The following is a 115,343-nucleotide window of genomic DNA, read 5'->3' as shown; positions in this document are numbered from 1 at the left end:
GTCCTATTTTGGGCCCAGTTGTGGGTGGTGTGATCACCGACAACATTAACTGGCGCTGGATTTTTTACATCAACTTGCCATTCGGTTTGATCTGTACCTCTTTGATTTATCGCTATATCCACATCGACAACAAATCCAAACCTAACTTTGACTGGTGGATCATCGGTTACATGGCGTTAGGTGTGGGCGCGTTGCAGTTTGTGTTGGATAAAGGGAATGAAGAAGACTGGCTCGACTCACGCATGATTCAGACGGCGATATTGCTCGCAGTCATGGGATTGGTGATGTGGATCTATCGCAGTTGGAAAACCAAAAGTCCAATAGCGCCATTGTGGCTGCTGAAAGACCGAAACCTTATGGTCTCGTCATTGATGATTGCCGTGGTGTCGATGGCGATGTTTGGCCTGACGACTCAACAACCAATGCTGTTGGAAAGCTTGCTGGATTATCCGGTCTCAACCACTGGTTTATTAATGGCACCGCGTGGGTTGGCGTCAGCGGCGATGTTGATTTTGGTGATTAAGCTCAATCCGCAATTCGATCCCAGAATCAAAATAGTCTTTGGCTTGAGCTGCATCGGGATTGGTAGCTATTTGATGACGCAGTACTCACTGCAGATCGATACATTTTGGATTGTGATGCCGAGTATGATTCAGGGGATGGGGCTTGGTTTAACCTTCTCGACGCTATCCACCTTGGCGTATTTAACGATTCCGAAAGAGCAATCTGTTGCGGCGGCGAGTATTTACAATCTGTTCCGTACCATTGGTAGCTCGTTTGGTATTTCTATCGCCACCACGTTCCAATATCGTGATAGTCAGCAGCAATGGCATGCGCTGGGAGAGGGTATTAATCCTTATAATCCTAACTTGCATGACTGGGCGGCCAATCAGGGGCTTTCTATTACCGACCCGGTTGCGTTAGACCAATACCAACAGATGTTGCAGCAGCAATCGCAAATGGTCGCGTTTGTGCACACCTTCCAGCTTGTGGGAGTGATGTTCGTGATCATGATGCCGATGCTGGTTTTCATTCGGTCGCGTGAATAACATGAAGTTCCGGTGAATAGTGTAAGAGAACGCCTCTCAAGTTGTGTCAGCTTGAGAGGCGTTTTTTATTGGACAGTGCCAGTGAAAGAAGGACGTTTACTCAAATGTCACTTCGTCAAAATGCGGATTGGTTTTGAGCGCGCGCATTGCGACTAATTGTTCAGTCGGGAAGGCGGTGTGCTCACCATCCATATCTAAAAACAAGCACTCTTGTCGCTGCATGTCGTAGCCTGTGTCGAACGCGTTGCCCTGATGAGTTTCACCATTTTTTAGTGTGATCTCGATAGGGAGCTTAAACATACAGGCGATTTCAATAAAATCGTATTGGCTGCAAGTCACCATAGCTTTCTCCTTTCAAACCGACGCAGTATTCAGAAGGTTTGAGAACCGCTTCCTTAATATAGAAAACGTTTGATTGAAACTGAATCTTCATCTTACACCTCATTTTGGTCACGAAATAGACATACACGCACGTTTTAATAAACCTACTGTTGAGCGTTCGCAAGCGAGACAAAACTACGATATGTCTGAAACGATACTTAAGCGCACATACCTAACGAGTGAACAAAAGACACAAAAGCCAAGTTCACTGATTTCCCCTCAAACCTACCATGCGCAGTTGGCGCACCGTGTTCACCACTCGCCTCAATTTGAAAACGGCCGCGTTAAAAACGAGATGCCAAATATCCCTAGCCCGCAATCATTCTGGCAGGTGTGTTGGAGCTATCTTGGTGGTAGAACGCCATTGAGTCCTAACGAACATCTGCCACATTTCCCAATTCAACCTACGCAGTTTGCGCAGAGAAGTGAATCGATGCGCGTTACTTGGCTGGGCCATTCCACCATGCTGGTGGAGGTCGATGGCATTCGAATTCTGACTGATCCGGTATTTGATTACGCTTCTCCGTTCATCGCAAAAGCGTGGTTTGAACGCAATATTCCCAATACCCATGCCAGAGATTGTTTGCCGATTCCTGAAATTATCGTGATTTCGCACGATCATTACGACCATTTAGAAGCATCGACCATACGTTTCTACGCCGATAAACCCGTGACTTTTTATGTACCCTTAGGGGTTGGCAAGCATCTGATAAAGTGGGGCGTTTGCGCAGACAACATCGTGGAATTCGATTGGTGGGATAGCGTGCACTATGCCGGAATCGAACTGATTTGTACGCCTGCTAACCATAATTCGGGTCGTACTTATTTCGATAAAAACTCGACCCTGTGGGCTTCTTGGGTCATCAAAGGCAAAGAAGAGACGCTCTATTTTAGTGGCGATTCAGCTTACGATTCGCACTTTTCCGAGATCGCACTGCGATGTGGACCAATCGACATTGCCTGTTTGGAAGTGGCTGCTGATGTGAAAGGCCAAGGTTATCCGGTCGAAAACTGGGGGCACATGCAGGCTCATCATACCGTGCAAGCGTTTCGCGATTTAAATGCGAAAAAACTGTTGCCCGTGCATTGGGCTACATACGAGCTATTTACTCACCGCTGGGACGAACCGATTTTAGATTTGCTTACCCATTGTCAAAAAGAACATATAACGCTGCTGACGCCAATGCCGGGGGAGAGTTTTTACGTTCATCAAGAACATATAAATAAACAATGGTGGCGAGAAAAAGAAATAGGTGAGCCAGATATAATTTTGACTTAATAATATGTTCTTACTTCAATAATTATTTTAGAAGTTAACCTTGTTATTTTCAGAATATAACAAGGTTTTTTACTCGCTTACTCATCAATCACTTGAGGTTTTAACTCGACGACATTTCCTTCCGGATCATGTATATAGAGTGATCTACCGAACCCTTGTGCGCCATACCGCTTCGCAAACTCTTCGGTTTCAATGCCGCGCGCACGCAGATATTCCAGTAATTCATCCTCGGAAAAAGGCGCCAATTGCAGGCAAAAATGGTCAATATTACGACCATTTTGAACTGGTGGCTTACCGCCGAGTTGGCCCAATTCGCTGTCTACCGTCACTACATCAATCAATGCGTTACCTGCCCTAAGTTGAGTTAAACCAAGTTCCGTTACTTCGCGTTCGACAGGGCAGCCCAAAATGTCTCGATAGAAATGCAACATAGCATCGAGGTTACAGGTCCTTAAAACAACATGATCAAGCGCTTTGATGGCGATTGGATTTTTGGTGGGCATGCTTCACTCCTTTTTGCATTGTGTTGAGGTAAGTATAAAGTGACCTTAAAAGTGGTGAGAGAAATGATCAAATTCCAGATGTTTTTTTGCTAGAGCGAGTGCAGAAACACTGCAACTCAAAGCAAACAAAAAAGGCTAGCGTATTGCTAGCCTTTTGGGATATGGATGGGGCTATTACTCGTAATCAGAAGCGTAAGTTTCTTCGTAAGAGTGTGAGTAAAGCTCGAATAGGTTGCCGAATGGGTCTTCTAGGTAAACCATTTTCGCAGGCTTATTATCGTCTTCTGGGTGGTAACGCATGATGTCCATGCGAACTTTGCCACCTAGTGCTTCGGTGCGTTTGATAGCACCTTCAAAATCGTCTGTCTGTAAACAGAAATGGAATATACCGATGCGAGAAAAATCCACTTCATGGCGCTCTTGACGTTCTTTCATTTCGAATAACTCAAGGCCGATGCCATCACTTGTCACAAGGTGCGCAATGTTGAAGCCTTTAAAGCCTTCCCCAAAGACCGCAATACACATTCTGCCAATTGCCGTTTCGCGTTCTTCAATCACTTTCGTGTTGCCCATAACGACTTTTAGACCTAGCGCTTGCGTGTAAAACTCAACCGCTTTGTCCATATCTCCGACCATAATACCGACATGATTCATTTTCATTTGTTTGCTCCCAACATGTGTGTTTGAACGTTGTCTTGTTTCGATGTGGGAGAGTATATGGCGTGATATTGATTACATGAAATTATCATAAATTATAAAAATGATAATTTTATTTAATGATGTGCGTATTGGGATTGATTTAGTGAGCTAAGGCCTCAACAGCTTGCCTCACCGAGGTGAAATGAATCTTGATAATGCACCGTTGCGCGAGGCTGAATTCATGCGATTGGATTAATGACGTAACCTCTTCTACGGACAGCGTTCGTTCTTTTGGGTGTAAAAGAGTGGTGTTCGAACCATTGTTTTTCAATTCGAACGTGTTGCCATTTGAGTCAATAACGTAATCATCTTGCCCAAAAATGAGGGCTTCGCATTCAGAGTCTAAGTCGGACTGGGAATGCGTGTAGATCAGCTCATCGTCGCCGTCTAGTTTTAGCAAGCATGGCCAGCATACTGCGTGGTCTCTCATGGTTAACTCATTATTCATTGTTATTTAGAAACTTGACCCAGGTTGTTGCAAAAACGCTAACTCTTCGGGAGTGCTCTTTCTTCCCAGTATCGCATTGCGATGAGGATAGCGCCCAAACTGGTCGATGATGGCTTTGTGTTTTAGCTCAAAATCGTAGTTATTTTCAAGCCCTGATGCGCGAAACAATTTTTCAGCTTCGACATGAATGAGGCGAGATTCGCTATGCATAAATGGCATGTACAAAAAACTTAGCTGCTCAGGCGCTAATTCTTTGTCGTGACCTAACCGAATTGCCTCTTGAGCCAATGCTAATGCGAGTGGGTCTTGTGCAAACGCTTTTGGGGTGTTGCGATACACATTACGTGAAAACTGGTCGAGGACGATGATTTCGGCCAATCGTCCTTGTGCGCTGTTACGCCAATTAAACAGTTCACAACGAGCGGCTTGTTCTAATACCGAGGCAAATCGCGATGCAATACGCTTGTCCAGTTCTGGGTTGTTTTCAAACCAATTTTGGGGCGATAGCTCCTCGAACCAAAATTTGATGACTTCTTGGTACATGGATCTTCCTTCCTATTGCATTAGCTAAAGAATAAAAAGCCAGAAGGCGAGCTCCTGGCTTTCTGCGTGTTATCGACCGTAAGTCTCTACGATGTAACGTTCAAAATCGTCACACATTTGTTCGTCAGAGATGGCGTTGCTTGCCAGCTCTTTACTGCCGTCGACGACTTTAATCGCGGCGTTCAGTGAAGCGACTGATGCTCGCTCTCGCGTCGCAAGTGAGTCGATTTTCTTCTGCTGCACTTCCCATGCCTGTTCTGGCGACAGGTTACACACGTCTGCAAGGTATTTGGCATTGAAGCCTTCGCCAGTCAGGCTGACAATGGTTTCGTTGTGCGACAAGTGATTACCTGCGTGCCAGTAGTGTTTTGCCAGCAGTGGGCCAATTTCTGGGTTATCCGTCAGGTAACCAAACTTCTCAAGGAAGTATGCACGGGTCTGATACACCGCCATGTGCGCGAGTAGATAACCTTGATACGCACAAGCTGCTTCGTCGGATAGCAAATGTGGAATCGCCATCAGTGGGCGAGGGCTGCATTCCAAACCAAGGATCTGCTTTTCACAATCGCGAGCGAGCTTAGTGATGCGCTCTGGCGTTAACTCGTCATCGCTCAATTGATACAACGCGCGCTCAAAATATGGTACAACCAAGATGCTACGTTCTTCATAAGCTTTGAATGGCTGACGGCTGTTGATCATTGCTTGAATAATCTCATCAGGAACAGAATTCCCTTCATCATCCAGTGCGTACTGTTTTAGCCAATCGGCATCGGTTAACAGGCTATCACAGAACATCGACTGAGTTTCTGCATAAGCCATTGACGTCGGCGAAAACTCCTGCGAGAAACAAGGCGCGTTCATTTTTACGTTCGCAAAGTGTGCTGCGTGGCCGCCTTCGTGGAACAGCGTGTTAATGCCATCGTAGCCGCTTCCCACTTGGTCTGGTTTGGCATTACTGGTGAAGTTCACCTGCGCTGCGACCCATTCGCCTTGATTATAGAAAGAAGGGATAGGGCCGTGGCAGAACCCATTCGGGTACTTACCTTTGCGATCTAGTAAATCCAGCGTTAGCGTCGCGCCAGAGTAATCAATATTTAGGCGACCAAATGATTCTACCCAGCGTCTCAGAGATTTTGAGAACGGCACGTATGGGTCAAGGTCACGCATAACGTCACCCGCGAATGAGTAAACAAAGTTGTAGCCTGCTAGTGCGCTTGCGCCTTTCTCTTTCGCCAAGTTTTCTAAGCTGTTTAGGTGTGCATCTCGCGTGCGTTGTTCGAAATCTTCCAAAATCTCGAATAGCTGCTCAGTGCTCATCTTTTCCGTTTTTTGCACGGAGTAATCAAAGAAAGTCGCATAACCCAGTGAGCGAGCGAACTGGTTGCGCAGTTTGATCAGTTCAATAAAGCCGTTTTGCAGTAGCCATTGTTCAAGGTTCAGCAACGCTTGATGAGCCGATTGGCGAACTTCTTCATGATTGCTGGTGCGAATGGTTGAGCTTAATACTGGAAGTGAACCTTCTACTTGCTCGCCGTTCTCATCGGTAAATGTTTGTACGTGGTTCTGTTTTTTCTTGAAGAGCTCAGCTTCAAAGGCAATGAGCTGATTTTTCAACGCTTGTGCTTTTTCGCCCTCGATAGCGTGAGATTCAAACATCGCCAGCCAACCAGATAGACCCGTAATGGTTTGTTGTTTCTCTTGTGGGTCGGTAATTGAGTCCGCGGCTTCAAGCTGTTGTTTGATGTCAGTAATTTGCTCGGCGTTGCTTAAAAAGCTTGTCCATGCCGTTTGTGCTTGCGTCGAGCCATCATGGTCATCGCTGATCCCCATGTAAGTTTCCCAAAAGAAATCTTCTTTGGTGCGGTGAATCGCAAGGTAACGTTTATTGAGGTCGTTGAGATAATCCGTTGCGGTCATTTTGATCCTTCAAATGGTTTCGTTATGTAGACAGTTGATTATTGCACGCTTGGTCGCGAGAAAGGAACGCTAATCTCATTTGTCGATTTTGCATCGCGTAAAGGTGATTTTACTATTTGTTTACATTTGGGTGAGTTAATAGGAGTTATGAGCTTGCAGTGTTAAGACTGGTATGGAGTTTACAGTTTATTAAGTAATTAATCTGCAGTGCGCTATCGATGATCCTTATCAGGTGTAATAAGATTTCCATATCGTGGCGATACAGTTGGAAACGATATGATAAATAAGACAAAAGTTACGTTATTGGCGGTAGGTACGATTTTAGTTGGATGTTCCACAGTCGCGCCACCAAGAAATGATGCGGTTGAAAGCATTCAACAAAAGTGCTCTGTGATTTTAAGCAATGATGTTGCGGGCGATCAGCGCTGGCAGACGTACAACGGCTTGCTTGTAGAATATGCCGTGCATGGCGTTAAGAGTCAGGCACAACTGGAACGTTTTGAAGCGTTTGTGCAGAGAGTGCAAGATGATGAGTCTGGACAGTTAGTTACTGAGTTGATTGAGGTCACCGACTGGGGATGCTCAAACGGCAATTATCTTGAAGAGATGAGCTTGTTTATTCAAGAAGTTCAAAAGTAAAAAACCGAGCGTTAAGTCGCTCGGTTTTTCTGTTTGTGGAACGCTTTTGTACGCCGGTTCGTCAGGACGTTTACTCCTCTGGATACTCGCCCATACCTTGCGTTTTACCTTCCGCTTTCCAATGCTCTCCAGGAGCAAATGCTTCATCGCATAAATCTACGGTGTAGCCCATTTCTGTGATTTCCTTCAAAGTGAGGTTATCAGCAATATTTGCAACTTCCCCCGATTTATTCCGTAACTCCATGTTGATCTCTCCTCTGTAGGTAGACGAGTGGCATCAATGCACAGTGAAGAATGCATTGCTAACCTTTGTTCTAAGTATATAACCCTCTGCTAAAAATGAAGGTTTAATCCACTTTTTAAATGTGGTTAATTGGATAATGCTTTGAGCTGCTTCCGTTATTTAGAACCGCAGCATCGCGATAGTTTGCCATTTGTGATTTATTGAGTGATTAAACGGTCAATTTGGAAACTCGAAATGGTGATTCTCGACCACGCTTTAGCACAACAAATTGTTGATCGAACCATGTCCATCATTGGTCACAATGTGAATGTGATGAACTCGGCAGGCATCATCATTGGCAGTGGCGACCCTAAACGTGTTGGGCAAGTGCATGATGGCGCGGTACTGGCGCTGAATCATGGCGATTCGCTAGAGCTTAATGAGCAGCAATGTTTGACGTTGCAGGGTGTCAAACCCGGTATCAATATGTTGTTGAAATTACATGGCGACGTGGTCGGTATTGTTGGCGTCACAGGCGAGCCGGAGAAAATCCGAGATTTTGCAAAACTGGTTAAAATGACCGCTGAACTGACAATCGAGCAAGCTGCGCTGGTGGAAAAATTTCAGTGGGACAGACGTCATCGTGAAGAGTTTATTCTGGCTTGGATCAATGGCAAATTGACCGATGAAGAGCTGAAAGATTGGGCGATGCGTCTTTCTATCGATGTTACTCAATCACGGGTGGCAACGGTGATTGAAGTCTCGACGCCGTCCGCCTCGAAAAGCATGAAGAGTGTGCGCAATATTGTTGAGCTGCTTGAATACCCAGAGCGTAACAACCTAGTTGCGATTGTCTCAGTGAATGAAATTGTGGTGCTGAAACCGTGTCATTCCGCCAAGCAGTGGGATAGCCAAATCGAAAGTGAACGCATTGATAAGTTGATGTCGCGTTTAAGCGATCACGATTCGCATACGTTTCACATTGCGCTAGGGCAGCTGTTTAATGAGCCTAAAGATGTCGCGTTGTCATACCAAAGCGCGAAGCAGGTATTAGCCATTGGCAAGCAGTTCTACCCAGAGAAACGTAAGTACCTGTTCGATGAACTTCGTTTGCCTGTTTTGTTAGCGCCGTTGGCGGATATTTGGCAAGGTGAACAAATTATTGATGGCGTGAAACGGTTGAAAGAGAAAGACAAATCCGGGCAATTATTGAAAACCCTAGATGCGTTGTTTGAATGCAATGGCAATGTGACGGAATGCTCTAAAATGCTGTTTATTCACCGGAACACTCTGCGTTATCGGTTAGAAAAAATCACCGAGATAACGGGGCTACCAACCACCAATTTTGTGGGGTTAGCGGAGCTTTATATTGCGACTCGGCTCTCAAAAATGGCGTGACATTGTGCATTTGCACAATACGCGTTATTTTTTGACCACATCATTTGTCACTCCGCCTAAAGGAATTCGAAAGCAAACGATTAATAATTCATGCGTCCCTACATGTTGAGTGAGCCAACACGGACTCGCTCAGCAAAATAAGAATAAATGGAGTTATCATGAACCTTATATTAATCCTGCTTGGGGTGATCGCATTTATTGTGCTCACGACCACCAAATTCAAATTACATCCCTTTTTAGCGCTGATCATCGCGGCGTTCCTTGCGGCATTTGCTTACGGCTTACCGGCAGATAGCATTGCCAAAACCATTGCTTCTGGCTTTGGCGGCATCCTTGGTTACATTGGTTTGGTTATCGTTTTAGGTACCATCATTGGTGTTATTTTGGAAAAAAGTGGTGCGGCGATCACCATGGCCGATACGGTCATCAAAGTGTTGGGTGAGCGTTTCCCAACATTGACCATGAGCATCATCGGTTACATCGTTTCTGTTCCAGTATTTTGTGATTCAGGCTTTGTCATTCTGAACTCGCTCAAAGAATCACTCGCTAAGCGTTTAAAAACCTCAAGCGTTGCGATGAGTGTGGCGTTGGCAACTGGCCTATACGCAACGCACACGTTTGTGCCGCCAACTCCTGGCCCGATTGCCGCTGCGGGTAACTTAGGCCTGGAATCTAACCTTGGTTTAGTGATTGGTGTGGGTGTGTTTGTTGCAGCGGTTGCGGCGTTAGCGGGTATGTTGTGGGCGAACCGATTCCAACATGTTGAACCAGATGGCATTGAAGCCGTAGAAGAAATTCAGCAAGACTGGCAAGCACTCAAAGCGTCTTACGGCAAATTGCCAACGGCGAGCCAAGCATTCGCTCCTATTTTTGTTCCTATCTTATTGATCTGTTTTGGCTCTATCGCGAAATTCCCAAGCCTACCGCTGGGCGAAGGTTTTGTGTTTGATGTTCTGACTTTCTTAGGACAGCCACTAACGGCATTAGTGATTGGCCTGTTCCTTTCTGTTCGCCTACTCAAATCAGACAACAAGATTGAAGAATTTGGCGAGCGAATCAGCCAAGGTATTACGGCTGCTGCGCCTATTCTTTTGATTACCGGTGCGGGTGGCGCATTTGGCGCGGTATTAAAAGCCACGCCGCTAGGTGAATACTTGGGTACGACGCTATCGGCGCTGGGCGTGGGTATTTTCATGCCATTTATCGTTGCGGCTGCGCTAAAGTCGGCGCAAGGATCATCAACGGTTGCATTGGTGACCACATCGGCTTTGGTTGCGCCTATGCTTACGCAATTGGGGCTCGATTCAGAAATGGGCCGCGTATTAACGGTGATGGCGATCGGTGCAGGTGCGATGACGGTTTCTCATGCAAACGACAGTTTCTTCTGGGTAGTTTCGCAGTTTAGCCGCATGTCGGTGGGCTTAGCGTACCGCGCGCAAACCATGGCTACGCTCGTTCAAGGTGTCACGGCAATGGCATTGGTGTACATTTTGAGCCTCGTTCTCTTATAAGTCTCTGGAAGTACGTATGAAAGTGGTAATTGCACCTGATTCATTTAAAGAAAGCTTAACTGCCAAACAAGTGAGCGAGGCGATCAAAACGGGTCTTGCTCGCGTATGGCATGATGCTGAGTTTGTTACGGTTCCGGTCGCAGACGGTGGCGAAGGCACGGTTCAATCTTTGATAGATGCAACTCAAGGCGAACAAGTCTTCACAACAGTGACCGCGCCATTAGGGAATGATGTTGAAGCGTTTTATGGCATCCTCGGCGACGGCGAAACCGCAGTTATTGAAATGGCGGAGGCCAGTGGGCTGCACCTTGTGCCGAGTGACGCTCGCGACCCAAAACTGACCAGTAGCATTGGTACCGGACAGCTGATCAAACACGCGCTAGACAGAGGCATTCAACGCTTAATCATTGGTTTGGGCGGCAGCGCTACCAATGATGGTGGCGTGGGCATGTTGACCGCGTTGGGGGTGGCGTTTCTTGATGAATCTGGTCATGCAATTACCCCAAATGGAGGCGGGTTAGCGGCGCTTGCGTCCATCGATATTTCTGGTCTTGATCCTCGCTTAGCAACTTGCGAAGTGTTGGTAGCGTGCGATGTTGATAACCCACTCTGTGGTGACAAAGGCGCGTCGGCTATCTTTGGCCCGCAAAAGGGAGCGACCGTATCAGACGTTACTCTGCTCGATAACGCATTGCGCAAGTTTGGCGAGTTGACGGAACAAGCGACGGGTAAGCATGTACTGACTCGTGAAGGGGCGGGTGCTGCTGGTGGTATGGGCGCGGCCTTGCTCGGGTACACGCCAGCACGTTTGCAACCGGGAATTGAGATTGTGCTTGAAACGGTCAAACTTGCTCAGCATGTTGCGGATGCGGATATCGTATTTACAGGCGAGGGTCGAATCGATCATCAAACCGCACATGGCAAAACGCCGATGGGCGTTGCTCAGGTCGCCAAGCAGTGTAATTTACCAGTCATTGCATTAGCAGGCTGTGTGGGCGACAACTATCAGGCGGTTTATGAGTGCGGCATTGATGCGGTGTTTGCTTGTGTACCAAGGGCGATGAGCTTACCTGAGGCCATGAAAGAGGCCGACGTCAACGTTGCTAACTTAGCCGAAAACGTCGCGAGAATGTGGCAAATTAAGTCGCACTGAAGGCGATGACGATACGAAAAACTCCACCTTTGCGTGGAGTTTTTTGTTGTTACGTGTTTGCGTGTGTAGGCATAAGTTCATTTAGCAAGAGCGAGTTAACAGGCATGCTTTGCTATCAATTTTGCCAGTGTTTGCATCGCTTGACTCCAATCGGTTTCATGACCAAAGTTTGCCACGCTGAGGCGTACGCAATGCCGATATTGCCCTTGAGTGCCAAATACGGTGCCGGGAAGTAGGCTGATTCTGTGCTTATTGCATGCTTGATACAACGCATAGCTGTCCGTGTCTTCGGGCAGTCGCAACCAAAGTAAGAACGAGCCTTGTACGGCGTTGATCTGGTATCGATTTTTTAGAGGTTCGTATTCATCCAAGTATTGATGAAGCATCTGGATAAATCGTCGCATGTTGTTTTGATAAACCCGACCCATTCGCGCAGTATGCGTTCGATACTTGCCTGACGTTAGAAACGTTGCCACGGCGGATTGCATTAGGTTCAAACTGCCCATGTTTTCACACAGTAGATATTGCTCAATTTGATCTCGATATCGCCCCGCCAACATCCAACCAATTCTCAAACGCGAATCGAGCGTTTTGGATAACGAATTTACGTAAATTACGCGTTGCTTGTCATCGAGCAATCTCAAGCTTGGCAACGGCTTGTCATAGCTTAACCCGCCAAACACATCGTCTTCGATAATAGGAACATTGCCGGACGCCAATAGCAATTGCTGGCGCTTTTCTAACGGCATCATGGCACCAGTAGGATTGGTGAAGTTTGGCGTTACGATGATCGCTTTTATGTCCCATGTCGACATCGCTTTTGCTAAGGCTTCGGGGCACATACCGTCTCGTGGGCAACTCGGGATTTCCACCACTTTGAGGCCGAGTGATTCGAGCATCAATAAGTTACCAAAATAACAAGGAGACTCCACCGCGACGATATCGCCTTTTTGTGTCGTTGCGCGCAGCGCTAGGCTTATTGCTTGTTGAGCGCCGTGCGTTACCATGATCTCATCCAACTTGGCTGGTGTGCCCAAATCTTGCGTGATTTTCGCTAGTTGTTTGATTAAGAGGTGATCACCGGGTGGTAATTGGTAATGGCTCGGTACATGCGTTTGCTGGCGACTGTGGCGGCCGATCTCGGCGTACAAGCTTTTGATCGCGGGGGAGTCAATGTTTGGGTGGGCAGAACCGGTAGGCAAACGCTCTTGGTATTCAGGATAAGTAAGGATTTCTTTGCAGATCGAGAGCAAATCCACGCGAGTCGGATCCGGAATTGAGCGAGAGGTCGGCAAGGCGACTTTAACTCGATAACCCGATTTGGGTACCGAGTAAACCAAGTTTTGTGCTTCCAGCTCTTGATACGCACGAATCACGGTATTTTTACTGACGTTTAATTCTTGGCTCAACAAGCGAATGGAGGGCAGTCGATCATCCGCCTGATAAACGCCACCATTGATGGCTTGTTTGAGGTGTTTTTCCACCACGAGGTACTTATTCCCTTCACCGCTTCCCAATAAATCTGTACCCATAAAAACACTTCCATCTGTCACTTTTTGAAAACACTGTACCTAATTACATTAGCAGTATCTCAAAACATAAAACAAGCGTGAGTGAGGCGATCATGTTAATCCGAGCCATCCCTTTTGTATTTGTCATCCTTTGGGCTTCTGGATTCGTTGGTGCGCGTTTTGGTTTGCAATATGCCGAGCCAGCGACACTACTTTCTATCCGTATGGCATTCAATGTCTTATTGTTTCTGGTTCTTGTGGCGGTATTGCGTAGAAGGTTGCCGACAGGAAAAGATTTTTGGCACAGCTGTGTAGTTGGTGCGTTGATCCACGGTTTCTATCTGGGCGGTACTTATTTCGCTATCGCCTTGGGTATGCCTGCTGGGTTGAGTTCGTTGCTGGTGGGTATTCAACCGATTTTAACCGCGGCTTTACTGGTGGCGTTTGTTCGTGAGGAATTTAAACCCTCGCAATGGTTGGGTTTGGCTCTTGGTTTTGTCGGTATCGCTATGGTGTTGATGGGCAAAATGGAGTGGCAATCCGAGCAGCATAAAGTGTTGGCCATTGGTTTGTGTTTGTTGGCTTTGGTTGGTATCACGCTAGGGACGCTGTATCAGAAAAAACATTGCCAACAAGTGGATATGGTGGGTGGTGCGACGGTGCAATATTTGGCCGCGCTCGTCATGTTTCTGCCCGTTGCGATGCAGTTTGAAACCATGCAAGTGCAGTGGGAACTGGAGTTTATTTTGACTGTGTTGTGGTTGGTCGTCGTGCTCTCTTGTGTAGCTATTCTACTGCTGCTGTACATGGTTAAGAACGGTGCTGCATCGAGCGTAGCTTCTGTATTCTACCTAGTGCCGCCAACGACGGCGATTCAGGCTTGGCTCGCGTTTGGAGAGTCATTTGATTGGATGGGGATTTCTGGTTTCGTACTGGCAGCTACGGCGGTGTATTTGGTGGTTAAAAAGCCGGATCTGACGATAAAGAAATCGATTCAAACAGAATATACCTAAATTGGCTAGGGACATTTGCGTATCAGTGGGTACAATCTGCTTCATCTTAATCCGTGGAGCAGAATGATGAAGGTAAAGCCAGATCGAATGACCGCCATGCGTAGCATCATCGAGCAAGTAAAAGCGGAACTACCAATTTATGAACCAGAAACGTTTGTATGTGGACCAGAAGGGCAGTGCATTGGCTGTCCGAAGAAATTGTTGGAAATGGTCGATTCAGAAGTCACTTATTGGGAGTCAGCCATGGAGCGCGGCATTTTTCCGCAGTTCGATGAGATTCGTCGTTTTGGCAAAATGTGCACGAATGTTCGTCGTGGTCTGGTGCGAAATAATGTGCCTTTACTCAGTAACTAGAGAGTAAAAACCGTCTAATATCTGACACATAGCGTCGTTTTGTTACACTGCTCTTTGGCTGCTGTTCTCAAGTTTGCGTGGTGTTTGTCTCTTCTTACCCCTTAAGCCTTTAATCGTAAGAAATTGGCGATATATTGGCTCGGTCTCACATGGATGTGGGGCTATTGTCTTGGGCTAGTTGAGATAAGAAACGTGAAATCAAAGGGATTTACGCTGATGGAAATCACCATAGTGCTTACCACTTTGGCTTTCATCGCATTAGCTGCTTTACCAGTACTACTCGATATTCATCGCCAAGCATACGCTGCGATGCTGCACAGTTCTCAGTCTTCTTTGGGTACGGCTCTCAAGTTCTTTCATGCTCAATCAGTGATTGATAACGCTTACGGCCAAGAGCACGTTCACTACATTGACCGACATGTCAAAACACGCAAAGGCATGCCAGAAGCGAGTGCCGATAGTATTCGAGCTTTGTTAGAAATCGATCTACCAGCCAGAGGTTATTCGAAAATTGACGTGCCGTGCAAAGGCAGTGATTTTTGCATCATCGGTCAGCAGCACCCAAACAGTGCTCATTTTGTCGCGATTCCTGATTATCAGTTCTTAGATAAATCGGGAGTTGATCGCGTGGTGTACATTTGGCCGCAAGGTTACACACTGGCAGAAGAGGCATGCTATTTCTACTACGTGAATCAAGCCTCTAACGATTCAATTGTTCGAGGGCATGTGACGCAAGGGTGTTAACCCCGAATAAGTGTTGCGAACAACGGTTATCGTGAGTCTACAAATCTGGGCTTTTCGAACGGCTTTGCGCTTTATACAATATCATTTTTTGACTCATCAAGACTTTACCATTTGGCAAGGTCACTTCCCCAAGTTCCCCCTGATGTTCAAATCCAAACCGTTCATACAAAGCAATCGCTGGTGTGTTGGTTGTGTATACGTAGAGTGCGATTTGGTCGTAACCAAATTCCCAACCACGTGCGATCGCGACTGCCAATAGTTTCCGCCCCAATCCTTTGCCTCGGTAGTTTTTGTCGATGTGAATACCAAGAATACCGACGCGAAGGCGTTGCCCTCTTTCGTAACCGCACATCTCAGCTGGGTAGATTTCAACACTACCGATAAGTTTTTGGCGGTCAAACGCGACAAACTGAGGGATGGACTCGTTTTCCACACGTTGCAGGATTCTGCGAAGCGTTGCGTTATCGGGTGCAGGAGAAATCAAAAATTCCCCTTCGGAGTACACTCGATTCCACAACGCGGTGAAGCGCGCGATATCGCTCACCTTGATGGATCTGATTTGCATTCATCTTCCTTGATTAGTGCAGGTTAGTAACGGTTAGGGGATAAGCTCAGATAAACAACGAATTTGGTTAGGAATGGCTTCGGCTGGTGCATCAGCGCCCGTTGGGTTAAACCAAATTGTGTTTACGCCCGCTTTCATCGCAGGGTAAATATCTTTGTGAGGTAAATCGCCAACCATGGTTATTCCACTCACGTTAACCCCTAACTGTTTTGCGATGGCGAGATAAAACTCAGGTAGGTTTTTAGCGATACCGAGGTTGGCAAAACAAAAATAGCCATTTAAGTATTGGTCTAAGTCGACGCGAACAAATGCACGCTGAACCTCTTCCATGTTGGAATCAGATGCACTGGTCGCAATGTAGATGGGATGATTTTGGGAAAGTATTGCCAGTGTTTCTCTGGCTTGAGGAACAGCTTCTACGTGTTCCCAATCGCACATTTTTCCTTGTGCGTGAGGGAAATCTACCATCAAGGTGTTCCCCCAATCGAAAAGATAAATCATGTTCGAATCTCCTTATCCGCACATCATATCGTCTTTTTCTAAAATTAGGGGGTAAATTGCATCGATAAATACGATTTAGGTGGGTTTAGTCGTGAAAGCGCTTAATTGTCGTTATCGTTACAAATGTTTCAGCATAATGCGTGAGTTAGTTTTAAAACCTTGATTATCGTAAAAGCGCTGTGCTGGCTGATTGAATTCCATCACTTCCAATCGAATTTGTGTGGCATTGGCGTCGCGCGCCCATTGCTCACAGGTTTGGAGCAGTTGGCGGCCGATTCCTTGCTGCTTTTGCGCTTCATCGACAACAATTGTTCCCACGCGACAAATTGGGTCTTTGATCAGAAAACTGACGGTGTCGTTTTGGGTGATCATCGCGGTTAAGAAGCCGAGAATTTGCTGTTCGCGTTCGGCAATCAAAAAGAGTCGCTCTTTGTTCTCTAGTGCTTGTGCAAGAAATTCGCGGTCAGCTTCTGAAGGCGCAACAAAGGCTTCTGGCGCATTTGCAAAATGCAGTGAATTAATTTGAAAATTAAGCTGAAAAATTTCGTCTAAATCATCGGGAATCGCTTGTCGGATATGGACTTGCATTCTATCTGCCCCCTGCAATATCGATAAATGATCCTGTGACATAAGAGGCTTCGTCACTTAATAGCCAAGCGATCGCATTTGCCACTTCTTCTACCGTGCCACCGCGTTTAAGAGGAATTTGAGGGCTGAGTCTATCTACTCGGTTTGGTTCTCCGCCGTCGGCATGCATATCAGTGTAAATGAAACCAGGTCGAACGCCATTGACGCGAATATTGCGCTCTGCCAACTCTAGCGAGAGCCCTTTAGTTAAGGTATCCATCGCGCCTTTTGATGTGGCGTAATCGACATACTCAAATGGCGCGCCTGAGCGCGACGCTCCAGAGGAGACATTCACAATTGCACCGCCTGCACTGAATCGCCTCGCCGCTTCTCGACAGCAGAGAAAACAGCTATTCACATTGGTGTTCATTACTTTCTGAAAGCGTTCCAAGCTGATTTCTGACAAAGGCGATTGAGTAAATAGGATGCCAACGTTGTTGACCAAGTGCGTCACTGCACCGAATTCACGTTCTGTTTCATCAAACAAGGAGAGCACTTGCTTCTCATCGGCTACGTCTGCGGCGATGGCAATCGCTTTGCCACCGTTTGCTTGTATTTCTGCCACAACTTGGTCGGCGGCCTCTTGCTGAGTGCGGTAATTAACGCAAACGCGATAGCCTTGCTCGGCCAGCTTTTTCGCCGCTGCGGCTCCAATGCCTCGGCTTGCGCCGGTAATGATGACTACTTTATTCAAAATACGTCCTTATTTTTGTAGTGAGTAGATTTTATCGGCGTAGGGTTTGCCACCAATTTGGTATGCGTCTGGAATGACCTCAATGAGTTCGAAACCACATTTTATCAGGACACGTTCTGACGCAATATTGCCTTCAGTGACCGTCGCGGAAAAGTGGTTGATGTTATGTGTCGAGGTTGCCCAGTATAGAAGCGCTTGAAGAGTTTCTGTTCCAAACTGTTGGCCATGAAATTCCGGCAAAAGTAAGTAACCTACCTCTGCCTTACCGTTTTCAATAGCAAAGCCAGTGATGCCGATGGGTTGTTCAGATTGCTTATCGAGTATTACAAGGCAAAGCCAATGCTGGCAATTTGGGGTCCATGGTAATAATCGCGAAGCAAATTTTTCTCTTATTTCTGTTTCGCTGGGACGATCGAAACAGAGCGCAATAACCTCTTGTTCGGAGAGTAATCGTTGAAAGAGTTCCCAGTCACTGGCTTTGATGGGTCTTAATTGGCTTCTGTGCGTCTCGATATAAACTGACATGCGTGTCCTTACTGCATCAATGTGGAGATTCAGTCTCTCATCCTCTTATCTGTTTAATCAAATAGTTGCATTCATAAAAGTGATTTATGTGGTGAATAGTTGGCTGGGTAATGGATTATTGCCATATATTCATCTTTGAGATGCAAATAACAAAATTTCATACTTGAGGCATACAGAGCAACACGGAAATGATGTGGATCAAAAGAGGGCTACCCATAAAGTAGTAATTTGCGACCTATAATTACATTTTATTTGGAAGTGTTGCTAATTATGTCAATAAAAAAACGATATGTTGCACTGCTGGTTGCTGCCGGCATTGGTGTGGGCTGGTTAACTTTGGGGGGGAGTGCGGCAGTAATGCATTACACCTCAGATACTGAATTTTGTCTCTCGTGCCACTCTATGGAAACCCCTTACAAAGAGTACCAAGGCTCAGTGCACTTCAGTAATGCGAAAGGCATTCGCGCGGAATGTTCTGACTGTCATATTCCTCAAGAACCAATGGATTACCTGATCACCAAAATTCGTGCGTCGAAAGACATTTACCACGAATTTGTGACAGGCAAGATCGACACGCCAGAGAAATACGAAGCACATCGTAAAGATATGGCTGAAACGGTATGGGCTCAGTTCCGTGAAAACGATTCAGCGACGTGTCGTTCGTGTCATGATTTCGATGCAATGGAAGAGTTTGAGCAATCACGTGATGCGGCGAAGATGCACGCTTACGCGAAAGCAAACGATCAAACGTGTATCGATTGTCATAAAGGTGTGGCGCACTTTGCACCAGAAGCAGAGCTAGACAGCAAGGCATTTGAAACGTTGATGAGCTTCACCACAAAAACATCACCTGGTGCCAAAGTCGTTTACCCTGTGACTGAAATCGCAATGGGTGAGATGGGTAAAATTAACCCAACGACGAAGTTGGAAGTAATCAGCTCTGAAGGCGACAACCGCACTGTTAAGTTGAACGCATTCCAAATGAAAGGCGCAGAGCAAGTGCTTTACATGGGAGAAGGTCAACGTGCCATCGTAGCAACGCTAACAGAGCAAGGCCAACAAGCGCTTGAAACTGGTGAATTTGAGGCAGATGTTTACGGCAACGAATGGCGCGCGGTTTCTTTAACTGGCGCTATTGATTCTCCAGTTGTTGACACGCTTGAACCAGTATGGTCATACGCAGAAGAGTTGGACAACGTTTACTGTGCAACTTGTCACGCGAAAATTCCTTCAAATCACTTCACAGTGAATGCATGGGGACCGGTAGCGAAGAGTATGGGTGATCGAACTGATATTTCAGCCGAGAACCTAGAAATTCTAACCAAGTTCTTCCAGCACCATGCAAAAGATGTGGTTGGTCACTAACGATAAATAGAAGGATAAGATTATGACTAATATGACCCGTCGCGGATTTCTAAAAGGCACTGGTATGGCGGCTGGTGCAATGGCATTCACTTCATTTGCACCTATGTCTGTTGCGTCTTCAAACCAGCGTGGCAAGGGCATTTTGACAGCGGGCCGCATGGGCCCAATGCTGTGTGAAGTGCAAGACGGTAAGCTGGTTTCAACCACGAACGCATTGCCACAAACGGTACCAAACAGCCTACAAAGCACCGGTCCTGACCAAGTGCACACTAAAGCGCGTGTCAAGTACCCAATGGTTCGCAAAGGTTACTTGGCAAACCCATCAGCTCCCGAAGGAGTTCGTGGCAGCGATGAATTTGTACGGGTGTCTTGGGATGAAGCTTACAAGTTGATACACGAGCAGCACATGCGCATTCGTAAAGAATATGGCCCGGCTTCTGTGTTTGCTGGTTCTTACGGCTGGCGTTCAAGTGGCGTGCTGCACAAAGCACAAACCTTGCTGCAACGTTACATGAGCATGGCGGGTGGCTATTCAGGCCACTTGGGTGACTACTCAACGGGTGCTGCGCAGGTCATCATGCCGCACGTTGTGGGCTCTATCGAAGTGTACGAGCAACAAACCACGTACCCAGTGGTACTAGAGCACAGCGATGTGGTTGTGCTTTGGGGCTTAAACCCAATTAACACTCTAAAAATCGCGTGGAGCTCAACAGACTGTGCTGGTCTTGAGTTCTTCCATCAGTTGAAAAAATCAGGCAAGACGGTTATCGCTATTGACCCTATTCGTTCTGAAACCATCGAGTTCTTTGGTGAGAATGCGGAGTGGATTGCTCCTCACCCAATGACCGACGTGGCAATGATGATGGGTATCGCACACACCTTAGTGAAACAAGGTAAGCACGATAAAGCCTTCCTCGATAAATACACCGCAGGTTACGACAAGTTTGAAGCGTACCTGATGGGCGAAGAAGACGGCGTAGAAAAATCAGCAGAATGGGCATCACAAATCTGTGGCGTACCTGCGAAGCAACTTGAGCTACTGGCTGACATCTTCAGTAAAAACCGCACCATGCTGATGGCGGGTTGGGGCATGCAGCGCCAACAATACGGTGAGCAGCGTCACTGGATGCTGGTTACACTGGCAACGATGTTGGGTCAAATCGGTTTACCGGGCGGTGGTTTTGGTTTCTCTTACCACTACTCAAACGGTGGTAACCCTGCTCGTGATGCTGGCGTACTTCCTGCGATTTCGGCATCGCTGGGTGGCGGCTCTTCTGCGGGGAACGACTGGGCGGTGTCTGGCGCGGTGCAAAGCTTCCCTGTGGCGCGTATTGTCGAGGCGTTGGAAAACCCAGGTCAATCCTACCATCATAACGGTCATGAACTGACGTTCCCGGACATCAAGATGATTTGGTGGGCAGGTGGTGCGAACTTTACTCACCACCAAGACACCAACCGTCTGATCAAAGCGTGGCAAAAGCCTGAGCTGATCGTGATTTCAGAGCCTTACTGGACGGCGGCTGCGAAGCACGCGGACATTGTTCTGCCAATCACCACATCGTTCGAGCGTAACGACTTAACGATGACGGGTGACTACAGTAACCAACACTTGGTGCCAATGAAGCAAGTGGTTGAGCCGCAAGGTGAAGCGCGTAATGACTTCGATGTATTCGCGGACATGGCAGAGATGCTAGCTCCGGGTGGCCGTGACGTATACACCGAAGGCAAAACCGAAATGGAATGGCTGTACGGCTTCTACAAGGCGGCGCAACAAGGTGGCCGTGGCTCTCGCGTAGCAATGCCGAACTTCAGCAAGTTCTGGGAAGATAACCAACTGATCGAGATGAAGTGGAACGAGAAGAACGCACAGTTTGTTCGTTACGCAGATTTCCGTGAAGACCCGATCATGAATCCACTCGGTACACCAAGTGGTAAGATCGAAATCTTCTCGAAAACCATTGAAGGCTATCAGTTGGAAGACTGTCCTCCACATCCAACGTGGATGGCACCAACCGAGTACACGGGTACTGCGAAAGATGGCGAGTTGCAGCTAATGACCGCGCACGCAGCGCATCGTCTACACAGCCAATTCAACTACGCGAAGATTCGCGAAGAGTACGCAATTGCAAACCGTGAACCTATTTGGATTCACCCTGAAGATGCGAAAGCGCGTGGTATTAAAACGGGCGATCTAGTTCGTGCGTTTAACAACCGTGGCCAAGTATTGGTTGGTGCAGAAGTGACTGACCGAATCAAGCAAGGTTCAGTGTGTATTCATGAAGGCGGTTGGCCGGATTTGGATCCTAAAACCGGCATTTGTAAGAACGGCGGTTGTAACGTGTTAACGTTGGATATTCCGACCTCTCGACTTGCAAACGGCTGTGCGGCGAACTCGGCACTGGTTCGTATTGAAAAATACACTGGCCCAGAATTAGAACTAACAGCGTTTGAACCACCAAGAAATGGCTAGAAAAAAGTAGCGATTGAAAGCAAGAAGCCAGCGAATCGCTGGCTTCTTTTTATCTAGTCATCGTTCACATTAGCGCGAAGCGAGAGAAACAAACGGCATCTATTTCTTAATCTGAAATGTCGGGAGTAAAGTAAATACAATCGCGACAAACAAGACCGAGCCTATTAAATCTTCAGGGCGATGCATGCCCAGCCATAAGCGGCTATATGCGACGCTCATTCCCCACATCCACAATGACAGTGCAGAGATATAGCACTTGTTCTGTAAGAACAAACCACCAAAGAAAGCCAAACAAATCGAAACGAAAATCGTATGGCCGGATGGGAAAGAATAGTCTTTCTCGCCTTGCCAATGGCGCGTTCGCCAATCACTGACGTGTTCAGAAATCTGGTTAATTACGTTGGCTTGCTGCTTTGTATCCAACTGATAAAACGTTTCTGGTGTTTCAATCAATTGTTCTGCTGCGAGCAATTCCGTGTAGGGACGCGGGCTTTCTGTCATCAGTTTTAGCCCCGTTTTGCTGGCAAAGCCAATCACAAGTAACAGCCCTAACATTGAGAGTTTTTGCATCCACTCAGTGCGATTTGGTTTAAAGTGAAATAAAGAAAGCAGTAGCAGTGTTAAGGTAATTAAAAAGCCTTTGCTGCCAGCAGAATCAGTGAGCAAAGTAAAAGTAATACCCAGACTTTCTGGCACCTGTGAGGTGAGATCGTGATAAGAGCCAAATAGCGACATTGGGATGATGCCAAGAACAAACAAGGCGAGCATCATCAATCCATATTTTTTGGTTTTCATTGAGAGCGTTTTGTTTTTATTGAGGGTTATTCAACCACTTGAAAATAAGGGGCTTATCTTACGTTATCTGGCGTGAAAAACTTATCAACGCTCTGTCAATTCGAGCGTGAAAGTGACATTGCAGCTCTTCGTTGTGAAAGGAGAGGTTGTTGAAAGTACTGAAAGGCAAACGCGCTCATCCATAAGCGCTTTGTTCAGGCGTGAGCAAGGTTAGCTCATCAACCCTAATAAATATTCCGATGCGGCTTTTGGATCTTCTGCGTGGCAAATCGCTGAAACCAAAGCTAAGCCATGAACACCAGTGGCGCTGAGTTGCGGAATGTTACTTTCGTTAATGCCGCCAATGGCAACAATCGGCAGTGAAGTCGTCTCTAACGCCATCTTCAAGCCATCAATACCCCAGAACTTCTTGGTGTTGGTTTTGGTCGGCGTCGCGAAGATTGCGCTCAAGCCGATGTAATCAATCGGAAGAGAGTCCGCTTCTGCAAGCTGCTCTTCATTTTCGATGGATAAGCCGAGGATTTTGTTTGGTCCAATCAACTCACGAGCGATAGTTGCGGGCATGTCTGATTGCCCGAGGTGAACCCCATCGGCATCAACTGCCAGTGCAACATCAACGCGGTCATTGATGATCAAAGGCACATTGGTATCTTTAAGGATGTCTTTCACGGCTTGAGCACGTTCGATAAACGCACGCACATCGCCGTGTTTTTCGCGGACTTGTACCATGGTCACGCCACCTTCCACGGCTTTTCTCACAACACGCTTTAGTGTGGCTAAATCTTGTTGGTCATCGGTGACCAAATATAAACGATAGGCGTTCATTTTGTTTCCTTTGGGCCTCTCATCTACAGGGAATGAGAGGCCGGTATTTGTTAGAGAAAGCTTAACTCACTTGGAGTTTTAGGCGTTTTGCCAGTGTTTCTTCATCCAGTTGGTAAAGCTCATCCAACAGGTTCATTTGCAGACTGCCTGGCCCTCGTGCTTGCTCAGCCGCAATTTCACCCACAACGCCCAGTACCGCCGCGGCAGCAAGTCCGGAGTGATCACCAACAGCAGCGAAAGCACCCGTCAGTGCCGTTAGTGTGCAGCCCATTCCGGTTACGTATGGCATCATCTCGTGACCGTTGTTTAGCTGCACAGTTTGCTCTTTCGTGATGATGTAATCAGTCTCGCCAGAAATCACCACACTTGCACCATACTCTGAAACTAAGAAGTTCGCTGCGCCAAGTGCTGCGTCGCTGCTGTCTAACGCATCGACCCCTTTGCTTTGTGCTTGTTCGCCAGCGAGACCGATGATTTCTGAGGCGTTACCACGAATGATCAACTTGTCGGCAAGGCGTGCGATCTCACGTGATGTCTCGGTACGTAGTGAGCTTGCTCCGCAACCGACAGGGTCGAGTACAACGATTTTACCGTTGGCATTGGCTTGCTCTACGGCATAGCTCATACGTGGTGTCCAAACGCTGTCTAGGGTACCGATGTTGATAACCAATGCGCCAGCGAACGACATTATCTCTGTCATCTCTTGTTTGGAGTGCGCCATGATTGGAGAAGCGCCGATAGCCAATAGCGCGTTTGCCGTGTTGTTCATCACCACGTAGTTAGTGATGTTGACGACTAATGGCTTTTGCTGGCGTACTGCGGTTAATGCTTGGGTGATTTGTTCAATTAACATGAGACTCTCCGATTAATCTTGCTGAGCGTTTAGACCTTGTTGCCAGAATGCCACTTCCATACGCGTTGCAGTTTTGAATACCTGAATCAGGTTTTGACCACGCTGACTATTGATATCGATTTCCGCCAATAACTGATTAAAGTGTTCTGCACCTTTTGCGACACCAGATTGGAATTCCTCACCACCGTAGAGGTTGATCCAACTTGCGTATGGGTTACCTTCGAGCACAGTGCTTTCGTCTTCAATCAGCATCTTACCGATTACGGCATAACCGATAGAGCATGGTGCTAGTGCCGCGTATAGATCAACAAGATCGCCCGTCATGCCAGCATCTAATACGTAACGGGTGTAAGCCACAGTGCCGAAATCTTCTGGCTCGTTTTCTAAGTCGGATTCTGTCAGTCCCCATTGCTCACAGTAAGTCACGTGGTGGGCGATTTCAGAATCGAGCAATGCGTGTACGCTTGGTAGGGCACGGCGCATGTCATCCAAAGTACGTGCTTTGTAGATCGCTAATGCGTAAGCTCGTGCGTACTGCTTTAGGAAAAGAAAATCCTGCTTTAGGTAATGCAGAAAACAAGGCTGAGCCAGAGTGCCTTGCGCCAATTGCTGCACGAAAGCATGCTCAGTGTATTCTTGCCAATCTTGGCGGCAAGCGTCGATCAAATCTTGGTATTTCATTATGAGTATCTCGTTATCAAAAGACCCTAGGCTTAGGTCCTAAGGTCAGTAGAATTAGTCAAAGCTCGGTACGTAATCTTTCGCTTTTGGCAGTGTTTCGATGATGTTTTGTGAATACATGAACTGCGCATAATCATCGTAGCGTTTCAGATCTACTGCGGATGGACGAAGAGCGAAACGAGTTAGCGTGTCGTTCCAAGCGCGTTGGTTAAGCTCGTTGTTGAGCGTGTCTGGTGAATAAGCCACGAACTCTTTCCACGACTCTTTTGGATGGTTAACGATGTAAGTGGTCGCTTGCTCTAGTGCTTTGTTGAATGCCTTGATGGCTTCTTTGTCGTAGTTTTTTGCATTGGCTACGAAGACTAACTCGTCATACGCTGGCACGCCGTGTTCTTCAGGGAAGAAGGCCTTAGCTTTATAACCTTCTAGTGCCAGTTGGTTGGTTTCGAAGTTACGTAGACCGCCCCAAATCGCATCCACCTTGCCAGACGCAAGAGACGAAGACAGCGCCCAACCTACGTTGATGATTTGTACGTCAGAAAACTTCACGTTTTCTTGCGCTAGCATGGTGCCGATTGTCGCTTCTTCGTTGCCTGCGATCGCAATACCGATCTTCTTGCCTTTCAAGTCGCCAAGGTTTTCATTCTTACCGTTATCCAGCACCATCAACGTGTTGAGTGGCGTAGCAATCAAAGTCGCAGAGCGGATTAGTGGCAAACCCGCCGCGACATCGATAGTTAGGCTTGGTTGGTAAGAAATCGCCATGTCGACTTTACCCGCCGCGACCAACTTAGGTGGCGTGCTTGGATCTGCCGGCTCTTGAATGTTGACCTTCAAACCTTGTTCTTTGAAGTAACCACGCTCTTTGGCAATCACGATAGGACCATGATTTGGGTTGACGAACCAATCCAACATCAGTGTCATCTCTTTTTCTGCTGCAAGCACATTGGTTGATACCACTGAAGCGAGTAGAGCAGCAGCGCTCATAAGTTTGTTTTTATTCACGGGGTTCTTCCTTTTCTTTCCCAATTTTCTTTGGTTATTTTCTGTAATTATTTGCTTTCCCAAGGGATGGCTTTTTTCAATAATTTATCGGTGATGAAGTAGAGTGAGATAGACAGCACGGCTAGGATAAACAGCGCCGCAAACATCTCATCAATGATCATGCGAGCGTTGGCTTGGAGCATCAGATAACCCAAGCCTTCACTTGAACCTACCCACTCACCGACCACTGCTCCAATTGGCGCAATAACGACGGCAACACGAATACCTGAGGCTAAAGTTGGTAGGGCGGCTGGCAATTGAATATGACGAAGTAGCTGCCATTTAGACGCGCCCATGGTCTTGGCAAGATCGAGGTAACCTGTTGGTGTATTGCGTAAGCCGTCATAGCAACATGTCGTGATGGGGAAAAAGATGATGATCGCCGCCATGACGACTTTCGATGCAATGCCGTAACCCAGCCAAAGCATGAGTACTGGCGCGATGGCGAACACAGGGATCGCTTGGCTAGCAATCAGAATGGGCAGTAACCAACGCTTCAGCGGCTCGAACATCAGCATTTGCAATGCGAACAGCAAACCCATCGATAATCCAAGCGCCAAGCCAAATAAGATCTCTTGCGCGGTAACCCAAGTATGTTTGAGCAGGACATCGTAACGAGTGACCAATCTATCCAGCACTTCAATTGGTGAAGGTAAGATGAAGTTTGGCATGTCGAATATCACCACGACCAACTGCCACAATCCCAAGATCACCGCTGTGCTGATAACTAAGCGCAGAGCCGGATGGGTCACGCGTTCTTTTTTACTAATACGTGCCGAAACGGAGTTGTACTGAGTCATATCACTCATAGTCTTTCTCCAATTGATCCAAAATCGCCTGTTGAAGCGCGGCGCACTCTCCATCGAGAACTCGTGGCGGCTTGGAATCCGGAACAACCAAGTGCTGAGCTTGTGCAGGCGTGCCTTGCAATACATAGAGTTGATGAGCTAATCGCACCGCTTCTTGTGGGTCGTGGGTAATCAGAACAACCGTCTTATCTTTCAGTAATTCGGCAGACAAGGTTTGCAACTTATGGCGCGTAACCGCATCCAACGCAGAGAAAGGCTCATCCATCAGAACTAGAGGCTTGTCTTGCATCAGAGTGCGAGCAAGGGCAACACGTTGTCTCATGCCGCCAGAGAGCTGAGCTGGCTTAGCATCCGCGTAATCGGCGAGTCCCACTTGGCTTAGTAAAGTCAGTGCACGTTGTCTATTTTGCTCTGGTGCTTGCTCTTGAGAAAATCGAGAACTGAGGCAGACGTTATCCAGCACGTTAAACCACGGTAGCAATAAATCCTGCTGAGCCATGTAAGCGATACGGTCATGCAGTGCAGCGCCATCTGTTGTGATGAGTTCGCCATGCCAGTCAACTTGGTCATCCAGTAGGCCAGCTAAGTAACGCAATATTGTGGTTTTCCCGCAGCCACTTCGTCCGAGTAATACCGTCCATTTACCGACGGGAATGGTCATGTTCATTCCTGCTAAAGTCGGTGTTTGGCTATCTTTGTATCGCAGGCTAGCATCGGAAAGCTGAATGCCAATCGCGTTAGCGAACATAAGTATGACCCGCAAAAAAGTGGTTCACAGGGCCGTGACCTTTACCGACATCCAATTCATCAGCGTGCGCGATAGCTTGGCTGATGTACTGCTTACCAAGGTGCACCGCTTTGTGCAGATTGTTGCCTTGTCCAAGATAAGATGCGATGGCAGAAGACAGCGTGCAGCCTGTGCCATGGGTGTTTTTGGTTGGAAATCGCTTGGCGCTAATTAACTCGGCACTGTCTTGAATGATAAGCAGATCGTTGCTGTTTTCATTTTCTTCAAGGTGACCGCCTTTGAGCAGAATAGCTTTGGCGCCAAGCGCACGAAGGTCGGTAATCATATCGTTCATTTCAGATTCTGACTGAGGCATTGGCTTACCCGTCAATGCTGCGCCTTCGGGTAGGTTAGGGGTAATGATGTCTGCGAGCGGAATCAATTCTTCTTTTAAAGTGCTGATTGCCGACTGTTCCAGTAATAGATCGCCGCTAGTGGCCACCATTACAGGGTCAATCACGAGGTGTTTTGGCTGGTATTGTTTAATTTTGTCAGCAACGACTTTGATGATGTTGGAATCGGCCAGCATGCCCACTTTGACTGCAACGATGTTGAGGTCGGTAAATACTGCATCAAGTTGGCTCTCTACATGGTCGAGAGGAATGGGGAAAATCGCAGAAACGCCTTGGGTATTTTGCGAAGTAATCGCCGTGATTACCGAGCAAGCAAAACTGCCGGTTGCGGACATCGCTTTGATGTCGGCTTGAATACCTGCACCGCCACCACTGTCTGAGCCCGCGATGGTCAATACGATAGGGGTAGGCAAGGCTGGCGTGTGATGTGAATGAGGTTGTGATTGCTGCGTCATGGTCGCTCCTACTACAAGACGTATAGGAACTGACTTTGACCATTGCAGATAGATCGATTTTTCGATCGCTATCGCTTACCTAAGAGGGGCGACGAAAGGCAAAGTGTGCATAGTTCCCTACGTCAGTGCTAACTGAATCAGGTTCAACGGGTCTCGAATTTCGATCTCAGCCAACACTTGTCGTGTGGCCCCCCGACTATTTCGTTCGGATGATAGCAGGACCATTGCGGAAGGGATACGTTTTTTGAGCGTAATTATAATGAGTATTCAATTATGCGAGGTGAGTGATAAAGTAAGCACCTAAATGGTTTGCTGGGTGGAATTTACTAGTGCAACGCTCTGGTGAATGAGCAGAACCTGGAATATTTAATAAATAATCGTGGTCTCGTTAAGCAAGGATTAGCATAAAACAAGGTTAAAAAACTGTTAAAATTTAACGTGTTGCCAATTTAACTTTGTTGAACTTTTTCACAGTTAATTAGGATGGCTAAGACGATCATCGAGCAAGGAGACTTCATGCTTAATTCTGTAACAGCGAAGTCAGTGATCGATCATGCGCTCTTTTTGGGGGCTGATTTCGCTGAACTATTCGTTGAACATCACCAAACCAACACTGTCCAGCTCGCATCTGGTGAAGTGGATAAGGTTAACTCGGGTATCGATTTTGGTATCGGTATTCGTCTTTTTTTCGGTCATAAGGTGCTTTACGGTTACACCAACAGCACAGATGAAGCCGAACTAAAGCGCGTAACCTCGCTGCTTGCTGCAAAAGACAAGCGTGAGCAAATCGCGTCAGCGGGTTCTTTGAATTTGAACCGCTACCCAATCCAACATGGTTGCCGCATGCCGCTAAGTAAGGATGCTAACCTAGATTCAAAAATCGCGTTTCTATTGAAAGTTGACCAAGCCGCACGTGCTGAGAGTGAGCATATCAGCCAGTTTATTGGCAGCGTGCTTCAGCGTGAACAACAAGTGTCTATCTTCAACTCAGAAGGTCTACACGTTGACGATACTCGCCACTACATTCGTGTTGCTGGTAACACTGTCGCGCAAAAAGGTAATGAGCAGTCTTCTGGTATGGAAGGTCCTGGCGCTCTTGCTGGTTGGGAATTCAGTGAACAGCTTGATGCCAAAGAGCTAGGTCAAACTATCGCGCAGCAAGCGTTAGTAAAACTTGGCGCAGATGCTTGTCCATCGGGTGAAATGCCGGTGGTGATTGGTAACGGCTTTGGCGGCGTTATCTTCCATGAAGCATGTGGTCACTTGCTAGAAACCACTTCAGTTGCGAAGAAAGCTTCAGTATTCCACGACAAGATGGGCGAAATGGTTGCTCACACCGCAGTGAATGCGGTCGATGATGGCACCATGACCAACGAATGGGGCTCGATTCATGTTGATGACGAAGGTATGAAGACTCAGCGCACTCAATTGATCAAAGACGGTAAGCTAACCAGCTTCATGGTCGATAAAATGGGTGGCATGAAGACAGGTTACGAGCCAACGGGTTCTGGTCGTCGTCAAAACTACAAGTTCGCACCAACCTCGCGTATGCGTAACACCTTTATCGAAGAAGGCGAGCATTCACTTGATGATATGCTGGCAGGCATCGAACGTGGCATCTATGCGAAGAAGATGGGCGGCGGCTCGGTTCAACCGGGCACGGGTGAGTTTAACTTTGCTGTTCGTGAAGCTTATCTCATTGAAAATGGCAAAATCACCAAGCCTCTGAAAACAGCAACGCTGATCAGCACAGGTCCAAAAGTGTTGAAAGAAATCAGCATGGTTGGTAAGGACATGGCGCTTGCGCCGGGCATGTGTGGTTCCGTGAGTGGCTCAGTGCCAACAACAGTCGGTCAGCCAACGCTGAAAGTCGATAATATTCTGGTAGGAGGCGGTAACTAATGAGCCAAGAACAACAACTTCTTAATGCGGTTGATTACGTCCTATCAGAAGCAAAACGCCAAGGTGCAGAAGCGGACGTCATTGTAAACCGCAACAGCAGCTTTTCTCTGAAAGCGAACCAAGGAAAGCTGGATGAGTACAAAGTAAGCTCAAGCCAAGTTCTGGGTGTTCGTGTTGTGAAAGATGCGCGTGTTGCAACGAGCTATTCTGAGTCGTTAGAGCAACCAAGCTTAGATTTGATGCTGACTAACGCACTGCAAAGCGCTCGCTTTTCCAAGCAAGATGAACATCAGACAATTAGTTGCGTGAACAGCCAAATTGCGACTGATGTTGCTGAGATTTCACAAGAAGATACGACTTCTGTTGATGAAAAAATTGAGCTGTCTCTCGCACTTGAGCAAGGCGTAGTCGCTCTACCTCACGCTTCTAGCGCACCTTACAATGGTTACAGCGATGGCGAAACACAACTAATCATTGCCAATACTCAAGGCACATTGTGTCAACACTTCGAGCGCTCGTTCACTTGTTACGCTTATACCTTGTTTGAAAAAGACGGCAAACAGTCAATGGCGGGGAGAATGTCACTTGGTCGCCGTTTTGATGAGTTGAATCCAGCTTACTGTATAGAAGGCGGTTACAACCTTGCTCGAGATCTTCTTGAAGGTGCACCGGTTGCGACGGGTAACTACCCTGCTATCTTCCATATCAATGCGCTAGCAAGTCTATTCGGTGCTTTCGGCAGTGCTTTCTCTGGCGTAAGCGCGATGAAAGGCATTACGCCACTGGGTGACAAGCTTGGTCAACGTGTTGCGAGTGATTTAATTACCTTTACTGATACGGCTTACATGCCAAATGGTATGGCAATCGCAAGTTTTGATAGTGAAGGCTTTGCTACTCAAGACAACGTGATGATTGCTAATGGTGAGTTGAAAACCTTGCTACACAACAGCCAGACCGCAAGTTACTTGGGCGCGGTCTCGACAGCAAGTGCCGCTCGCGATGCAAAATCGAGCCTAGACGTATCAGCGAATCACAAAGTGATTACGACAGGTAACAGCAGTGCGTCAGAAGTAAAAGCGGGTGAGTACCTAGAGTTAGTCGAACTTCAAGGTGTCCATTCTGGTGCGGATGCAGTGAGTGGTGATTTCTCATTTGGCGCGAGTGGTTTCTTGTGCCGTGATGGTGAGCGCGTTCAACCAGTGCGTGGTATCACTGTAGCGGGTAACTTCTACAAGATGCTGCAAGAAGTTGAGGCAGTGGGTGATACTCAGCTAATTAACGATAGCCGAACTTTCTTCTCGCCAGACGTTCGTTTTGCTCGTTTGAGCATTGGTGGTAAGTAAACTTAGCATTACTATAGAAACAAAAAGAGGACTCAATGGAGTCCTCTTTCTTTTATCGAATGATTAACTCGTGAGAATTAAAATTCGCGAATGTCCAACTCATTGTGGATCAATACCACACACTGAGAAGCGAACAGCATCTTAGGACCTAAGCTGATCTTCTCTGTGCCAAGGCGCTTCAAGCTGTTAAAAGACTTCTTCGGCATCGGAATATGGTCGGTTAGCAAGAAACATGGGTTTCCACCGATTTCTGCATCACGAACAAATTCGCCTTTTTTATCCAACATATATAGTTGGTGATCTTCTGCCAGTTCTTGCACTAGGCGTTCAAAACTGACGGTACGAACGGTGATACCAGGTTCGACTTCACGAAGTTGCTCTTTGCCCATACCAACCGAAGCATCCAAAGCGCGAGCCACCGCTGCAATCAAGGTTGACTCATGGAAGCCGCCAATGTTGGTGATGTCGTTAGAGCGAATAGTAATGGTGCGTGAGAAATCTTTTGTGCTTTCTAAAACCAAGTGAACAACCACATCTTCACGGTGTGATTGAGCAACGAACATAGTGTTCATCATGGTATGAGCAAGAATCTCTGTATGCGCTTCATTACCAACACCTTCTAACAGTGCTTTGCTGGTGGTTGGCGCCGCGCGAGCTCGTAAAACAAAAGAGCGCATGAATTTAGCCTCTATATAGGAAGAGTGAATGCGCGGAAGTATATACCCAAGCAGGGAAGGGATGCGAGTTTAATAGCAAATGTGAACTTACTTACAAAGCTTCGATTGTCGTGCGGAGTGTGCTGGTTAGAATAGAGGCAACCTGTTAGGAGCGGTATATGGAAATCAAAAAAATAAACAAACAAGTCTATAGAAAGAAGGTCAACCTAGTGATTGGTGGCTTTGTTGCCTTGCTTGCTATCTCTTCTCTTGCTTTTAGTACGCTATTAATTGTTTTGTTCGGTAATACAGATGTAGTACCTGAACAGTCGACGGGGAACTTTCACTGGAACTTAATTGGTGTTGTACTTGCATTAGCCACTTCACTGTCTTTGTTAAACCAATTCAAAACACGCCCTTATATGGAAGAAGTGTTGTATGTCTGGAAACTCAAGCAGCTGCACAACAAGATCTTTCGTAAACTAAAAAGCATTAAAGCAGCCGCGAACAATGGCGATGTAAAAGCGCTGACGATCCTTAAGTTCTACTATACGACTCAAAGTCAGGTGTTTGAGCTAGACAACAACACACTGACGATGAGCAGTGTAAATAAAGAATTGGAGGCTATCGAGCAAATCGAAGCGGCGCAATCAATGAGTCTCGATATCACAGGCTTTGAAGAGTCTTGGCTAGACACATATTGATTGCCTATTTGCTACTTGAAGTTAACAACTGAGTGCTAAAAATAAGCGTTTGAGTGAGATTTAATCATTCGACGCTTTTTTTTGATTTTTTTTCTGAAAAGGGGTTGCCAAGAAAAATCATCTCCCTATAATGCGCCTCCGTTGTCAGGGCAAAGCGGAAACGCAAAAGCGGTTGGCAAAAAGGCGAAAGAAAACTTCTAAAAATTAATTTAAAAAAGTGTTTGACACTGAAAATTAATTCCTTAGAATACGCCTCCGCTTCGATAGCAAAGCTTACGAAGCAAGCTCTTTAACAATATAGACCTATCAATCTGTGTGGGCACTCGTTGATGATAATCCAATTAGATATTTCTTTCTTAACGGAAAGCGGTATCAAATTAGGTTTCAATGAAACGAAGTGACCATTGAATCGAAAGATTCAGCACAGTCAATTCAAACATTACTTATGTAATGTTCAGTATTCATTGAGCCGAACAAAATCTTAAATTGAAGAGTTTGATCATGGCTCAGATTGAACGCTGGCGGCAGGCTTAACACATGCAAGTCGAGCGGAAACGAGTTATCTGAACCTTCGGGGAACGATAAGGGCGTCGAGCGGCGGACGGGTGAGTAATGCCTAGGAAATTGCCCTGATGTGGGGGATAACCATTGGAAACGATGGCTAATACCGCATGATGCCTACGGGCCAAAGAGGGGGACCTTCGGGCCTCTCGCGTCAGGATATGCCTAGGTGGGATTAGCTAGTTGGTGAGGTAAGGGCTCACCAAGGCGACGATCCCTAGCTGGTCTGAGAGGATGATCAGCCACACTGGAACTGAGACACGGTCCAGACTCCTACGGGAGGCAGCAGTGGGGAATATTGCACAATGGGCGCAAGCCTGATGCAGCCATGCCGCGTGTGTGAAGAAGGCCTTCGGGTTGTAAAGCACTTTCAGTCGTGAGGAAGGTAGTGTAGTTAATAGCTGCATTATTTGACGTTAGCGACAGAAGAAGCACCGGCTAACTCCGTGCCAGCAGCCGCGGTAATACGGAGGGTGCGAGCGTTAATCGGAATTACTGGGCGTAAAGCGCATGCAGGTGGTTTGTTAAGTCAGATGTGAAAGCCCGGGGCTCAACCTCGGAATAGCATTTGAAACTGGCAGACTAGAGTACTGTAGAGGGGGTAGAATTTCAGGTGTAGCGGTGAAATGCGTAGAGATCTGAAGGAATACCGGTGGCGAAGGCGGCCCCCTGGACAGATACTGACACTCAGATGCGAAAGCGTGGGGAGCAAACAGGATTAGATACCCTGGTAGTCCACGCCGTAAACGATGTCTACTTGGAGGTTGTGGCCTTGAGCCGTGGCTTTCGGAGCTAACGCGTTAAGTAGACCGCCTGGGGAGTACGGTCGCAAGATTAAAACTCAAATGAATTGACGGGGGCCCGCACAAGCGGTGGAGCATGTGGTTTAATTCGATGCAACGCGAAGAACCTTACCTACTCTTGACATCCAGAGAACTTTCCAGAGATGGATTGGTGCCTTCGGGAACTCTGAGACAGGTGCTGCATGGCTGTCGTCAGCTCGTGTTGTGAAATGTTGGGTTAAGTCCCGCAACGAGCGCAACCCTTATCCTTGTTTGCCAGCACTTCGGGTGGGAACTCCAGGGAGACTGCCGGTGATAAACCGGAGGAAGGTGGGGACGACGTCAAGTCATCATGGCCCTTACGAGTAGGGCTACACACGTGCTACAATGGCGCATACAGAGGGCGGCCAACTTGCGAAAGTGAGCGAATCCCAAAAAGTGCGTCGTAGTCCGGATTGGAGTCTGCAACTCGACTCCATGAAGTCGGAATCGCTAGTAATCGTGGATCAGAATGCCACGGTGAATACGTTCCCGGGCCTTGTACACACCGCCCGTCACACCATGGGAGTGGGCTGCAAAAGAAGTAGGTAGTTTAACCTTCGGGGGGACGCTTACCACTTTGTGGTTCATGACTGGGGTGAAGTCGTAACAAGGTAGCGCTAGGGGAACCTGGCGCTGGATCACCTCCTTATACGATGATTACTCACGATGAGTGTCCACACAGATTGATACGGTTTATGAAGTTTAAGAGATAGAACATCCCCCAAGATGTTCACTTAGTGTCCCGTTCGTCTAGAGGCCTAGGACACCGCCCTTTCACGGCGGTAACAGGGGTTCGACTCCCCTACGGGATACCATTGGGTCGTTAGCTCAGTTGGTAGAGCAGTTGACTTTTAATCAATTGGTCGCAGGTTCGAATCCTGCACGACCCACCATTTCCTTCCACGGAAATCAAAACAATGTGGGCGATTAGCTCAGTTGGGAGAGCACCTGCCTTACAAGCAGGGGGTCACTGGTTCGAGCCCGGTATCGCCCACCATTCTCTAAGTATTTTTGGAATAAAACGTCCAAACCAGAACAAGCAATTGATACTGGTTGGTATTTTTGACTCTGAAAGTCTTTAGAAAATGTAACTTCCTTGTGAAGCAACATAGCTCTTTAACAATTTGGAAAGCTGACAAAACAATCTTTAAGATTGTTTGTAAAGTTCTCAATGTTTATCGAAAGATAAACACCAAAAAACACATTCAAGTGTTCTTGGCTTTTTGTTTTCATTTTTTCTAAAAATGAAGGTAAAGAGATGAGTCCGGCAAAATCGAATGTCTCTCGCTCATTCAAATAATGAGAGACAACTTTGGTGATTTGAACATCAACTCGAAACTCCTTCGGGTTGTATGGTTAAGTGACTAAGCGTACACGGTGGATGCCTTGGCAGTCAGAGGCGATGAAGGACGTATTAACTTGCGATAAGCCCAGATTAGGTAGTAAAAACCATTTGAGTCTGGGATTTCCGAATGGGGAAACCCAATACCATAAGGTATTACTGTTGAGTGAATACATAGCTCAACAGAGCGAACCGGGGGAACTGAAACATCTAAGTACCCCGAGGAAAAGAAATCAACCGAGATTCCGAAAGTAGCGGCGAGCGAAATTGGACTAGCCCTTAAGCTTTACACGCGTTAGACGAACAGCCTGGAAAGGCCGACGATACAGGGTGATAGTCCCGTAGTTGACGACGTGTGTTCAGTGAAATCGAGTAGGGCGGGACACGTGATATCCTGTCTGAATATGGGGGGACCATCCTCCAAGGCTAAATACTACTGACTGACCGATAGTGAACCAGTACCGTGAGGGAAAGGCGAAAAGAACCCCTGTGAGGGGAGTGAAATAGAACCTGAAACCGTGTACGTACAAGCAGTAGGAGCAGGCTTTGTCCTGTGACTGCGTACCTTTTGTATAATGGGTCAGCGACTTATATTCAGTGGCAAGGTTAACCATCTAGGGGAGCCGTAGGGAAACCGAGTCTTAACTGGGCGTTCAGTCTCTGGATATAGACCCGAAACCAGGTGATCTAGCCATGGGCAGGTTGAAGGTTGAGTAACATCAACTGGAGGACCGAACCGACTAATGTTGAAAAATTAGCGGATGACTTGTGGCTAGGGGTGAAAGGCCAATCAAACCTGGAGATAGCTGGTTCTCCCCGAAAGCTATTTAGGTAGCGCCTCGGACGAATACTACTGGGGGTAGAGCACTGTTAAGGCTAGGGGGTCATCCCGACTTACCAACCCTTTGCAAACTCCGAATACCAGTAAGTACTATCCGGGAGACACACGGCGGGTGCTAACGTCCGTCGTGGAGAGGGAAACAACCCAGACCGCCAGCTAAGGTCCCAAATTACTACTAAGTGGGAAACGATGTGGGAAGGCTCAGACAGCCAGGATGTTGGCTTAGAAGCAGCCATCATTTAAAGAAAGCGTAATAGCTCACTGGTCGAGTCGGCCTGCGCGGAAGATGTAACGGGGCTAAGTAGTAAACCGAAGCTGCGGCAATATACTTTTGTATATTGGGTAGGGGAGCGTTCTGTAAGCGGTTGAAGGTGTGTGGTAACGCATGCTGGACGTATCAGAAGTGCGAATGCTGACATGAGTAACGATAAAGGGGGTGAAAAACCTCCTCGCCGGAAGACCAAGGGTTCCTGTCCAACGTTAATCGGGGCAGGGTAAGTCGACCCCTAAGGCGAGGCCGAAAGGCGTAGTCGATGGGAAACGGGTTAATATTCCCGTACTTCTTACAATTGCGATGGGGGGACGGAGAAGGCTAGGTGGACCTGGCGACGGTTGTCCAGGTTCAAGTGCGTAGGCTGAAGAGTTAGGTAAATCCGGCTCTTTCTAAGGCTGAGACACGACGTCGAGCTACTACGGTAGTGAAGTCATTGATGCCATGCTTCCAGGAAAAGCCTCTAAGCTTCAGATTGTAAGGAATCGTACCCCAAACCGACACAGGTGGTCGGGTAGAGAATACCAAGGCGCTTGAGAGAACTCGGGTGAAGGAACTAGGCAAAATGGTACCGTAACTTCGGGAGAAGGTACGCTCTCGACGGTGAAGTCCCTCGCGGATGGAGCTATTGAGAGTCGCAGATACCAGGTGGCTGCAACTGTTTATTAAAAACACAGCACTGTGCAAAATCGCAAGATGACGTATACGGTGTGACGCCTGCCCGGTGCCGGAAGGTTAATTGATGGGGTTAGACTTCGGTCGAAGCTCTTGATCGAAGCCCCGGTAAACGGCGGCCGTAACTATAACGGTCCTAAGGTAGCGAAATTCCTTGTCGGGTAAGTTCCGACCTGCACGAATGGCGTAATGATGGCCACGCTGTCTCCACCCGAGACTCAGTGAAATTGAAATCGCTGTGAAGATGCAGTGTACCCGCGGCTAGACGGAAAGACCCCGTGAACCTTTACTACAGCTTGGCACTGAACATTGACCCTACATGTGTAGGATAGGTGGGAGGCTTTGAAACGCAGTCGCTAGATTGCGTGGAGCCGTCCTTGAAATACCACCCTTGTAGTGTTGATGTTCTAACGTTGACCCCTTATCGGGGTTGCGGACAGTGCCTGGTGGGTAGTTTGACTGGGGCGGTCTCCTCCCAAAGCGTAACGGAGGAGCACGAAGGTGGGCTAATCACGGTTGGACATCGTGAGGTTAGTGCAATGGCATAAGCCCGCTTGACTGCGAGAATGACAATTCGAGCAGGTGCGAAAGCAGGTCATAGTGATCCGGTGGTTCTGAATGGAAGGGCCATCGCTCAACGGATAAAAGGTACTCCGGGGATAACAGGCTGATACCGCCCAAGAGTTCATATCGACGGCGGTGTTTGGCACCTCGATGTCGGCTCATCACATCCTGGGGCTGAAGTCGGTCCCAAGGGTATGGCTGTTCGCCATTTAAAGTGGTACGCGAGCTGGGTTTAGAACGTCGTGAGACAGTTCGGTCCCTATCTGCCGTGGGCGTTGGAGAATTGAAAGGGGCTGCTCCTAGTACGAGAGGACCGGAGTGGACGAACCTCTGGTGTTCGGGTTGTGTCGCCAGACGCATTGCCCGGTAGCTAAGTTCGGGATCGATAACCGCTGAAAGCATCTAAGCGGGAAGCGAGCCTTGAGATGAGTTCTCCCTGATACTTTAAGTATCCTAAAGGGTTGTCGTAGACTACGACGTTGATAGGCAGGGTGTGTAAGCGTTGTGAGGCGTTGAGCTAACCTGTACTAATTGCCCGTGAGGCTTAACCATACAACACCCAAGGGGTTTTGATGGACTCAATGAAAGAACATTGAATGTGTAAGAACGAGAATTAAAAAAACAGCTTTCCAGATTAAAGAATTTGCTTGGCGACCATAGCGTTTTGGACCCACCTGATTTCCATGCCGAACTCAGAAGTGAAACGAAATAGCGCCGATGGTAGTGTGGGGCTTCCCCATGTGAGAGTAGGACATCGCCAGGCTTTAAACATCGCTTTCAAGTTTCCTTTTCACTTGGTATAACTGAAGGCAAAACTAAAAATTAGCATCAATAGTATAAGACTAAGTTTTAGTAACAATTTGTGGAGAGATGGCTGAGTGGTTGAAAGCACCGGTCTTGAAAACCGGCATACGTTAATAGCGTATCTAGGGTTCAAATCCCTATCTCTCCGCCATTTTTCTTACGCATTAAGCCCTTGATTTTCAAGGGCTTTTTCGTATCTACAGTACTGCAAGTCACTTTCATGACAATGAGGTGAGACAATGTACTTACAAAAAGCGCCTAATGGCGTATATCAAACCCGCATTTGCATCCCTAAACAACTACGTGAGTTTGGTTATCCTTTCGATATCAAAGTTAGTCTTTTAACTAAAGAGCGCTCAGAAGCAATAGAGCGCAATTTTAAAATGGCTTCCTGCATTAAGATTGCTATTAGCCAAATTGATTTAACCAATCCCGTATTATTCCCAAAATTTAAGGTTGTCCTTCACCAACAGATGGAGACGCTGCGTAAATCTTTCTGTTCGCCAACAGCCTATAAACTAACCCCTGAAACCGTTGCGTATTTTGAAGATGACATTGTTTCAGACATTCCAAGTAATATCGATCTAACTAACCTTGTAGAGACTGAACCGAGCGTAAAGAGCATCTCTGCCGAAGTAGTACCTTTTACTCAGTTGCTTGAGCGATTTCTAGAAAGTAAGAAGAAGCGTAATGTTCGACAGCTTACGATCCATCAACTTGAGCAACGCATAAGTCACTGCATCAATTTCCTTGAAAAGGAGGGCATAAATCGGAATACAGTCAGTAGCTCTGACCTAGATAGTTATATAGATCTGCTCTACTCTGAAGGACGTTCTACCAAAACCAACAAGGACTATTTCTCAGCAAGTAAGCAGTTCTTCAAATGGCTAAAATCAAAGAAATATATTCCTAATAACCCTGCTCAAGACTTAAATCCCCAGTTCAAAAGTAAAAAGCATGTCTCTGAACAACGTGAGCGTTGGACAACTGATGAACTGACATTACTAATTAAAAGTCCAGCGTTTACTCTGCAATCTCTGGACTTTCAGTGGATCACTAAACTACAGCTCTTTCATGGGTTACGCACTGGCGAAGCTTGTCAGCCATATATCCAAGATATTGTTGTAGATGATGAGATCCCATATTTTCGAGTCACCGACCAATCCAAAGATCAGCACTTGAAAAACGAGCATGCAGTTCGAAATGTCCCTCTTCACCCTGCGATTCGTGATGATTTCGTCATATTTTGCGAAAGCCGCCGTCATAAAGGCAATGCCCCTCTATTCGATTACTCACCGCTCGGACCAGATAAAGATTGGACTAAAACGTATCGAACGCAATTCGGGAAGCTACAAACCAAGTTGGGTATGCTTGCTGGCAAGCGTCCTACCGCTTATGGACTACGCCACACATTCATTGATGTTCTTAAAGAGCAGGATGTTCCAGAACATAGTGTAGCCGAGGTGGTTGGTCATAATAATCCGAACATGACCTTCGGACGATATGGGAAGAAACATAAATTAGAGAAATTGCTTGAAATCGTTAGCACGTTCCAAATGGATCTAGAGGGGTAATTATGCAAAAACTCAGTCAATCGCTACGAAAAGCTATTGTTCTAGCACTCGAAGAGGGAGCTTCATACCGCGATCAACTCGATCTATCTCGCTTTCTAGCAATGGGGGTTGCGATGGAGCAGATTCACCTTATTGATACAGCGATATCTCTGCTACAGATCCATCCTTATTTGAACCAACACGACTTTGAATCAAAGTACGGTGTACAAAAGGTTCAGCTTACGATTGGCAGCGTGAGTAGCTTTAAGAACCTTCTCAGTCTAGAGGAATATACTTATCGCGACTGGTTAAAAATCAATAAGCTGACTGAAAATGAACCTCTTTGCTTACCATATTTGGTGTATCAATATTTCTCAGACGAAATTCGTCGCGATTTTATGAACGGTGCTTATCTTGTGGATAATCTACAAATCCAACTCGGCTCCAAGCAGTTAAATAGCTTCAAGTTTAAGTGTGGAACTACTGTTGGTATCCCGACAGATGTATTTGACATCATGATCTTTATTTTGATTTCGCGTTTTGGTAGGTACACAGGCTTTAAAATGAACTTAACTGACTCGGTACTGCATCTTTTCTCGCATACAGATAGCGTTGATATAGAAGTCCGTACCTATGCAACCGAGTTTTCGCATCGTACACAACATTCTGTATGCCTTATAGATGATCTCAACGAATCCAGTCCAATGCGCAAAGTGCGAAAGATTATCAAACTGGAGGAGTTTTCCATTTTTCACAAATGTAACTCAAATCGTGAGTTACTAGACTTGTTAGACTTTAGCTGAGGGGAAAAATGATGACTAACCAAGACGGTTCGCCAAAACTTACTTTAGATATAATGCAGCAAACTCTTCAACAAAAGTGTGTCGCCTCGGTGCTGATGGGTGAAAATGGTCCGTTACTTATGCAGTATGGCGACCACGTTAAAGTCTATGAAAATGATACATCAGCGTTTAATGCAGCGAAGCTATTAAGGCTAGTATCTTCAGCACTGTAACCCTAATATTTATTCTTCTATGAACCCCACAAGACGTAGTGTAGTTATTTGCATTACGTCATTTTTAGTGACCTGTGTCACATTAATTAAATTTAATGGTAAACGTTGTAATCTCGCAAGGGAAGAAAATACGATAAGTTAGTTAGCACTTACACTTATAAATATCAATAAGTTACGCTATGAAAAATATTCCAGATATGTATATTTTTCTTTATTATACATAGACTTACATTAAAGTTAATTATGCGTAACTATTGTGTAATAAGAAACGTTGTGGTTTGATAATAAGCAAATAAACCAGACCATTATACATAATAAGGCTCCGCCAGAAGAGCCGCCCTTAATGGCCTATCACTCTATAGGTCTAGAAATGAACCCTACGAAGAAAAATGAAAAATCCCCTCGCCTAAAATCTCGAATTCAAAAAGCTCGGAAAGGCACTCGCAAGTCTGACATTTCATTAAACAAAGATGATTACCCGCTAAGCTCAGTCGCCCAAGCTGTTTGTCATGAGCTAAATACTAAAGCGCTTGTTGTTGCTGAATCAACACTGCACGGAATGAAGACTCACGGTCGACATATCATCCTAAACTTAGGTGATAAACCACTATCTGAACTTACAATCGAAGATATTGATGAACTCAAAATCACACTTCTCACACAAGGCAAAAAAGGCAAGGTCATTAACGGTTGTTACACTATCTTACGAGCCGTCTGCGCTAAAGCTTGTTCCTCCGAACAGCAGAAAAACGACCTAATGGAAAAAATCAAAAACCTGAAAGTTGTCAATGATGATCCATTCCCATTCACTGAAGATGAAGTACGTCAATTACTGTTGACTGATACCGACAATGAGATGGCAAAAGACATGGCTTCTTTTGCCATTCTAACGGCATTACGTATCAGCGAACTCATTTGTACTTGCTGGGAAAATATCGAGTTTTATACAGAGGACGGGATTGAAAAGTGTCGACTATACGTTGATTTAGCTAAACCATTAAACAAATACAAAGTCACTAAAACAGAAGAGTCTGAACGAACAATTGAGTTATCAGCAGAAGCCGCTCAATTACTCCGCAAACTCGAACGACTAACGGGTGATAAAGCTCCAATAACTATTGACGTTGTACAACGAGATAACATCACAGTTAAACGAGAAAAACGCAGGTTTGTTTTTTTTAATGAGCAAACTGGTCACCCGTGGTTAAACCCCAAGCAATTCGCAAAACAGTTTTTTACTGGGTTTCTCAAAGAAGCAGGTGTAGCACATCGAGGCCCAAATCAATTGCGACATACGGGAGCGTCGATACCTTTTAATCGTGGAGTCAGTGTAGCTTGGATAGCGGAATTACTCGGGCATCGAGACGTCAGCATTGTAGAAAAGCATTATGCGAAACGTAATAAGGTGAGTTTGAAGAAAGAGCAAGTCAAAGCAGATAGGACAATAGCAGAACTATTTAAAACGGGTGATTCAAACAGCATTGTCGTACCCAATGGCATTGTTGAAACTAAGCAAGCAGCGCAGCCCATCGCCATTGATGACAAAGCATTTATACAAAACTTACTCGAACTGGCACGTGCTGCAAAGAGTGACAAACACAGAGAGCAAATCTACAAAATTATCGATGATACGCTTAAAGGTGGACAGTAATTATGAATACTACTTTGTCTTCCTCTCTTCCTGCCTTACTCGGTCAGGAAGAAAGTCTTGTATTGCTCCGTGAAAGATTTTCCGCTGAACTGGAAAAACAAGGCTACTCAACAGAAAAAGGTAAAACCATTGACGACTATGCCTCAGCATTTAGCGATTTAAACACAGCACCAGCTTCACCAAAAGCACTGCAAAAACTAGTTGGCGGTGATTTTGGAAGAGTGTCCATCGCTTTCAAAATACTAAGGAAAGCGACAAAACCAACTCCGATAGTTCGTAACAAAGCGCTGTGGTTTGTAGATTCAGAGCAGAGACTGATTTCTGCGCTTCAAGCCGAAATGTCCACCGTCTGGCAGGCGTTTGATAGTGAAGTGCAGCAGCTCGTTAGCGCCCATACACAAGAATCTCTTAAGCAAATTGATGAATTAGAAAAAGAAAACAAAGAGCTTGTAGAGTTCATTGACGAATTGCAAAAACAGCATCGGGAAACTGATTCACTGAGTCAAAAGTGCAATGAGCTAGAAAACAAACTTGCTCAATCAGAGCAAGTTGTTTCGGACTACCGCGCTAGAGTTGACCAACAGCAGCAAAAGCTCGATACGTTACTTTTGGTAAGTCAGGAGCTTTTTGTTGAACGCGCTCGTGCGAAAATGTTAGACGAGCATATCGCTTCATTAACTCGCGATAAAGAACGCCTACAAGAACACAACACAAAACTCATTGAAAGTCTCACTTCCAGTCATCCCGATTGGTATTTTGGCGATTTGAGTGATGCAGATCCCAGCTTATCAGAAGAATTCCATGTCGACGACGGTGTGGAAAATTGATGTAAAAGCTAAAGAGCAAGGTTACCCCAACCCCGTATGAAAAATTTCATCGGGTTGGGAGTCTAAGCTGCTGCTTAGGAACGCTTGGGCTGCGCCCAAACCCCTTAATTAACTACCCCAAACAATAATCAGACCTAAAAAATTAGGCACCAAAATATGACTAGAAAATACAAGAAAAAGCAGATAGCAGAGTATTATCTTAACGATCCAAAGCTTACCGAATTGTTCGAAAAATCACTTGATAACTGTGTTGAGCACAACATTAAAATCAGCAAAAACCGTTTGAAGAAAGAAACTGGTTTAAAGTCCGCTGAAGTAGATGCGCTTTACCATCATTATTGTGAAGCAAAGAGTACTCGTATAGAAATGAACTGTACGCTCTTAGATAAAAAGATCTGGAAATACAAAGCTGAGCAAGCAGGAAAAACGGTGTCTCAGATTGCTTCTGAATCACTACATAAAACTCAAATCATAATACCTTTTGCAGAGCAGACTAGAAAGGAGATGTTAGGCGTAATCCATGAACGTGTACGTTTCAATTCTCTGCTTAATCAGACCGTCAAGTGGTGTAACACTCATAAATCTGGAGTGGAAGCCATTCAAATCTTGCTAGAGCTTAACCAGCTAAACAAAGCATTTGAGCAGCATGACTTACGTGTCATGAATATTCTAGCCAATCCACAGGTTGACCATAAATACCGAGTCGCAAAAGTAGACCCGTTATCGGTGGAAGCATGGCAGTAATTTCATTTTTTCGAACCAGTGGTGTTGGACAACCTGATCCACAAGCTGCAACTAACTACCTGTATGGTCCTTTATGTAGTCTCACTGAAGAACAAAAGCAAATTTACAGTGATGCTTATCAAGTGCGTAAGTCAGCGAGAGAAGCGAACGACACACAAACCGAGTGGGAATGCGACTACATTCTCCAGCAGCAAAAAGGAAAACGTAGAGAACCACCCCCAGAATCAATTAACGGGAACCGAAAAGCTGTGGAATATGCAATTGAGCATAACCCACATAAACACAAATACGTCAGTGGTGTTATTGCTCATGCGTTTGAAGATACAGAGAAGTTGCAAGCCAATCCAGAGATTGAAGCAGAGTGGCGGGAATTGTTTGAAGAGTTGTGCTTTGCTGGTTTCCCTAAAGATGAGCGACTAATCGACTGGGTGCGTCACACGCACCAAATTAATATTGAAAACCACTTCTTGATACCTAGGATTCACATTGCAACAGGATTGTCATTCAACCCTGCTCCACCTGGGCATGAACGAGACTTCAATCTACTGCGGGATTACTTAAATCTTAAACATGATTTAGTGAGTCCTCTCGATTCTCTTCATAAACGACTTACTCAAGACGGTAGCGGCTTTGACAAGTGGCACAAGCTAAAGAAAGCAATCAATGTCTGGATTAAAGACATGATTGCTAATAATCGAGTAAACAGCCGCAATGACATTATACAAGCACTAAGTAGTGATAAGTTTAAAGAAAAGATCGGGGTTACCCATATTAGTCAGTCAGATAATTTTATACGCTTGCATTTTCAGGACAAAAAGAACGTTCGCCTGAAGGGCTTTGTCTTCACTTCCCAATTCACTTCGAAAGAATCACTGACGCAATCCTGTGAAAGCATACAAAGCAAGGAAGAAAGACTACATGAACTAAAAAGTAAGCTGGATAAGGTCATTGCAAAACGAGCTGACTACAACAAAAGTCGCTACCGACTTGCACGTATTCAACCTGAAAAAAGCATAACGAAAGCGTATTACTTACCACCCAATTCAAGATGGACAGCAACGCCACCTTGTTACATATCGCAACCTCAGCCTATTTTTGCACACATGCCCGAGTTCAACCCATCCCTCAAAGGTTTTGAGATGGTTAAGCAAATTGAAGAAAGAAAAGCATTAGCTGAACGAAATGCAAAGTTAGCGCTAGAGCAGTATCACGAGCAACAAAAGAGGTTTATCCAAGAATGGATGAGTTTTCTACTCGAAGGGAAAATAGAATATGAGCCATATCGAGAAGCAATTAGCTTCACAAATTACGTCATTGACGAAGAATCAGCAGATTTCAAACGAGCATTTGCTCGCTATGATCGAGACACAGAACGAGTTTTACCTAAACACAATAAGACAAATTCAGGAACAGTATCAACACGAACGCAAAACAATCCTGAAGGACATTATTCAAAACAATCAGCTCATGATGCAGGAATACCAAGCATCTGTCGAAGCGTTACAGGGGCTATCGAAAGCTTCAAACGAAATATCCGCATCCACGAGACAGCAAATAGCGAGATTGGAACATCGATTGAACATGCTGGAAAGCTGGCAGAAAGACAGCGGGACAGCTATCTCGAACTTAGTCGAGCTTTTGAAGTTATAGCTTCTGAACCGAAATTGAGGGATGAACTGAAATCGCGCTTGATTAGAAATGAAACACGTAAAATACCACACATGAAGAAAGACGGTTTGAGGCGGGTTCTTAAAAAACTAACGAAGCCACAACCGCATGAGCAAGAGAGGTTGGATCGTTAAGTTGAATTGAAATTATGACAACAGAATCTCTTCTAGTAGCCTAGTGCAGACACCATACCCAATAATGTGCTAGTAAGGAGGAGATGTCATCAGCGCCAATTGAAGATCATAGCTTGCTGTGTTTTACCCCTGATAGGGGGTAAGCTGATTTTTACCCCCTATCAGGGGTAAAACTATCATCTATCATAGTGATTTGCTCCCCGATACCCCCTTACTTGCCCATAGGTGAACTTCTATGGTTGTTTGTAAAATAAAGACGTGTATTGCGAATCGAGAATAGGTTAATTGAGACAACCTGCATAGAAACATGGATAAAAGAATCTTATCAATTTCGTTCGTAACTTGAGATTGCCCCATACCTTACTGGCAACTAGGAAGAAATCCTTCTCAGTTGCTTTCAACTCATAAATTTTCCTTAATAGTTGCTTCACCTTGGCACCGCGACAAACTTCTGCCCCATTTCGGATTAAATTATTTACTCAGTATCAGAGAAAACTCACAGTTTTCCCTAGAATAGGTAATGTGACTAGCCATAGATGCAGGTAATACCAACTTATAGGATTTCATCGTCACCCCAATCCACTAACGAGGTTAACAATGACAAGTAAGAGTAAATAAGCCACCAGAAATTTTGATTAAGAGGTATTTAAATTGAAAAGAGATGTCGCGTTACTAGTAGCCGAAGCGCCTTGGTTTTCTTTCAAAAACAACAGAGATCAAGCGAGTGGACTCCGTTTTTTACAGGGATAAAGCAGTATGTGAACAAAAATGCTAAGAAATTACAGCGTAATATTTATTCATGTGAATATTACGATAATAACTCCTTGGGGTATGCGTTAAATCACCTAGACATGGAAGAGAACATACAAATACTTTACATCGGTGGGCAGTACTACTAGAAACTGCAATAATCAAAGAGTTCACTGAAGGGTATATTAACGAGGGTAAGTTGAACTCTAAACAAGACATTATCACTGGCTTTCATAATGCTCTTTTTCCATTTGATTTGAATATCCCTTTTGCCAATGGTGACGATGGAAGTCCTCAAACTCTTGGTGAATCAATACGTTTTTGGTCAAGACCACAAGGGAGCAGGTCATCCTGTAAACGTCACAAAAGAGTTACTTACTGGCTTGATGACTTGAGTATCGGGCAAAATCGTGAGATTTTTTTCTTAGTTTTAGGTATAAGCGAGTTTAGCTAGTTGTTAGCACATACTACTTTATTAGTTAAACAACAGGATGAAACTAACTATGCCTATTAAAAGAAGAGTTAAAAATAATCATATCAATTATGAGCATGTGGCGAAGCTGATTCTTTTGTGTTCTAAAAAACACTGTTCAGATGCTGAAGCAGGTCAAAATAGGTTCAAAGTTCGTGAAGGTCTCATCCAGAAGATAACGGGCATACCTTTATCTCATGATGACCGCTTTTCCATTATCAGAGAGTTTAATTATCTAGGCTGGCAGGTAGCCATTAACCCTGATTATTGGCTTGTATTTGCGGTGGATGAAGATCAACTATTTAAGTGGGATGAGGCTAGTTACCTGTATGGGCTGGAGCAAAGCATCAAAGCAATACAGCAGGGATATGAGCCGCAACTGGGAGAGATTTACGATTACTATCCACTTAGATCAAACCTAACTGCAAAGTTCTTAGGTTGGTCGGACGAAGATATTCAGGAAAAGCTTGTGGAAGAGGCTTTAAGGGAAGCAACAGATGAAGTTGAAGAAGAGTATGAAGAAACAGGTGATAAATCTCTTCTAGGTATCGGACAGAATGATGAAATCTGCTTAACGAACTTCACTTTTTGGGAGTATCTAGACTTCGAACTGGCTAGAAATGGACTAGTTTTCAAATCTAAATAAGACTGGCGCAGGTGTGTGGTTACTCGATAGTAGCCACTCATCCTCCAAGGAGGTTTGTGTTGTTAACCCCTCAAATACCTATCGTGATCAATACCAGTAATCTTCACAAATGCCTAGAAGATGCGAAGTTAATATCGAAAAAGGTTGGAGAGCAGAACATTCTCTTAGAGCTTCAAATTTATCTTTTAAGGATAGATTTATTAATAGCCAATAGCCGTATCCAGAGTGATTGGCAAACCAATGCATTAACCCTCGATAAAATTCTTCGTAAACTTTTAGGGCTCTCAAAGCAGATAGAGTCGTTGATAGATAACCATGTTTTTTCAACTCAATATTGCCTTGATAGTGCTTTGGAACAAGTGAAGGTATTGATTACCGTAACCTGTAAAGATATAGACGGTCGGTAATATTCTTGGTGTAATTTGGTGCTTGATATGATGGTTATGTTCTAAGACAGACTGAGTGATTATATGTCACCCCGACAATTACAAAGGACTGTTTACCGTCTCTCCAGAAATGATTTGTGCAGTTTTTGGGAGTGCCCGTATCTGCTTAATCCTGATTCGTCACAATTCAGTGTGTTTCTTCCAACTTTTTTTAGATCACGAATTGCTTTCTCTTTATTAGCAATTCGCAGGGGCCGATCTGAAGTTATGGTATTGTTGATAATGTCAATATTATCACATTTCGTGTGTGTGAACTCGATAACTCCATATGAGGTCCTAAACTCCCCCCTTGCGTCCAGTCGTCATGATCGTAATTCGGTCAATCATCACTTGGGAAATGACACTGTATGGCAATCTGGTTAATAACTTAAAAGTGAACGGCCTACCTAGCGATTTTGGTGTTATAATATTGATAATTAGGAAAAAATCTTCAATATTGACGCTGCGAATAGCTAAGAAGCTCAAAGCCTATTTTTCAAGCTTTGAGCTTACCTTACGATTTGCTCAGATGATGGCTACAAATTTAACTTTAATGAATACCAAAATTTTTTAAAAGGAACTAAAGATGGCAAGACATAGTGCCAATCGGGGAATACTGGTGCTGGAAAGTCCATGGGAATTGGATGATAGTGACTCTAACCGTTCAAGTGTTGTGCCTTTTATTGAAGGTGTTGCAAAATTAGCAGGGGATACAGAAGTTTACCATGCTGATTTTTATGACAAAAAGAGCTTTGAATATGCCTTAGAATGTCTTTGTAAAGTCAGGTTTTCTAACACTATTGTCTATATTGCAGCTCATGGGTACAAGAAGAAAATAGGTAATATGAAGTTAGAGGATATTCTTTTCGCTATTGGCATGAAATCAAAACAGTACAACATAACAGGGGTTATGTTCGGTTCATGTTTCGTCGGGGGGAATACTGAGTTAATCGAAGTCTTCACCGCTGCCAATAATTTACGTTGGTGTGCAGGTTATGCTTCGACATCTAACTGGCTAAGTGGCACTTTCATCGATAGTGCAATCATTGCGCAGATGATCAATTTAGAAGAAAGTGAGTTCTCTAATCGAGATACACTTGTCGAACATCTTGCTTATGCAATATCCCCTTTCTCAGACCAAATGTACATTGGTGACGATTATGAAGAGAATCCTGTAGCTTTGTCGGACTCATTGCAGTTTATCGTGCAACCTAAGGGACAGGGTTATCATCCAAAAACAGTTTCGTCGGAAGTCTTCATAGCTAAGAAACATTACGACGTATAAGATCTCCGCCACATGACGGATTAACTCAAACTGTAGTGGATGAGTTGATTTGGCCAATAGATAAGAGGTATTTACAATACCTCAGATTATCCGCTAAATGCTAATTTAGGGAAAGCACTGACAAACTTTTGTCCAAAACCTTCTCAAAAATGGTTCAGAAATCTTGTGAACACCAAGCGATTTTGTCATATGTTCGTATTTTATAGGGCTAAGAAAGAAAATATGCCGTAGCCCTCAGCCCTTATAAATAAAAGGCTGAGGGCTCACATTGGACTTTTCGCTGAAATGGGCGCAAAACCCCATGATCAAATCTATAAATAGCATGATGATGGATATGCTAGCTGCTATCGCGAGAAAAGATTACCAAGATCGCCGCCGCCGTCAGGCTGAAGGAATAAAGAAAGCCAAAGAGGAAGGGAAATACAGAGGGCGGCAAGCCGATTCAGAACTACACGAAAAAATCTATCAGCTACGAGTAGTCAACAAGCTGAGTATCAGTGATACCGCCAAACTTACCAATGTTTCAGGTCGTACAGTAATACGGGTTGCTAAAAAGTTGGCAAGTGAGCGTTCAGCGGGGTAAGAAGCTTAGCGTACGTTTTCGTTCCATTGGGCTTCAGACCCCTCATACTAAAATGGCAGCGATCACATAGGTACGCTGCCATTTCTAATATGAAGTCAAAGATGCCCCTTTAAGTGCTAACTGAGAAGTTTATTGGTAATTTCCGAACAACTCACTGGTTTAGAATAGAAATAGCCTTGAATGACTTGGCACCCTTCTGCCACCACAAAATCACGCTGTTCAGCTGTTTCGATACCTTCAACAACCACGCTAAGCTGCAAATTCGTTGCTAATTGAATAATCGTTCGGCAAAGCTGCTGCTGAGTTGTGTCGGTAGGCAAACGGCTAATAAAAGAACGGTCAATTTTGAGAGTTGAAATCGGCAGAGCATGCAAATAAGACAGTGATGAGTAACCTGTACCAAAATCATCAATCGCCAAACTCACCCCTAAATCACGAATCTTCTCAAGCTGCGGTATCACCTCTTGTTCACGTTCTAGGAGTGCAGATTCTGTCAGTTCTAACTGCAATGCTTTTGCTGGAAATCCCGTTTTATTTAACACTGAGGTCACTTGTTCATATAAATGCTCAAAACGTAGCTGATGTGCAGAAACATTCACTGATAGTTTCAGTGTTTCCACGCCTGTTTTTGCGAACCAAATTTGCGCATCACTGCACGCGGTTTCAAGCACATACATTCCTAGTTGGTCGATAAGGCCGGAACGCTCGGCAATAGGAATAAATTCGGCTGGCGAAACCCAGTTTCCACCATCATTCCAGCGTACCAATGCTTCTAAACCAACCATATTACCTGTTCCCGCATGAACTTGTGGTTGGTAATAGACTTCGAGTACATGCTTTTCGAGTGCTTCTCTTAGGCGATTACTCAATATCAACGTCCGTTGGCTCGCTTCAGTAAACGACTGCTCATAGAACTGATAGCTTCCACGTTTGGCATGTTTCGCCACATACATCGCGGCATCTGCACTTTGAAAAAGGTCTTCGAGGTCAACATTCTGTTGCAGTGCAATCCCCATACTCAAAGAGGAGTAAACATGAATGTCGTTGCCTAAATAATATGGACGCGTCATCAATTTCTGTACTTTCTGACACAGCGCTTCACACGCAGATAAATCAGCACTCTTAATTAATAAAGCAAACTCATCGCCTCCAGTGCGTGCCAAAACATAGCCATCCTGACCAAACTGTTCACCACTCACCTTAGAAAGCATTTGTGCGATTTTGTTAAGCAAAGCGTCACCACTGGCATGGCCGTAACTATCATTGATGTCTTTAAAATGGTCCACATCAAACATGATGAGTGCGCTGTGTATAAGATCTTCATGACTGAGTGTATCATCCAATACTCGGCGATTTGGTAGCCCCGTCAAGATATCATGACTTGCCAAATAATGAAGCTGGTCTTGTGCTGCGATGAGATCATCGATATTAGTAAGCGAGATGATCTTTAACGCACTGCGACCCTTTGTCTTTTCAACATTTGTAACTGTTAACAATCCGTGATGTCCTTGAAATTCAATCTCGGTTTTTTGCTCACTCGCTGATTCATCTAACGACATCATAAATGACGGTTCTAAATTAAGAAGCGATGTTAACGTTTTCGGTGTTGAGGTTATCGATTGAACGGATTTACCGGTGAATTGAGCAAAAGCAGAATTACAGCGAAGAACGATTCCCTGACTATCGATTACCGCTAATCCATCATTGCTGTGTTCAAACACTGTTTCAGCCTGCTTTAAGCCATACTCTTTTTCCTCTATTACCTTCATCAAATCACGATTCGAACGAAACATCAGTTTCCAATCCAAAGGTTCACCTTGAAGATATTGGGTAAATTCACGACGCTTAACCAATATGTACAATGCGAGTGGTACGCTAAAGGCTGAGGCCATCAGCACTTTACCTGAAAGCCCACCGATCGCGATATTTACGACTGGCTCACTTACACCAAAGGCTATCAATGGAAAAGCGATCCCGTCTGCGACTAACATGCAGATAAACCCTAAAAGATAAACTAACGCAGAAGCAAACATTGGTAACTTCAAGTTTTTGATTTTCTCAAACAAAAAGAAAAGCAAAGCCAGTTCCGTAATAATCAATACGCCACCTAAGATAATAAACGGCGTAGATATGTGGAAAAATTCCGCAGGAATATTGTGCGGGTTTACGACATCTTGTTTTAGCGTATATTCTGCTAATCCTGCAAACAAGATGTTAAATAGATCGACAATAATCACCAATCGGATGAGGTGACGTAGAATAAAAACATCACGCTCCACCAATACACATAATATTGATGTCATCATGAATGCGCCATAGTAAAGGTTGCCCCCAGAAATATTTATGGTTTCAGTTATAGGTAGGGAATAGATGTTGCCGAAAAAGCCGCCGATCAACAGGTAAAGAGAGAGGCAAATATAAAAAGAGGTTCGGCGTATACCAGCATCTAGGCGCGTGCAATATAGTGGAAAAAGTGAGAATAAAACAATGTGGCCAACAAACAGTCCTAGCATACTTTCTTCCTCTTGAGTGTGATCATCATTTTCTACTTCATTGGTCAAGGATTTACTGAATTGACTATAATAAGTTTATTGTTAATAAAAGATGGCTATAGTAAGTTAATTGTTAATAAAAGACTACTAGATATTTGAAAAGGGATACGGCTTTGTTGCTTAAATCGGTGGAACTAAATCAAAAATCTACGGTCTGATCGGCTATACCCATCAATCGTCGTAGCCTCATGCCTAAACCTCGTTACAAAACAACTAACTGGAAGCAATACAATAAAGCCTGATCTGCTCCAGCCAGACTGGACACTCCATTAAGCGACATTTTGTTGTTCAAAGTTAACTGGGCTTAGATACCCGAGAGCACTGTGCCTTCTCGTCCGATTATAATCAACCTCTATGTATTCGAAGATCGCTTGGCGCATCTCGTCTCGCGTCATGATCGGCTCATATTGGATCGCTTCAACTTTCATTGAATGGAAGAAGCTCTCAACACAAGCGTTGTCCCAGCAGTTTCCTTTTCTACTCATACTTTGCTTTAGATTATAAGCGGTCATGAGGTCTCGATAGTCTTTTGAGCAATACTGGCTACCTCGATCACTGTGAACGATAACTTGCTCAGGGAATCCGCGACGGAATAAGGCCATTGATAGCGCATCGCAGACCAGCGTAGCAGTCATTCTGGTATCCATAGACCAGCCGACTACTTGTCTTGAGTAAAGATCAATAATTACCGCCAAGTACAGCCAACCTTCGCTTGTGGCAACGTAGGTGATGTCACCCGCCCACTTTTGATTCGGAGCCGCTGCGTTGAAGTCCTGAGCCAGCAGGTTCGGAGCAACAGGCATTTTATGCTTGCTGTCTGTTGTACACTTAAACTTGCGTGCGGCTTTCGGAGTCAAATCCTGACGCTTCATGCTGGCTGCAATGGTTTTAACATTATGACTATTACCGTTCTCAGCCAGTTCTTTTTGAATGCGCCTCGCACCATCTCGGCCTTTGCTGCTATCAAACGCCTCCTTGACCTTGATATCAAGCTCTTGGCGACTTGCCTCGCGCTGGATAGCCTTGTGGCGGTGCTTAATCCAGTAATAAAACCCACTTCGAGATACCCCGAACACCTTAGCCATACGGACAACATTGAAGCACAGCAGGTGTTCGAGCATAAATTCGTAGCAATCTACTTTAGATTTTTCGCGATGTATGGAATCCACTCATTCTCTGCAAAACTTAAGCATAGGCAGGAACATGAAAACGAGGTGTCATCATGCTAAGAACGAACGTCATCGGTATAGATTTAGCAAAAAACGTGTTACAGGTTTGCCATATTAGCCGCCAAGGAGAACTGCTCAGTAACAAAGCAGTAAGCAGGCAGAAACTTAAGTAGTTACTCGCTAAATCCAAGCCATCTCTTGTTGCTCTAGAAGGCTGCGCTAGTTGCCACTACTGGGGCAGATACGCTGAGTCTTTCGGACACGAAGTACGGATAATCAATCCGAAAAAGGTAAAGGCATATGTTGATGGCCATAAAACTGATGCCAATGATGCTCTTGCCATCGCTAATGCGGCGCTCCAGATAGGAATAAAATACAGCAAGCCCAAATCAATGGAGCAACAAACCTTGATGTCTCTTGAAGCAAATCGTCAGTTTCTATCAAAAACCATAGTGTCATTGGGGCTGCACATCCGAGGCATTATTAACGAGTACGGTATCGTCAAAGCCAAAGGTACTAAAGGGCTGGCTGAATTGGTCACTTCAACACTCTATGAAAGTGATGTTTTGCCAGCAAGCTTGGTCACAACCTTGTCGATGCTATGGCAGCAATACCTTAACCTGAAAGATGAACTGAGCAAGCTCCAGAAATCCATGAACTCGACAACTCATCAGATAGAACCTTGCAAAAGACTCATGGCACTGGAAGGTGTCGGTGAAACAACAGCTTCCATGCTCTACGCTACTTTAGGTAACGGAACGCAATTTACCAATGGACGGCAAGCTTCAGCGTTTGTTGGGCTAACACCGAAACAATACAGTTCAGGCGGTAAAGTAACAATGCTGGGCATAGATAAATTTGGCGGTGTCAAAGATCTCCGTTCAATGCTATACCTTGGTGCCATGGCATATATTTACCGATTGCCCGAATCGCCAAAAAACCAGAAGCAGGCATGGCTTATCAAGTTGGTCGATAGGGTTGGGTTCAAAAGAGCCTGTATCGCTTTGGCAAACAAGACGGTCAGGACAGCTTGGGCAATGCTCCACTATGAAACGGCTTATCAGCCAAAGCCATTATCTATTTAGCTATATGAATTAACAGATTACAAATAATGATGTTCAATGGTTAGACCAGCCTACTGAGACCCTGACTACTTCGCAATGCTTTTAAAAGCTTCTTTCGCGACAAGGACAGTAGGTGCGTACACATCAAAGGTTAGAAGGTAGCTCCTTCAATAAGAAACCGAATATACGACCGCATCTTATCCATTGCACATTTTTATCTTGTAAAACCCGTGGATTCCATATACGAAGTAGGTGGCGGCCTTTTTTACTATATCTAGCTCTTCAGCTTGCTCAGCCAATTGCCTTTTAAGCTTGGCGACTTCAGCGGCTAGATCTTTTTCCCGCTGACTGGTACTGGTGTCTTTCTTCGCGGCCTTACGCCAACCGTAGATCTGAGATTCGTGTAACGAGAGTTGCCTCGCTGCCGCAGCGACTCCCACTTTATCTGCTAGCTTCAGTGCTTCTGCTTTAAATTCAGGAGAATGGATAATACGTTTTTTCTTGCTTGTCATGCTTCACCTCGTTAGTGATTGTACTCACTTAACTCGGTGTCCAAAACTGCTGGTGCGGATCAACTTACAAGATGGCATTGGCTCAAACACTTCTTAAAGCTTCACGGGAGGGGAAAAACGAGCTTTCTTGGGAAGAACTATCAACCACTTACTTTGACGCCTATAAAGCACGACTGGCGGCTAACCCAATGCCACAGCAAGGCAATCCTAACCGTTTAACGAAGATGGAACGCATCATTAAAGAGCATGAGCTAGGCGTTTTAACTAGTAATAAAGCTATTGATAAGGTGGCGGATACGGCTTTTGATGACGTGGTTCCGAGATTCCAAACTATCGGCTCTGACAAAAATATTGTAGCAAGCTATTTCTACGACATTGAGAAAGGTAAGAAGCTTGTTTTGAAAGACTCGCTACTGTCACTGACTGAATCGCAAATAAATATACTTCAACACGAAGTTCATGCGCGTTGGGGTTTGCTAGAGGGCGCTTTTAGCATAAATCAAACAAACTTTGAGCTTGCCAACGACATACGAGAGGTATATCTAAAAGATGGTCATGAGCGCAAAGCACTGACTCACAACATACCGTTTCTATCTGGCTATCAAGGAAACGTCTGTTTCTACTGTGGTGAGCCAATGGATGATGATATTCATGTGGATCATGTTCTGCCCAGACAAGTGATTAACCATGATGAAATATGGAATCTAGTACTCTCTCACGGTGACTGTAACTTGCTGAAGTCAGACCGCTTAGTAGGTCAGCATTTTGTGGAGAAGCTCATTGCCCGAAACGAAAACATAATGGGAAGTAACCACCCTTGGAAAGCGAAAATTCAAAGCGCACTAGGGGCAACTCCGAAAAGACGTGCAAGTAACCTAAACATGCATTACGACAACATGAAATCGGTGTTAGGTCGATATTATTGGGGCGGTTCCGACTCATATAACCCAGCGAGCGACCCATTTTACCGAAGGTTAATTACTGCCCTCAATAATAAGTGAAGCTGCTTGGGTGATCTGCTCTAGTAAGGCTAGACACGTTGTTAAGTGACTTTCCATACCTTAACTAATTCATGGATTGCTAAATTAGCAAAGTTGCTGACAACTTATGTCCATTTATGTGTATTACTCAGAAAATAGAATATTACCACATTGACTTTCTATAAGTTATCTGTAGTCTTGATCTTAAGTCAACTGACTTAGACACTTGTAATTGATTTGTATGACTAGTTGTCGAAAACTCTTTTATATACAAGGGTTTGCGAAAGATTTTTAGCAAGCGATAGGGTTCAAATCCCTATCTCTCCGCCACTTTTAAAAAAACCGCTGTTCTTACAGCGGTTTTTTTGTATCTGCTGTTTTTTAACCGCTGTTATCGAAACTTCTAATTGGTTTTTCTCTAGCTCTTTCTCCAAGTTTTTGCGTACCTACATTGGGTTTAGTTTACGCAGTAATACCTTCAATCGAAGACATTTCCATACGTCTCATTTGGGCTTCAAATAGAGCTTTGTTAAGTCTCAACGTGGGATGCTTAAACGCATTTTGATAGAGTCCCAGTCTAAATACTGCAAATGTACTTGGAGAAAAAATGAAGCTACTTTACTGGTTAGATGAATGGCAAGCTCTTACTCAACAAGAACAAGAGATGGCTTTACCTATCTCTGGCTACGATTTACTTGATGATGTGTTTGTGAAGTATGAACTCGTTGATCTTAACAAGCCATTGTTGTTTACATTTTCTCCTTCCGGTACTGATGTGCAGGTACAAGATTTAACTCCGGATTTTTCTCCTTGGGGCTACGAGCTCGGAATACAACAACAAGTAAACATTATTGCCTTTCAACATTTAGGACAAAGTAATTGGTTCCGTAGTCGGAATTTGATTTTCTTTCTGGAGCAGCTATCTGAGTTGCTTCATCCCTTCAAATGTCGTTTGGGTTATGGGCAAAGTCGAGGTGGCTTTGCAATTGGCGCGTTCGCTAACTTGCTGAAACTAGAACATCTTTTGTTGTTTTATCCTGTTAGCACTAAAAATAAAGCGTTAGTGCCTTGGGATGATCGGCCGAGTACTGAGCTTGCTCAGCAGTTTGCTTGGGAAAGCGGCTACCATGATCGAGATTTGGGCAATGCCAAAGGTTATATTATTTATGACCCATCCAATCGCATTGATCGTCTCCATGCTAAACGTTATCCAGAGCTTACCCATTTAAAAGTCGTCGGTATGGGACACGGCACTCAATCCACACAATTAGATAAATTAGAATTTTTTAATCTGGTGGCGCAGGAGTTTGTTCGCCATCAAACCTTAGATATTGACCAATTTAATAAGCAAATTCACGCTTTGTTTTAAAAGAGGACTGATATCAGAGTCCCCTGTAACCAGGGGGAGATGATCACACACTAAAACTAGATTTTTAACACAATTGCTAGGCGCAATTTAGATGGAGGATTAATGAAGTTACTGTACTGGTTGGATGAATGGCTGGCTCTTTCTCGTGAAGAACAGCAAACCAGGCCACCGATGTCCGGGGAGGACTTACTTGATGATGTATTTGTTAAGTATGAGTTTGTCGACCGCAATAAACCGTTGTTGTTCACCTTTTCCCCTGCTGGTACGAATCTACAAGTACAGGACTTACACTCAGACTTTGCGCCTTGGGGCTATCGCTTAGCCCAGAAACAAAAAGTAAATATTATTTCATTTCAGCATCTTGGGAAAAGTAACTGGTTTCGTAGCCGTAATTTAATTTTCTTTCTAGAGCAACTGTCGACTTTACTTGAGCCCTTTGAATGTCGTTTAGGCTATGGACTTAGCCGCGGTGGTTTTGCTATTGGTGCCTTTTCCAATCTATTAAAGTTGGATCAAGTATTGATGTTTCACCCGGTCAGCACAAAAAACAAAGTTTTGGTGCCATGGGATGATAGGCCAAGTACTGAATTAGCCCAACAATTTGATTGGGAAGGAAAGTATCACGACCTTGACCTTGGCGATGCAAAAGGCTACATCATTTATGATCCAACTAATGAAATCGACCGCCTTCACGCCAAACGCTACCCAGAGCTCACTCACTTAAGAGTCTTCGGGATGGGACATGGTACCCACGCGACGTATTTGAATAAATTCGGTTTTTATAAGCAAGTGGCCGTAGACTTTATACGTTATCAGAAGATAGATATAGCGCAGTTTCGTCATCAGACCAAAACGCTGCGCTTAAAAGAAGATTACTATCAGTGCCTTAACAAGGCGAATGCGAGCTCACAGCATCGTTTAAACTTACTGAGTACCGCTCATAATGTACTAATTGAAGAAAAGAAAGAACATGTGAAGGAGCATCAAGCACAAATCGATATTCAGCCACTTGTTGATATTGCACTTAAGCATGAGTATGACAACCCGCAAGATGCAGTACAACTTTTGGAAGTCGCTCAGCAGTTGGTTCCGAATGATCCCGTTGTGGAGCACAAGTTGCAGCAACTGTCGTAACGTTGAGATATAATGCGGACGATATTGGTCGAAATAGGTCAGTGGCTTTTGTCGCTGGCCTTTTTAATAGCTTATGGATTGATATTTCGATGAAATCTAATGAAGCAGTACAAAATAAAAAGCCCAAGCAAATGCTTGGGCTCCATAAATGTTAATGCGAGTTTTAAAACTCTTTTGGCGCAAAGCCTGTCATCACATCAAGGCGAAGTTCTTTACCAACTTTTGTTAATGGGTGAACGATTACTAAGCCGCGTACGCGTTTTTTCAGTTTGCCGATGTCCGCTTGTTCTGCTTTGGTGATTTCACGAGAGAAAGGCATATCAAGTAAGCTTTTACGTTCTTTGTTCAGCTCATATTTTTGCTTGTGCTTTAACTGGTTAAGCTTTTTGGTAAGCTGTTCTACTTCATCCGTGAACTTTGTAATCATTTCGTGATCACCACGAGAACGTGCCGCATCAAGTTTACGTTGGCATGTATCTAAACGGTTGTGCAGCTTTTGAATATCAGTTTTTATGCTCATGGTAATTTGGCTCAAATTTTAAATAGTCGAGGAGTATAGCATAGCTGAGATCACACGCTCTACTATACTTCTCGATTGTCTGGCTTTAGTTAATCAGTTCATTGCCCGATACGTTACCAGAGAAAAAGGCTTCGACGTTATCAAGCGTCACAGAGGCAATGTTATTAAGTGCTTCGTGAGTCAAGAATGCTTGGTGGCCAGTAAACAGCACGTTATGACAAGCCGATAAACGGCGGAAAACATCATCGACAATGACATCGTTAGATTTATCTTGGAAGAATAAGTCTTTTTCATTGTCATACACGTCTAGGCCAAGCGCACCAATCTTACCTTGTTTCAACGCTTCTATCGCCGCTAGTGAATCTAGCAACTCGCCTCGACTGGTGTTAATGATCATTACACCATCTTTCATTTGCGCGAAGGCTTTTTCGTTCAATAAGTGATAGTTTTCTTCACTCATTGGACAATGGAGAGAGATAATATCCGCATTAGCGTAGATTTCTTCAAGCGAACAGTAACGGGCTCCCATTTCTAGCGCTAATGGGTTTTCGTAGGGGTCGTAGCAAAGCAGTTCCATGCCAAGCCCTTTGAAGATACGCATCGTCGCGATACCAATCTTACCCGTACCAATAACACCAACGGTTTTTCCGAAAAAGTTAAAGCCAACAAGACCCTCTAGCGAGAAGTTGGCGTCACGTGTGCGTTGGTAGGCCTTGTGAAGACGGCGGTTTAGGCACGTCATTAAACCAACCGTGTGCTCTGCCACTGCTTCTGGTGAGTAAGCAGGAACTCGAACCACTTGTAAGCCTAGTTCTTTGGCTGCTTGTTGATCAACTTTATCATATCCCGCGCAGCGCATAGCAATAAGCTTGGTCCCGCCCAGAGAAAGCTGTTTAAGGACAGGAGCTGAAAGATCATCATTAACAAACGCACATACGACATCACTGCCGTGCGCCATCTTGGCTGTTTTTTCGGTTAGTCGGAAGTCGTGATAGTGAAATTCAAAATCGCGGTTATTTTTAATTTTATTAAAAGAGGCTTCGTCGTAGGATTTTGCACTAAAAAAGCAATGTTAATCATGGTTCCCTCTCAAAAAGTGCGGACTTTATAAATAAATATGCTTATAAAGTAATGCAACTTAGCCGCAATGAATAGAGAAATCTTCTCTTTGACTTTTGTTGTATCAAATAACGATAAGAAGTACGCCTTTCAGCGAGTCTATCTTATGGTTCCGCATTAGATACTGTTTGCTTTACGAGCATTAACTGACTAGCATTATCGCTCTTTTCTTGTTCACTTTATTAGCTTAGGCGTTACGACAATGTCAGTAAAATGGTGCTCTATGTTCTTGTGTTGTGTGTTTGCTTCTGGCACTCACGCAGCTGTTGACCTCGTTAAAGTCGACAAGTCTAAGCGTCGAATGTATTTGATGGAACAAGGAGCAGTGCTAAAAGAATACCGAATTGCTTTAGGAGCGAACCCTCAAGGACATAAACAAGAAGAGGGAGACAATCGCACACCAGAGGGCGAATACACTCTAGATTATGTTATAGAGGACTCTGCTTTTTATCGTTCTGTGCATATCAGTTACCCTGATGCGATTGATACGTTGGAAGCGAAGCGCCGAGGTGTGTCCCCTGGAGGGAACATCAAAATTCATGGCTTAAAAAACGGTGAGAGTCAGTTGCCGATTTACATCCAAAGTTTTGATTGGACTAATGGGTGTATTGCGATTACCAACGAGGAGATGGACGAATTTATCCAGCTTGTCGAGATGGGGACACCAATTCAGATTGAGTGGTAACAAAAGGTCCCCTTTAATGTTCTGGCTCTTATAGGCTATGGCATAAAGCGCTGTGGATGATCACTAAAAATACCGTCTAACTGAGGCAGGTATTTCAGTTTATTTGGATTGTTCACCGTATAGCACATCACTTTGTAACCGGCTTGTTGGAGTTTGTTTATCTGGCGAGTACGAACCCAGTTAATATTTAGGTTGCAGCTATAGGCACTAACTTCTTCCAAAAGGCGTTTATCTTTTCTCGTAAAGAATTCACTTAACACACCCAATCGGTAGCCACTGCAGTATTTGTGCATCGCTCTAATGACGTCATGACTAAAGCTCGATAGGAGTACATTCTCTTGCGGCATTGGACTTTTTGTTAACGCATTGGCGAGAGTCTGCGCCACTTCTTCCGCTGGATGGTTGTCTACTTTAACTTCGATATTCAAGTTAAGCTTATTCTCAGTAGCTAAAGTGAGCAGTTCATCTAGTGTCACGATCTTCTCGCCTGAAAAGTCTGTGCTAAACCAACTACCGAAATCTAATGCTTTTAAGTCTTCCAGGGTGAGCTCATCAACACGCCCTTGTCCATTGCTGCATCGATTGACGGTATGATCATGGCAAACCACTAAAACATTATCTTTGGTAGGCTGTATATCCACTTCCACCCACTTCAACCCCAGGTCAATGGCTGCCTGAATGCTTATTTTTGTATTCTCAGGGTATGAACCTGCCACGCCACGGTGACCAATTAATAACGTTTCCATTCGCTTTATCTTTTGCTTTGCGGTTGCCTGATTGTACTCGTTTTTTCTATGAAGATATATCTAGGTGCATATTGTTAGGAACCTTTAGTACAAGTGAACATTAAACTCTAATAGTACGTTGCTGCTTCTTGGACTGAGTCCTGTGGACTTAAAGCCTTAGAGTGTGTAGTTGTTTAATTGGTAAATGAGTAATAAAATGCGAACCATTTTTATTTGAATGGTGAGTGGTAATGTCACGAGTTTTGATAGTCGATGATGACGTTCCTTTGTGTGAGCTGTTAGAAGCGGTTTTGCAAGAGGAGGGCTACATCGTATCTTCTGTGCATTGCGGTGAAAGTGCGCTGCAATATATGGAAAAAACGCCTGTAGATCTTGTATTGCTTGATGTCATGTTACCAAACCTTAACGGCATGCAAGTTGCTCGTAGGATCTGTCAGCGCTTCGCGACACCTATTCTAATGCTTACCGCTCTCAACGATGAAAACTCGATGCTTGATGGTTACCAAGCGGGGGCCGATCAGTATATCGGAAAGCCCTTTAATGTCGCTGAGCTTCTAATGCGCATCAAAGCGATTCTTCGTCGTGTTGGCTTGGAACGTCAACGTCAGACGATGTGTAGTACCGTTCAAACGATCAGCGACCAGCTTAATAGCTTACCCCTCACAAGTACGGAAGCTGAACTATTGAGCTACTTGGTAAAAAACCAAGGAGTCGTGATTTCAAAAGCAGAGCTTCAAACTGAAGTGTTAAAGAAAGAGCTGAGTCCTTTTGATCGCAACCTTGATATGCACATCAGTAACATACGTCGCAAGTTAGTTGAAGCGGGGCTTTCCAAGCAACATATCAAAACCTTCCGTGGCAAAGGTTACAGTTATTTAGAGGCTGTAAACCGTTAATGAAGCTCCGATGTCCACCTTTTATTGCAAAACGTAAAGATAGCTTAGCGTTCAAGTTATTTAGTTGCATGACCGCAATTGTCATTAGTATTTTGGTCGTGCAATCCTTAGCGGAACAAGCTCTGGTGAAAGCCATGTTGAAAGTGCCCGATAGTGTGCGAGAAGAAATGCTAGACCTTGCACATCAAGCCAATGTATTGATTGAGCACGGAGACATGGACGAACTTGCTGACTGGGCAAATGCGCAAAACTTTTATTTATTTGTGTTGAATGAACATCAGCAACCAGTTACGCACCGTCTGATGCATCCGCACTTCGAGTTCAAACTTCAATTTAAGAGAAGCATTGATGATCAACTTGAGGGGAAAGTGAATCGCCCCATCATCAATATTCCTTTAGTTCATGGCAATACTTTAGTGATTCAATTGCCACATCGACTGCACCCTGCAAATGACTTCATTCTGTATTTCTCTATTCTCAAAGTCGTGATTGCAGTGGTTATTTTGGCGCTCTTTTCGCTGCTAATGGCACGTAACTTACAGCAACCATTGGATCGATTGAGAGAAGCAAGCAAAAAGCTATCTAATGGCGATTTTAATGTCAGTGTCGTGAAAGAGCTGAAGTCGAGCACGCGTGAGTTTAACGAGTTAGCGCAAGATTTCGATCACATGACGCAACAGATTCATTCTCTCGCTGAAAAGCAGCGACTGCTTATAAGAGATGTCTCTCACGAATTGAGAACGCCGTTAGCGAGGCAGAACTTGGTTCTGCATCTTTTGCGAAAGCGTGTTGGAGAAAGTGAGCAAAGCCTAGTGGCAAGGCTAGAAGATGAAGCAAAAGAGCTAAACCATTTGATCAGCGATATATTGGAGTTCAGTCGCTTGGAAAATGCGCGCTTCGACAAAGCCACGAAACGCTGTGATTTAGAAGTTTTGCTCTCCCCGCAAGTAGAACGTTGCAAAATAGATTTGAAGTCAGAACAGACGTTGTCTTTCCGCTCAGAAGCTGTATGTGCTAAAGCCATTTGTGAAGAAACGCTGGTCATTCGTTGTTTGAACAATCTTATTGGTAATGCCATTAAATATTCAGGACCAGCATCTCAGATAGAAGTTTCTCTGGAAAATTATGTCAAAGAAGGGCAGCAGTTCACCACCATGTCAGTATCTGATGATGGGCCTGGTATTCCAGAGAACAAGCTGGTCGATATTTTTGATCCGTTTACACGCTTAGATGCTTCTAGAGATAAAAAGCTTGGTGGCTACGGTTTAGGTCTTGCGATTGTCAAAGAATCCATGCGTATTATGGGTGGAGCAGTCACGGCGAAAAACCGTGAGCAAGGCGGTTTGAGGGTTACTTTAGTGTTCAAGCAATAAGTATGATTAAGTCGTAATTTTTGTGATTAATGTCACATTATCATGGCGCATCATCAGAGAGTACTTTACAAAAGTTTGCAAATGCAAAGAATGTAAATTTAATGCAAATGGTAATACTTATCACTTATATTCACCCGCGAAATAATTAAGAGGGAATCGCATTCAACAAGTATGTGACCCGAAAAATAATAATCGGAGTGAAAGGATATGTTTACTAAGAGCCATTTGGCGTTAGTGATCGGTGCAGTGTTAGCAACACCTGCAGTGGCGGAAGTTCAAACAGACGAACATGTAGTTGTAGAAGGTCGAGAGTTCGGCTACAAGGCAGATACAAACAGTACAGCAATGCGCATGGAAATGACGCAGCTGGAAACGCCGGGACAAGTAGCGGTTATCGATGAAACGGTAATTGATGAGCAGCGTGCAAGTACACTTGGTGAAGTGCTACGTAACGATGCAAGTGTTAGCGCGGGTGGTACAAGCCGTAACCGCGAACGTTTCTCTCTACGTGGTTTTGAACTTAGCAGTTCAGACGGTTTTCTTCGTGATGGTCGTCAACACTGGTCACACTACCGTCAGCCAATTGAGCTTTTAGAGCGTGTTGAAGTGCTTAAAGGTCCATCAGGTCTGCTATACGGTAAATCTGAGCCGGGTGGTTTGGTAAACATGGTTTCGAAAAAACCAACAACTCAAACACAAGCAAGTTTGAGTCAAGATCTAGGTTCGAATGATCACTCACGCACTGTGCTTGATGTGAGTGGCGCGCTAAATGATGCAGAGACACTGCGAGCGCGCGCAATTTTTGCCAAAGAAAGCTACGGCTCTTGGCGCAGGTACGGTGATGGCACTGAGCCTAAAACAGATCGTACGGTAGCTGGCCTAGTGGTTGAGTACGATATCACAGACAACTTTATGGTATCGGCTCATTACGATCGCACGAAAGACGACGGTAGCGTGGACTCTGGCGCATACATTGTTGATGGCAAAGCGGTTCGCGGTGATAAGTACATTTGGGATGCGCAGTGGTCTGAAATTGATAACGAAGTAGAAAACTACGGTGTCGATATTAATGCGCAAGTCACGGATAACGTGAACGTAAAAGCAGGTTACAACCGCCAAGACTTTAAGCGTTTTGATGTAGAGTCTTACCCTAAGTTTGATCAGTATGAAGAGTTAAATACGATTAAGCATCGAGGCAACGATCGCTCCGATAATTGGGTATTTGATACTGCATATATAGATGTGACGACGGACTTTACTTTGTTCGGTACGGAAAACACGTTGTTAGTGGGCGCTAACTACTTAGATTACAGTTATGATCGCTTTATGGCATTTCATAATGAGGCGAGTATTGCGCCAGGAGAAACGGTGCCTAAGCCTAGCTATAGTAGTTCGAGGAAATCACCAACAGCTGAGTACGATACTTGGGGTATCTACGCGCAAAATATGATGACGATTAATGATTACTGGCAAGTGCTTGCAGGTGTTCGTTATGACGAAAAGCGTGATGATGAACTGACCGAAAACCAAGTTTCTCCAAAGTTAGGTGTGATATTCCACCCATCGACGAATGGCTCGGTTTACGTTCAGTATTCTGAAAGCTTCATGCCTCAAGGTGAAGTCAGCAACGGTAGTCGTACCTACATCAATGAAGGTGAGAAACTCGACGCTGAGCGTGGTATCTCTTATGAAATCGGTACGAAGTGGGAACTGTTTGATCAGCGTTTATTTGTATCTGGTGCTGTGTTTGATATCACGTTAGAGAACATCTCGCTGGATGTTGAAAGCGGCAAAGACGCGGGCGGCAATCTCCTACACAAGAAAACGCAAGGTGGTGAGCAAGTTCACAAAGGCGCTGAATTAATGGCTCAAGGTTTTGTGACCCCAGAGTTGTCGCTAACCGCTTCTGCAATGTATTTGGATGCAGAGCTTAAGAAGGCAGAAAGATATGAAGGTAACCGCCCTGTAGACGTGCCAGAGTTCTCGGCAAGTCTATGGTCTAGCTACAAGGTTCAAGACAACACTAACTTAAACCTTGGTTTGATTTATGAAGGTGATCGCTACGGTGATGCAAAGAACACCTTCAAGAAAGATGGCTACGCTCGCGTTGATATGGGCGTGTCATACAAACATAAGTACGATGAGAACTTGGATATTATTGCTCGATTCAATGTCGAAAACTTATTCGATACTGACTACTTCGCAGGTGGTGGTAGCACGAATGGCGAGCAAAAAGGTGCGAGTGGGGTTGTGGTTGGAGAAAGCCGCAACTACATGGCAACAATCCAGTTCAAGTACTGATAACAATTTGATTATTAAAGGGGAAGGGTAGTCTTCCCCTTTGGTCGTTTTTGGAACACAGAAATATAACTCGTATGAATCTAATGAAATCAAGTATCGCTCTGTTGATATCATCGGTTTTGATTCCCGCTCACGCGGCGAACTTAAACGATGCACAAGCTGTGCAGAGTAAAACAAACCAGTCGTCGGCGGTAAGCCAAAAACGTATTGATGCAAGCGCAGAAAAATCACTTACTCTAGAAGCTGAAATTGAGCAGCTGCAAGAGGAAGTCGGTAACTTGAAGATTTATCGCGATCATCTTGCAAGCCTTGTTGAAAGTCAAAATCAAGAAGTTGATAGCTTGAACGAGCAAATTGAGCAGATTGCTCAAACTCGTCAAGGTGTCGTGCCTTTGATGTATCACATGCTTGAGGGCTTAAAAGTGCTCGTCGCTAACGACAAGCCTATACGCAAAGCGCAACGTGAGGAGCGAATTGCAAAGCTGGATTCCATGATGACGCGTGCAGACGTTGCGGATGCAGAGAAGTTTCGTCGTATTTTAGAAGCGTACCAAATTGAAATGGATTACGGCACCAAGCTTGGCGTTTACCAAGGCAAGATTAACCTGGGTGACAATGAAGTTGTGGAGGCGGACATTCTCTATTTAGGCCGTTTGTCTTTGGTAGCGCGTAGCTTATCTGGTGACACATTTTGGAGCTGGTCGCAGCAACAACACGCATGGCAACAAGTGGGTTCTGAGCAAAAATCAGAGCTAGACAAAGCGTTCGCTATGGCGAATAAACAGATCGCGCCGAGCATGTTAACTCTGCCAGTGTCGTTAACCGCTGCGGAGGGCAAATAAATGATGAAAAAATGGTTATCGGTTGCATTAATCTCGACAGCCGCATTAATGCCTCATACAACTTTTGCTAGTGATGCGTTGTTACAAAAGGCGCAGCAAGAAAATCGTCAACAGCAATCGCACAATGTCGCGCGTGAATCAGGTTTTAAGCAAACAGAGCAAGAGCTACAGACTATAAAGAATAAATTGGTGGCAGAGCGGGCTGCTCTTCAAGCAGAAGCGGACTCATTAAGTGTTACCTTCGGTGAAAATGAAGCAGAACTGGCACAGCTAGAAGAAAAGTTGCGTCTAGAAACCGGGAGCCTAGGTGAGTTATTTGGCGTCGTTCGCCAGAACGCAAAAGAGCTAGAGTCTGAGCTAAAAAGCTCAGTAACCGGTGTTGATGCAAACTCATATCAGAAAGATATCGATGCTATTGTTGCGGCTAAATCACTGCCAACGTTGACCCAACTTCAGGCGATGTGGCGCAGCATGGAAGAACAAATCAAAGCAAGCGGTGAAATGGCAAACGTCTCTTTCACACTGCTAAATGGCGAAGGTCGTGAACAAACGGTTAATGGTGTTCGTCTTGGTTCTATGGCGCTGCTGGATAAGACTGGCTACGTTAAGTGGAATGGTCAACGCGGAGACGCGGTAAACTATCTTCGTCAGCCTGAGAACGGTCCAACAGCGAATACTATTTCCTCTGGTGACATTGATGCACTTGTCATTGATCCGTCACGTGGCATTCTTCTTGAACAGCTTGCAAACTCACCGACTTTGGCTGATCGCCTAAATGCGGGTGGCGTTGTCGGTAAAATCATCCTTGGTTTATTGGCTATCGGCCTATTGATTGCGCTCGTACGTGGTGCATCACTGATGATTTCGCGCCAGAAAATCATGAAGCAACTGAAAACCCCAGCGCAGCCAGGAGACAACCCTTTGGGTCGCGTGCTAGCGGTATACCAGAAAGACAAGCATCGCAGCGTAGAAGCGTTAGAACTACGTCTTTTGGAAGCTGTTGTTGATGAGCAAACCCACCTAGAAAAAGGGTTGTCGATGCTTAAGCTTCTTGCAGCTCTAGCTCCTATGCTTGGCCTACTAGGCACGGTAACGGGTATGATCGAAACCTTCCAGGTCATCACTCAATTTGGTAATGGTGATCCGAAAGTAATGGCGGGTGGTATTTCAATGGCACTTGTGACTACCGTACTTGGCCTTGTTTCAGCCATGCCTTTGCTATTAGCGCACAACGTATTGAGCTCTCAAGCAGAAAATATTCGCAGTATCTTAGAAAAACAAGGCATCGGTTTAGTTGCAGAACAAGCTGAGCGTGATATGCCGAGTAACAAAAGCCATTCTAACACCTTAGCGGAGAACGCAGCGTAATGGAGCAGATCCTACTCAGCACATTGGGTTTGATCAGTGAGGATTGGGCCACAACCTTGATGAGCTTTATGCAGCAAGGTGGTCAAATCCTATGGTGGTTGGCCGCCGTCGTGGCGGTGTGCTGGCTGTTGGTTATGGAGCGAGTTATTTATCTCACAACGGTTTTCCCTGGGGTAAAAAAACAGCTTTGTGAGCAGTGGCAAGCAAGATCAGAGCACCACTCTTGGTACGCGCATCAAATTCGTGAAGGATGGATTGCAAAAGCGCAAATCGAACTGCGCCAAAACCTATCGACTATTAAGCTACTTGTGGCGGTTTGCCCAATGCTAGGGTTGTTAGGGACGGTGACAGGCATGATTACGGTGTTTGACGTAATGGCATCGCAAGGCAGCAGCAATCCGAAATTGATGGCTTCTGGTATCTCACTTGCTACGCTGCCAACCATGGCGGGTATGGTAGCAGCGCTTGCGGGCATGTTTATTCATGCTCGCCTTAGCAAAGTGTGTGAACGAAAAGCTATCCAGTTAGAACAATCTTTAAGGAGTCAAAAGTGAGACTCGGACGCAGACCTAACCAACAAGATGAAGCTCAAGTCGATTTAACCTCGATGCTTGATATCGTCTTCATCATGTTGATCTTCTTCATTGTGACCAGTTCGTTTGTACGTGAATCCGGTGTAGAAGTGAATCGCCCTCAGGCTTCTAATGTAGTAAGCCAAAAAGACGCGGGCATTTTTATCGCAGTAACGGCAGCGAATGATGTGTACATCGACAAACGAGTGGTTGATATTGAGCGTGTTGAGGCCTCTATTGAGCACCTGTTACTTGATCAGCCTGATGCTTCGTTAGTTATCCAAGCTGACGAGCATGCTTACAATGGCACTGTCGTGAAAGTGATGGACGCTGCAAAGGCGGCGGGTGTGAAGAACATTGCATTGGCGGCGGAGAAACCTTAATGGGCAGGCTGTTACTTGCACTACCAGCATCACTGTTAATTTCTGTGAGCTTGTTTAGCTTTATGGCGTGGATGGTTGATAAAGGCAACCAGCGTGCGCCAGAAGCTTCAGAAGCCGTTCGTTTTGATATGGTGATGGTAGAGAATGAAGCAGACGTGCAGCGTCGTCAACGTTCAGTGCCGGAGCAACCAGAACCACCTCAAGCGCCGGAGCCAATGGATCTGTCTCAAGCTGACACTCAAATGGAACCAATGAGTCAGATGACGCCAGTCAGTGCTTTAGGTTTAAACACTGCCCTTGAAGGCATCGCGATTAGTGCACCAAACTTGAAGGGAACAATGGGCAACCAGCAAGCACTGCCGTTGTATCGTGTTGATCCTCGCTATCCAAGTAAGGCGCTGAAACGTAGAGTGGAAGGTTATGTCATTATGCGTTTCACGATCGATGCAACTGGACGACCAAAAGATATTGAAGTGATCGAGGCTGAGCCCGAGCGCATGTTTGAAAGGGAAGCAATCCGTGCGCTTAAAAAATGGAAGTATCAGCCAAAAGTTGAGGATGGTGTGTCAATTGAGCAGTTCGGACAAACCGCTAAAGTGGAGTTCAAGTTAGCCAAATGATGAAAAAATTCTTAATCGGTACGGTATTAAGCCTGAGTGCACTCTCAACCATTGCCAGTGAGTTAAGCCAATACACCGCAGTGAGAGTTCAACGAGCACATAATTTGGCTCAAGAAGAGAAACTGAAAGAAGCGATTTCATCTCTTGAAGCTATGGAGCTTTCTCGTGGATATGACCAAGCTTATGTCGCTCGAATGTTGGGTATTTTTTACTGGCAGAACGAGCAAACTCAAGCGGCGATTAAGCAACTTGAGTTGGCAGTCAATAGTGGTTTGCTACAAGATGAGCAAGCATGGCAAACCCGAAAAATGTTGGCTGATATACTGCTGAACGAGCAACGTTTTTCTAAGGCTTTACCTCATTACTATGCCTTGAGCAAAAACATTCCTAAAGGTCAAAAAGCGCATGAGCTATGGCTGCGTATTTCCCAATCTCATTATCAACTGAGTCAGTGGCAAAAAGTGCTTTCAGCAATGGCTCGTTATGAGAAATTTGGTCAGCCAGACAAGCTTGGCGCATTGTCGATAAAGCTTTCTGCTGAGCTAGAACTGAAAAAGTGGAAGCCGGCAATCTCGACCATCAAACGCTTAATCGTGATTGAACCTGAGCGAATTGAATGGTGGCGTCAGCTTGTTGCTCTATACCTACGGGTTGATGACAACAAACGTGCCCTAGACTCTTTGGCGTTGGCAAAACTGAAAGGGTTACAACTTAGCCAAGATGACTTAAAGCTGCTGGCACAATTGTACGCGAAACGAGGTATTCCTGAGAGAGCTGCGTTGGTGATGAACGAGCTAGAGGATGTAAACTCGAATAGTAAGCTAAAAGCTCAGCAAGCAACGTATTGGCAAATGGCAAAAGAGTGGGAAGAGTCTATTGATAGCTGGCGTATTGCAGCTCAGCTAGATAGGCAGTATTACTGGAACTATTCTCAACTGTTGGTGCAAGAAGGCCATTATAAAGATGCCATTGCCGCGCTCGATAAGGTCAGAGGTCGTAAAGCGGATGTTGCACTTATCAAAACTCGCGCTTACTACAAACTTAAGCGGTTTGACGATGCGCTCGCTAATGCCAAAAGAGCGAATGAGATTAAGCCATCGAATCAGGCAAAGAGTTGGGTTAAGTATCTATCACAGCTACGCAAAGTAGAATCGACGCAGAACTCATAGCGAACATTTTTATTAAATACCCGAGCTCAGTCTCGGGTATTTTTTTGTCTAAAGTCATAAAGGCTATTTATTGTATGAGCTTTTCATAAAAAGCTAATGCATCAAATGGTCGGGAGAAAAAAGGGCTTTTCTCTATGTATTCTTGATGTACCTTGCTCAGTGTTTCAAACTTTTCTCTCGATGTAGGTTCGATATGAAAAGTTAGGCTTTCAGTCGATTCTACAAGCTTTAATGTTGAGGTTCTTGAAGCGTTATTTTTTGCTATTAATAGATAATATGCTAGCTCTTGCTTCTCTTTTAATACACAAGCCTCAAAAGCTTTCTCGCTTAAAAACGGCAGAACAGGAGTTAATGCTTCTATATGCTTCTTTGAATACTCTAGGGTTTGTTTGTCAGGTGTATTCTGGTCTGCCATAGATTCGCACAGCTTTATCTTAGCACCATAATTATCGATAGATTGGCTTACGTTGTTAAACAAACTGGCTTCAAACTTTTCACTTGCGAAAGTGACACTTGAGAAAAGTGATAAGAGAATTATTCCAACATTCTTGTTCATATTTTTCCTTCTGAACTACACCATAACGTTTGGCTAGCATCAGAAAATCTTCTCTATCTAACCCTACACTAACTTCTTAGCTTACCTTTTTTATCTAGTTTATGGATAGTTTTTAAGCTTTTCATTAAATATACATAAAGGCGCATTTTGGTGGAGTCTATCCCACTTTTTAGTATTGGAAATATCATTAAATTTTGAGTCATTAAAATTGATAGGGTTATTATCTAGAGGGTAGGCAATCGGTAACTCGCATTGGCCCAAATAGCTAAAACATGTGCAAGCCAAGCTGAATTGAAAAAGTAAACAATGTAAATTAAATGCCAATACGAATGATTATCACCTAAATTATGCCCCACATTTATTGGTGATGATTGTTTCTATGTTGCTTAAAAGCAAAGGTGTTCAAACTTGGGCTCGCCGCCTACATATCTATATTTCGATGGCTCTTCTCTTAGTTACGCTGTTTTTTGCAGTAACTGGTATTACCCTCAATCGCCCCGAATTGTTTGAACGCAGTGAACCTATCATTCAACAACATACTCTGACGGTTCCGCACTCAGTTCTATTCTCACATTCAGATACCTTTCAACCTAATCGTGAAGAACTGGTAGCTTTCTTGACTAAAGAAACCGAGCTTCGCGGCACTCCTTCCGCACTAGATGTGTATACCGAAGTTGAGCAAGGTGAGTTGTTACTCGGAGAGCTTTCTATGGATTTTAAAGGCCCGGGTTATAACGCTACGGTCTTTATTGATATGACTACTGGTGCGGCTGATGTTGAAACGACGCACTACGGTATTGTTGCGCTGCTGAACGATCTACATAAAGGACGCAACAGTGGCGGGATTTGGAAGTGGTTTATCGACGTCACTGCGCTTTTGATGGTGTTTTTTGTTCTTACAGGCGTGTGCTTGTTACTGCCTAAGAAGAAGACGCTCAGAACGTCAATGCAATGGATGAGCTTTGGTACGTTACTGTCGCTCGTAATTTATTTTGTTGCTGTTCCATAACAGCTTTTTTAGAGAACACTTATGTTGAACACAGGAAGGTTTTTCCGCCGTAATCACTTTTGTAAAGCCGCTTTGATCGCGGCTTTTACTCCTTTCTCTCTTTCCGCGGCGCCTCTACCAGATAACGCGAAGGTCGACTTCGAACTCGAACTTCCAAAGATAGATACCTCAATGTATGCACGCCCTTATGTGGCGGTTTGGGTTGAAAACGATCAGCGTAAACCGGTTAAAACCATTCAGTTATGGGTAGGGAAAGACGAATGGTTAAAAGATCTACGCAGCTGGTGGAGAAAAGCGGGTCGTTATGATCGTGAACTTGTTGATGCGGTGACTTCTGCAACACGTCCTGCTGGTCAATACCGCTTTGTCTGGGATGGAACCAATGACGCAGGGGAGCGTTTGGAACAAGGAAATTACACGTTGTACGTCGAGGTCGTTCGTGAACACGGTGGGCGAAACTACTTACGTCAAAAAATAACGCTAGCGGACAGTGACGTGCGCTATGAGCTTAAACCAACACAAGAGACGGGTGTCATCACCGTCAATTATCAAGTTAAGTGATTAAAGGACACAACAATGAAAACCAAAATGAAAGCAGTGGCATTGGCGAGTGTAATGGCAATGGGATTGGCTGTAACCACCACCGCACAAGCACATCCACGTTGGGTTCTGCCCTCTCACTTTACGGTTTCTAAAGAAGGCGGTGACTGGCTGACATTTGATGTTACTGCCTCTCACGGAACGTTTGTTTTTGATAAGCCTGCGGGTAGTGATCAGGCATTTGTGGTGATGCCGGATGGCCGCTCTGAGCGTCCTAACTTTGTTGTTCGTGGCAAGCGTCGCTCTATGTTTGATTTCTTTTTTACAGAAGAAGGCACGCACAAAGTCGCGATTAATAATCAGCCGAGCTACTACACACAATACAAAGCGGGCCGTCGTGATACGGTGAAATGGGCGCGAGCAAACAAAGCTGAGCGTGGTGACGTGCTTCCTGAGCAAGCGCGTGATGTGGTTACTCAACTAAGTTACACCCGAGCAGAAAGCTACATTACGGTTGGTATGCCAACGGACAAAGCGTTGGAGATTGAAGGCAAAATGCTGGAGATGAAACCGATCACGCATCCATCGGACATCATTGAAGGTGAGCCTGTGACTTTCCAGTTTTTCTTTAACGGAGAGCCACAAGAGGGCGTTACTGCTGAGATTACACGTGAAGGTACCATGTACCGAAACCATCAAGAACAAATCGATGTGGTGAGCGATAAAGATGGCAAAGTGATCTTCACGCCAGAAGTCGCTGGGCGCTACTTAATGAAAGCGAACTACAAAGGTGAATTAAAAGATAATCCATTGGCGGATAAAGCGAGTGCCAATGTTCATCTTACGTTTGAAACTCAACTTAACTAATCGAATTAGGCTCAGCAATTGCTGGGCCATTTTGGAATTATCATGAATAACACTTCTCTTCTAAAAGCGGTTTTGCTTTTTTCTGGATTTGCGTCCTTTCACGCTGCTGCACATTTTCCTCTGATGAGCTGTCACTTGGCGCAAGATAAAGTGATTTGTGAAGCGGGCTACTCGGATGGATCGACAGCGGTCGACTACGATGTCGAAATGTACGATTACGACGACAATCTGATCGCCAAAGAAAAAACAGATAAGCGTTCCATCGCAGAATTTACTCACCCTGAAACAGATTTCTATTTGGTATTTGATGCCGGACATGAAAGCCCGGTGGAAGTGGATATCGTTGAGCTGAAAGAGAAATGAGCGTTCAGAAAGTTCGCCCTGATAATGGTAACCGAGAAGGAAAGTGGGTCGCACTGACAATCGCAGCGATTCTCAGTTCAGCAGCCATACTTATGCCCTACCATCAGGTCGCGACTGAAAAGCCAGACATGCAGTCTCATCAAGTGTTAATCACGGATTTACATCAAAACGAGTTGGGGTTGATCGCTGAACTTAAGCTCGCTCATGAAGAGATTCGTGATTTGCAGTTAGATACCGGAACTTGGCCTGAGATCTCTGATATGGAGGCGCTTTGGATTGCTCCATTCGTGAAAGACCAAAACTGGAAGCGTAAAGGTTCTCATCAGTGGCAACGAATTGATGACGGTGTCTACATTGGCGTGAAGACCAGTGCCCAAGGCTCTGCTTCCATGCTGTTGGATAGCCGCAGTTCTCAAGCTGATATTTGGTTTAATGATTCTAGCCGTTCGTTAAATGTGGAGGGACTAAGCGATCTAGCTAAACGCCACGATTTCGGCTGGAAACAAATCATTCTGTCAGACTCTTCTTCCCACTCTCACGCCCATTAAGACAACATAATTGATAAGTACTATGATCAAACGCTCTCTTTTACGTCGTATTCTTACAGCCACCGCGTTATTGACGGTGTCTTCTACTGGCTTTGCTGCCGATAAACTCAGTATTGGTATTACGCTTCAACCTTATTACAGCTATGTTAAAGCCGTTGTTGGTGAGAAGGCGGACATCGTTCCTTTGGTTGATGCTGGTTTTAATCCTCACAACTATTTGCCACAACCTAATGATCTTAAGCGCTTAAATGAAATGGACGTAATAGTGATCAATGGTATTGGTCATGACGATTTTGCACTGAAAGTGATCAAGGCTTCTCAGCGTGATGATCTCGTGGTTATCGAAGCGAACAAAGAAGTGCCTTTATTGCCTGCTATGGGGCAGTCTGTTGGTCAAGGAGCAGTGAACCCTCACACCTTTGTCGGTTTATCAACAACCATTCAAAAGGTTTACACCATCGCGAGTGAGCTAAGCCAATTGGACCCAGACAATGCTACGTTCTATCGCCAAAATGCCCGTAAATACGCAAAAACATTTCGCCTGATGAAGCGTGATGCAATGTTGTCTCTTGGTGAGTTGGACACGGCTGGTATGAAGGTGGCGACAACCCACAATGCTTACGGATATATCCTTCAGGAGTTTGGTGTTGACGTTGCCGCTGTCATTGAGCCTGCTCATGGTGTAGAACCAAGTGCAAGTCAGCTACAGGAAACGATAGAGAAAATTCGTGAATCGGGCATTGATGTGCTGTTTTATGAGCTCAATATGCCGAATCGCTTTGTTGATACCATCGAAGAGGCGACTGGGGTGCAGCTTTATCGCTTTTCTCACATGACTCACGGTGAGTATGAGGCTGATAAAGTCGAGGTTGAGATGCGAGATAATGTGGAAACACTAATCGAAGCCATGAAATTTGTGGCGAGTAAGCGAGCAGGGGAAAAGGCGTAATGACTGGACCTTCCGTTTCCTTAAGTAACGTGGGCCTAAAATACGCCGACAATATCATTTTGCAGAACATCAGCGCCGAATTCGAGAGCGCGAAATGTCACGTGATTATGGGACCGAATGGTGGTGGGAAAACTTCTTTGCTTCGTTCGGTACTTGGACTTACGCCGTTTTCGGGAAACATTGCACTCAATTGGCCAGAGCCATCAGCTGCATCGGGGAAGATAGGGTATGTGCCACAAAAAGCGATGTTTGAAGCAAGCCTCCCGTTAACCGTGATGGATTTTGTACTGCTTAACCAAACCCGTATCCCTCTATTTTGGCGACGTAAAACGAAACAAACTCAACATGCCCTGGCCCAGCTGGATCGCGTGGGTATGGCAACGCGTAGCGACCGTCGTATGGGGCAACTCTCTGGCGGTGAGCAACAGCGTGTTTTGTTTGCGCAAGCTTTACTGGATGAGCCCAATTTATTGGTTTTAGACGAACCTACAACTGGCATGGATGAGCAAGGTGTTCGATATCTTGAAGGTTTGATTCATGAAGTCGTTGGAGAAGGCAAAACGGTACTGGCAGTACACCATGACGTGACCGCAGTGCGCCGTTTAGATGCGCAGGTCCATGTTGTAAATCGTCAAATTGTGGCGTCAGGGCACCATTCAGATGTACTAAGTCCTGATCGTATAGAAACATTATTCAAGCACTACACAGCAAAAGTGGAGGCTGCATAATGGATTGGTTGCGAGAGTTAGCGGTTAGCGGCGTTGAAGCTGGATGGTTAAGCGATAGCTTTTCTTATGCTTTCATGGTGAACGCAATTGTTGCAGCGCTGATATTAGGACCATTACTTGGTGGTCTTGGTACATTAGTCATCGCCAAGCGACTGGCTTTTTTCTCTGAAGCGGTTGGGCATGCTGCGCTTACCGGAATCGCGATTGGTGTGTTGCTCGGTGAGCCGCCAGAGAATCCGATCATCGGATTGTTTAGCTTTTGTATGATTTTTGCGCTGTTGCTTCACTTTGTTCGTAATCGTACGAATGTACCTTACGACACACTGGTTGGGGTTTTTCTTGCACTAGCGTTAGCGGTTGGTGCTGCGCTGTTAATGTACGTTGCTCGCAAGATCAACATTCACATGTTGGAGAACGTGTTGTTTGGCTCGATCTTGACTGTGACGGACAACGATATCCTTATTTTAGCGATCAGTTGTTTGATCATATTACTGCTTCTTATTCCAACGTTTAACCGCATTTTGCTGACTTGTATTAGCCCGGATATTGCACGTGTACGCGGCTTTAATACCAGCTTTTATGATTACTTATTTGTCATGATGATCACCTTGGTCACCATCGCCGCGGTAAAGATTATTGGCGCGGTATTGGTTGGTGCATTGCTACTGATTCCTGGTGCAACGGCTCGGTTATTGACTAAACGCATGGGCAGTTTTGTTCTCCTTTCTTCTTTATTGGCAACCATTGCGTGTTTAGTAGGAACCATACTGCCGATGGAGCTTGAGCTACCAGTGCCATCAGGCGCATCCATCATCATTGTTTCTGCGGCATTTTTCCTAACAGCAACGGTTTACCGAATTATCCAAAAAGCGTAACCCTTTTTATAAAGTAATGAACATGAAGATAAAAAAATTAGCGATAACTTTTGGTTTGGTTATAGCGACAACACTTCCATCGTTGGCAAGCGCCAAAGACATTTTAACCAGCACTCCCGTCACGTACATGTTGTCTGAGCAACTCATGAAAGGTACAGGGATAGAGACTCAGTATCTGCCTCCAAAGCGTTACGGCGTTGAGCGTCTTGAGAACTGGTTCGCAAATAAAGGTACAGAGCAAGTTAAGCAAGCGGGTCAAGCCGCGACGGTTGCTATTACTCTTGGTGCGATTTGGAAACAAGACCCGACTTATGTTTACGCTCGACAGGGCAACATTCACTTGATTGAAATCGATGCATCGCAGGCCATTTCTCCTAGAGCTCAAGGAGTTGCAGTACTGACATTGGAAAACGGGTCAACATCGAAGTACGCATGGCTGAACCCTACAAACTTAATCCGAATGGCGGGTATTGTTGGAGAGGATCTACAACGTGTATATCCTGAACACCAAAAGACGATTCAAACGAATCAACAGGCTCTTATGCTCAATGTGCGTGAACTGATCAACCAACAACAGGCAGAGATCTTCGATAAAGGCATCGATTCAGTGGTACTGATGAGTGAGTCATTAGAGGACTTTGCCTCTGGCAACCAATTGTTTGTGGTTGGGCGCGAATTTAAGCCGGAACTTGAGTGGACAGAAGAAGACAAATTATCTTTAAAAGCTCAGTTTGAACAAGATAAAACGCTATGGTTAGTGACGGATAAACGACCGTCGAAAACCTTGACATCGCTTATTAAACCGAGCCGCATACTGCAAATTGATGTTATTGACCGCTGGGGCAGTAACGGTATCAAAACTGAGAAGCCACTCGCACGTTGGGAGATGTGACACGTAAAAAGCCACAGATTTTATGATGGGGAGTGAAAAGTTCCCTATTTTTTTGTGATTAAGCTCAAAATGTGAGCATTGATACCACTGGTTGCATAAGAAAGTGTTTGTTTCATTTCTATTTCATTACTACTTTGTTATGTGTTCGTTGCGATTGATTCGGATTTAATCTGTTTCTAAGCGAACCGGTACAAACAACTATACGGATGTTAACAATGAAAATGAAAACTCTAGCCGTTGCAGTGGCGGCACTAGCATGTGGTTCACAGGCCTTCGCAGCAGAAGTTTACAACAGCGATGGTACATCTTTATCGATCGGCGGTCACGTTTCAGTTGGCGTGGGTGAGTATTTCGAAGAAGAAGTAAAAGTTCACCAAGTGTCTCCACGTATCAATGTTGCGGGCAAGAAAGACATTGGCAACGGTATCACTATCGACGCTAAAGGCGAATGGGCACTTAACTACCTAAATGGTGGTAGCCAGTCGTTTTCAACTCGTTTGGGCTACATCGGCGCGACCCACCAGCAGTTTGGCCGTTTAGTGGGAGGTACACAGTGGTCTCCGTACTACGATGTCGCTGGCGTTGCGGATCTACCAATCGCGTTCGCGAACGACTTTTTGTACGACAATCACAACAATCTAGGTACTGGTCGTGCTGAAAAAATGATCAGCTACCGTAAAAGCTTTGAGTTTGGCGAAGGTTTTGCTTTCAACCTAGGTCTTGGTTGGCAAGGTGAAAATGATGATAGAGGCCTATCATTACAACAAAACCCTAACACAGGTCTTCCAGAATACGTTTCTAAAGGCAGCAAGTATGACCAACGTGGTCAAATCGCACTGAGCGGCTCTGTTGCGGGCTTTGGTCTAGGCTACGTATACAGCGGCGGTGATGTTGAGAATTCTGGTCTAGGTACTAAAACTGCTGAATCACACCTTGTTTCTGTAAATTACGGTGAGTATGGCTCTGGTCTGTACGCAGCTGTTGTATACGGCATGAACGAATACTTCTACGAGATGCGTGAAGAAACTACTCAGATTGAGGGCCTACTAGCGTACGGAGTCAACAATTGGACGTTCAGCGTTAACTACGAAGGTGTAGAAGACGACAAAGACAACAAGACAGTTTCAAGCGAAACTGCGCTACAAGCAGAGTACGCAGTAACTCCTGCATTCGTTACTTTCGCTGGTTACCAGTTTGACCTAGGTAACGACTACAACAATGAAGAGAACGACTACTGGACTCTAGGTGCTCGTTACTACTTCTAATAAATAGGCCAGTTTCTACTGCCTAAACACATTTATTGTGTTAACGCCTACTCGTTGTGAGTAGGCGTTTTTCTTTCTGCTATCCTTTGGCTATAAGAGACGCTAGTCATTCTGTGCTTAGGTAACCCCACTCTTTGTTTAGAGAGTGCGTCTATAAAAAATGCCCGCAACTTGCGGGCATTTTTGTTGTTAGAAGAGATGCAGTTCTATTAATACGCTTATTTTTTATCGAGTAAATCGAGGAAGAAGGCATACTCTAGCGCATCTTCTTTTAAGCGCTTAAATCGACCAGATGCGCCGCCGTGTCCGGCTTCCATATCGGTTTTGAACAACAAGACGTTATCGTCTGTCTTCATTTCACGAAGTTTGGCGACCCACTTCATTGGTTCAAAGTACTGTACTTGAGAGTCGTGCAAGCCAGTCGTTACCAACATGTTCGGGTAGTTTTGCGCCTTGATGTTGTCGTAAGGCGAGTAACTCAACATATAGTCATAGTATGTTTTGTTATTTGGGTTACCCCATTCATCATACTCATTGGTGGTCAATGGAATCGATTCATCGAGCATGGTGGTTACCACGTCCACAAACGGAACATGTGCACCGATACCGCGGTACAGTTCTGGTGCTTGGTTGATGATAGCCCCCATTAAGAGACCTCCTGCAGAGCCACCAACAGCGAAGACTTTATCTTTCGCGCCGTAGCCTTGTTCAACCAAACCTTTAGTCACATCAATAAAGTCGTTGAATGTGTTTTGCTTGGTTAGTTTTTTACCGTCTTCATACCAAGGGCGGCCAAGCATTTCAGATCCACGAATATGAGCAATGGCGTAAACAAAGCCGCGATCCAATAGACTCAAACGTGTTGAGCGGAAAGTTGGCTCAATGGTTGCGCCATAAGATCCATAACCATATTGGTAGAGTGGATTTGTACCATCTTTCTTAAATAAGTCTTTACGATACACCAAAGAAACGGGTACTTCTTTACCGTCACGGGCTGTGACCATGATGCGTTCTGATTGGTAATTGTTAGGATTAAAATCACCAAGTACAGGTGTTTGCTTCATGACTTCTGACCCGCCCGTTTTTAGATCGAAATCGTAGTAGGTTCCTGGAGTGGTTAAACTGCTGTAATAAATACGAACTTTCTCGTTATCCAGCTCTAGGTTACCTGTCAAATAGGCAGCAAACGCATCGTCATTAAATGTGAGGGGGAATTCTTTTCCTGTTGAAAGCTGACGTACAGTGACGCTTGCTAGGCCGTTAGAGCGCTGCTCATAGACGATGTGATCATCGAATAACTCGAAGTCGACAAGTTGAGTGTTGTTGTCTGCCGCAATCACATCTTGCCATTTAGAGCGGTCATGCATGTCATTTTGATGAACTTTCATCAAACGGAAGTTGACGGCTTGATAGTTAGTATAAATGTAGTACCAATCGCCTAGCTTAGAAATACTGTATTCAATGCCATCTTCACGAGGATAGAACGGTTTCGCCTTTGCTTTAGGGTTGTTCGCATCAATAATAGAGACCCCACTGGTTTCTGTACTCGAATGCCAGATATAAATATCTTCGCCATCTTTGCTTTTGCTTAGTGAGGTGTAATAGGCGCTGTCGGTTTCCTCAAAAATCAGCTCATCGCTGCTTTGTGGTGTGCCCAATACATGACGATAAACTTGGTAGCCCAATAAGGTCTGTGGATCTTTTTTGATGTAGTAAAAGGCGTTGTTATCGTTCTGCCATGCGACAGCGCTTGAGGCCCCTTCGATTTCATCTTGTAGGTAATTGCCTGTTGTCAGGTCTTTGATCTTAAGGGTGTACACGCGGCGGCTTAATGTATCTTCGCCATACGCCAATAAGTTTTCATTCGGACTAACGTATAGGCCGCCGATACTGAAAAATTCATGTTCTTTTGCTAGTTCATTGACATCTAAAATGATTTGTTTGTCTTTGCCTGCAAAGTCTTTAGCTCGCAAATGGACTTCGTACTCGTTATCTCCGGTCACTTCACTGGAGTAGAAGTAGTTGCCTTTACGAACCGGTACTGAGTTGTCGTCTTTTGCGATGCGCCCTTTAATTTCTTCAAATAGCGTATCTTGAAGTGTTTCAGTGTGCTTTAGAACGGTTTCTGCGTACTGATTTTCTTTCTCTAGGTGCTGTAAAATTTCAGGGTCTTTACGTTCGTCGTCACGCATCCAGTAGTAGTTATCAACGCGGGTATCGCCATGAATAGTCATCGAGTGAGGGACTTTTTTCGCAACCGGAGCTTGAGTTTGTTGAGCAACGATCTGTGTTTGGGAGTATTGAGTCATGCTGGGGATTCCTTGATTGCTGCATCCGGCGACAAGCGCGACCGAGACGGCCAACGTAGTTAAAGTGAAACGCATCTGATTTTATCCTTATTGTACACCCAAGTGGCCTCATCCTGAGGGCTGGGCTTTCATTTTGTTAGTGGTTTTCAGTTGTCCATTCTTTGTTATGGGGTATACCGAAAAAGTGAGAATCCTCAATATTTCGAGTTGGATACTCAATTTGAAGGGAGCTGAAAACACATTGTGTAAGCAGCTGTTATTTTTAACAAATATCAATTCGAAAGTTAAATCATTCTCATCGGGAAATCGATATAGTGTGATATGAAAAAAGGGACACACTTGTTGAGTGTGTCCCTTTTGGATTTTGAAAGTAAGCTGATAATGATCAGATAACTTGCGGTACTTCGTTTGAGTGATTGTGTGCTCGATTCACCCACATTAACCCAAGCATTGCAATTACCGACATTGCCATCATCAAAATGCCCAAAGGCATCTGGTTATGCGCTGGAAATAGTGACGCGAGCAAAGTTGCGACACCTGCCCCCAAGTTTTGCATGCCACCCAATGTCGCGCCTGCTGTTCCTGCATGGTATGGGAATGGCGCAATCGCTCCAGTTGTTGCTGCTGGGAAGAGAATACCCGCACCCAAAAAATACACGGTTGCGCCTCCAACCAGCGTTAATGCCGTGGTTAAACCAAACAAGCCTGGGATGAGCACAATAGCAGAGCCTACAAAAATAGAGACCAAGCCTACATTTAGAGCACGACGCTCAGAGCGATGTCTTGCGATGTAGCTAGATAAGCCTGCACCCACCAAGTAACCTGGGATCGGCAATATAAACAGCAAACTTACCGTTGTTGCAGGTAATTCTAATACCCCACCTAACAACACCCCAGCCGCCGCTTCGAATACACCCACACCAGCGAATGTTGCAACCAGGCAAATCAAAAAGCCTTGAAAGCGACGGTCAGACAAAACGTGTTTGTAGCTTTTGGCTACTGGTTCGAATTTGCGTTTCTCTTTTGGTAGCGTCTCCATCATGCTTGTCATCATGGTGATCACAACCGCGATAGCAAATAGCGCTAAGAACAAGTAGCTCGACCGCCATCCGAAAGCTTCTGTTAGGTAACCGCCTAATACTGGTGCCATTAATGGTGAGAAAATCACACACATGCTAATTAAGCTGTTTGCTCTGTGTAGATCAGAGCCTTCAAAGCAATCGCGAGTCAGAGTGCGTGACATCGCACCGCCGCAGCCAATACCTAAGCCTTGGATAAAGCTACCAATCAAGAACCATTCAAATTGATGTGCAAATAATGCTACCAGTGTACCCGCGATGTAGATAAGCAGCCCGACGATGATGATCGGTTTGCGTCCCAAGCGGTCCGATAGTGTGCCATACGCAAATTGCGACAAGCCATATGGGATTAGGTAACAAGCCATCACAGCTTGAAGTGATGACGCAGATACCAAAAACTCGCCCGCCATATGACCGATTGAAGGCACGTACATTGTCTGGGTCATTTGACCCACGGCAGTCAATATAGCGATTAAAAAGGTAAGTTTCGCTAATGGAAACGAAGCAGACATTTGCGTATCTCTCCAAAAAATTTAAGACGTAAAAACCCTTAGCGCTCTTTTACAGAGTGCCAACTGACTTCTTGTGTTGCGGGGGTATTTGCGCGAGATAATAGTGCTTGCTTGTATAATTAGCAATCGAAAACTGTGAAGTCGAGCAAGATAAAAATCTATGATTTCAATTAGAAAAACTAATCCGATTTTGTTTTCAAAAAGAGGTGCATTTCTTTGTCTATTTACGTTAAATCTTTTGCTTTTCGTGAATAGTATGAGCCTTATAGGTAACTGGTTTTAATGGTTAAAGTGCAAAAATAAAGCGTCTGCTCGGTTGATCTGAGTTCAAGATGAAACGAGTGAATAAAAGGTAGAGGAAGGCATCAGAAAGAAAAGGGAGCCGAAGCTCCCTTAGAAATGATTATGTCTATTCGCGCTCAGATGCGTATGCGTAAAGCATTTCTAGTGCGATGGTTGCTCCCGCTAGTGCGGTAACATCACTGTGGTCGTATGGAGGCGATACTTCGACAACATCCATACCCACGATATTCATGCCGGCTAAACCACGAATAATTTTCAGCGCTTTGTCTGAGTTCAAGCCACCACAAACTGGTGTACCAGTTCCCGGTGCGAAGGCCGGGTCTAAGCAGTCGATGTCAAAAGTAACATACACTGGCTTGTCTGCGACGGTGCGACGAATTTCTTCTAGGATCTCGTTCACCGACATGTCATTCGCTTGCATCGCATTAATCACATTGAAGCCGTGATCTTGCTGTTTGTACTCCGTACGAATGCCGATTTGTATTGAGTTCTTCGCTGAGATCAAACCTTCTTTCGGCGCATGGTAGAACATCGTACCGTGGTCGTATGAACTGCCATTTGCATAGGTGTCCGTATGAGCATCAAAGTGAATCAACGCCATTTGGCCATGATGCTTCGCATAGGCACGCAGGATAGGTAGCGTAATGAAGTGGTCACCGCCCAATCCCAACATGGTTTTACCACTTTTTAGAATTTCACTGGTTGCCGCTTCAAGGCGGTAAGTAAAATCTTCCGCATCACCGCAATCGAACACGAGATCACCTGCGTCGATCACTTTCAGTTTATCCAATACGTTGAAGCTCCAAGGGTACTTCTTACCTTCCCATGCCAAGTTGACTGAGGCACGGCGAATTGCATCTGGACCCATACGCGCACCTGGACGACCAGATGTTGCCATGTCCAGAGGGACTCCCAACACCACAACGTCTGCGTCTGCCGATACCGGGTTACGAATGTACGGCAGACGTAAAAACGACATAGAGTTGGAGTAAAGCGAATAATCAGTTTTAGTAAACAAATCATTCATATCAGAAGTCCTCTAAATAGGTGTATCCTGCTAGACCTTGTTCTAGTTCTGCTAGGATTTGTGCTTGTTCATTGGCTTCAACTCGCTGTGAAACCAATTGTTTATAATTGTCACGAATCGCATCCACGTCGATATGAACGTAGCGCATCATGTCTTCTACACTATCACCTTCGTTGATGTAACTGATCTCAAATTGACCGTGTTCATCAACATTGACTACAGCACTGTGGGTATCACCAAATAGGTTGTGCATGTCACCAAGGATTTCTTGGTATGCGCCTACTAGGAAAAAGCCCATTAGGTACGGTTTGTCTTTGCTCCAAGCTGGTACAGGTAGCGTGCTCTCGATGCCTTGACCATCAACGTAGTGATCGATCGCGCCATCAGAGTCACATGTGATGTCCAACATCACTGCACGACGCTCTTCCGCCTCGCCAAGACCAGAAAGTGGCAGAACAGGGAACACCTGATCAATACCCCAAGCATCTGGTAGAGATTGGAAGAGCGAGAAGTTCACGAAGAACTTATCCGCAAGACGTTCGCTCAACTCGTCCAGAATCGGACGGTGGAAGCGATTCTTAGTGCTCATCTTGCGGCTTAATTCGAAGTAAATGCGCAGTGACAATTGTTCTGCCCACGCACGTTGTTCCAAGTTAAGCACGCCTGTAGCAAATTGAGAGTGCACTTCTGCCAAATCACTTTGGGTATCATTGTAAATCTCAATTAACGCACGAGCGTCTGTACCATCTTGTAAGTTTTCCCAGTTTCGCCACATGTTTTGTAGTAAAAGCGGAGCGTCATCATCAAGCTCATGTACTTCTTCCGGTAGGTACGATTCGGTACCAATTACGTTAGAAATCAATACAGCGTGGTGCGCTGTTAGCGAGCGACCCGATTCCGAAATGATCACTGGCATTGGTTGTTCGTATTGCAGACACACATCGCCCACTGTGTTGACGATATTACGTGCGTATTCTGCAAGGCCGTAGTTCATCGAATTCGATGATTGGCTGCGTGTGCCGTCATAATCCACTGCCAAGCCGCCGCCCACATCGAAGTACTCGATGTTTGCACCGAGTGCGCGTAGTTCGCAGTAGAAACGTGCAGACTCGTTCACACCATTGCGTACATCACGGATGTTTGCCATCTGTGAACCAAGGTGGAAGTGAACCAGTTGCATCGCGTCTAGGTTGCCTTCGCGTTTAAGACGTTCAATAACGCTAAGCACTTGCGATGCTGATAAACCAAACTTCGATTTTTCACCGCCACTTGCTTGCCATTTCCCTGCGCCTTGAGAGGCGAGGCGAATGCGTAAACCAAGGCGCGGTTTTACGCCCAAACTTTTCGCTTCTTCTAGTACCAGATCCAGCTCAGAAAGCTTCTCTAGTACGATGAATACCTTGTGACCCAGCTTTTCACCGATCAGTGCAAGACGCACATACTCACGGTCTTTGTAGCCATTACACACGATCACGGAGCTACCTTGTTGAGCCAATGCAAGTACCGCCAACAATTCTGGCTTGCTACCCGCTTCAAGACCAAGCTGCTTGGTTTCTAGTTGAGCTTGGCTCGCTAGAATTTCATCCACCACTTCACGTTGTTGGTTTACTTTAATTGGGTACACCAACAAGTATTTGTTTGGATATTGGTATTCTTCAATTGCTTGGTTGAATGCGTGGCAAATACCATGCACACGTTGGTGCACGATTTGCGGGAAGCGTACTAATACAGGCAGATTTAACTGCTTCGCTTCTAGCTCATTTACAATAGCGCTGAAAGGGATTTGATGTGCACGATCACTACGTGGTGATACATATACTTCGCCTTGGTCATCAATGCCGTAGAAACCTTGGCTCCAGTAGTGAACGTTGTAGTCCGCGCGGATGCGGTCTAATTTAGTTGCTTTTTCCAACTCGATTCTCACAAAAATGTACTTAACTCCTTAATTAATTAGAAGGAAAAGTACAAAAAAGCAAATCATGAGGTATTTACCTCATACCCTGACACGAACTCCGTGTGCGCGCATTAACGGATAAAAGGGCCCTTGAGTCTAATGATTAAAATCTATCATCTCGATTATGATTTGTTGTCGTCGCTACGTGTGAATATTTGTTTACCGAAGCGTCCATTCTGCTGTTATAGTTGGTCTGACCAGTAAGGATTCGGTCATGAAGCATCTCACTAAAATAAGGACATATTTTGCAGCTGCACAGAATTCAGGGGTACATTCAGACCATGTATCTCGCCGAATATTCCGATAAATTATTGTTGCTTGATGGTGCCAGTCGAGCAGACATCCCTCATCTTAAAGACTTTATTGAACATCAACTCCATCGTCCTTTTTCTGACCTAAAGTTGGTTGTTGTGACCCACATGCATCCAGACCATGCTGGTGGTGCGCACAAACTACGTGATTTAACAGGATGTAAGCTATTGGCCGCAAAGCGAGAGAGCCAGTGGTATAGCGGTGTAGACGGTTGGCTAATGCATTTGACCGATTTAATGTTAGCACGCTGGATGGCGAATCGGATGCGTAAACCAAAGCAAAACCTGTGGTATTCCCGCAAGTTAAAGCCAGATATTGAACTTATTGATGGAGAGTTTATTCCTGGATTTGATGATTGGCAGGTGCTAGAAACGCTAGGGCATACTGATCGAGATCTGTCGGTTTATCATTCTGAACAAGATGTGCTGTATGTGGCGGATTTAATGGTGCAGGTGAAAAAGCATCTGATTGCGCCGTTTCCCATATTTCATCCGAATCAATATCGGCAATCATTAAAGCGTGTGTTTGAGATGAATCCGCAATGTTTGCTTCTGGCACATGGGGGAGAGGTGACTTTGGATGAAAAAGCGTATCAGCACATTTTGAATACAGCGCCGACTAAGCCAATGACGCACTGGCGAGTGACAAAAGTTAAAGCGAAGGGATTGTTGTTTGCGTTATTTCGTAGGAAGTAGGCGAAGATAAAGCCAGACGAGTGATGCTCAACAAAAACGTTCGATCACTCATCTGAAGCTACGGGGTTAAGATGCCAATAAGTGAGATTGGCTAGGATCAACGAGCACTTTGTCTGCCATGCCTTGACGACCTAACAACATCATGTAAGTCATTTTTTCACGGTTAGTCAACGTAATGTCGATTGGCCATTGTTGGTCGCCCATACGCAGCATCGTCGTGATCACGCAGCGGTGCTCAAAAGTACCGTTAGAAGATTTAACCTTACGGTTTGCTTTTAGTTTCGCTGTGCAGCGAACCACTTGTTCTAAATGGTATACATCTGGGTGCAGATCGAATGCAACATAAGACTGACCATCTTTTTCAAAGCAATCAATATTGTCTACATGTAATGAAGAGGTTTGAGCGCCTGTATCAATACGCGCTTCAAGGTGAGTAATCCCTAACTCTGGCAAGCAAATAGCTTCGGCATTCCCAATGATCATTTTCTGATTCACAGTGTCATCCTAGCGACGAGTAACAAGAGAGCCGTTTTTTGGCTCTCTTGTGCGTTAAACAAAAATCAACCTTTACCGCGAGTACGGTTTGAATTTGGCTTAGCGTTTTTCTCGATAAAATCGAAGATCATACCTGCAATGTTTTTACCCGTTGCTAGTTCGATGCCTTCTAGACCAGGGGAAGAGTTCACTTCCATTACCACTGGGCCATTTTTAGATTGAAGGATATCCACACCACAAAGGTTCAAGCCCATCACTTTCGCAGCATTTACAGCGGTCGCACGCTCTTCTTTGCTCAAACGCACGAGTTGTGCAGAGCCGCCACGGTGAAGGTTAGAACGGAACTCACCTTCTTTTGCTTGGCGCTTCATTGCGGCTATTACTTTATTTCCGACAACAAAACAACGGATGTCCGCGCCTTTTGCTTCTTCGATAAATTCTTGCACCATGATGTTAGCTTTCAAACCCATGAAAGCTTCAATCACGCTTTCTGCCGCTTTATTTGTTTCAGCAAGTACAACACCAATGCCTTGAGTGCCTTCTAGCAATTTAATTACTAGAGGTGCGCCACCAACGTTTTTGATCACGTCCTGAATGTTGTCAGGATGGTGAGCAAAGCCAGTGCGTGGCAAACCGATGCCTTTACGTGATAGCAGTTGCAATGAGCGCAACTTGTCACGAGAGCGGCTGATCGCGACAGATTCGTTGACACAAAATGTACCCATCATTTCAAACTGACGTACAACAGCAGTGCCGTAAAACGTAATAGATGCCCCAATACGTGGAATAACAGCATCGTATTGCGGTAATTCTTCACCCTTGTAGCGGATCTTAGGGTTGTTGCTCGTAATGTCCATATAACAGTGAAGCGTGTCGATCACATCGATTTGATGCCCACGTTCTTCACCCGCCTGTTTTAGGCGCATGGTTGAATATAAATTCTCATTACGAGAGAGAATAGCAATACGCATGGCAATTCCTTAGTAAGTCAGTACCAAATTAAAATATAAGTATAGAGCATAGAATGCAGTAGGCAGGTGATCATGTTATGACATAACCTACTTACTTCAACGATTTAGAATTGTGGTTGAACAACCACGTCGTCAGAGGTGCGCACCTTAGGGCGTTTTTTTGTGAGATGAAAACGAAAAAGCATCGTCGACACGACAAAAATATTTTATCGAACGCTCACGCCTTGCGGTATGAGACTGTCAAGGGTGAGATAAATAAAATTGAGCAAAAATTTCATCGCTTTGTCACGAATTATCGCTTAAAAAAGCGGCCAATTTGACCGCTGTTTTTAGCTGTTTTGATAGTGACTTAAAAAAAGTTCCGCCGTTTGGGTAGCTAACAGCCTAGATTCTTCATTCGACAAAGAGGGGCGAATTCCCATTAACTGCGGCCAGAATGCACTGCCTTTAAGTAAGTTGTGCAATTGAGTGCTCGCTATATGTACATCATCAATTTGCAAAGCGCCACTGTTCGATTTCTCAGTAAGCCAGCGGTACAGGGCGGTTTCCTGTTTCGACATTTGTTCTGCTTGTTCTTTGAGATCTTCCGGCTTAAATAAGAAGTGCCCAAATGCCACTTTTGCCAGCTCAATATAGTTTGGTTCCGTCACCACAATGATCTCGCTGTAGAGTAATTCAATCAATTGATCTTTTAGCGGGAGTGTTGGTAAACGTTCAATGTCGCTATCCATCATTGAAGAACGCCATAGTTCGGTTAGTAACTCTGTCACGATCGCTTCTTTAGAAGGGAAATGGTTGTAGACCGTGCGCTTAGAGACTTGCGCGATAGCAGAGAGCTTATCCATGCTGGTGTTTTGCACCCCAAACTCTTGGAACGCTTGCTTTGCTGCGCACAGGATGGCTTCTCTTTTGGTTTCGCTACGACTTTTTCTTTTTACATTCATAAGCTTGCTAAGTTAAGAAGATCATTTCTTGATCTATTTTACACTAAGTAGTTTACTTTTGATAATTAGAATGTAAACTGCACCGTGTAGTTTACTTTTGTTCGGGTTAACTTTTTATGAAAAAAACTTTGCTAGCCACAGTAGGAGCGTTCGCGATGGGTACATCAATGATTTCTTGTTCTAATGTTGATACTGAAAAAGCGCCAACATACCCGGACAAATTTTCAAACATAGAGTTGGAATACAAAAGCGGTTTGGGCGACATGTTCGAAATCATGAAAGCGTATTTTACGACTGAGCGCCTTAACCCAACACCAACGATTGAAATTCCAGTGCATGCGATCACAGCGCGGCAACTGTTAGAAGAGCAAGATGACGTCATCTATCGTCTGGGTCATTCAAGCGTATTAATGAAGCTCGATGGAAAACTGGTAATGACCGACCCTGTATTCAGTGATCGCGCGTCTCCTGTACAATGGGCAGGGCCAAAACGCTTTCACCAAACCCCCATCACGATAGAAGATTTGCCAACTATCGATGTGGTGGTGATCAGTCATGACCATTACGATCACCTAGATAAAGCTTCTATTAAAGTGCTAGGCGACAAGGTGGGCACTTTCTTGGTGCCGTTAAAAGTAGGCCAATTACTGGTGAATTGGGGTGTACCCAAAGAGAAAGTGATCGAACTAGACTGGTGGGAGTCACACTCTGTTGACGGCATTGAATATACACTAACTCCGACTCAGCATTTCTCTGGTCGAGGTTTGACAGACCGCGATACGACGCTGTGGGGCAGTTGGGTTATCAATGCACAACAACACAAAGTGTTCTTCAGTGGTGACTCTGGTTACTTCAATGGCTTTAAAGAGATTGGCGAAAAGTACGGTCCGTTTGACTTCACCATGATTGAAACAGGTGCGTACAATGAACTCTGGTCAGACATTCACATGTTCCCAGAGCAAAGCGTTCAAGCACACATCGATGTGCAGGGCAAAGTGATGATGCCGATCCATAACAGCACGTTTGATTTATCAATGCACGATTGGAATGAGCCAATGCAACGTGCGTTAGACATCAGTGAAGAGCGCGGTGTTACGTTGGTGAGCCCTGAGATTGGTCAACGCTTGGCGATTGCGGAGCCTCAGCCTGCTAAGGCATGGTGGCAATAATTGCTGAGCTAAACAGCCAAACACCAGAATAGTTAAGTCACTTATCAGTAGTTACTATTAGTAGTTACGTGGTCAGGGATAAGGATAAAGGTGCGATGAAAGCAAAGTGGACGTTGTTACTTACATTAAGCATTCTGCCTACCTTTGCACTAGCAGGGGTAGAGCAAGATATCTCGACGTTGATAAAACGAGTTGAGCAATCCTCTTGCACCTTTATCCGCAACGGCAAGGCGTACACTAATCAAGAAGCGGCAGAACACATGCGTAATAAATGGGATTACGCCAAAGATGACGTTGATTCCGTGGATGTGTTTATAAAAGAGGTCGCGTCAAAGAGCTGGTTATCTGGCAAACCATATTGGGTGGATTGCCAAGAGGAACGCATTACCAGCGAAGAGTGGCTAACATCATTGATGCGCGCCACCGATCACATCCAATAACACTTCTTTGATGGTCTGATAGCGCAGAGGTAGAGCACGACTGCGCTTACGAACCAGAAATAGCTCTTCACATACAGTGTTTTTCAGTTGAGCAATGTATAACGTGTCTTTTAGTGGAAAATTGTCGACCGCACTTTGAGGCAGCACGGTGAAGCCAAGTCCTTTGCTGACAGGCAGCAAAATTTGGCTCAACTGATTTACGTAGCCGGATAATGGTAAATCGCTCATCTTAATTTCTTGGAGCTGTGGTTCTTCACATTGGTCAAAAAACAGCGTCATGTAATGCTCGGCATCAGGGTGGCTAATGACACCACAGTCATGCAAGAGTTGTGGCGTTATCTGCTTATTTTGATGTTGCTTTGGCAGAACCAAGCACAACCTCTCTTTACCAATTCGCTCACTGTGAAACAGACCTTTGTTGGGAACATCAGTCACGATACCAATATCAATGTGCCCTTGCGTTATGGCGTTGAGAATAGATTGATTTGGCGCGGCTTCTAAATGTAACGATAAGCTCGGGTGCTGTTTTTGCTTCTCCAAAATGGGCCCATACAACATTAACGCCATTGCACCAGAACAAGCCAGTTTACAGTGGCCTGAAAATGCATCATCAAAACTGAGCTCTTCGAGCAGCTTCTTCTCTCTATCTTCTAACTCGAGCGCATATGCGTAGACAATCCTGCCTTGTTCGGTTAATTCGAAGCTTTTGTTTTCGCGCTTGATCAAGGCATGCTGACAACTTTGCTCTAATTTTTTGATATGTTGGCTGACGCCAGGCTGAGTCATAAAAAGTTTTTCTGCCGTTTGCGTAAAATGACCGACTTCAATCAATGTCTTAAATGTATGTAACCAAACAGGATTAAGCATAGTGTGTGATTTTCTGAGAGCTTTGTTGGGAGACGTAAAGAAAATGATAGCACGGTGTTTTATGAAAACAGAGAAGACTTAAACGATAAAGATGAATCGCTATCAATACATTACAGACAAAATAAAACCCCGCCTGGTTTCCCAGACGGGGCTTATTCTTTTTCGCAGCAATCCAGCTACTAATAGGTGCTCCCTGCATCTATCCTTGATTGTGGCTAAGTCCTTTAACCGAGTTCCTTGTTCATCGCCTTCCTAGCGGTGTCCATTCTTGCCTATCATCCTGACGGGCGAACTCTATCCTAGAGCTTAACTACATCCTTGCTGATAACTCATCCTAAGCTATCAAATCTTCATCCTGAAGATACCCAATCCTTTAGGCTTTTTTCCTGTTCCCGCCAACATCCTGTCGACAAATTGAGTATTGATGTTTTGCTGATTTGACTCAATTAACTTTTCTAAATTATTTTTACTTATTATTTTAAGTGAATTTAAATATTACTTTTAAATCATATGCTTAATGTTTTTTTGGCATTGCTCTTAGCGGTGGTTAATCTATTTGCTTACAACTCTTGTAAGAGATCTCGCACAAGTTTGGTGGTGAATGTATTAATGTGCGCTTTTTGTTCCGAGTTCTGTGGATTGAACTGGATCACAATGCGTTAAAAGGGAGACGATAAAGATGAAAGTGAATTGATCTTGAGTAGAGATTTGTTTGAAAAGAAATAAAAATTCTTGCGGTTTTTATAAACAGTATGGTAAATCTGAAATGCCCACCTTGTTAATCCTTATTAAGATTCAATGACAGTATAAGTAGGGAACTTGATTGCCATTTTTCTGTCATATCTGGTGAGTAAGTTAACTGTGTCAGATAGATAATATGCCGTTTGCCAGTAAAAACAGGCTGCAAGAAATCGGTAATTATCATTATGTTGTGAAATTGGTCACGGTTAAATGATTGATTCCCTTATAGATTGAAGGGGATACGACCTTAGACAATAAGCTCCATGAGGAGCGTTACTTATATAAGATGAGGGACTTTACTATGAAAAAGACTAGAAGAGCTCAGCTACATCGTGTGCGTATTCAATACTGGAAAGACACGAAAGACGCCCCAGCTAAAAAATCATAGTTAATTATACCTAAAGGCACGAGCTGGCTGTGGAACGCAGTTTCCCGTTGATTGCCAGCTCAAAAACGCCACAATCACTCCGCGCAACTTCCCAAGCACCCTATTTTTAATATCGCATTCTTCCAAAAATAAAAAAGCCAGTCTTAAGACCAGCTTTCTCTACCATTTAGTGAGCTCTGCGTATTACAGGTTGCCCTTTAGTTACAGGTAGTTGGCGTCAACTAGTTCGCCCGCTTGCGCGCTTTTCACTTCTGGGCGTGCTTCTAACCATTTGATAACTTGCGCTTTCTGTTCTTCAGTCGCACTGCCGTAACGGTCAGTAGAACATAGGAAGCCTTCAAACAGTTCTAGACCACCGCCACCGAAGCAAAGACCAAGCTCGTCAATGTAGTCGATAAAGTCATCAACGAATGCATCGTAACGGTCGAAGTCGTTAATGTCTGTTTCACAGCTGATCTCGAAACCTAGGATTGCGAACTCACCTAAGAACAGCTTTTTACGGATACGACGGCTCTTGTTATCGATCTTGTCTAATTTCATGATTATCTCTCGTAGATGATTTGATTTCGTACACCTTATACCTTCTATCACACTTTAGCCCAAGTAAAATCAGAATGAAGCGATACAGTTGGTGATTATGTGACCAGAATTTAATTGCTTCGTTAGCTGTGTTGATTGGTTTGCAGTATTGTTGAAACACAAGTTTCATATGTTTTAAGCACTTTTGTCATTTTTCTTATCCAAACTTCTTGCCGTTCAACTAATCACTTATTTATTAATTAAACTATAAGATCGGGAAAGTAAAAATGAGCAAGGAAACCTTTGACGCGACGCGTTATAACCAAAGTGAAAACAAACCATTTGAAGAAGTATTAGAAGCGAGCCTATCTCGACGCAGCATTCTGAAAGGTGGTTTAGGTATCAGTGCGATGACAGCGTTTGGTGCTTTCGGATTGGCTGGTTGTAACTCGTCTGACTCAGGGAGTACAGTAAGCAGTGGTTCGGGCGCATCTAAAGCCGTTCTTAACTTTGAATCTATCCCTGGCTCACTCACTGACGCAGTTTCAATTCCACAAGGCTACACCGCACAAGTACTAGTACCTTGGGGAACACCACTTAATGCACAAGGCAGCGCATGGCGAAATGATGGTACCAACACCAGTACCGATCAGTTAAATGCGCTAGGCATGCACCATGACGGCATGCATTTTTTCCCATTGAACGATAGCACTACAGATGGCTTGCTATGTATTAACCACGAGTACATCGACACATCAGCACTGCATCCAAATGGTCCGACGGTTGAAAATGGCGTACGTACCATTGTAGATGAAGTGCGCAAAGAGATTAACGCGCACGGTGTGTCAGTGGTTCGCATTCAACTGGAAGACAACATGTGGAAGTTGGTTGATACCGATCCACTAAACCGTCGTTATACTGGTGCGACAGTCATGGATTTGTCTGGCCCGGTGGCCCACACATCTTTAACTGTCACTCGTTTCTCGCCAGATGGCAGCCAAGCGCGTGGTACGTTAAACAACTGTGGCAACGGCTACACGCCGTGGGGCACGTACTTAACGTGTGAAGAGAACTGGCCAGGTTACTTTGTTAATGCCGGGACTCGTACAGAAGAGCAAGATCGCATTGGTGTCGATGATCAAAGTACACGCTACTTGTGGGAGACATTAGCAGGAAATTCAGAAGAGCGTCTTGATGAGTTCTCTCGCTTTAATGTGGCTCCAACAGGAGCAAGTGCGATGGATGATTACCGTAATGAAGCCAATGGTCACGGTTACATTGTCGAGATTGACCCTTACACGCAAAACTCACGTGCGAAGAAACGTACTGCGCTAGGTCGTTTCCGTCACGAGGGCTGTACTTTCGGTAAGCTTGAAGAAGGCAAACCAGTGGTATTTTATTCTGGCCACGATTCTCGCTTTGAATACCTATACAAATTTGAATCTGCGGCAGCGTGGGATCCAGCAGATGCTAACCCTGATAACCGCTTGGCGGTGGGTGACAAGTACATGGACGAAGGCACACTGTATGTGGCGCGCTTCAATGAAGACAGCACAGGTACTTGGTTACCATTAACGCTTGATAGCGTAACAACCGCTGGTGGTACGTTAGCGGATCACTTTGATTCACTGGCTGAAATTATCATCAATACTGCGGGTGCGGCGGATTTAGTTGGGGCAACACCAATGGATCGACCAGAGTGGTGTACGGTTGATCCATTCACGGGTTCAGTATATTTAACATTGACGAACAATACGCGCCGTACAGATGAAACCAATCCTGCGAATCCACGTTTGAATAATAAGTTTGGTCATGTTATTCGTTGGGATGAAGGTGCTTCAGCAACTGACTTTACTTGGGATATCTTTGTGTTTGGTTCGCCAGCAAATGGTGATGCAGATACCAACCGTTCTGGCTTGAATGAGTTAAACCAGTTTGCGAGCCCAGACGGATTAGCGTTTGATGGCCGTGGTATTTTGTGGATTCAGACTGATAACGGCGCAGATGAAGTCACGTCTTACACCAATGATCAAATGTTGGCTGTTGTTCCATCTAAGCTAACAGATGAGAATGGTGATCAAGCTGTGATTGGTGCGGATAATCAAGCTGAATTGAAACGCTTCTTTGTCGGACCAAATGGTTGTGAAGTAACAGGCTTTACCATCAGCCCTGATTACAAATCATTGTTTGTGAATATTCAGCACCCAGGTAACTGGCCATACAGTGAAGATGCAGCCGAAGAAACGCCTGCTGGTGTTTCTGTGCGCCCACGAGCGGCGACAGTGGTTATTCGCCGTGAAGACGGTGGAGAGATTGCAGTTTAATCTCTAAATGAATAAACACCTTAAAATTCAAGCCCTGCAATTGCAGGGCTTGATGGTTTAGGCGAATGCCTAGTTGCACTTTATACCTAGACAACAGGCTTAGCTTTTCAATGAACCGCCTGAAGTACGAATCACGTCTTGATACCAGAAAAAGCTTTTCTTACGTTTACGTTCTAGCGTTCCTTGCCCATCATCATGACGATCGACATAGATAAAGCCGTAACGTTTGCTCATCTCAGCAGTTGAATTCGCGACCAAATCGATTGGCCCCCAGCTGGTAAAGCCCATCAACTCAACGCCATCCAGAATCGCTTCGTGTGCTTGCACAAGGTGGTCGTTCAAGTAAGCGATGCGGTAATCATCTTGAATCTCACCGTTTTCATCGATTTCATCACGTGCACCTAAGCCGTTTTCTACGACAAACAGTGGTTTTTGGTAGCGATCGTGAAGGAAGTTCAGCAGAATGCGCAGGCCTTTTGGATCGATCAACCAGCCCCATTGGCTCTTCTCAAGATATGGGTTTGGTACGCTATCGACAATGTTACCCACTTCCTTCTGTTTCGGGTCTGCACTTGCACAGCCACTTGCGTAGTAGCTGAATGAGATGAAATCGACACTTGCCGATGCAATTTCTTCTAAGTCGCCTGCTTCCATCTGAATTTCGATGCCGTTTTCACGGAAGTAACGCTTCATGTAGCCAGGGTACTGACCACGTGTTTGCACATCACCGAAGAACAACCACTTGTTGTTTTCATGCATGGCAGCAAGCACGTCATCAGGGTTACAGGTGTATGGGTAGTTGATTGCGCCAAGCAGCATGTTACCAATCTTGCCGTTTGGTACGATTTTCTGACACAGTTTTACCGCTTTTGCGTTTGCGACTAGCTGGTGGTGAATCGCTTGGTAAATCTCTTGTTCATTGGCGTCTTCTTGCAAACCAACACCAGTAAATGGTGCGTGTAGAGACATGTTGATTTCGTTGAAGGTTAACCACAGCTTCACTTTGTCTTTGTAGCGTCCCAGCACGGTGCGAGCATAACGTTCGAAGAATTCGATGACGCGACGATCGCCCCAACCGCCATAGTTTTCAACCAGTGCGTAAGGCATTTCGTAGTGAGATAAGGTCACGAAAGGTTGGATGTTGTGCTCGGCAAGTTCGTCAAAAATTTTATCGTAGAACGCCAAACCTTCTTCATTAGGTTCTAGCTCGTCACCGTTCGGGAAGATGCGGCTCCAAGCTAAAGATAGGCGCAGACAGTTAAAGCCCATCTCTTTGAACAGCGCGATGTCTTCTGGGTAGCGATTGTAGAAGTCGATCGCCACGTCTTTGATACCCGGTGTACGCTCTGCACGGGTTTGATGCGGACTCAAAATACCGTTTGGCAGCATGTCTGATGTCGATAACCCTTTACCCCCAAGGTTGTACGCCCCTTCTACTTGGTTTGCAGCAATGGCACCACCCCAAAGAAAATGTTCAGGAAACTTAATCATGTTTCTCACTCTTTATATTTAGGAAATGTTTGTGGATTTATTGCTTGAGAATAGTGTAGGAGACACCTCGATACTTGTATCGAGATCGTATTTTTCTCAAACAGCGGGGATGCTTAGTTCTAATGATGATTTTGTAATCAATATCAACCTAGGCTGATTTGAACAATAGAGTGAAAGTCAGCCCATTTTGTTCATTCTTATGCACGGTAATTTGTCCGTTCATATCACGCATATTGTTGGCCGTAATCGCTAAACCCAGCCCCAATCCTTCACCAATTTTCTTTGAGGTTTGGAAGGGTTCGAACATGGATTCAAGCATCTCATTCGACACGCCACAGCCATTGTCACTGACGATCAGTTCGACCTGATTAACAGTTGGATTGACGATCAAGTTGAGCTGCGGGTTGGTGGTGTTGTTCATTGCGTCTAGCGCATTCGAGACAAGATTACCGAGTACCTGAAGCAGTCGTTGTTCTTCACCCATGACGTTAGGTAAGTCATGAGGAACTCGAACACGTACATCCACTTTGTCTAATTGGGTTTGATAAACGCGTAAGGTCTCTTCGAGTGCAGAGGTGAGAGAAATTGCCTGTAAGCTTTCTGGTTTGTTGTAGGCGAACGTCTTTAACTGACTGGTCATGCTTGCCATACGATCAATCAGCTTCTGTACCAAAACATTGTTGGCTTTCATCATCTCGGTTTCGCCACGTTCCGCTAGCAGCTCGTTTGTAGTGAGCAGGGTTCGCAAACCTGTTAGTGGCTGATTGAGCTCATGAGTGATCGCGCTCGACATGCGACCCAAAGCGGCCATTTTGCTCGATTCAATCAACTGGCTTTGTGCTTCTTTTAGCGCTTGAGTTCGCTCTTCTACTCGCTGTGCCAGTTCTTGGTTGACCTGTTGCAGTGACTGTTCGGCTTTTTTCCGCTTGCTGATGTCGATGATCGTTGCAAGGAAATACTGCTCGCCATGCCAAGGGAAACTGGTTAGCGAGAACAGGACAGGGAAGACGCTTCCGTCACTGCGTCTGGCAATGGTTTCGACCGTGCTGATCTCTGCGAGCTCTTTATGTTTAGGTAAGTCTTTCAGTAGCTTAAGTGTGGTGGAATTGGGATTGCCTGCATCGAATAACTCCCAAGCAAAAGCGTGTCGATTGACGCTTTCTGGTAAACAGAACAAACGCTTCGCCATTGGGTTGAGATCGAACAGTTGACCTTGTTCATCAATCAATAGCAAACCAACGTGGGTCTTATTGATCATCTGTTTCAAGCGGCGTTGGGACTCTTCCAACAGGGCTTGAATTCGTTGTTGGTTGATGTGCTTTTGGCGACGTTGTAGACCAATGATGACGAGTAATACAACCAATAAGAGCAACACAGCGACGCTCCAACCAATCACGTTGATGGTTTGTTGAATCGGCTTAGAAGGGGTGAGGTAGCTTACGTACCAATTCAAATCATCCAATTTAACGGTGTGCGCAAAATAGCGTTGCTGGTTGAGCGTCCACACACTGATATTGGTGTTGTCGTATAAGCGTTGCGTTTCTAACTGAACGGTGTTGCTCGGTTCGTTAAACCAGTCAGCGTTATAAAGCGCGCTACTCGATAGGAAAAAGCGTTGTTGACGATTCTGCAACGTGATGATGTCTTGGCTAGTAATGGTCTGTTCGGTCAACAAGCTAAGGTTGATTTGCACCACCACAATGCCAGCGATATCCAGACCATCGTAGATAGGGGCTGCAAGATAATACAATGGGCTCGAACCTTTGGTTTTGTTCACCAAGGAAACACCGCCGCCTTGGTTGTGAATTTGTTCCACAATGGCTTTTCGGTCAGACAGGCTAAAGCGCTCTTCGATTAAACTCGAGACCAATACTTCGCCAGAGTTAGACAGGATTAGCCAACCTTCCGTATTGGCGGCTTTATCTAGCTGAGTCAGTTGGGTTTGCAATGGCTCGTAATAAGTCAGATTCCCTTTCACAAACGCGATGGTTTCTGGGTTATTGGTTACGAGGTAAGGTAAGTGGTAGAAGCGTTTGAGTGCACGGCGAACTTCACCAATATAGTCGAGTAGTTTTTGTTGAGCTTCGGTTTGAGTTTGTACACTCAACCACTGACGGGCAACCTCTCTGCTGGCGCTATAGCAAGACAACATCAGCACTGCCGCAATTGCGACCACAAGCCATGTTTTGCCATTCCTTTTGCGCTGCATACCGACTCCATTCAGCTAGTGCGTTCTCACCAACAGTCATTAAAGAGTGCGCCTAACTGGTTGGATGTTAAAGACTTGTAAGCAAGAAGTGAGATCTAGCTCCTTTTCTCCTCAGTGGTTTTTGCTACCGTTAATAAAGATCGATTTCTTTCCCACCCCACAAAGCAGGCAGTAACTCATGGCTTTTGACGACATCCCTAAAATTGCACTTATCGAAGACGATGACATTGTTCGTCAGGCTACCAGCCAATGGCTGCAACTGGCGGGGTTCGATGTGACCTCATTCAGTTTAGGCGAAGAGGGCAAAGCGGCCATTCTGAGCCAAGAATTTGATGCGATTGTCAGTGACGTTCGCCTGCCAGACACCGATGGTTTGTCGATACTAGAAAGCCTGATTGCCAATCACGTCCCAACGCCAGTTATCTTGATCACCGGACATGGTGACGTCGATATGGCAGTAGGGGCGTTACAAAACGGTGCGTTCGATTTTATTGAGAAACCTTTCCAACCTGAGCGTTTATCCCAACGAGTAACCGAAGCGGTCGAGAGCTATCGCGCACAAACGTCTACTCAAGATCGCCAAGAGTACCTATCTAGCGTTAGCGGCTTAGAAGAGGTGTTGATTGGGCGAAGCCGAGTGATGCAACAGCTTAGAGAACAAGTAGCCAAGTTAGCACGCATTGATACTAACGTGATCATTTACGGCGAAACAGGTTGTGGTAAAGAGCTGGTGGCGACCAGTTTGCATAATGAAAGCCAACGCAGATCCTATCATTTTGTGCCAATCAACTGTGGCGCTATTCCTGAGAACCTGTTTGAAAGTGAGCTGTTTGGGCATGAAGCAGGGGCATTTACCGGAGCGGGTAAAAAGCGCATTGGTAAGTTGGAATACGCGGATAAAGGCACTTTATTCTTTGATGAAATCGAGAGTATGCCGCTGTCCATGCAGGTGAAAGTGTTGCGTTCATTACAGGAACATACGGTAGAGCGCGTTGGGGGCAACCAACAGATCTCAGTTGATTTGAGAGTGATCGCCGCCGCGAAAGAAGATCTCAATGATCATGACGAGTTTCGTCAGGATTTGTACTATCGTCTTAATGTGGCGCAGATCTATTTGCCACCGCTACGTGAGCGAGAAGAAGATGCGTTGATCTTGTTCGAACACTTTGCTCTGAAAAGTAATCCTGAGAGTCGTCTGCTGAGTGAAGCCGATAGAAAGGCCATTCTTGCTTACTCTTGGCCCGGTAACGTACGTGAGCTTAGGAATGTAGCGATGCGTTTTGCATTGGATGAAACCGTCTCCGTGATGGAAATTCTCTCCAGTCGACCATCCTCAACAACCGAAGAGACGCATGCGGGCGTGCCGTTGGCGATTCAGCTACATAACTTTGAACGTAAGGTGCTACATGATTCTTTAGTCAGGCATCATGGACGCATCAATGAGGTGATGCAGGAGTTGGATTTACCACGTCGAACCCTTAACCAAAAGATGCAGAAGTTTGGTTTGAATCGCTCCGACTATACTTAGTGCGATTTCTAGCTAATTCGAAATTACTGGCATAACAAACACGTTATGCGCTTTTGGCTGGAGCTGGGACAAACTTATAATTTAGGTCTTTACCTTCTCCAAACAAGGTAACGAGGTTCCTTCCAGTATGTTTAGAGCTATATAGCGCTTCGTCTGCTTCAGCAAGCGCCTCTTGAAGTGATTGCCCCTCAGATAACTGACTGATACCAAAGCTCATGGTCACTTCAGTTTTAAATGATTGCAAAGCGGTTTCAGTTTCGACCGCAAGGCGAATTTGCTCTGCGACAATTTTGGCTTGTTGTGCTTTTTCGAGCAAAACAATCATGAACTCGTCACCACCAAATCGCACAATGCAGGCTGACTCAGGAAGATGCTTTTTAAAAATAGTGGAGATCGTTGCCATGACGGAGTCGCCAACCGTGTGACCATAGTGATCATTAATCGCTTTGAACTTGTCGACATCAGTCATAATAATGCTGATTGCTTGGCTTTTTTTATGTGCTTTACTAACCAAGTTTGGAACGATTTCTTCCATGGCTCGACGATTATATAGCCCTGTGAGTGCATCTAAATGAGAGAGATCATTTATGGATTGCACCAAGCGTCCGTTAATTAACCACAGCATACTAAAGCTCAAAGCAACGATCAGGCAGATGCTAAATAAGAAAGTCAGCTGATGGATAAGGCCTGCGACCATAAAACTTGGTAACTCACCTGAAAAAGTACTCCAAAGCGCCCTAAATCCCATAAAAAAACTAAATCCAAAGAAAGAGTAAGCCATTGCTTTAACAGGGAGCTTTAAGTCCTTTTGGGTACCTTTAAGCATGGCGACACCACTAAAGAAGGTGACGATACAAATATACATGCTCAGATAAATAATGCGGCTTTTGATAGAAGGGTCATGGAAGGTGAAATAGTAAAATGAACCACTGAAAACAGGTGTTAACAAGGTAAGACAGTGAGCCAATTTTAAAGGATATTGACGAAAAATGCTTACGCTATATAGCGTAAGCAAGAAGCCGACTAATATGAGAGTGTTGGCTATGACGATGGTCAGCCAGTCTGGCGCAGAGCCTCTAAAGCCAAGTAAAAAAGGGCCTAAACCAATAAACAGTAGTGATATCGAGAAGGTTTTTAAGCCTTTGACTCTACCCTGAGTGTATTGATAACAAAGCAGACTAATAGAGTAAATGCAAGAGAACAGAATAACGATAAAGTTCAGTGTTCTGATGTCTAGATACTGATTATCCATAGGCGACCCATATCAATCTTTCATTCAGGCAACTCCTTTGCCTGATATCAATAAGCGAGCTACATAGTAACGCACTTATTGAGCGATGTCTTATGTTAAACGGCTATTCATTCACCAGCTCGAATTGTTCGGTTTGGTTGGTTTTCGTCGTAAACAGCAGACCAACAATCATCATAAATACGCTAGGCACAATCCAGCTAGCAAAGTCATTGTACAGAGGCATGTAATTACCCATCCACTCATCAGTGGAACTTGGCATGTAACCTAGGATGTGCAGCGCATCAACACAACCAAACATTAGAGCAGTGAACGCGGTTGCGACGACCATGATTTGCGACATCTTGTCGCGCACTGGTGCCATGATCATCAATGCAATCGCTACTGGGTGAAGCGCCACAACCGCTGGTAATGTGATAGCCAATAGTTGCTCTAGACCTACGTTGGCGATCAAACCTGCCAATACCATGGTCGTGATCACGCAGCCTTTGTAGTTCACTTTGCTGAAAGTGTTGTCGTAAAACTCACTGCCTGCTGTGGTTACGCCGATAGCAGTAGTCAAACACGCCAATACCATCACGGCACCTAGTAATAGTGAGCCAAATGCGCCGAAGTGGCTGAAGGTGAACGCCGTTAAAATGTCGCCACCATTGCTGAACTCAGAACCCAAGTATGAGCTTGTTGAGCCAATGTAAGCCAATGAGATGTAAACAAACGCCATGGCAACCACGTACATCAAAGCTGCGATTAGCGTGTATTTTGCGGTGGCTTTCAGACAATCCACACCCATGCTGCGAATCGCGCGGAAGATAATCCAACCAAAACCGATAGAACCTAGCGCATCCATGGTCATGTAGCCTTGGGTCAAGCCTTCAGCAAATGCGCCAGATACGTATGGTCCCGTTGCGGCAGTTAGCTCTCCTGCAGGAGAAACCAAAGCAGTCACGGACATGATGATTAAGATCGCCATTAATGCAGGCGTTAAGATCTTGCCTAGGTTGTCGACCAATTTACCCGGATATAGGGCAAATAGAATGGTGATAGCACAGAAGGCAATAGTGAAAGGCACCAAAGCGGCATCACCAAACATTGGTGCAAAGCTAAATTGGTAAGCGACGGTAATCGCACGTGGGATTACGAACGCAGGGCCAATCACAATAAATACCATTACCCAAAAACTGGTCGCCAAAGGTTTAGGTAGGGCAGCGGTTAATTTGTCTGAACCGTTTACGATAGCCACCATCACCAGTGCCATCGCAGGCAGACCTACACCCGTCAAGAGGAAGCCAGACATCCCGCTCAGAAAGTTTTCACTAACCCAAAAATGGAGGGAAGATCAGGTTACCCGCGCCTAAGTACATGGCGAAAGTCATGAAGCCCAAAGCGGCGATATTGCGTGCGCTTAACATTGTTATTCCTCTTATGTTTCGCTTGGAAGAAACTGAAAGGAATGGGAGGAGTATGTGGTGTTCCCGTCAGCTTCTTCTCAAGCTGACAGAAAGTTTAGATATAGCCTGTCAGCTCTGAATCAGTTTCAGAGAGAGCAGGAGGATCGCAGCAGCAACGCCAGATGGGCGTTTTAAAGCGAATTGTAATTGCGCAGTTGCTGACATAGGTGATCCTTAATGACGAAAAAATACCAAGGAATACGTTTGCCTTGGCGTGTTGTTACCCTAACGAACATCGGGCTATTGGCACAACCCCGAAGTAGAAAATAAGTTGATACGGTCAATGTTTGTTTCTGAACTGGTGGATCGAACTGGTTTTTAAATTCAAAATTAGAATAAATGACTTTTCATTTCTTTAACATGGCTTGTTTTGCTGTATTTTTGTGCTATTTGTAGTCGTTTAGGCTATAAACCTCCGCTGATAAAGTGAGCAGCTTAGAATGATGCGCTTTTTCTTCTTATTGTTAAGACGATCATTAGTTGCAGTTCAATCCAAAATTGCATCGGCAAAATATTGCTTATTAGTGAATCGTGCATTTATTTTGTCTTGATCACATTTTTTTAACCTTTTGCGATCTAGGCGTGCAACCTTCTTCTCTTCAATGAGCAAGATCTTGCTCATTACTTTGCTATCAAATCAGCATAATTTTGCTCATTTTTGATGTCTTTCAGCGCTTAGTTCAATAAATACAAAGGGTTAAAAGTTGGCATTTCAATTGCTCTAGGGAATGTGTTGTTAATAAAGGTTTAACATGATGTAAATCCCCAATCGTGAAACGACTACACGGAGAGTAATAATGAAAATGAATAAGCTGGTAAAAGCTTTGGCTGTCGCTGTGACTTCTTTTGGTATTGCTGCTAACGCTGCGGCAGAAGATCGTAGCTACATTCTTGCAACGGCATCGACAGGTGGTACTTACTACCCTGTGGGCGTAGCGTTGGCGACGTTAAGCAAAGTGAAATTGGCACCAAAGCACCACTTCTCCCTTTCTGCAATCAGCTCTGCGGGCTCTGGTGAAAACGTCAAACTGCTGAACGAAAACGAAGCACAGTTCGCGATTCTGCAAGGTCTTTACGGTGCATGGGCTTGGTCTGGTGAAGGTCCTTATGAGAAGAGCGGTCGCCAAGAACAGCTGCGTTCGGTCTCTATGTTGTGGCAAAACGTTGAGCACTTTATTGTTCGCTCTGACCTAGCAAAAACGGGCACAGTGACTGACCTGAACAATCTAGACGGTAAGAAGTTCTCTATCGGTAAGAAGAACTCAGGTACTGAGAACTCTGGTCGCCAAATCATGAAAGGTCTGAAGGTAGATCCTGATAAATTCAATCTTGCTTACATGGGCTACGGCGGCAGTGCGAGCGCACTTCAAAACGGCACCATTGACGGCATGAACACGCCTGCAGGTGTACCTGTTGGTGCGGTCACTCAAGCTTTTGCTGCGTTGGGTAAAGACATTTCGATCCTTTCGTTTACTGACGAGCAAATCAAAGAGGCAAACGGCAACTACAACCTATGGACGAAGTACGAGATCCCTGCGAACACGTATCCAGGTCTAGATAAGCCGATCACCACCATTGCACAGCCTAACTTCTTGGCAGTTCGTGAAGATATCTCGGAAGAGGACGTTTACCAGCTAACCAAAGCGATCTACGAGAACCTGCCTTTCCTACAAGGTATTCATAAAGCAACCAAAGCAATGGCAATTGAGAAAGCAATTGCAGGCTTGCCAGTGCCTCTTCACCCAGGTGCGGTGCGTTACTACAAAGAAATGGGCATCGAAATCCCATCAGACCTAATGGCGAAATAACGCTAACTTGGCCCCGAGTTTCGGCTCGGGGCATTTTATCCCTACCGATTTCTAAGATGGAAAAAGCCGCCAGAGCTTGGAGTATGAGATGAGCGACTCAATAGAAAAGGAATTGCAGAAGTTTGAGCTGCCCACGCGCACTGATTTTCCGTGGGTAACCACCACAATCACAGTGTTTGGCGTGGTGTTGTCTGCTTTGCACATTTGGTTTAATACCTTATCGACGTTACCAGAGTTATGGATTTCCGCGACCCACTTTGCTGGCTTTGCGGTGATTTGTGCGCTTTGGTATCCGGCTCATATCTCTCTCAAGCAGAGTAAGATTGCACTCGGTATCGATGTGTTGATTGCCATGGGCGCGGTCGCGTGTTTGCTCTACATTCCCTATGCCGAAGATGCGCTATATGAACGCGGTGTGAAGTTTGTGACCAGCGATTGGGTCTTCGCCATCATGGCAATCCTGATTGTTATTGAGCTGATTCGACGCACCATGGGTTGGTTTATTCCAGTGCTGATTGTGGTGTGTTTAAGCTACGTTGTGCTTTGGGGTAAGTGGGCGACAGGTATTTTCCACTTCCCGGGTTTGAGCATGGAAACCTTGCTCTACCGCAGCTTCTATTCTTCTGAGGGCATGTTTGGCTCTATTTCGCGCATCAGTTGGACTTTCGTATTCATGTTCATTCTGTTTGGTGCGTTTCTTGTTCGCTCTGGTGTTGGTGATTACATCATCAATGTGGCACGTGCTGCGGCTGGAAAAATCATCGGTGGTCCGGGTTTTATCGCAGTGATTGGCTCCGGTTTGATGGGCTCAGTATCGGGCTCTAGTGTGGCAAATACGGTTTCAACCGGTGTTATCAGTATTCCTTTAATGCAAAAAGCAGGTTTCCCTTCGCGCTTTGCGGCGGGTGTTGAAGCTGCAGCGTCAACAGGTGGTCAGTTGATGCCACCAGTGATGGGGGCGGGTGCTTTCATCATGGCGTCTTACACGCAAATTCCTTATGTTGATATCATTGCGGTTTCTTTCATTCCTGCTCTTATCTATTTCTTGTCTGTGGCGTTCTTTGTGCGTATCGAAGCCAAACGCAGCGGCGTGCAAAAAATCACGACCAGTGATGAGTCTCTACTGAAAGTGTTGATCAGCGGTTGGCACAACCTTATCCCGCTGGCGGTATTGGTTACTTTGTTGGTTCAAGGTTTTACACCGACTTACGCTGCGGGCTTGTCGATCATCTCAGTGGTGGTGGCGTCTTGGTTCTCGAAAGATCACAAGATGGGACCAAAAGCGATCATCGAAGCACTTTCACAAGGCGCGAAAAACATGGCGACAACTGCCGTGTTGCTGGTGGGTATTGGTCTGGTGATCAATGTGATCAGCACAACGGGTATCGGCAACACGTTCTCACTGATGATCGACGGTTGGGCGAATGGCGACTTGTTCATCATGATCGTTTTGATTGCGCTCGCTTCTCTTGTTTTAGGTATGGGTTTACCTGTGACAGCGGCGTATATTGTATTGGGTACACTGTCTGCCCCTGCGCTTTACAAGTTAATTGCCGAAAACCAATTGCTTGAATTGATGGTGTCAGGTCAATTGCCTGAACAAGCAAAAGCCATCTTCATGTTGGCGGCGCCAGAAAAGCTGGAACTGCTTAATGCACCAATGGCGTTGGAAACTGCGAAAGAAATGGTGGCGCTAGTACCTGCGGACTTTATGGAAACCCTACTAGAGCAAAGTTTGGGTATGGAAGCGGTAGGCTTGGCATTGCTGGCTGCTCACCTCATCATCTTCTGGTTATCGCAAGACAGTAACGTAACGCCTCCAGTGTGTTTGACCGCATTTGCAGCGGCAACCATCGCGAAAACACCTCCAATGCGTACCGGCCTGATGGCGTGGAAAATCGCTAAAGGTTTGTATCTTGTACCGCTACTTATTGCCTATACAGGCTTGGTCAGTTGGGATGTGACGTCGGTAATTACCGTAGGCTTCTTTGCCATCATCGGTACCTATGCATTGATTGGTGCGATTGAAGGCTACTTGGAAGGTCCTCTAAACATTCTGACGCGTCTCTTGTTGGTAGTGGTGGGTACATTGCTGGTTTGGCACGACATCCCAATGTTGGTTCGTGTGGCAAGCTGCGCGGTATTTGTCGCGGTGTTCATTTACAGTGGTCGCAAGTTCAAATTGCAACAATCTCAACTATCGGTTTTATAAGAGGTCGTATGAAATCAGTCTATGACTACATTATTGTCGGTGGCGGTATCGTCGGCGTATCGACAGCATGGCAACTGCAACAACGTCACCCAGACAAATCCATTTTATTGGTTGAGAAAGAGTCCGGTTTTGCCAAGCACCAAACCGGACACAATAGCGGTGTGATTCATGCTGGGGTGTACTATGCTCCGGGCAGCTTAAAAGCCGACTTTTGTAAGCGTGGGGTAGAGCGAACCATTTCGTTCTGTGCTGAGCACGATATTCCGGTGGAGAACTGTGGCAAGTTGTTGGTTGCGACTAATGAGCAAGAAGTCGAACGCATGAATGCCCTCTATGAGCGCTGCCATGTCAACGGCATCGACGTAAAGCTACTCGATGAAGTTCAACTCAAACTGGCTGAACCAAACATCACAGGCTTGGGCGCGATTTATGTCAAAACCACCAGTATTGTCGATTATCGTTTGGTCACTGAGCAGATGGCGGAAGAATTCAAAAAACTCGGCGGTCAAATCAGCTTGAGAACCAAAGTGGTGGCTGCCGAAGAGAAGGACGAGGAAGTCCAACTGACCTGCATTTCAGACGGTCAAACGATGCAGCTTAATACTAAGTTCTTGGTTACTTGCAGCGGCTTGATGGCGGATCGCATGACTAAGATGATGGGTATTCCAACTGACTTTCAGATCATCCCTTATCGTGGTGAATACTACCGCTTAGATAGCAAACACGACCAAGTGGTGAATCATCTTATTTATCCAATTCCCGACCCTGACTTGCCATTCTTGGGCGTCCATCTGACTCGCATGATTGATGGCAGTGTGACCGTAGGTCCAAATGCGGTGCAAGGCTGGAAGCGAGAAGGGTACGACAAGGTTAACTTCAGCTTGCAAGATACCATGCAAATGCTCAGTTTCTCCGGTTTCTGGAAGGTGACACAAAAGCATCTAAAAACCGGATTGGATGAGTTTAAGAACTCGTGGTGGAAGCCGGGCTATCTCAAGCTGGTCAATAAATACTGCCCAAGCATCAAGGTCGATGATCTCAAACCATATCCAGCGGGTATTCGTGCGCAAGCGGTGTTATCCGACGGAACCTTGGTTCATGACTTCTTGTTTGCCGAAAGCGCAAGAAGCCTGCACGTTTGTAACGCACCCTCTCCCGCAGCGACATCTGCAATGCCGATTGGGGAGTACATTTGCGATAAGGTGAATGAGAAGATAGAGGCGAAAACCGAGACGGTTTAACAGTAGAAAGCCAAACCAAAAGTACACCAGAGATGACTCTATTTGTTGAGTAATTAGTGTCGGGTGTGCCGGAAGTTTGGCTTTTACTTTGGTGATTGGATAATTTCCTTCTTATGATATTTGGATTTATTAGGAGAGGGATGGATGAAACTAGGTTTAGCCAACTACAACGTAGGTGTTGTTAAGCATGATCCTGCATGTCGACAGGATTTTGCACGCAGCCGATCTGAACTGGCGTTAGTGACGGAGATGATGTCAACTCAAATCGAGCATATTGGCAGTACTGCCATTTTGGATATGCCTGCCAAACCTATTATCGATATGGTACTAGGTATTGCGCACTTTCCTCATGTTTCTCTAAAACTTTCTTTGATGGAACAAGCTGAAATTATCATCGAAAAATATACGGATGCTAAGGCAAACTTCGTACGTAAAGTCATAGATGAGTTGAAGACAAAATGAAGAAACGGCTTGGATTCATTTTACTTTGTAGTGCATTTCATTCTTTTGCGTATCAACTGCATGAGCGCGACGAGAGCTATGTATTAATTGGTCATGAGCTCAGTGCTGGCTATATCGTTTATGTACCAGGCTCTATGGAAGCAGAAATTACCAATGTGTTTAAATTTGATTGTGAAGGCAGTCGTGTTGAAGCTGTGAAAATTGGTAGCGAGATTAATAACGCTGCGACATATGGCGAGCATCTCCAATACTATTTCTTTCTCGTGAGAGATCATCAGTTTCACGTTCCTCTAAGAATTATTGAATCTTTTAAAACGGTTGATAAAAAGTCAAAAGAGGTTCTATCAGAACATTTACCTTTCACAAAAAATGATGACCTTGGGTTAGCTTGTGATTTAGTTAGGCCTCAGGTTGAAAGCTATTACTTTTCCCAAGCTTTTGAAGCGATACCTAAACATACCAACAATAAAGGCGACTGAATCAGTCGACTTTATTGTGTCGGCTGTAGAGTCGTAGTGTCTATTGCTATTTAGGGCAGAGTTCGCCTTTCTTTGCGTGTCTTTCGATCATGTAATCGCCTCGGGCACTGTGCAATACAATTGCATTCCAGACTTGACCATCTTGCAACTCGAACTCAAACGCATAATGGGTGCCGCCGACCATTTTCGTTCTCACCTCATGAATTGCTTTCAATTTATCATCGGCATTCATTTGATAAAGCACCATGTTGAGTGAGCGTCTGGCGTCAGGAGTTGCTTCAGCAAGTTGCCAATGACCCTGCTCGTTTGTTGCGGAGCAAATAGACCGCATTTTACTTTTCATGGCGGATGACATCTGCTTGTCTACGGCCAATGCATTTGGTGAAAACAGTGGAACCGTCAAAGGAATCAAAGTTACCAGAAACCGCTTTAAGGTCATAAAAACACTCCGTTGTTTTACTCTTGCTTGAGTATAGACCTCAATGGCTTCAGATGTGGTGCAGTCGACTCTGGGCCTACAATATCGCAGTTCGTATCAACGAACTGATGATAAACAAGGCGACCACGCTTGCCAGCCAAATGCCAATGAACCACAAAATGGGCTTTAGTTTCATCAGTGATATCCTTCTCCACGTTTCATCTTGCCGCGGAACACCCAGTACGAATAAGCCGTGTAGGCTATGATCAGAGGAAGTAATACCACCGCACCGGCAAGTAAAAATGCCAAACTCTTATCTGGCGCAGCGACGTCTTGATAAGTGAGTGCGAATGGGACCAAGTAAGGGAATGTACTGACACCGAAACCCATCGCGGACACAAGAAACAGGCCGATCGCAAGAACGTAGGCTCGGACGGCTTTGTGGTCGAGTAAGGCTTTGAATAGCTGCCAAATAAGTGCCGCTGCAATAATTGGTAAAATGAAAAACAGTAGCGAGTTTGGTAATGAGAACCAACGTTCAAATACGATATTTTGGCTCAATGGCAGCCACAAACTGGCGATGAATATACAGGCTACCATCGCTAGTCCCCATCGTCGCGCGGCCACGTAATAGCGCCCCATCAGCTCTTTTGGAAGCTTGATTAATAACCAGCATGAACCGAGCAGAATATAAGCACAAACAAGCGCCAGGCCACAAAATACGCTAAATGGTGAAAGCCAATCAAACCATCCACCTGCGTATGCTCGTTCACTAACCTCTATACCTTGGAGCAGGGTTCCGAGCATAATGCCTTGCATCAATGCCGCGGTGAGTGAACCAATGAAAAAAGCGCTATCCCATAAAAACTTTCCGCGTTGTGTTCGGAAGCGATACTCAAAAGAAACCCCACGCAGAATTAACCCGAGCAGCATTAAAATCAGGGGAGCATAGAGTGCTGGCATAATGACCGCGTAGGCGAGGGGGAACACGGCAAAAAGCCCACCTCCGCCAAGAACTAGCCAAGTTTCATTCCCATCCCAAACAGGAGCGATGCTGTTCATCATCATGTCGCGCTCTTCATCGTCATTAGCGCTGAGGAATAGGATACCAATACCGAGATCAAAGCCATCTAACGCGACATAAATCAGAACGGCGAGCCCAATCAAAGCGTACCAAATTAATGCGTAATCCATGAGTAAGCTCCTAGGTTAGATGGTTAGAATGTGTGATGGCATCGGTTTTCGTGCCATCAGGAAGTCGGCTATCTAGACCTTCTTCATATCGAGTTGGAGACTTGCGCATCAAACGTAGGAGATAGAAGAAGCCAGCTCCAAAAACCACAAAGTAAACCACGATGAACGCCGTCAGGGAGACGCTCACCGCGGCGGCATCAATAGGCGATGCCGAATTGGCTGTGGTTAAAAGACCGTATACGGTGTAAGGCTGTCGACCGACTTCGGTAGTTATCCAGCCTGCTAAAACTGCAATGAACCCCGCTGGGGCAAACAGCACACAAATACGTTGAAGTGCCCTCGAATCAAAAAGTTTGCGACGTTTTCTTAGCCAAAGGCTCCACAAACCAATAACAAGCATGCCAAAACCAAGTGCGACCATGACTCGGAAAGACCAGAAAACGATAGATACAGGAGGGTGTTCCTCCTCTGGAAAAGCATCTAATCCCTTCACTTCACCGTTGAGGTCATGAGTTAAAATCAAACTACCGAGTTTGGGGATTTCCAGTGCGTATTCCATACGTTTTTCTTCATCGTTAGGGATACCGAAGAGGAGCAATGGCGCGCCTTGGTGAGACTCATAGTGCCCTTCCATCGCGGCGACTTTGGCGGGTTGATGTTCAAGGGTGTTTAATCCATGCATGTCTCCAGCAACGATTTGAATTGGTGTCACGATAGCAGCCATCCACATTGCCATCGAGAACATAATTCTGGCTAGAGGGTTATGGTTTGCTTTTAGCAAGTGATAAGCGGCAACGCCGGCTACAACAAAAGCAGTAGTAAGGTAAGCGGCGAGCAACATATGAACGAGCCGGTAAGGGAAGGAAGGGTTGAAGACAATCGCCCACCAGTCTTCTGGGATAAACTGTCCGGCTTCGTTGATACTATAGCCCGCTGGTGTTTGCATCCAACTATTAACCGAAAGTATCCAAAACGCAGACAAAAACGTCCCGAATGCAACAATACAAGTCGCGGCGAAGTGAAGCTTCTTACCCACCTTATCCATACCGAAAAGCATCACGCCTAGAAACCCCGCTTCGAGGAAAAACGCAGTAAAAACTTCATAACCCATTAGTGGGCCTAGGATTGGGCCTGTTTTGTCGGCAAACACGCTCCAGTTAGTACCGAATTGATAGCTCAACACGATGCCACTCACCACACCCATACCAAAACTGATGGCAAAGATTTTGAGCCAGTACTTATAGATTTGCATGTACTGTTTGTTGCCCGTTTTTAAGTACAAGCCCTCTAATACAGCGAGATAACTTGCCAAACCAATCGTAAAAGCTGGAAAAATAATGTGGAAAGAGACAGTAAAGGCAAATTGGAATCTAGCTAGGTCAATGGCGAGTGTGTCCATGAGCGGTCCCTTTTTCGTTGGATAAACTGTTCGCCGGATTTAAAGAGGAGACAGAAGAGTGGCGAACAAGGTGAAATACGAAGAAGGAAGACGAAGAGATTAAAAAACGATCGCTTTTTACACATGTGCGTACCATCTTTTAGATAAAGGAGGAGTGTTATGAGCCTTAAAGATTACTTTGAGAAAGCGACACCTAAGTTTGGTCCAGGTGGGAAGTATCACAAGTTCTACCCACT

Annotated in this window: 100 protein-coding genes, 4 tRNA genes, 3 rRNA genes, 6 pseudogenes and 1 riboswitch (2 of these 114 running past the window's edge); of the genes and pseudogenes, 67 read left to right on the top strand and 46 right to left on the bottom strand. The window is 45.1% G+C overall.

What is annotated here, in order from left to right:
* Window positions 1–1,049: the 3' portion of an MDR family MFS transporter gene (locus H9L11_RS16830; RefSeq protein ID WP_017634371.1), read on the top strand. 442 nt of this gene lie to the left of the window's left edge; 1,049 of the gene's 1,491 nt are visible here — the last part of the coding sequence; the start codon falls outside the window, past its left edge; its stop codon occupies window positions 1,047–1,049.
* A gap of 96 nt (window positions 1,050–1,145) precedes the next feature.
* On the opposite strand, the gene H9L11_RS16825 is transcribed toward H9L11_RS16830, so the two are convergent.
* The gene (locus tag H9L11_RS16825; protein WP_005374351.1) at window positions 1,146–1,391 is read right to left on the bottom strand and encodes a Rho-binding antiterminator; all 246 of its coding nucleotides are present in this window, start codon (window positions 1,389–1,391) and stop codon (window positions 1,146–1,148) included.
* Between the two features lie 181 nt (window positions 1,392–1,572).
* Here H9L11_RS16825 and H9L11_RS16820 point away from each other — a divergent pair, with 181 nt between their 5' ends.
* On the top strand, window positions 1,573–2,709 hold the full coding sequence (locus H9L11_RS16820) for an MBL fold metallo-hydrolase (protein ID WP_054576493.1): 1,137 nt from the start codon (window positions 1,573–1,575) through the stop codon (window positions 2,707–2,709).
* Window positions 2,710–2,786: 77 nt separating this feature from the next.
* Here H9L11_RS16820 and H9L11_RS16815 read toward each other — a convergent pair whose 3' ends face one another.
* The 5 genes from H9L11_RS16815 to H9L11_RS16795 all read right to left on the bottom strand — a co-directional run bounded on the left by H9L11_RS16815 (window position 2,787) and on the right by H9L11_RS16795 (window position 6,819).
* Window positions 2,787–3,212, bottom strand: coding sequence for a VOC family protein (locus H9L11_RS16815; RefSeq protein WP_017634369.1), 426 nt, complete (start codon window positions 3,210–3,212; stop codon window positions 2,787–2,789).
* A 174-nt stretch (window positions 3,213–3,386) separates the two neighbouring features.
* Window positions 3,387–3,872 (bottom strand): VOC family protein, encoded by a 486-nt coding sequence (locus tag H9L11_RS16810; protein ID WP_025768760.1) that lies wholly within the window; start codon window positions 3,870–3,872, stop codon window positions 3,387–3,389.
* Window positions 3,873–4,011: 139 nt separating this feature from the next.
* Window positions 4,012–4,341 carry a DUF4144 domain-containing protein gene (locus H9L11_RS16805; RefSeq protein WP_033907198.1) on the bottom strand — a complete coding sequence of 110 codons (330 nt, stop codon included), beginning with the start codon at window positions 4,339–4,341 and terminating at the stop codon, window positions 4,012–4,014.
* Between the two features lie 24 nt (window positions 4,342–4,365).
* Complete coding sequence (locus H9L11_RS16800) at window positions 4,366–4,902, bottom strand: DUF924 family protein (protein WP_191116161.1); 537 nt, start codon at window positions 4,900–4,902, stop codon at window positions 4,366–4,368.
* Window positions 4,903–4,971: 69 nt separating this feature from the next.
* A complete protein-coding gene (locus tag H9L11_RS16795; RefSeq protein WP_205391299.1) occupies window positions 4,972–6,819 on the bottom strand; it encodes a M3 family metallopeptidase in 1,848 nt (615 codons plus the stop codon).
* A gap of 276 nt (window positions 6,820–7,095) precedes the next feature.
* On the opposite strand from H9L11_RS16795, the gene H9L11_RS16790 reads away from it, so the two are divergent.
* On the top strand, window positions 7,096–7,458 hold the full coding sequence (locus tag H9L11_RS16790; protein WP_017634365.1) for a hypothetical protein: 363 nt from the start codon (window positions 7,096–7,098) through the stop codon (window positions 7,456–7,458).
* A gap of 70 nt (window positions 7,459–7,528) precedes the next feature.
* Here the strand turns inward: H9L11_RS16790 and H9L11_RS16785 are convergent, their stop codons facing one another.
* Window positions 7,529–7,702: a hypothetical protein gene (locus tag H9L11_RS16785; RefSeq protein ID WP_005374332.1), complete on the bottom strand. Its 174-nt coding sequence runs from the start codon at window positions 7,700–7,702 to the stop codon at window positions 7,529–7,531.
* A gap of 234 nt (window positions 7,703–7,936) precedes the next feature.
* On the opposite strand from H9L11_RS16785, the gene H9L11_RS16780 reads away from it, so the two are divergent.
* The 3 genes from H9L11_RS16780 to H9L11_RS16770 all read left to right on the top strand — a co-directional run bounded on the left by H9L11_RS16780 (window position 7,937) and on the right by H9L11_RS16770 (window position 11,743).
* Window positions 7,937–9,079 carry a sugar diacid recognition domain-containing protein gene (locus H9L11_RS16780; protein ID WP_081107476.1) on the top strand — a complete coding sequence of 381 codons (1,143 nt, stop codon included), beginning with the start codon at window positions 7,937–7,939 and terminating at the stop codon, window positions 9,077–9,079.
* Between the two features lie 158 nt (window positions 9,080–9,237).
* Window positions 9,238–10,590 (top strand): GntP family permease, encoded by a 1,353-nt coding sequence (locus H9L11_RS16775; RefSeq protein WP_005391886.1) that lies wholly within the window; start codon window positions 9,238–9,240, stop codon window positions 10,588–10,590.
* 16 nt (window positions 10,591–10,606) lie between these two features.
* Window positions 10,607–11,743, top strand: a complete 1,137-nt coding sequence (locus H9L11_RS16770; RefSeq protein ID WP_042522351.1) for a glycerate kinase — start codon at window positions 10,607–10,609, stop codon at window positions 11,741–11,743.
* Between the two features lie 95 nt (window positions 11,744–11,838).
* Here the strand turns inward: H9L11_RS16770 and H9L11_RS16765 are convergent, their stop codons facing one another.
* Window positions 11,839–13,275, bottom strand: a complete 1,437-nt coding sequence (locus H9L11_RS16765; protein ID WP_205391298.1) for a PLP-dependent aminotransferase family protein — start codon at window positions 13,273–13,275, stop codon at window positions 11,839–11,841.
* A 92-nt stretch (window positions 13,276–13,367) separates the two neighbouring features.
* On the opposite strand from H9L11_RS16765, the gene H9L11_RS16760 reads away from it, so the two are divergent.
* The 3 genes from H9L11_RS16760 (at window position 13,368) to H9L11_RS16750 (ending at window position 15,365) form a co-directional block, all read left to right on the top strand.
* Window positions 13,368–14,267 carry a DMT family transporter gene (locus H9L11_RS16760; RefSeq protein ID WP_017634359.1) on the top strand — a complete coding sequence of 300 codons (900 nt, stop codon included), beginning with the start codon at window positions 13,368–13,370 and terminating at the stop codon, window positions 14,265–14,267.
* A 66-nt stretch (window positions 14,268–14,333) separates the two neighbouring features.
* A complete protein-coding gene (locus tag H9L11_RS16755; RefSeq protein ID WP_205391420.1) occupies window positions 14,334–14,621 on the top strand; it encodes a hypothetical protein in 288 nt (95 codons plus the stop codon).
* A gap of 216 nt (window positions 14,622–14,837) precedes the next feature.
* A complete protein-coding gene (locus H9L11_RS16750) occupies window positions 14,838–15,365 on the top strand; it encodes a hypothetical protein (protein ID WP_031780817.1) in 528 nt (175 codons plus the stop codon).
* Between the two features lie 37 nt (window positions 15,366–15,402).
* On the opposite strand, the gene H9L11_RS16745 is transcribed toward H9L11_RS16750, so the two are convergent.
* The 5 genes from H9L11_RS16745 to H9L11_RS16725 all read right to left on the bottom strand — a co-directional run bounded on the left by H9L11_RS16745 (window position 15,403) and on the right by H9L11_RS16725 (window position 18,277).
* Window positions 15,403–15,930, bottom strand: coding sequence for a GNAT family N-acetyltransferase (locus H9L11_RS16745; protein ID WP_047102510.1), 528 nt, complete (start codon window positions 15,928–15,930; stop codon window positions 15,403–15,405).
* Window positions 15,931–15,963: 33 nt separating this feature from the next.
* A complete protein-coding gene (locus H9L11_RS16740; RefSeq protein ID WP_017821009.1) occupies window positions 15,964–16,431 on the bottom strand; it encodes an HAD family hydrolase in 468 nt (155 codons plus the stop codon).
* A 117-nt stretch (window positions 16,432–16,548) separates the two neighbouring features.
* The gene (locus H9L11_RS16735) at window positions 16,549–17,019 is read right to left on the bottom strand and encodes a GNAT family N-acetyltransferase (protein WP_205391297.1); all 471 of its coding nucleotides are present in this window, start codon (window positions 17,017–17,019) and stop codon (window positions 16,549–16,551) included.
* 1 nt (window position 17,020) lies between these two features.
* Window positions 17,021–17,752, bottom strand: a complete 732-nt coding sequence (locus H9L11_RS16730) for a glucose 1-dehydrogenase (protein ID WP_017821007.1) — start codon at window positions 17,750–17,752, stop codon at window positions 17,021–17,023.
* A gap of 9 nt (window positions 17,753–17,761) precedes the next feature.
* Window positions 17,762–18,277: a GNAT family N-acetyltransferase gene (locus H9L11_RS16725; protein ID WP_017634358.1), complete on the bottom strand. Its 516-nt coding sequence runs from the start codon at window positions 18,275–18,277 to the stop codon at window positions 17,762–17,764.
* Between the two features lie 270 nt (window positions 18,278–18,547).
* Here H9L11_RS16725 and H9L11_RS16720 point away from each other — a divergent pair, with 270 nt between their 5' ends.
* Entirely contained in the window at window positions 18,548–19,642 is a 1,095-nt protein-coding gene (locus tag H9L11_RS16720) for a NapC/NirT family cytochrome c (RefSeq protein ID WP_017634357.1), read from the top strand.
* Between the two features lie 22 nt (window positions 19,643–19,664).
* Window positions 19,665–22,112, top strand: a complete 2,448-nt coding sequence (locus H9L11_RS16715) for a trimethylamine-N-oxide reductase 2 (RefSeq protein ID WP_167415783.1) — start codon at window positions 19,665–19,667, stop codon at window positions 22,110–22,112.
* A gap of 99 nt (window positions 22,113–22,211) precedes the next feature.
* Here the strand turns inward: H9L11_RS16715 and H9L11_RS16710 are convergent, their stop codons facing one another.
* The 8 genes from H9L11_RS16710 to thiD all read right to left on the bottom strand — a co-directional run bounded on the left by H9L11_RS16710 (window position 22,212) and on the right by thiD (window position 28,714).
* On the bottom strand, window positions 22,212–22,907 hold the full coding sequence (locus H9L11_RS16710; RefSeq protein ID WP_205391296.1) for a phosphatase PAP2 family protein: 696 nt from the start codon (window positions 22,905–22,907) through the stop codon (window positions 22,212–22,214).
* A gap of 210 nt (window positions 22,908–23,117) precedes the next feature.
* Window positions 23,118–23,732 carry a thiamine phosphate synthase gene (gene thiE, locus H9L11_RS16705; protein WP_005374296.1) on the bottom strand — a complete coding sequence of 205 codons (615 nt, stop codon included), beginning with the start codon at window positions 23,730–23,732 and terminating at the stop codon, window positions 23,118–23,120.
* 61 nt (window positions 23,733–23,793) lie between these two features.
* Window positions 23,794–24,585, bottom strand: a complete 792-nt coding sequence (gene thiM / locus H9L11_RS16700) for a hydroxyethylthiazole kinase (protein WP_158159445.1) — start codon at window positions 24,583–24,585, stop codon at window positions 23,794–23,796.
* A 12-nt stretch (window positions 24,586–24,597) separates the two neighbouring features.
* The gene (tenA, locus tag H9L11_RS16695; protein WP_053304011.1) at window positions 24,598–25,266 is read right to left on the bottom strand and encodes a thiaminase II; all 669 of its coding nucleotides are present in this window, start codon (window positions 25,264–25,266) and stop codon (window positions 24,598–24,600) included.
* 54 nt (window positions 25,267–25,320) lie between these two features.
* Entirely contained in the window at window positions 25,321–26,271 is a 951-nt protein-coding gene (locus H9L11_RS16690) for an ABC transporter substrate-binding protein (protein ID WP_005374293.1), read from the bottom strand.
* A 47-nt stretch (window positions 26,272–26,318) separates the two neighbouring features.
* Window positions 26,319–27,119, bottom strand: coding sequence for an ABC transporter permease (locus H9L11_RS16685; protein WP_205391295.1), 801 nt, complete (start codon window positions 27,117–27,119; stop codon window positions 26,319–26,321).
* On the bottom strand, window positions 27,112–27,867 hold the full coding sequence (locus tag H9L11_RS16680) for an ABC transporter ATP-binding protein (RefSeq protein WP_205391294.1): 756 nt from the start codon (window positions 27,865–27,867) through the stop codon (window positions 27,112–27,114). Before H9L11_RS16680 ends, H9L11_RS16685 begins: the two co-directional genes overlap by 8 nt.
* On the bottom strand, window positions 27,857–28,714 hold the full coding sequence (gene thiD, locus H9L11_RS16675; protein WP_205391293.1) for a bifunctional hydroxymethylpyrimidine kinase/phosphomethylpyrimidine kinase: 858 nt from the start codon (window positions 28,712–28,714) through the stop codon (window positions 27,857–27,859). Before thiD ends, H9L11_RS16680 begins: the two co-directional genes overlap by 11 nt.
* 97 nt (window positions 28,715–28,811) lie before the next feature.
* Window positions 28,812–28,919, bottom strand: a riboswitch (TPP riboswitch).
* A gap of 311 nt (window positions 28,920–29,230) precedes the next feature.
* Here thiD and H9L11_RS16670 point away from each other — a divergent pair.
* Window positions 29,231–30,616 carry a TldD/PmbA family protein gene (locus tag H9L11_RS16670; protein ID WP_047102519.1) on the top strand — a complete coding sequence of 462 codons (1,386 nt, stop codon included), beginning with the start codon at window positions 29,231–29,233 and terminating at the stop codon, window positions 30,614–30,616.
* Window positions 30,616–31,959, top strand: a complete 1,344-nt coding sequence (locus H9L11_RS16665; RefSeq protein ID WP_171342374.1) for a TldD/PmbA family protein — start codon at window positions 30,616–30,618, stop codon at window positions 31,957–31,959. Before H9L11_RS16670 ends, H9L11_RS16665 begins: the two co-directional genes overlap by 1 nt.
* Before the next feature lie 77 nt (window positions 31,960–32,036).
* Here the strand turns inward: H9L11_RS16665 and trmY are convergent, their stop codons facing one another.
* On the bottom strand, window positions 32,037–32,636 hold the full coding sequence (gene trmY, locus H9L11_RS16660) for a tRNA (pseudouridine(54)-N(1))-methyltransferase TrmY (RefSeq protein ID WP_005374282.1): 600 nt from the start codon (window positions 32,634–32,636) through the stop codon (window positions 32,037–32,039).
* A 158-nt stretch (window positions 32,637–32,794) separates the two neighbouring features.
* Between trmY and H9L11_RS16655 the strand changes: the two genes are divergently transcribed.
* The 17 genes from H9L11_RS16655 (at window position 32,795) to H9L11_RS16575 (ending at window position 49,068) form a co-directional block, all read left to right on the top strand.
* Complete coding sequence (locus tag H9L11_RS16655) at window positions 32,795–33,319, top strand: DUF3087 domain-containing protein (protein WP_170889896.1); 525 nt, start codon at window positions 32,795–32,797, stop codon at window positions 33,317–33,319.
* A gap of 483 nt (window positions 33,320–33,802) precedes the next feature.
* Window positions 33,803–35,353 (top strand): 16S ribosomal RNA (locus H9L11_RS16650).
* A 90-nt stretch (window positions 35,354–35,443) separates the two neighbouring features.
* Window positions 35,444–35,519, top strand: a tRNA-Glu gene (locus H9L11_RS16645).
* Window positions 35,520–35,521: 2 nt separating this feature from the next.
* Window positions 35,522–35,597 (top strand) — tRNA-Lys (locus tag H9L11_RS16640).
* 28 nt (window positions 35,598–35,625) lie between these two features.
* A tRNA-Val gene (locus tag H9L11_RS16635) sits at window positions 35,626–35,701 on the top strand.
* 357 nt (window positions 35,702–36,058) lie between these two features.
* Window positions 36,059–38,949: ribosomal RNA gene (locus H9L11_RS16630) — 23S ribosomal RNA — on the top strand.
* A 94-nt stretch (window positions 38,950–39,043) separates the two neighbouring features.
* Window positions 39,044–39,160, top strand: a 5S ribosomal RNA gene (rrf, locus tag H9L11_RS16625).
* The 16S, 23S and 5S rRNA genes sit together here with 4 tRNA genes alongside, the layout of an rRNA operon.
* A gap of 101 nt (window positions 39,161–39,261) precedes the next feature.
* Window positions 39,262–39,352: transfer RNA gene (locus H9L11_RS16620), tRNA-Ser, on the top strand.
* A gap of 88 nt (window positions 39,353–39,440) precedes the next feature.
* On the top strand, window positions 39,441–40,775 hold the full coding sequence (locus H9L11_RS16615) for a tyrosine-type recombinase/integrase (protein ID WP_205391292.1): 1,335 nt from the start codon (window positions 39,441–39,443) through the stop codon (window positions 40,773–40,775).
* A 2-nt stretch (window positions 40,776–40,777) separates the two neighbouring features.
* The gene (locus tag H9L11_RS16610) at window positions 40,778–41,557 is read left to right on the top strand and encodes a hypothetical protein (protein WP_065788139.1); all 780 of its coding nucleotides are present in this window, start codon (window positions 40,778–40,780) and stop codon (window positions 41,555–41,557) included.
* Window positions 41,558–41,568: 11 nt separating this feature from the next.
* Window positions 41,569–41,769 carry a hypothetical protein gene (locus H9L11_RS16605; protein ID WP_025794446.1) on the top strand — a complete coding sequence of 67 codons (201 nt, stop codon included), beginning with the start codon at window positions 41,569–41,571 and terminating at the stop codon, window positions 41,767–41,769.
* Window positions 41,770–42,112: 343 nt separating this feature from the next.
* Window positions 42,113–43,420, top strand: a complete 1,308-nt coding sequence (locus tag H9L11_RS16600) for a site-specific integrase (RefSeq protein WP_205391291.1) — start codon at window positions 42,113–42,115, stop codon at window positions 43,418–43,420.
* A 2-nt stretch (window positions 43,421–43,422) separates the two neighbouring features.
* Window positions 43,423–44,247, top strand: a complete 825-nt coding sequence (locus tag H9L11_RS16595; RefSeq protein WP_205391290.1) for a hypothetical protein — start codon at window positions 43,423–43,425, stop codon at window positions 44,245–44,247.
* 156 nt (window positions 44,248–44,403) lie between these two features.
* Window positions 44,404–44,991, top strand: coding sequence for a hypothetical protein (locus tag H9L11_RS16590; protein WP_013572137.1), 588 nt, complete (start codon window positions 44,404–44,406; stop codon window positions 44,989–44,991).
* Window positions 44,982–46,793: a relaxase/mobilization nuclease domain-containing protein gene (locus H9L11_RS16585; RefSeq protein WP_205391289.1), complete on the top strand. Its 1,812-nt coding sequence runs from the start codon at window positions 44,982–44,984 to the stop codon at window positions 46,791–46,793. The genes H9L11_RS16590 and H9L11_RS16585 overlap by 10 nt, the downstream gene beginning before the upstream one ends.
* Window positions 46,794–48,046: 1,253 nt before the next feature.
* Window positions 48,047–48,661, top strand: coding sequence for a hypothetical protein (locus H9L11_RS16580; RefSeq protein ID WP_025612720.1), 615 nt, complete (start codon window positions 48,047–48,049; stop codon window positions 48,659–48,661).
* A 59-nt stretch (window positions 48,662–48,720) separates the two neighbouring features.
* Window positions 48,721–49,068 (top strand): hypothetical protein, encoded by a 348-nt coding sequence (locus H9L11_RS16575; RefSeq protein ID WP_169637214.1) that lies wholly within the window; start codon window positions 48,721–48,723, stop codon window positions 49,066–49,068.
* Window positions 49,069–49,160: 92 nt separating this feature from the next.
* On the opposite strand, the pseudogene H9L11_RS23575 reads toward H9L11_RS16575, so the two are convergent.
* A pseudogene (locus H9L11_RS23575) lies at window positions 49,161–49,455 on the bottom strand (hypothetical protein); the annotation flags it as partial.
* 217 nt (window positions 49,456–49,672) lie between these two features.
* On the opposite strand from H9L11_RS23575, the gene H9L11_RS16570 reads away from it, so the two are divergent.
* Together H9L11_RS16570 and H9L11_RS16565 are read left to right on the top strand one after the other, a co-directional pair.
* The gene (locus H9L11_RS16570; RefSeq protein ID WP_205391288.1) at window positions 49,673–50,371 is read left to right on the top strand and encodes a hypothetical protein; all 699 of its coding nucleotides are present in this window, start codon (window positions 49,673–49,675) and stop codon (window positions 50,369–50,371) included.
* A 301-nt stretch (window positions 50,372–50,672) separates the two neighbouring features.
* Window positions 50,673–50,954 (top strand): annotated as a pseudogene (locus H9L11_RS16565) (recombinase family protein); the annotation flags it as partial.
* Between the two features lie 116 nt (window positions 50,955–51,070).
* Here H9L11_RS16565 and H9L11_RS16560 read toward each other — a convergent pair.
* The gene (locus H9L11_RS16560) at window positions 51,071–53,467 is read right to left on the bottom strand and encodes an EAL domain-containing protein (RefSeq protein WP_345889546.1); all 2,397 of its coding nucleotides are present in this window, start codon (window positions 53,465–53,467) and stop codon (window positions 51,071–51,073) included.
* Between the two features lie 308 nt (window positions 53,468–53,775).
* Window positions 53,776–54,660: pseudogene (locus H9L11_RS16555) on the bottom strand (IS3-like element ISVpa2 family transposase); the annotation flags it as partial.
* Between the two features lie 68 nt (window positions 54,661–54,728).
* Between H9L11_RS16555 and H9L11_RS16550 the strand changes: the two are divergent.
* A pseudogene (locus tag H9L11_RS16550) lies at window positions 54,729–55,760 on the top strand (IS110 family transposase).
* A gap of 222 nt (window positions 55,761–55,982) precedes the next feature.
* Here H9L11_RS16550 and H9L11_RS16545 read toward each other — a convergent pair.
* A pseudogene (locus H9L11_RS16545) lies at window positions 55,983–56,251 on the bottom strand (transposase); the annotation flags it as partial.
* Window positions 56,252–56,322: 71 nt separating this feature from the next.
* Here H9L11_RS16545 and H9L11_RS16540 point away from each other — a divergent pair.
* From H9L11_RS16540 to H9L11_RS16530, 3 genes are all read left to right on the top strand, one after another.
* The gene (locus tag H9L11_RS16540; RefSeq protein WP_205391286.1) at window positions 56,323–57,252 is read left to right on the top strand and encodes an HNH endonuclease; all 930 of its coding nucleotides are present in this window, start codon (window positions 56,323–56,325) and stop codon (window positions 57,250–57,252) included.
* 586 nt (window positions 57,253–57,838) lie between these two features.
* Window positions 57,839–58,600 (top strand): hypothetical protein, encoded by a 762-nt coding sequence (locus tag H9L11_RS16535; RefSeq protein WP_064354473.1) that lies wholly within the window; start codon window positions 57,839–57,841, stop codon window positions 58,598–58,600.
* A gap of 102 nt (window positions 58,601–58,702) precedes the next feature.
* Entirely contained in the window at window positions 58,703–59,734 is a 1,032-nt protein-coding gene (locus tag H9L11_RS16530; RefSeq protein ID WP_205391285.1) for a cytosolic protein, read from the top strand.
* 163 nt (window positions 59,735–59,897) lie between these two features.
* Here the strand turns inward: H9L11_RS16530 and H9L11_RS16525 are convergent, their stop codons facing one another.
* Both H9L11_RS16525 and H9L11_RS16520 read right to left on the bottom strand, forming a co-directional pair.
* A complete protein-coding gene (locus H9L11_RS16525) occupies window positions 59,898–60,254 on the bottom strand; it encodes a YibL family ribosome-associated protein (protein ID WP_205391284.1) in 357 nt (118 codons plus the stop codon).
* A gap of 85 nt (window positions 60,255–60,339) precedes the next feature.
* Window positions 60,340–61,278, bottom strand: a complete 939-nt coding sequence (locus H9L11_RS16520) for a 2-hydroxyacid dehydrogenase (RefSeq protein ID WP_205391419.1) — start codon at window positions 61,276–61,278, stop codon at window positions 60,340–60,342.
* A gap of 297 nt (window positions 61,279–61,575) precedes the next feature.
* Between H9L11_RS16520 and H9L11_RS16515 the strand changes: the two genes are divergently transcribed.
* Window positions 61,576–62,058, top strand: coding sequence for a L,D-transpeptidase family protein (locus tag H9L11_RS16515; RefSeq protein ID WP_017819702.1), 483 nt, complete (start codon window positions 61,576–61,578; stop codon window positions 62,056–62,058).
* A 35-nt stretch (window positions 62,059–62,093) separates the two neighbouring features.
* Here the strand turns inward: H9L11_RS16515 and H9L11_RS16510 are convergent, their stop codons facing one another.
* Window positions 62,094–62,804, bottom strand: coding sequence for a glycerophosphodiester phosphodiesterase family protein (locus H9L11_RS16510; protein ID WP_017819703.1), 711 nt, complete (start codon window positions 62,802–62,804; stop codon window positions 62,094–62,096).
* Window positions 62,805–63,034: 230 nt separating this feature from the next.
* Here H9L11_RS16510 and H9L11_RS16505 point away from each other — a divergent pair, with 230 nt between their 5' ends.
* From H9L11_RS16505 to H9L11_RS16465, 9 genes are all read left to right on the top strand, one after another.
* A complete protein-coding gene (locus tag H9L11_RS16505; RefSeq protein WP_005386018.1) occupies window positions 63,035–63,700 on the top strand; it encodes a response regulator transcription factor in 666 nt (221 codons plus the stop codon).
* On the top strand, window positions 63,700–65,073 hold the full coding sequence (locus H9L11_RS16500; RefSeq protein ID WP_017819704.1) for a sensor histidine kinase: 1,374 nt from the start codon (window positions 63,700–63,702) through the stop codon (window positions 65,071–65,073). The genes H9L11_RS16505 and H9L11_RS16500 overlap by 1 nt, the downstream gene beginning before the upstream one ends.
* A 207-nt stretch (window positions 65,074–65,280) precedes the next feature.
* On the top strand, window positions 65,281–67,374 hold the full coding sequence (locus H9L11_RS16495) for a TonB-dependent siderophore receptor (protein WP_161440718.1): 2,094 nt from the start codon (window positions 65,281–65,283) through the stop codon (window positions 67,372–67,374).
* A 74-nt stretch (window positions 67,375–67,448) separates the two neighbouring features.
* Window positions 67,449–68,216 carry a DUF3450 domain-containing protein gene (locus H9L11_RS16490; protein ID WP_085569258.1) on the top strand — a complete coding sequence of 256 codons (768 nt, stop codon included), beginning with the start codon at window positions 67,449–67,451 and terminating at the stop codon, window positions 68,214–68,216.
* A complete protein-coding gene (locus H9L11_RS16485; RefSeq protein ID WP_085569257.1) occupies window positions 68,217–69,584 on the top strand; it encodes a MotA/TolQ/ExbB proton channel family protein in 1,368 nt (455 codons plus the stop codon).
* Window positions 69,584–70,138: a MotA/TolQ/ExbB proton channel family protein gene (locus H9L11_RS16480; protein WP_017635540.1), complete on the top strand. Its 555-nt coding sequence runs from the start codon at window positions 69,584–69,586 to the stop codon at window positions 70,136–70,138. The genes H9L11_RS16485 and H9L11_RS16480 overlap by 1 nt, the downstream gene beginning before the upstream one ends.
* Window positions 70,135–70,539, top strand: coding sequence for a biopolymer transporter ExbD (locus H9L11_RS16475; RefSeq protein ID WP_005374257.1), 405 nt, complete (start codon window positions 70,135–70,137; stop codon window positions 70,537–70,539). Before H9L11_RS16480 ends, H9L11_RS16475 begins: the two co-directional genes overlap by 4 nt.
* Window positions 70,539–71,159: an energy transducer TonB gene (locus H9L11_RS16470; RefSeq protein WP_005374256.1), complete on the top strand. Its 621-nt coding sequence runs from the start codon at window positions 70,539–70,541 to the stop codon at window positions 71,157–71,159. The genes H9L11_RS16475 and H9L11_RS16470 overlap by 1 nt, the downstream gene beginning before the upstream one ends.
* Window positions 71,156–72,328: a hypothetical protein gene (locus H9L11_RS16465; protein WP_205391283.1), complete on the top strand. Its 1,173-nt coding sequence runs from the start codon at window positions 71,156–71,158 to the stop codon at window positions 72,326–72,328. The genes H9L11_RS16470 and H9L11_RS16465 overlap by 4 nt, the downstream gene beginning before the upstream one ends.
* A 67-nt stretch (window positions 72,329–72,395) precedes the next feature.
* Here the strand turns inward: H9L11_RS16465 and H9L11_RS16460 are convergent, their stop codons facing one another.
* The gene (locus H9L11_RS16460; protein ID WP_042523421.1) at window positions 72,396–72,884 is read right to left on the bottom strand and encodes a hypothetical protein; all 489 of its coding nucleotides are present in this window, start codon (window positions 72,882–72,884) and stop codon (window positions 72,396–72,398) included.
* Between the two features lie 379 nt (window positions 72,885–73,263).
* On the opposite strand from H9L11_RS16460, the gene H9L11_RS16455 reads away from it, so the two are divergent.
* The 10 genes from H9L11_RS16455 to H9L11_RS16410 all read left to right on the top strand — a co-directional run bounded on the left by H9L11_RS16455 (window position 73,264) and on the right by H9L11_RS16410 (window position 80,920).
* A complete protein-coding gene (locus H9L11_RS16455; protein WP_021035904.1) occupies window positions 73,264–73,893 on the top strand; it encodes a PepSY-associated TM helix domain-containing protein in 630 nt (209 codons plus the stop codon).
* Between the two features lie 21 nt (window positions 73,894–73,914).
* Window positions 73,915–74,454, top strand: a complete 540-nt coding sequence (locus H9L11_RS16450) for a DUF2271 domain-containing protein (RefSeq protein WP_017635538.1) — start codon at window positions 73,915–73,917, stop codon at window positions 74,452–74,454.
* 15 nt (window positions 74,455–74,469) lie between these two features.
* Window positions 74,470–75,300, top strand: coding sequence for a DUF4198 domain-containing protein (locus H9L11_RS16445; protein WP_005374252.1), 831 nt, complete (start codon window positions 74,470–74,472; stop codon window positions 75,298–75,300).
* Window positions 75,301–75,342: 42 nt separating this feature from the next.
* Window positions 75,343–75,663, top strand: a complete 321-nt coding sequence (locus H9L11_RS16440; protein ID WP_005374251.1) for a hypothetical protein — start codon at window positions 75,343–75,345, stop codon at window positions 75,661–75,663.
* Window positions 75,660–76,211 (top strand): DUF6162 family protein, encoded by a 552-nt coding sequence (locus tag H9L11_RS16435; RefSeq protein WP_137282880.1) that lies wholly within the window; start codon window positions 75,660–75,662, stop codon window positions 76,209–76,211. Before H9L11_RS16440 ends, H9L11_RS16435 begins: the two co-directional genes overlap by 4 nt.
* A 22-nt stretch (window positions 76,212–76,233) precedes the next feature.
* Window positions 76,234–77,160: a zinc ABC transporter substrate-binding protein gene (locus tag H9L11_RS16430; RefSeq protein ID WP_005374249.1), complete on the top strand. Its 927-nt coding sequence runs from the start codon at window positions 76,234–76,236 to the stop codon at window positions 77,158–77,160.
* On the top strand, window positions 77,160–77,888 hold the full coding sequence (locus H9L11_RS16425; RefSeq protein ID WP_205391282.1) for a metal ABC transporter ATP-binding protein: 729 nt from the start codon (window positions 77,160–77,162) through the stop codon (window positions 77,886–77,888). Before H9L11_RS16430 ends, H9L11_RS16425 begins: the two co-directional genes overlap by 1 nt.
* Complete coding sequence (locus tag H9L11_RS16420; RefSeq protein WP_005393560.1) at window positions 77,888–78,763, top strand: metal ABC transporter permease; 876 nt, start codon at window positions 77,888–77,890, stop codon at window positions 78,761–78,763. The genes H9L11_RS16425 and H9L11_RS16420 overlap by 1 nt, the downstream gene beginning before the upstream one ends.
* 22 nt (window positions 78,764–78,785) lie before the next feature.
* Window positions 78,786–79,655 carry a zinc ABC transporter substrate-binding protein gene (locus H9L11_RS16415; protein ID WP_205391281.1) on the top strand — a complete coding sequence of 290 codons (870 nt, stop codon included), beginning with the start codon at window positions 78,786–78,788 and terminating at the stop codon, window positions 79,653–79,655.
* 215 nt (window positions 79,656–79,870) lie between these two features.
* Window positions 79,871–80,920, top strand: a complete 1,050-nt coding sequence (locus H9L11_RS16410; RefSeq protein ID WP_005374238.1) for a porin — start codon at window positions 79,871–79,873, stop codon at window positions 80,918–80,920.
* A gap of 218 nt (window positions 80,921–81,138) precedes the next feature.
* Here the strand turns inward: H9L11_RS16410 and H9L11_RS16405 are convergent, their stop codons facing one another.
* From H9L11_RS16405 to speA, 4 genes are all read right to left on the bottom strand, one after another.
* A complete protein-coding gene (locus H9L11_RS16405) occupies window positions 81,139–83,304 on the bottom strand; it encodes a S9 family peptidase (RefSeq protein ID WP_082245213.1) in 2,166 nt (721 codons plus the stop codon).
* A gap of 310 nt (window positions 83,305–83,614) precedes the next feature.
* Complete coding sequence (gene emrD / locus H9L11_RS16400; RefSeq protein WP_205391280.1) at window positions 83,615–84,820, bottom strand: multidrug efflux MFS transporter EmrD; 1,206 nt, start codon at window positions 84,818–84,820, stop codon at window positions 83,615–83,617.
* Window positions 84,821–85,229: 409 nt separating this feature from the next.
* A complete protein-coding gene (speB, locus tag H9L11_RS16395) occupies window positions 85,230–86,150 on the bottom strand; it encodes an agmatinase (protein ID WP_033906238.1) in 921 nt (306 codons plus the stop codon).
* A gap of 1 nt (window position 86,151) precedes the next feature.
* Window positions 86,152–88,074 (bottom strand): arginine decarboxylase, encoded by a 1,923-nt coding sequence (speA, locus tag H9L11_RS16390; RefSeq protein WP_102970217.1) that lies wholly within the window; start codon window positions 88,072–88,074, stop codon window positions 86,152–86,154.
* A 311-nt stretch (window positions 88,075–88,385) separates the two neighbouring features.
* On the opposite strand from speA, the gene H9L11_RS16385 reads away from it, so the two are divergent.
* Window positions 88,386–89,111, top strand: coding sequence for an MBL fold metallo-hydrolase (locus H9L11_RS16385; RefSeq protein ID WP_033906547.1), 726 nt, complete (start codon window positions 88,386–88,388; stop codon window positions 89,109–89,111).
* A 66-nt stretch (window positions 89,112–89,177) separates the two neighbouring features.
* Here the strand turns inward: H9L11_RS16385 and H9L11_RS16380 are convergent, their stop codons facing one another.
* The 3 genes from H9L11_RS16380 to H9L11_RS16370 all read right to left on the bottom strand — a co-directional run bounded on the left by H9L11_RS16380 (window position 89,178) and on the right by H9L11_RS16370 (window position 91,521).
* Entirely contained in the window at window positions 89,178–89,606 is a 429-nt protein-coding gene (locus H9L11_RS16380; RefSeq protein ID WP_005384193.1) for a RimK/LysX family protein, read from the bottom strand.
* Window positions 89,607–89,671: 65 nt separating this feature from the next.
* Entirely contained in the window at window positions 89,672–90,577 is a 906-nt protein-coding gene (gene rimK, locus H9L11_RS16375; RefSeq protein WP_005374224.1) for a 30S ribosomal protein S6--L-glutamate ligase, read from the bottom strand.
* A gap of 329 nt (window positions 90,578–90,906) precedes the next feature.
* Window positions 90,907–91,521, bottom strand: a complete 615-nt coding sequence (locus H9L11_RS16370; protein ID WP_005374222.1) for a TetR/AcrR family transcriptional regulator — start codon at window positions 91,519–91,521, stop codon at window positions 90,907–90,909.
* 155 nt (window positions 91,522–91,676) lie between these two features.
* Between H9L11_RS16370 and H9L11_RS16365 the strand changes: the two genes are divergently transcribed.
* Both H9L11_RS16365 and H9L11_RS16360 read left to right on the top strand, forming a co-directional pair.
* The gene (locus tag H9L11_RS16365) at window positions 91,677–92,690 is read left to right on the top strand and encodes an MBL fold metallo-hydrolase (protein ID WP_033906239.1); all 1,014 of its coding nucleotides are present in this window, start codon (window positions 91,677–91,679) and stop codon (window positions 92,688–92,690) included.
* 95 nt (window positions 92,691–92,785) lie between these two features.
* On the top strand, window positions 92,786–93,130 hold the full coding sequence (locus H9L11_RS16360) for a DUF5329 family protein (RefSeq protein WP_033906240.1): 345 nt from the start codon (window positions 92,786–92,788) through the stop codon (window positions 93,128–93,130).
* Here H9L11_RS16360 and H9L11_RS16355 read toward each other — a convergent pair.
* Both H9L11_RS16355 and H9L11_RS16350 read right to left on the bottom strand, forming a co-directional pair.
* Window positions 93,098–93,997: a LysR family transcriptional regulator gene (locus H9L11_RS16355; protein ID WP_205391279.1), complete on the bottom strand. Its 900-nt coding sequence runs from the start codon at window positions 93,995–93,997 to the stop codon at window positions 93,098–93,100. The genes H9L11_RS16360 and H9L11_RS16355 overlap by 33 nt on opposite strands.
* Before the next feature lie 1,330 nt (window positions 93,998–95,327).
* Window positions 95,328–95,666: a 50S ribosome-binding protein YggL gene (locus tag H9L11_RS16350; RefSeq protein ID WP_005374208.1), complete on the bottom strand. Its 339-nt coding sequence runs from the start codon at window positions 95,664–95,666 to the stop codon at window positions 95,328–95,330.
* 266 nt (window positions 95,667–95,932) lie between these two features.
* On the opposite strand from H9L11_RS16350, the gene H9L11_RS16345 reads away from it, so the two are divergent.
* Window positions 95,933–97,969: a PhoX family phosphatase gene (locus tag H9L11_RS16345; protein WP_205391278.1), complete on the top strand. Its 2,037-nt coding sequence runs from the start codon at window positions 95,933–95,935 to the stop codon at window positions 97,967–97,969.
* Window positions 97,970–98,068: 99 nt separating this feature from the next.
* Here the strand turns inward: H9L11_RS16345 and ascB are convergent, their stop codons facing one another.
* Together ascB and H9L11_RS16335 are read right to left on the bottom strand one after the other, a co-directional pair.
* Entirely contained in the window at window positions 98,069–99,460 is a 1,392-nt protein-coding gene (ascB, locus tag H9L11_RS16340; RefSeq protein WP_033906241.1) for a 6-phospho-beta-glucosidase, read from the bottom strand.
* 148 nt (window positions 99,461–99,608) lie between these two features.
* Window positions 99,609–101,669 (bottom strand): ATP-binding protein, encoded by a 2,061-nt coding sequence (locus H9L11_RS16335; protein WP_064369501.1) that lies wholly within the window; start codon window positions 101,667–101,669, stop codon window positions 99,609–99,611.
* 178 nt (window positions 101,670–101,847) lie between these two features.
* Between H9L11_RS16335 and H9L11_RS16330 the strand changes: the two genes are divergently transcribed.
* Window positions 101,848–103,197 (top strand): sigma-54 dependent transcriptional regulator, encoded by a 1,350-nt coding sequence (locus H9L11_RS16330; RefSeq protein WP_053349389.1) that lies wholly within the window; start codon window positions 101,848–101,850, stop codon window positions 103,195–103,197.
* Window positions 103,198–103,240: 43 nt separating this feature from the next.
* Here the strand turns inward: H9L11_RS16330 and H9L11_RS16325 are convergent, their stop codons facing one another.
* Both H9L11_RS16325 and brnQ read right to left on the bottom strand, forming a co-directional pair.
* Complete coding sequence (locus H9L11_RS16325) at window positions 103,241–104,449, bottom strand: GGDEF domain-containing protein (RefSeq protein WP_005374203.1); 1,209 nt, start codon at window positions 104,447–104,449, stop codon at window positions 103,241–103,243.
* Between the two features lie 103 nt (window positions 104,450–104,552).
* Window positions 104,553–105,855: pseudogene (gene brnQ, locus H9L11_RS16320) on the bottom strand (branched-chain amino acid transport system II carrier protein).
* Window positions 105,856–106,691: 836 nt separating this feature from the next.
* Here brnQ and H9L11_RS16315 point away from each other — a divergent pair.
* The 5 genes from H9L11_RS16315 to H9L11_RS16295 all read left to right on the top strand — a co-directional run bounded on the left by H9L11_RS16315 (window position 106,692) and on the right by H9L11_RS16295 (window position 112,096).
* On the top strand, window positions 106,692–107,702 hold the full coding sequence (locus H9L11_RS16315; protein WP_017635521.1) for a TAXI family TRAP transporter solute-binding subunit: 1,011 nt from the start codon (window positions 106,692–106,694) through the stop codon (window positions 107,700–107,702).
* Window positions 107,703–107,790: 88 nt separating this feature from the next.
* On the top strand, window positions 107,791–109,914 hold the full coding sequence (locus H9L11_RS16310) for a TRAP transporter permease (RefSeq protein WP_009705104.1): 2,124 nt from the start codon (window positions 107,791–107,793) through the stop codon (window positions 109,912–109,914).
* An 8-nt stretch (window positions 109,915–109,922) separates the two neighbouring features.
* A complete protein-coding gene (lhgO, locus tag H9L11_RS16305) occupies window positions 109,923–111,155 on the top strand; it encodes an L-2-hydroxyglutarate oxidase (RefSeq protein ID WP_005374181.1) in 1,233 nt (410 codons plus the stop codon).
* 144 nt (window positions 111,156–111,299) lie between these two features.
* The gene (locus H9L11_RS16300; protein WP_205391277.1) at window positions 111,300–111,617 is read left to right on the top strand and encodes a GrpB family protein; all 318 of its coding nucleotides are present in this window, start codon (window positions 111,300–111,302) and stop codon (window positions 111,615–111,617) included.
* Window positions 111,614–112,096, top strand: coding sequence for a hypothetical protein (locus H9L11_RS16295; RefSeq protein WP_033906248.1), 483 nt, complete (start codon window positions 111,614–111,616; stop codon window positions 112,094–112,096). Before H9L11_RS16300 ends, H9L11_RS16295 begins: the two co-directional genes overlap by 4 nt.
* A gap of 46 nt (window positions 112,097–112,142) precedes the next feature.
* Here H9L11_RS16295 and H9L11_RS16290 read toward each other — a convergent pair whose 3' ends face one another.
* From H9L11_RS16290 to H9L11_RS16280, 3 genes are all read right to left on the bottom strand, one after another.
* Window positions 112,143–112,535 (bottom strand): hypothetical protein, encoded by a 393-nt coding sequence (locus H9L11_RS16290; protein ID WP_033906249.1) that lies wholly within the window; start codon window positions 112,533–112,535, stop codon window positions 112,143–112,145.
* A gap of 174 nt (window positions 112,536–112,709) precedes the next feature.
* Complete coding sequence (gene cydB, locus H9L11_RS16285; RefSeq protein WP_033906250.1) at window positions 112,710–113,708, bottom strand: cytochrome d ubiquinol oxidase subunit II; 999 nt, start codon at window positions 113,706–113,708, stop codon at window positions 112,710–112,712.
* A 10-nt stretch (window positions 113,709–113,718) separates the two neighbouring features.
* A complete protein-coding gene (locus H9L11_RS16280) occupies window positions 113,719–115,107 on the bottom strand; it encodes a cytochrome ubiquinol oxidase subunit I (RefSeq protein ID WP_033906251.1) in 1,389 nt (462 codons plus the stop codon).
* A 159-nt stretch (window positions 115,108–115,266) separates the two neighbouring features.
* Here H9L11_RS16280 and H9L11_RS16275 point away from each other — a divergent pair, with 159 nt between their 5' ends.
* On the top strand, window positions 115,267–115,343 hold the beginning of the coding sequence (locus H9L11_RS16275) for an NADH:ubiquinone reductase (Na(+)-transporting) subunit B (protein WP_033906252.1). Its footprint extends 1,168 nt past the window's final position; 77 of the gene's 1,245 nt are visible here — the first part of the coding sequence; it begins with the start codon at window positions 115,267–115,269; its stop codon lies beyond the right edge, outside the window.

Origin of the sequence: Vibrio sp. sp1, assembly GCF_016920955.1 — a bacterium.
Classification (GTDB): domain Bacteria; phylum Pseudomonadota; class Gammaproteobacteria; order Enterobacterales; family Vibrionaceae; genus Vibrio; species Vibrio alginolyticus.
This window is presented reverse-complemented; position numbering and strand designations above follow the sequence as displayed.

What these genes read in the sequence shown, in the direction of transcription:
- H9L11_RS16825 (WP_005374351.1), bottom strand. Translation starts at nt 1,391, where the DNA reads ATGGTGACTTGCAGCCAATACGATTTTATTGAAATCGCCTGTATGTTT.
- H9L11_RS16820 (WP_054576493.1), top strand. Translation starts at nt 1,573, where the DNA reads ATGTCTGAAACGATACTTAAGCGCACATACCTAACGAGTGAACAAAAG.
- H9L11_RS16815 (WP_017634369.1), bottom strand. Translation starts at nt 3,212, where the DNA reads ATGCCCACCAAAAATCCAATCGCCATCAAAGCGCTTGATCATGTTGTT.
- H9L11_RS16810 (WP_025768760.1), bottom strand. Translation starts at nt 3,872, where the DNA reads ATGAAAATGAATCATGTCGGTATTATGGTCGGAGATATGGACAAAGCG.
- H9L11_RS16805 (WP_033907198.1), bottom strand. Translation starts at nt 4,341, where the DNA reads ATGAGAGACCACGCAGTATGCTGGCCATGCTTGCTAAAACTAGACGGC.
- H9L11_RS16800 (WP_191116161.1), bottom strand. Translation starts at nt 4,902, where the DNA reads ATGTACCAAGAAGTCATCAAATTTTGGTTCGAGGAGCTATCGCCCCAA.
- H9L11_RS16795 (WP_205391299.1), bottom strand. Translation starts at nt 6,819, where the DNA reads ATGACCGCAACGGATTATCTCAACGACCTCAATAAACGTTACCTTGCG.
- H9L11_RS16790 (WP_017634365.1), top strand. Translation starts at nt 7,096, where the DNA reads ATGATAAATAAGACAAAAGTTACGTTATTGGCGGTAGGTACGATTTTA.
- H9L11_RS16785 (WP_005374332.1), bottom strand. Translation starts at nt 7,702, where the DNA reads ATGGAGTTACGGAATAAATCGGGGGAAGTTGCAAATATTGCTGATAAC.
- H9L11_RS16780 (WP_081107476.1), top strand. Translation starts at nt 7,937, where the DNA reads ATGGTGATTCTCGACCACGCTTTAGCACAACAAATTGTTGATCGAACC.
- H9L11_RS16775 (WP_005391886.1), top strand. Translation starts at nt 9,238, where the DNA reads ATGAACCTTATATTAATCCTGCTTGGGGTGATCGCATTTATTGTGCTC.
- H9L11_RS16770 (WP_042522351.1), top strand. Translation starts at nt 10,607, where the DNA reads ATGAAAGTGGTAATTGCACCTGATTCATTTAAAGAAAGCTTAACTGCC.
- H9L11_RS16765 (WP_205391298.1), bottom strand. Translation starts at nt 13,275, where the DNA reads ATGGGTACAGATTTATTGGGAAGCGGTGAAGGGAATAAGTACCTCGTG.
- H9L11_RS16760 (WP_017634359.1), top strand. Translation starts at nt 13,368, where the DNA reads ATGTTAATCCGAGCCATCCCTTTTGTATTTGTCATCCTTTGGGCTTCT.
- H9L11_RS16755 (WP_205391420.1), top strand. Translation starts at nt 14,334, where the DNA reads ATGAAGGTAAAGCCAGATCGAATGACCGCCATGCGTAGCATCATCGAG.
- H9L11_RS16750 (WP_031780817.1), top strand. Translation starts at nt 14,838, where the DNA reads ATGGAAATCACCATAGTGCTTACCACTTTGGCTTTCATCGCATTAGCT.
- H9L11_RS16745 (WP_047102510.1), bottom strand. Translation starts at nt 15,930, where the DNA reads ATGCAAATCAGATCCATCAAGGTGAGCGATATCGCGCGCTTCACCGCG.
- H9L11_RS16740 (WP_017821009.1), bottom strand. Translation starts at nt 16,431, where the DNA reads ATGATTTATCTTTTCGATTGGGGGAACACCTTGATGGTAGATTTCCCT.
- H9L11_RS16735 (WP_205391297.1), bottom strand. Translation starts at nt 17,019, where the DNA reads ATGCAAGTCCATATCCGACAAGCGATTCCCGATGATTTAGACGAAATT.
- H9L11_RS16725 (WP_017634358.1), bottom strand. Translation starts at nt 18,277, where the DNA reads ATGTCAGTTTATATCGAGACGCACAGAAGCCAATTAAGACCCATCAAA.
- H9L11_RS16720 (WP_017634357.1), top strand. Translation starts at nt 18,548, where the DNA reads ATGTCAATAAAAAAACGATATGTTGCACTGCTGGTTGCTGCCGGCATT.
- H9L11_RS16715 (WP_167415783.1), top strand. Translation starts at nt 19,665, where the DNA reads ATGACTAATATGACCCGTCGCGGATTTCTAAAAGGCACTGGTATGGCG.
- H9L11_RS16710 (WP_205391296.1), bottom strand. Translation starts at nt 22,907, where the DNA reads ATGAAAACCAAAAAATATGGATTGATGATGCTCGCCTTGTTTGTTCTT.
- thiE (WP_005374296.1), bottom strand. Translation starts at nt 23,732, where the DNA reads ATGAACGCCTATCGTTTATATTTGGTCACCGATGACCAACAAGATTTA.
- thiM (WP_158159445.1), bottom strand. Translation starts at nt 24,585, where the DNA reads ATGTTAATTGAACAAATCACCCAAGCATTAACCGCAGTACGCCAGCAA.
- tenA (WP_053304011.1), bottom strand. Translation starts at nt 25,266, where the DNA reads ATGAAATACCAAGATTTGATCGACGCTTGCCGCCAAGATTGGCAAGAA.
- H9L11_RS16685 (WP_205391295.1), bottom strand. Translation starts at nt 27,119, where the DNA reads ATGAGTGATATGACTCAGTACAACTCCGTTTCGGCACGTATTAGTAAA.
- H9L11_RS16680 (WP_205391294.1), bottom strand. Translation starts at nt 27,867, where the DNA reads ATGTTCGCTAACGCGATTGGCATTCAGCTTTCCGATGCTAGCCTGCGA.
- thiD (WP_205391293.1), bottom strand. Translation starts at nt 28,714, where the DNA reads ATGACGCAGCAATCACAACCTCATTCACATCACACGCCAGCCTTGCCT.
- H9L11_RS16670 (WP_047102519.1), top strand. Translation starts at nt 29,231, where the DNA reads ATGCTTAATTCTGTAACAGCGAAGTCAGTGATCGATCATGCGCTCTTT.
- H9L11_RS16665 (WP_171342374.1), top strand. Translation starts at nt 30,616, where the DNA reads ATGAGCCAAGAACAACAACTTCTTAATGCGGTTGATTACGTCCTATCA.
- trmY (WP_005374282.1), bottom strand. Translation starts at nt 32,636, where the DNA reads ATGCGCTCTTTTGTTTTACGAGCTCGCGCGGCGCCAACCACCAGCAAA.
- H9L11_RS16655 (WP_170889896.1), top strand. Translation starts at nt 32,795, where the DNA reads ATGGAAATCAAAAAAATAAACAAACAAGTCTATAGAAAGAAGGTCAAC.
- H9L11_RS16615 (WP_205391292.1), top strand. Translation starts at nt 39,441, where the DNA reads ATGTACTTACAAAAAGCGCCTAATGGCGTATATCAAACCCGCATTTGC.
- H9L11_RS16610 (WP_065788139.1), top strand. Translation starts at nt 40,778, where the DNA reads ATGCAAAAACTCAGTCAATCGCTACGAAAAGCTATTGTTCTAGCACTC.
- H9L11_RS16605 (WP_025794446.1), top strand. Translation starts at nt 41,569, where the DNA reads ATGACTAACCAAGACGGTTCGCCAAAACTTACTTTAGATATAATGCAG.
- H9L11_RS16600 (WP_205391291.1), top strand. Translation starts at nt 42,113, where the DNA reads ATGGCCTATCACTCTATAGGTCTAGAAATGAACCCTACGAAGAAAAAT.
- H9L11_RS16595 (WP_205391290.1), top strand. Translation starts at nt 43,423, where the DNA reads ATGAATACTACTTTGTCTTCCTCTCTTCCTGCCTTACTCGGTCAGGAA.
- H9L11_RS16590 (WP_013572137.1), top strand. Translation starts at nt 44,404, where the DNA reads ATGACTAGAAAATACAAGAAAAAGCAGATAGCAGAGTATTATCTTAAC.
- H9L11_RS16585 (WP_205391289.1), top strand. Translation starts at nt 44,982, where the DNA reads ATGGCAGTAATTTCATTTTTTCGAACCAGTGGTGTTGGACAACCTGAT.
- H9L11_RS16580 (WP_025612720.1), top strand. Translation starts at nt 48,047, where the DNA reads ATGCCTATTAAAAGAAGAGTTAAAAATAATCATATCAATTATGAGCAT.
- H9L11_RS16570 (WP_205391288.1), top strand. Translation starts at nt 49,673, where the DNA reads ATGGCAAGACATAGTGCCAATCGGGGAATACTGGTGCTGGAAAGTCCA.
- H9L11_RS16560 (WP_345889546.1), bottom strand. Translation starts at nt 53,467, where the DNA reads ATGCTAGGACTGTTTGTTGGCCACATTGTTTTATTCTCACTTTTTCCA.
- H9L11_RS16540 (WP_205391286.1), top strand. Translation starts at nt 56,323, where the DNA reads ATGGCATTGGCTCAAACACTTCTTAAAGCTTCACGGGAGGGGAAAAAC.
- H9L11_RS16535 (WP_064354473.1), top strand. Translation starts at nt 57,839, where the DNA reads ATGAAGCTACTTTACTGGTTAGATGAATGGCAAGCTCTTACTCAACAA.
- H9L11_RS16530 (WP_205391285.1), top strand. Translation starts at nt 58,703, where the DNA reads ATGAAGTTACTGTACTGGTTGGATGAATGGCTGGCTCTTTCTCGTGAA.
- H9L11_RS16525 (WP_205391284.1), bottom strand. Translation starts at nt 60,254, where the DNA reads ATGAGCATAAAAACTGATATTCAAAAGCTGCACAACCGTTTAGATACA.
- H9L11_RS16515 (WP_017819702.1), top strand. Translation starts at nt 61,576, where the DNA reads ATGTCAGTAAAATGGTGCTCTATGTTCTTGTGTTGTGTGTTTGCTTCT.
- H9L11_RS16510 (WP_017819703.1), bottom strand. Translation starts at nt 62,804, where the DNA reads ATGGAAACGTTATTAATTGGTCACCGTGGCGTGGCAGGTTCATACCCT.
- H9L11_RS16505 (WP_005386018.1), top strand. Translation starts at nt 63,035, where the DNA reads ATGTCACGAGTTTTGATAGTCGATGATGACGTTCCTTTGTGTGAGCTG.
- H9L11_RS16500 (WP_017819704.1), top strand. Translation starts at nt 63,700, where the DNA reads ATGAAGCTCCGATGTCCACCTTTTATTGCAAAACGTAAAGATAGCTTA.
- H9L11_RS16495 (WP_161440718.1), top strand. Translation starts at nt 65,281, where the DNA reads ATGTTTACTAAGAGCCATTTGGCGTTAGTGATCGGTGCAGTGTTAGCA.
- H9L11_RS16490 (WP_085569258.1), top strand. Translation starts at nt 67,449, where the DNA reads ATGAATCTAATGAAATCAAGTATCGCTCTGTTGATATCATCGGTTTTG.
- H9L11_RS16485 (WP_085569257.1), top strand. Translation starts at nt 68,217, where the DNA reads ATGATGAAAAAATGGTTATCGGTTGCATTAATCTCGACAGCCGCATTA.
- H9L11_RS16480 (WP_017635540.1), top strand. Translation starts at nt 69,584, where the DNA reads ATGGAGCAGATCCTACTCAGCACATTGGGTTTGATCAGTGAGGATTGG.
- H9L11_RS16470 (WP_005374256.1), top strand. Translation starts at nt 70,539, where the DNA reads ATGGGCAGGCTGTTACTTGCACTACCAGCATCACTGTTAATTTCTGTG.
- H9L11_RS16465 (WP_205391283.1), top strand. Translation starts at nt 71,156, where the DNA reads ATGATGAAAAAATTCTTAATCGGTACGGTATTAAGCCTGAGTGCACTC.
- H9L11_RS16460 (WP_042523421.1), bottom strand. Translation starts at nt 72,884, where the DNA reads ATGAACAAGAATGTTGGAATAATTCTCTTATCACTTTTCTCAAGTGTC.
- H9L11_RS16455 (WP_021035904.1), top strand. Translation starts at nt 73,264, where the DNA reads ATGTTGCTTAAAAGCAAAGGTGTTCAAACTTGGGCTCGCCGCCTACAT.
- H9L11_RS16450 (WP_017635538.1), top strand. Translation starts at nt 73,915, where the DNA reads ATGTTGAACACAGGAAGGTTTTTCCGCCGTAATCACTTTTGTAAAGCC.
- H9L11_RS16445 (WP_005374252.1), top strand. Translation starts at nt 74,470, where the DNA reads ATGAAAACCAAAATGAAAGCAGTGGCATTGGCGAGTGTAATGGCAATG.
- H9L11_RS16440 (WP_005374251.1), top strand. Translation starts at nt 75,343, where the DNA reads ATGAATAACACTTCTCTTCTAAAAGCGGTTTTGCTTTTTTCTGGATTT.
- H9L11_RS16435 (WP_137282880.1), top strand. Translation starts at nt 75,660, where the DNA reads ATGAGCGTTCAGAAAGTTCGCCCTGATAATGGTAACCGAGAAGGAAAG.
- H9L11_RS16430 (WP_005374249.1), top strand. Translation starts at nt 76,234, where the DNA reads ATGATCAAACGCTCTCTTTTACGTCGTATTCTTACAGCCACCGCGTTA.
- H9L11_RS16425 (WP_205391282.1), top strand. Translation starts at nt 77,160, where the DNA reads ATGACTGGACCTTCCGTTTCCTTAAGTAACGTGGGCCTAAAATACGCC.
- H9L11_RS16420 (WP_005393560.1), top strand. Translation starts at nt 77,888, where the DNA reads ATGGATTGGTTGCGAGAGTTAGCGGTTAGCGGCGTTGAAGCTGGATGG.
- H9L11_RS16415 (WP_205391281.1), top strand. Translation starts at nt 78,786, where the DNA reads ATGAAGATAAAAAAATTAGCGATAACTTTTGGTTTGGTTATAGCGACA.
- H9L11_RS16410 (WP_005374238.1), top strand. Translation starts at nt 79,871, where the DNA reads ATGAAAATGAAAACTCTAGCCGTTGCAGTGGCGGCACTAGCATGTGGT.
- H9L11_RS16405 (WP_082245213.1), bottom strand. Translation starts at nt 83,304, where the DNA reads ATGCGTTTCACTTTAACTACGTTGGCCGTCTCGGTCGCGCTTGTCGCC.
- emrD (WP_205391280.1), bottom strand. Translation starts at nt 84,820, where the DNA reads ATGTCTGCTTCGTTTCCATTAGCGAAACTTACCTTTTTAATCGCTATA.
- speB (WP_033906238.1), bottom strand. Translation starts at nt 86,150, where the DNA reads ATGAATGATTTGTTTACTAAAACTGATTATTCGCTTTACTCCAACTCT.
- H9L11_RS16385 (WP_033906547.1), top strand. Translation starts at nt 88,386, where the DNA reads ATGTATCTCGCCGAATATTCCGATAAATTATTGTTGCTTGATGGTGCC.
- rimK (WP_005374224.1), bottom strand. Translation starts at nt 90,577, where the DNA reads ATGCGTATTGCTATTCTCTCTCGTAATGAGAATTTATATTCAACCATG.
- H9L11_RS16370 (WP_005374222.1), bottom strand. Translation starts at nt 91,521, where the DNA reads ATGAATGTAAAAAGAAAAAGTCGTAGCGAAACCAAAAGAGAAGCCATC.
- H9L11_RS16365 (WP_033906239.1), top strand. Translation starts at nt 91,677, where the DNA reads ATGGGTACATCAATGATTTCTTGTTCTAATGTTGATACTGAAAAAGCG.
- H9L11_RS16360 (WP_033906240.1), top strand. Translation starts at nt 92,786, where the DNA reads ATGAAAGCAAAGTGGACGTTGTTACTTACATTAAGCATTCTGCCTACC.
- H9L11_RS16355 (WP_205391279.1), bottom strand. Translation starts at nt 93,997, where the DNA reads ATGCTTAATCCTGTTTGGTTACATACATTTAAGACATTGATTGAAGTC.
- H9L11_RS16350 (WP_005374208.1), bottom strand. Translation starts at nt 95,666, where the DNA reads ATGAAATTAGACAAGATCGATAACAAGAGCCGTCGTATCCGTAAAAAG.
- H9L11_RS16345 (WP_205391278.1), top strand. Translation starts at nt 95,933, where the DNA reads ATGAGCAAGGAAACCTTTGACGCGACGCGTTATAACCAAAGTGAAAAC.
- ascB (WP_033906241.1), bottom strand. Translation starts at nt 99,460, where the DNA reads ATGATTAAGTTTCCTGAACATTTTCTTTGGGGTGGTGCCATTGCTGCA.
- H9L11_RS16335 (WP_064369501.1), bottom strand. Translation starts at nt 101,669, where the DNA reads ATGCAGCGCAAAAGGAATGGCAAAACATGGCTTGTGGTCGCAATTGCG.
- H9L11_RS16330 (WP_053349389.1), top strand. Translation starts at nt 101,848, where the DNA reads ATGGCTTTTGACGACATCCCTAAAATTGCACTTATCGAAGACGATGAC.
- H9L11_RS16325 (WP_005374203.1), bottom strand. Translation starts at nt 104,449, where the DNA reads ATGGATAATCAGTATCTAGACATCAGAACACTGAACTTTATCGTTATT.
- H9L11_RS16315 (WP_017635521.1), top strand. Translation starts at nt 106,692, where the DNA reads ATGAAAATGAATAAGCTGGTAAAAGCTTTGGCTGTCGCTGTGACTTCT.
- H9L11_RS16310 (WP_009705104.1), top strand. Translation starts at nt 107,791, where the DNA reads ATGAGCGACTCAATAGAAAAGGAATTGCAGAAGTTTGAGCTGCCCACG.
- lhgO (WP_005374181.1), top strand. Translation starts at nt 109,923, where the DNA reads ATGAAATCAGTCTATGACTACATTATTGTCGGTGGCGGTATCGTCGGC.
- H9L11_RS16300 (WP_205391277.1), top strand. Translation starts at nt 111,300, where the DNA reads ATGAAACTAGGTTTAGCCAACTACAACGTAGGTGTTGTTAAGCATGAT.
- H9L11_RS16295 (WP_033906248.1), top strand. Translation starts at nt 111,614, where the DNA reads ATGAAGAAACGGCTTGGATTCATTTTACTTTGTAGTGCATTTCATTCT.
- H9L11_RS16290 (WP_033906249.1), bottom strand. Translation starts at nt 112,535, where the DNA reads ATGACCTTAAAGCGGTTTCTGGTAACTTTGATTCCTTTGACGGTTCCA.
- cydB (WP_033906250.1), bottom strand. Translation starts at nt 113,708, where the DNA reads ATGGATTACGCATTAATTTGGTACGCTTTGATTGGGCTCGCCGTTCTG.
- H9L11_RS16280 (WP_033906251.1), bottom strand. Translation starts at nt 115,107, where the DNA reads ATGGACACACTCGCCATTGACCTAGCTAGATTCCAATTTGCCTTTACT.